At 63.4% G+C, this 113,320-nt stretch carries 91 protein-coding genes, 1 pseudogene and 1 riboswitch; of the genes and pseudogenes, 41 read left to right on the forward strand and 51 right to left on the reverse strand.

The genetic code is table 11. The annotated features are described in order from the left end of the window. Positions 1 to 333 (reverse strand): annotated as a pseudogene (locus P7F60_RS16175) (plasmid partitioning protein RepA); the annotation flags it as partial. Positions 334 to 692: 359 nt separating this feature from the next. Here P7F60_RS16175 and P7F60_RS16180 point away from each other — a divergent pair. Beyond that, positions 693 to 1,418, forward strand: coding sequence for an SDR family oxidoreductase (locus P7F60_RS16180; protein ID WP_277918762.1), 726 nt, complete (start codon positions 693 to 695; stop codon positions 1,416 to 1,418). Positions 1,419 to 1,442: 24 nt separating this feature from the next. Here the strand turns inward: P7F60_RS16180 and P7F60_RS16185 are convergent, their stop codons facing one another. The 4 genes from P7F60_RS16185 to P7F60_RS16200 form a co-directional block, all read right to left on the reverse strand. Further along, positions 1,443 to 3,266: a response regulator gene (locus P7F60_RS16185; RefSeq protein ID WP_277918763.1), complete on the reverse strand. Its 1,824-nt coding sequence runs from the start codon at positions 3,264 to 3,266 to the stop codon at positions 1,443 to 1,445. Then, positions 3,253 to 4,131: a CheR family methyltransferase gene (locus P7F60_RS16190; RefSeq protein ID WP_277918764.1), complete on the reverse strand. Its 879-nt coding sequence runs from the start codon at positions 4,129 to 4,131 to the stop codon at positions 3,253 to 3,255. Before P7F60_RS16190 ends, P7F60_RS16185 begins: the two co-directional genes overlap by 14 nt. Further along, positions 4,128 to 7,286: a response regulator gene (locus P7F60_RS16195; RefSeq protein ID WP_277918765.1), complete on the reverse strand. Its 3,159-nt coding sequence runs from the start codon at positions 7,284 to 7,286 to the stop codon at positions 4,128 to 4,130. The genes P7F60_RS16190 and P7F60_RS16195 overlap by 4 nt, the downstream gene beginning before the upstream one ends. Positions 7,287 to 7,449: 163 nt before the next feature. Further along, on the reverse strand, positions 7,450 to 8,028 hold the full coding sequence (locus tag P7F60_RS16200) for a protein-tyrosine-phosphatase (protein ID WP_277918766.1): 579 nt from the start codon (positions 8,026 to 8,028) through the stop codon (positions 7,450 to 7,452). Between the two features lie 181 nt (positions 8,029 to 8,209). Between P7F60_RS16200 and P7F60_RS16205 the strand changes: the two genes are divergently transcribed. Next, positions 8,210 to 9,058, forward strand: coding sequence for a sugar phosphate isomerase/epimerase (locus P7F60_RS16205; protein ID WP_277918767.1), 849 nt, complete (start codon positions 8,210 to 8,212; stop codon positions 9,056 to 9,058). 10 nt (positions 9,059 to 9,068) lie between these two features. Here P7F60_RS16205 and P7F60_RS16210 read toward each other — a convergent pair whose 3' ends face one another. Continuing rightward, positions 9,069 to 9,896 (reverse strand): DeoR/GlpR family DNA-binding transcription regulator, encoded by an 828-nt coding sequence (locus P7F60_RS16210; protein ID WP_277918768.1) that lies wholly within the window; start codon positions 9,894 to 9,896, stop codon positions 9,069 to 9,071. A gap of 222 nt (positions 9,897 to 10,118) precedes the next feature. On the opposite strand from P7F60_RS16210, the gene P7F60_RS16215 reads away from it, so the two are divergent. The 6 genes from P7F60_RS16215 to speB all read left to right on the forward strand — a co-directional run bounded on the left by P7F60_RS16215 (position 10,119) and on the right by speB (position 16,979). After that, positions 10,119 to 11,642, forward strand: a complete 1,524-nt coding sequence (locus P7F60_RS16215) for a sugar ABC transporter ATP-binding protein (protein WP_277918769.1) — start codon at positions 10,119 to 10,121, stop codon at positions 11,640 to 11,642. Next, positions 11,642 to 12,634 carry an ABC transporter permease gene (locus P7F60_RS16220; RefSeq protein WP_277918770.1) on the forward strand — a complete coding sequence of 331 codons (993 nt, stop codon included), beginning with the start codon at positions 11,642 to 11,644 and terminating at the stop codon, positions 12,632 to 12,634. Before P7F60_RS16215 ends, P7F60_RS16220 begins: the two co-directional genes overlap by 1 nt. A 7-nt stretch (positions 12,635 to 12,641) precedes the next feature. Next, entirely contained in the window at positions 12,642 to 13,583 is a 942-nt protein-coding gene (locus P7F60_RS16225; protein ID WP_277918771.1) for an ABC transporter permease, read from the forward strand. 71 nt (positions 13,584 to 13,654) lie between these two features. Beyond that, positions 13,655 to 14,761 carry a substrate-binding domain-containing protein gene (locus P7F60_RS16230; RefSeq protein ID WP_277918772.1) on the forward strand — a complete coding sequence of 369 codons (1,107 nt, stop codon included), beginning with the start codon at positions 13,655 to 13,657 and terminating at the stop codon, positions 14,759 to 14,761. A gap of 140 nt (positions 14,762 to 14,901) precedes the next feature. Next, a riboswitch (FMN riboswitch) is annotated at positions 14,902 to 15,056 on the forward strand. 117 nt (positions 15,057 to 15,173) lie between these two features. Beyond that, positions 15,174 to 15,818, forward strand: coding sequence for a 3,4-dihydroxy-2-butanone-4-phosphate synthase (ribB, locus tag P7F60_RS16235; RefSeq protein WP_277918773.1), 645 nt, complete (start codon positions 15,174 to 15,176; stop codon positions 15,816 to 15,818). Positions 15,819 to 16,025: 207 nt separating this feature from the next. After that, complete coding sequence (gene speB, locus P7F60_RS16240) at positions 16,026 to 16,979, forward strand: agmatinase (RefSeq protein ID WP_277918774.1); 954 nt, start codon at positions 16,026 to 16,028, stop codon at positions 16,977 to 16,979. A gap of 79 nt (positions 16,980 to 17,058) precedes the next feature. On the opposite strand, the gene P7F60_RS16245 is transcribed toward speB, so the two are convergent. From P7F60_RS16245 to P7F60_RS16275, 7 genes are all read right to left on the reverse strand, one after another. Beyond that, entirely contained in the window at positions 17,059 to 17,958 is a 900-nt protein-coding gene (locus P7F60_RS16245; RefSeq protein WP_277918864.1) for a glycosyl hydrolase, read from the reverse strand. 86 nt (positions 17,959 to 18,044) lie between these two features. Continuing rightward, the gene (locus P7F60_RS16250) at positions 18,045 to 18,497 is read right to left on the reverse strand and encodes a DUF995 domain-containing protein (protein WP_277918775.1); all 453 of its coding nucleotides are present in this window, start codon (positions 18,495 to 18,497) and stop codon (positions 18,045 to 18,047) included. A 31-nt stretch (positions 18,498 to 18,528) separates the two neighbouring features. Continuing rightward, the gene (locus tag P7F60_RS16255; RefSeq protein ID WP_277918776.1) at positions 18,529 to 20,013 is read right to left on the reverse strand and encodes a UDP-glucose/GDP-mannose dehydrogenase family protein; all 1,485 of its coding nucleotides are present in this window, start codon (positions 20,011 to 20,013) and stop codon (positions 18,529 to 18,531) included. Next, the gene (locus tag P7F60_RS16260; RefSeq protein ID WP_277918865.1) at positions 20,010 to 21,821 is read right to left on the reverse strand and encodes a glycosyltransferase family 2 protein; all 1,812 of its coding nucleotides are present in this window, start codon (positions 21,819 to 21,821) and stop codon (positions 20,010 to 20,012) included. The genes P7F60_RS16255 and P7F60_RS16260 overlap by 4 nt, the downstream gene beginning before the upstream one ends. A 52-nt stretch (positions 21,822 to 21,873) precedes the next feature. Further along, entirely contained in the window at positions 21,874 to 22,866 is a 993-nt protein-coding gene (gene galE / locus P7F60_RS16265; RefSeq protein ID WP_277918777.1) for a UDP-glucose 4-epimerase GalE, read from the reverse strand. 12 nt (positions 22,867 to 22,878) lie between these two features. Further along, complete coding sequence (locus P7F60_RS16270; protein ID WP_277918778.1) at positions 22,879 to 23,907, reverse strand: UDP-glucuronic acid decarboxylase family protein; 1,029 nt, start codon at positions 23,905 to 23,907, stop codon at positions 22,879 to 22,881. 325 nt (positions 23,908 to 24,232) lie between these two features. Continuing rightward, positions 24,233 to 24,997 carry a response regulator transcription factor gene (locus P7F60_RS16275; protein WP_277918866.1) on the reverse strand — a complete coding sequence of 255 codons (765 nt, stop codon included), beginning with the start codon at positions 24,995 to 24,997 and terminating at the stop codon, positions 24,233 to 24,235. Positions 24,998 to 25,787: 790 nt separating this feature from the next. Between P7F60_RS16275 and P7F60_RS16280 the strand changes: the two genes are divergently transcribed. The 5 genes from P7F60_RS16280 (at position 25,788) to P7F60_RS16300 (ending at position 33,286) form a co-directional block, all read left to right on the forward strand. After that, on the forward strand, positions 25,788 to 26,852 hold the full coding sequence (locus P7F60_RS16280) for a fibrinogen-binding protein (protein WP_277918779.1): 1,065 nt from the start codon (positions 25,788 to 25,790) through the stop codon (positions 26,850 to 26,852). 154 nt (positions 26,853 to 27,006) lie between these two features. Continuing rightward, on the forward strand, positions 27,007 to 29,022 hold the full coding sequence (locus P7F60_RS16285) for a hypothetical protein (RefSeq protein ID WP_277918780.1): 2,016 nt from the start codon (positions 27,007 to 27,009) through the stop codon (positions 29,020 to 29,022). Between the two features lie 68 nt (positions 29,023 to 29,090). Beyond that, the gene (locus P7F60_RS16290; protein WP_277918781.1) at positions 29,091 to 31,319 is read left to right on the forward strand and encodes a type I secretion system permease/ATPase; all 2,229 of its coding nucleotides are present in this window, start codon (positions 29,091 to 29,093) and stop codon (positions 31,317 to 31,319) included. 1 nt (position 31,320) lies between these two features. After that, entirely contained in the window at positions 31,321 to 32,676 is a 1,356-nt protein-coding gene (locus tag P7F60_RS16295) for an HlyD family type I secretion periplasmic adaptor subunit (RefSeq protein ID WP_277918782.1), read from the forward strand. Positions 32,677 to 32,794: 118 nt separating this feature from the next. Further along, positions 32,795 to 33,286 (forward strand): hypothetical protein, encoded by a 492-nt coding sequence (locus P7F60_RS16300; RefSeq protein ID WP_277918783.1) that lies wholly within the window; start codon positions 32,795 to 32,797, stop codon positions 33,284 to 33,286. Between the two features lie 19 nt (positions 33,287 to 33,305). Here P7F60_RS16300 and P7F60_RS16305 read toward each other — a convergent pair whose 3' ends face one another. Continuing rightward, positions 33,306 to 34,718: an XRE family transcriptional regulator gene (locus tag P7F60_RS16305; RefSeq protein WP_277918784.1), complete on the reverse strand. Its 1,413-nt coding sequence runs from the start codon at positions 34,716 to 34,718 to the stop codon at positions 33,306 to 33,308. A 144-nt stretch (positions 34,719 to 34,862) separates the two neighbouring features. Here P7F60_RS16305 and P7F60_RS16310 point away from each other — a divergent pair, with 144 nt between their 5' ends. Genes P7F60_RS16310 through scpA form a run of 4 tightly spaced genes read left to right on the forward strand, consistent with a single transcriptional unit; the run spans position 34,863 to position 40,927 of the window. After that, positions 34,863 to 36,395 carry an acyl-CoA carboxylase subunit beta gene (locus P7F60_RS16310; protein WP_277918785.1) on the forward strand — a complete coding sequence of 511 codons (1,533 nt, stop codon included), beginning with the start codon at positions 34,863 to 34,865 and terminating at the stop codon, positions 36,393 to 36,395. 36 nt (positions 36,396 to 36,431) lie between these two features. Further along, entirely contained in the window at positions 36,432 to 36,698 is a 267-nt protein-coding gene (locus P7F60_RS16315; RefSeq protein WP_277918786.1) for a hypothetical protein, read from the forward strand. Between the two features lie 24 nt (positions 36,699 to 36,722). Beyond that, on the forward strand, positions 36,723 to 38,729 hold the full coding sequence (locus P7F60_RS16320) for an acetyl/propionyl/methylcrotonyl-CoA carboxylase subunit alpha (protein WP_277918787.1): 2,007 nt from the start codon (positions 36,723 to 36,725) through the stop codon (positions 38,727 to 38,729). Between the two features lie 59 nt (positions 38,730 to 38,788). Beyond that, complete coding sequence (scpA, locus tag P7F60_RS16325) at positions 38,789 to 40,927, forward strand: methylmalonyl-CoA mutase (RefSeq protein ID WP_277918788.1); 2,139 nt, start codon at positions 38,789 to 38,791, stop codon at positions 40,925 to 40,927. Positions 40,928 to 40,956: 29 nt separating this feature from the next. On the opposite strand, the gene kynA is transcribed toward scpA, so the two are convergent. The 5 genes from kynA to P7F60_RS16350 all read right to left on the reverse strand — a co-directional run bounded on the left by kynA (position 40,957) and on the right by P7F60_RS16350 (position 45,490). Then, complete coding sequence (gene kynA / locus P7F60_RS16330; RefSeq protein WP_277918789.1) at positions 40,957 to 41,787, reverse strand: tryptophan 2,3-dioxygenase; 831 nt, start codon at positions 41,785 to 41,787, stop codon at positions 40,957 to 40,959. Continuing rightward, the gene (gene kynU, locus P7F60_RS16335) at positions 41,784 to 42,983 is read right to left on the reverse strand and encodes a kynureninase (RefSeq protein WP_277918790.1); all 1,200 of its coding nucleotides are present in this window, start codon (positions 42,981 to 42,983) and stop codon (positions 41,784 to 41,786) included. The genes kynA and kynU overlap by 4 nt, the downstream gene beginning before the upstream one ends. Further along, on the reverse strand, positions 42,980 to 44,608 hold the full coding sequence (locus tag P7F60_RS16340; protein WP_277918791.1) for a benzoate-CoA ligase family protein: 1,629 nt from the start codon (positions 44,606 to 44,608) through the stop codon (positions 42,980 to 42,982). Before P7F60_RS16340 ends, kynU begins: the two co-directional genes overlap by 4 nt. Positions 44,609 to 44,883: 275 nt before the next feature. Continuing rightward, positions 44,884 to 45,249, reverse strand: coding sequence for a YbaN family protein (locus P7F60_RS16345; RefSeq protein ID WP_277918792.1), 366 nt, complete (start codon positions 45,247 to 45,249; stop codon positions 44,884 to 44,886). Between the two features lie 43 nt (positions 45,250 to 45,292). Then, complete coding sequence (locus tag P7F60_RS16350) at positions 45,293 to 45,490, reverse strand: heavy-metal-associated domain-containing protein (RefSeq protein ID WP_277918793.1); 198 nt, start codon at positions 45,488 to 45,490, stop codon at positions 45,293 to 45,295. Positions 45,491 to 45,665: 175 nt separating this feature from the next. Here P7F60_RS16350 and P7F60_RS16355 point away from each other — a divergent pair, with 175 nt between their 5' ends. Further along, positions 45,666 to 48,104, forward strand: coding sequence for a heavy metal translocating P-type ATPase (locus P7F60_RS16355; RefSeq protein WP_277918794.1), 2,439 nt, complete (start codon positions 45,666 to 45,668; stop codon positions 48,102 to 48,104). Positions 48,105 to 48,155: 51 nt separating this feature from the next. On the opposite strand, the gene cueR is transcribed toward P7F60_RS16355, so the two are convergent. Next, positions 48,156 to 48,563, reverse strand: a complete 408-nt coding sequence (gene cueR, locus P7F60_RS16360) for a Cu(I)-responsive transcriptional regulator (protein WP_277918795.1) — start codon at positions 48,561 to 48,563, stop codon at positions 48,156 to 48,158. Between the two features lie 165 nt (positions 48,564 to 48,728). Here cueR and P7F60_RS16365 point away from each other — a divergent pair, with 165 nt between their 5' ends. The 3 genes from P7F60_RS16365 (at position 48,729) to P7F60_RS16375 (ending at position 52,310) form a co-directional block, all read left to right on the forward strand. Next, positions 48,729 to 49,133, forward strand: coding sequence for a hypothetical protein (locus P7F60_RS16365; RefSeq protein ID WP_277918796.1), 405 nt, complete (start codon positions 48,729 to 48,731; stop codon positions 49,131 to 49,133). Positions 49,134 to 49,226: 93 nt separating this feature from the next. Beyond that, a complete protein-coding gene (gene secD, locus P7F60_RS16370) occupies positions 49,227 to 51,749 on the forward strand; it encodes a protein translocase subunit SecD (RefSeq protein WP_277918797.1) in 2,523 nt (840 codons plus the stop codon). A gap of 105 nt (positions 51,750 to 51,854) precedes the next feature. After that, positions 51,855 to 52,310 (forward strand): host attachment family protein, encoded by a 456-nt coding sequence (locus tag P7F60_RS16375; protein ID WP_277918798.1) that lies wholly within the window; start codon positions 51,855 to 51,857, stop codon positions 52,308 to 52,310. A 76-nt stretch (positions 52,311 to 52,386) separates the two neighbouring features. Here the strand turns inward: P7F60_RS16375 and P7F60_RS16380 are convergent, their stop codons facing one another. The 9 genes from P7F60_RS16380 to P7F60_RS16420 form a co-directional block, all read right to left on the reverse strand. Next, on the reverse strand, positions 52,387 to 53,469 hold the full coding sequence (locus P7F60_RS16380; RefSeq protein ID WP_277918799.1) for a chemotaxis response regulator protein-glutamate methylesterase: 1,083 nt from the start codon (positions 53,467 to 53,469) through the stop codon (positions 52,387 to 52,389). Between the two features lie 41 nt (positions 53,470 to 53,510). Continuing rightward, a complete protein-coding gene (locus tag P7F60_RS16385) occupies positions 53,511 to 54,365 on the reverse strand; it encodes a CheR family methyltransferase (RefSeq protein WP_277918800.1) in 855 nt (284 codons plus the stop codon). A gap of 103 nt (positions 54,366 to 54,468) precedes the next feature. After that, entirely contained in the window at positions 54,469 to 54,951 is a 483-nt protein-coding gene (locus P7F60_RS16390) for a chemotaxis protein CheW (RefSeq protein ID WP_277918801.1), read from the reverse strand. Between the two features lie 2 nt (positions 54,952 to 54,953). After that, positions 54,954 to 56,780, reverse strand: coding sequence for a methyl-accepting chemotaxis protein (locus tag P7F60_RS16395; RefSeq protein WP_277918802.1), 1,827 nt, complete (start codon positions 56,778 to 56,780; stop codon positions 54,954 to 54,956). A gap of 182 nt (positions 56,781 to 56,962) precedes the next feature. Next, complete coding sequence (locus P7F60_RS16400) at positions 56,963 to 58,660, reverse strand: methyl-accepting chemotaxis protein (RefSeq protein WP_277918803.1); 1,698 nt, start codon at positions 58,658 to 58,660, stop codon at positions 56,963 to 56,965. A 49-nt stretch (positions 58,661 to 58,709) separates the two neighbouring features. Further along, a complete protein-coding gene (locus P7F60_RS16405; protein WP_277918804.1) occupies positions 58,710 to 59,201 on the reverse strand; it encodes a chemotaxis protein CheW in 492 nt (163 codons plus the stop codon). Then, positions 59,198 to 61,213 carry a chemotaxis protein CheA gene (locus P7F60_RS16410; RefSeq protein WP_277918805.1) on the reverse strand — a complete coding sequence of 672 codons (2,016 nt, stop codon included), beginning with the start codon at positions 61,211 to 61,213 and terminating at the stop codon, positions 59,198 to 59,200. The genes P7F60_RS16405 and P7F60_RS16410 overlap by 4 nt, the downstream gene beginning before the upstream one ends. Then, the gene (locus P7F60_RS16415) at positions 61,210 to 61,578 is read right to left on the reverse strand and encodes a response regulator (RefSeq protein WP_277918806.1); all 369 of its coding nucleotides are present in this window, start codon (positions 61,576 to 61,578) and stop codon (positions 61,210 to 61,212) included. Before P7F60_RS16415 ends, P7F60_RS16410 begins: the two co-directional genes overlap by 4 nt. A gap of 5 nt (positions 61,579 to 61,583) precedes the next feature. Continuing rightward, positions 61,584 to 61,907: an STAS domain-containing protein gene (locus P7F60_RS16420; RefSeq protein ID WP_277918807.1), complete on the reverse strand. Its 324-nt coding sequence runs from the start codon at positions 61,905 to 61,907 to the stop codon at positions 61,584 to 61,586. 400 nt (positions 61,908 to 62,307) lie between these two features. Between P7F60_RS16420 and P7F60_RS16425 the strand changes: the two genes are divergently transcribed. The 6 genes from P7F60_RS16425 to P7F60_RS16450 all read left to right on the forward strand — a co-directional run bounded on the left by P7F60_RS16425 (position 62,308) and on the right by P7F60_RS16450 (position 72,015). Then, positions 62,308 to 63,984, forward strand: a complete 1,677-nt coding sequence (locus P7F60_RS16425) for a chemotaxis protein (protein ID WP_277918808.1) — start codon at positions 62,308 to 62,310, stop codon at positions 63,982 to 63,984. Between the two features lie 124 nt (positions 63,985 to 64,108). Further along, positions 64,109 to 65,053 carry a phosphoribosylaminoimidazolesuccinocarboxamide synthase gene (locus tag P7F60_RS16430; protein WP_277918809.1) on the forward strand — a complete coding sequence of 315 codons (945 nt, stop codon included), beginning with the start codon at positions 64,109 to 64,111 and terminating at the stop codon, positions 65,051 to 65,053. 100 nt (positions 65,054 to 65,153) lie between these two features. Then, positions 65,154 to 65,756: a TetR family transcriptional regulator gene (locus P7F60_RS16435; RefSeq protein WP_277918810.1), complete on the forward strand. Its 603-nt coding sequence runs from the start codon at positions 65,154 to 65,156 to the stop codon at positions 65,754 to 65,756. Positions 65,757 to 65,965: 209 nt separating this feature from the next. Then, positions 65,966 to 67,177: an efflux RND transporter periplasmic adaptor subunit gene (locus P7F60_RS16440; protein ID WP_277918811.1), complete on the forward strand. Its 1,212-nt coding sequence runs from the start codon at positions 65,966 to 65,968 to the stop codon at positions 67,175 to 67,177. Positions 67,178 to 67,313: 136 nt separating this feature from the next. Further along, positions 67,314 to 70,412, forward strand: coding sequence for an efflux RND transporter permease subunit (locus tag P7F60_RS16445; protein ID WP_277918812.1), 3,099 nt, complete (start codon positions 67,314 to 67,316; stop codon positions 70,410 to 70,412). 142 nt (positions 70,413 to 70,554) lie between these two features. Beyond that, the gene (locus P7F60_RS16450; protein WP_277918813.1) at positions 70,555 to 72,015 is read left to right on the forward strand and encodes an efflux transporter outer membrane subunit; all 1,461 of its coding nucleotides are present in this window, start codon (positions 70,555 to 70,557) and stop codon (positions 72,013 to 72,015) included. A 101-nt stretch (positions 72,016 to 72,116) separates the two neighbouring features. On the opposite strand, the gene ugpC is transcribed toward P7F60_RS16450, so the two are convergent. The 6 genes from ugpC to P7F60_RS16480 form a co-directional block, all read right to left on the reverse strand. Further along, positions 72,117 to 73,175, reverse strand: coding sequence for a sn-glycerol-3-phosphate ABC transporter ATP-binding protein UgpC (gene ugpC / locus P7F60_RS16455; protein WP_277918814.1), 1,059 nt, complete (start codon positions 73,173 to 73,175; stop codon positions 72,117 to 72,119). A gap of 4 nt (positions 73,176 to 73,179) precedes the next feature. Then, complete coding sequence (locus tag P7F60_RS16460) at positions 73,180 to 74,010, reverse strand: carbohydrate ABC transporter permease (protein ID WP_277918815.1); 831 nt, start codon at positions 74,008 to 74,010, stop codon at positions 73,180 to 73,182. A gap of 4 nt (positions 74,011 to 74,014) precedes the next feature. After that, entirely contained in the window at positions 74,015 to 74,950 is a 936-nt protein-coding gene (locus P7F60_RS16465; protein ID WP_277918816.1) for a sugar ABC transporter permease, read from the reverse strand. Between the two features lie 84 nt (positions 74,951 to 75,034). After that, a complete protein-coding gene (locus P7F60_RS16470) occupies positions 75,035 to 76,291 on the reverse strand; it encodes a sugar ABC transporter substrate-binding protein (protein ID WP_277918867.1) in 1,257 nt (418 codons plus the stop codon). Positions 76,292 to 76,331: 40 nt separating this feature from the next. Further along, complete coding sequence (locus P7F60_RS16475; protein WP_277918817.1) at positions 76,332 to 77,507, reverse strand: PLP-dependent transferase; 1,176 nt, start codon at positions 77,505 to 77,507, stop codon at positions 76,332 to 76,334. Further along, positions 77,504 to 78,223 (reverse strand): FadR/GntR family transcriptional regulator, encoded by a 720-nt coding sequence (locus tag P7F60_RS16480; protein ID WP_277918818.1) that lies wholly within the window; start codon positions 78,221 to 78,223, stop codon positions 77,504 to 77,506. The genes P7F60_RS16475 and P7F60_RS16480 overlap by 4 nt, the downstream gene beginning before the upstream one ends. A 400-nt stretch (positions 78,224 to 78,623) precedes the next feature. Here P7F60_RS16480 and P7F60_RS16485 point away from each other — a divergent pair, with 400 nt between their 5' ends. Together P7F60_RS16485 and P7F60_RS16490 are read left to right on the forward strand one after the other, a co-directional pair. Continuing rightward, on the forward strand, positions 78,624 to 79,697 hold the full coding sequence (locus P7F60_RS16485; RefSeq protein ID WP_277918819.1) for a DUF475 domain-containing protein: 1,074 nt from the start codon (positions 78,624 to 78,626) through the stop codon (positions 79,695 to 79,697). Positions 79,698 to 79,856: 159 nt separating this feature from the next. After that, positions 79,857 to 82,787 carry an aminotransferase gene (locus P7F60_RS16490; protein WP_277918820.1) on the forward strand — a complete coding sequence of 977 codons (2,931 nt, stop codon included), beginning with the start codon at positions 79,857 to 79,859 and terminating at the stop codon, positions 82,785 to 82,787. Positions 82,788 to 82,790: 3 nt separating this feature from the next. On the opposite strand, the gene P7F60_RS16495 is transcribed toward P7F60_RS16490, so the two are convergent. From P7F60_RS16495 to P7F60_RS16540, 10 genes are all read right to left on the reverse strand, one after another. Next, a complete protein-coding gene (locus P7F60_RS16495; protein ID WP_277918821.1) occupies positions 82,791 to 83,594 on the reverse strand; it encodes an ATP-binding cassette domain-containing protein in 804 nt (267 codons plus the stop codon). Beyond that, a complete protein-coding gene (locus P7F60_RS16500; RefSeq protein ID WP_277918822.1) occupies positions 83,591 to 84,403 on the reverse strand; it encodes an ABC transporter ATP-binding protein in 813 nt (270 codons plus the stop codon). Before P7F60_RS16500 ends, P7F60_RS16495 begins: the two co-directional genes overlap by 4 nt. Beyond that, positions 84,400 to 85,233 carry an ABC transporter permease gene (locus tag P7F60_RS16505; protein WP_277918823.1) on the reverse strand — a complete coding sequence of 278 codons (834 nt, stop codon included), beginning with the start codon at positions 85,231 to 85,233 and terminating at the stop codon, positions 84,400 to 84,402. Before P7F60_RS16505 ends, P7F60_RS16500 begins: the two co-directional genes overlap by 4 nt. After that, positions 85,230 to 86,180 carry an ABC transporter permease gene (locus tag P7F60_RS16510; protein ID WP_277918824.1) on the reverse strand — a complete coding sequence of 317 codons (951 nt, stop codon included), beginning with the start codon at positions 86,178 to 86,180 and terminating at the stop codon, positions 85,230 to 85,232. Before P7F60_RS16510 ends, P7F60_RS16505 begins: the two co-directional genes overlap by 4 nt. Positions 86,181 to 86,196: 16 nt before the next feature. Continuing rightward, a complete protein-coding gene (locus P7F60_RS16515; protein ID WP_277918825.1) occupies positions 86,197 to 87,690 on the reverse strand; it encodes an ABC transporter substrate-binding protein in 1,494 nt (497 codons plus the stop codon). A 57-nt stretch (positions 87,691 to 87,747) separates the two neighbouring features. Then, on the reverse strand, positions 87,748 to 88,746 hold the full coding sequence (locus tag P7F60_RS16520) for a P1 family peptidase (protein ID WP_277918826.1): 999 nt from the start codon (positions 88,744 to 88,746) through the stop codon (positions 87,748 to 87,750). Positions 88,747 to 88,930: 184 nt separating this feature from the next. Further along, the gene (nagA, locus tag P7F60_RS16525; protein ID WP_277918827.1) at positions 88,931 to 90,088 is read right to left on the reverse strand and encodes an N-acetylglucosamine-6-phosphate deacetylase; all 1,158 of its coding nucleotides are present in this window, start codon (positions 90,086 to 90,088) and stop codon (positions 88,931 to 88,933) included. Then, positions 90,085 to 91,113: an SIS domain-containing protein gene (locus tag P7F60_RS16530; protein ID WP_277918828.1), complete on the reverse strand. Its 1,029-nt coding sequence runs from the start codon at positions 91,111 to 91,113 to the stop codon at positions 90,085 to 90,087. Before P7F60_RS16530 ends, nagA begins: the two co-directional genes overlap by 4 nt. An 18-nt stretch (positions 91,114 to 91,131) precedes the next feature. Beyond that, a complete protein-coding gene (locus P7F60_RS16535) occupies positions 91,132 to 91,896 on the reverse strand; it encodes a GntR family transcriptional regulator (RefSeq protein ID WP_277918829.1) in 765 nt (254 codons plus the stop codon). Then, on the reverse strand, positions 91,893 to 92,786 hold the full coding sequence (locus P7F60_RS16540) for a BadF/BadG/BcrA/BcrD ATPase family protein (protein ID WP_277918830.1): 894 nt from the start codon (positions 92,784 to 92,786) through the stop codon (positions 91,893 to 91,895). The genes P7F60_RS16535 and P7F60_RS16540 overlap by 4 nt, the downstream gene beginning before the upstream one ends. Positions 92,787 to 93,173: 387 nt before the next feature. On the opposite strand from P7F60_RS16540, the gene P7F60_RS16545 reads away from it, so the two are divergent. The 9 genes from P7F60_RS16545 to P7F60_RS16585 all read left to right on the forward strand — a co-directional run bounded on the left by P7F60_RS16545 (position 93,174) and on the right by P7F60_RS16585 (position 102,915). Beyond that, positions 93,174 to 94,430, forward strand: a complete 1,257-nt coding sequence (locus P7F60_RS16545) for an ABC transporter substrate-binding protein (protein ID WP_277918831.1) — start codon at positions 93,174 to 93,176, stop codon at positions 94,428 to 94,430. 325 nt (positions 94,431 to 94,755) lie between these two features. After that, positions 94,756 to 95,706 (forward strand): sugar ABC transporter permease, encoded by a 951-nt coding sequence (locus P7F60_RS16550; RefSeq protein ID WP_277918832.1) that lies wholly within the window; start codon positions 94,756 to 94,758, stop codon positions 95,704 to 95,706. 10 nt (positions 95,707 to 95,716) lie between these two features. After that, positions 95,717 to 96,556 carry a carbohydrate ABC transporter permease gene (locus P7F60_RS16555; RefSeq protein ID WP_277918833.1) on the forward strand — a complete coding sequence of 280 codons (840 nt, stop codon included), beginning with the start codon at positions 95,717 to 95,719 and terminating at the stop codon, positions 96,554 to 96,556. After that, positions 96,553 to 97,614: a Gfo/Idh/MocA family oxidoreductase gene (locus P7F60_RS16560; protein ID WP_277918834.1), complete on the forward strand. Its 1,062-nt coding sequence runs from the start codon at positions 96,553 to 96,555 to the stop codon at positions 97,612 to 97,614. Before P7F60_RS16555 ends, P7F60_RS16560 begins: the two co-directional genes overlap by 4 nt. 22 nt (positions 97,615 to 97,636) lie before the next feature. Continuing rightward, complete coding sequence (locus P7F60_RS16565; RefSeq protein WP_277918835.1) at positions 97,637 to 98,638, forward strand: ABC transporter ATP-binding protein; 1,002 nt, start codon at positions 97,637 to 97,639, stop codon at positions 98,636 to 98,638. 7 nt (positions 98,639 to 98,645) lie between these two features. Then, positions 98,646 to 99,557 carry an ROK family protein gene (locus P7F60_RS16570; RefSeq protein ID WP_277918836.1) on the forward strand — a complete coding sequence of 304 codons (912 nt, stop codon included), beginning with the start codon at positions 98,646 to 98,648 and terminating at the stop codon, positions 99,555 to 99,557. Beyond that, positions 99,550 to 100,278 (forward strand): copper homeostasis protein CutC, encoded by a 729-nt coding sequence (locus tag P7F60_RS16575; protein ID WP_277918837.1) that lies wholly within the window; start codon positions 99,550 to 99,552, stop codon positions 100,276 to 100,278. Before P7F60_RS16570 ends, P7F60_RS16575 begins: the two co-directional genes overlap by 8 nt. A 91-nt stretch (positions 100,279 to 100,369) precedes the next feature. After that, positions 100,370 to 101,518, forward strand: a complete 1,149-nt coding sequence (locus P7F60_RS16580) for a Gfo/Idh/MocA family oxidoreductase (RefSeq protein ID WP_277918838.1) — start codon at positions 100,370 to 100,372, stop codon at positions 101,516 to 101,518. Further along, entirely contained in the window at positions 101,515 to 102,915 is a 1,401-nt protein-coding gene (locus P7F60_RS16585; protein WP_277918839.1) for an NAD(P)-dependent oxidoreductase, read from the forward strand. The genes P7F60_RS16580 and P7F60_RS16585 overlap by 4 nt, the downstream gene beginning before the upstream one ends. Here the strand turns inward: P7F60_RS16585 and P7F60_RS16590 are convergent. The 5 genes from P7F60_RS16590 to P7F60_RS16610 form a co-directional block, all read right to left on the reverse strand. Next, positions 102,900 to 103,844, reverse strand: coding sequence for a carbohydrate kinase family protein (locus tag P7F60_RS16590; RefSeq protein ID WP_277918840.1), 945 nt, complete (start codon positions 103,842 to 103,844; stop codon positions 102,900 to 102,902). The two genes, P7F60_RS16585 and P7F60_RS16590, sit on opposite strands and share 16 nt — an antisense overlap. A gap of 10 nt (positions 103,845 to 103,854) precedes the next feature. Further along, positions 103,855 to 105,057, reverse strand: coding sequence for an aminotransferase class I/II-fold pyridoxal phosphate-dependent enzyme (locus P7F60_RS16595; RefSeq protein ID WP_277918841.1), 1,203 nt, complete (start codon positions 105,055 to 105,057; stop codon positions 103,855 to 103,857). 19 nt (positions 105,058 to 105,076) lie between these two features. Continuing rightward, the gene (locus P7F60_RS16600; protein ID WP_277918842.1) at positions 105,077 to 105,919 is read right to left on the reverse strand and encodes a carbohydrate ABC transporter permease; all 843 of its coding nucleotides are present in this window, start codon (positions 105,917 to 105,919) and stop codon (positions 105,077 to 105,079) included. Continuing rightward, entirely contained in the window at positions 105,916 to 106,809 is an 894-nt protein-coding gene (locus P7F60_RS16605) for a sugar ABC transporter permease (protein WP_277918843.1), read from the reverse strand. The genes P7F60_RS16600 and P7F60_RS16605 overlap by 4 nt, the downstream gene beginning before the upstream one ends. A 68-nt stretch (positions 106,810 to 106,877) precedes the next feature. Continuing rightward, positions 106,878 to 108,131 carry an extracellular solute-binding protein gene (locus P7F60_RS16610; RefSeq protein ID WP_277918844.1) on the reverse strand — a complete coding sequence of 418 codons (1,254 nt, stop codon included), beginning with the start codon at positions 108,129 to 108,131 and terminating at the stop codon, positions 106,878 to 106,880. A gap of 138 nt (positions 108,132 to 108,269) precedes the next feature. Between P7F60_RS16610 and P7F60_RS16615 the strand changes: the two genes are divergently transcribed. Both P7F60_RS16615 and P7F60_RS16620 read left to right on the forward strand, forming a co-directional pair. Then, a complete protein-coding gene (locus P7F60_RS16615) occupies positions 108,270 to 109,124 on the forward strand; it encodes a MurR/RpiR family transcriptional regulator (RefSeq protein WP_277918845.1) in 855 nt (284 codons plus the stop codon). Positions 109,125 to 109,197: 73 nt separating this feature from the next. Next, entirely contained in the window at positions 109,198 to 109,875 is a 678-nt protein-coding gene (locus P7F60_RS16620) for a phosphoribosylanthranilate isomerase (RefSeq protein WP_277918846.1), read from the forward strand. A 233-nt stretch (positions 109,876 to 110,108) separates the two neighbouring features. On the opposite strand, the gene P7F60_RS16625 is transcribed toward P7F60_RS16620, so the two are convergent. After that, positions 110,109 to 112,511, reverse strand: a complete 2,403-nt coding sequence (locus P7F60_RS16625; RefSeq protein WP_277918847.1) for a transketolase — start codon at positions 112,509 to 112,511, stop codon at positions 110,109 to 110,111. A 133-nt stretch (positions 112,512 to 112,644) separates the two neighbouring features. On the opposite strand from P7F60_RS16625, the gene P7F60_RS16630 reads away from it, so the two are divergent. Beyond that, complete coding sequence (locus P7F60_RS16630) at positions 112,645 to 113,148, forward strand: Lrp/AsnC family transcriptional regulator (protein ID WP_277918848.1); 504 nt, start codon at positions 112,645 to 112,647, stop codon at positions 113,146 to 113,148. Positions 113,149 to 113,320 lie beyond the last annotated feature (172 nt).

A 113,320-nucleotide genomic window follows, 5' to 3' on the forward strand; every position in this document is an offset into this window, starting at 1 on the left:
GTCGCGGCGGTGGCGGATATATTTGCGCGGCCCCTTGCCGCCCTCATCGAGGAAGCGGCGCAGCGTCTCGATATCCTGCACCGAATAGGTGCGGCGGCCGTTGGCGGAGGGTTCCGGCCCATAGCCTTCGGCGACGATCTGGCGCAGATAGCCCTGGTGGATGCCGATGAACTCAGCCGCTTCCGCCGAAGAGAACTGGCGGATGCTCTTGCGCGCCGTCGGCGGAAAGGTGCGTTGCTGATGGGCCTGGAGCTGTCGCGACAACTCGTCGGCGTCCGAGGTGATCAGCGAACGCAGGTTGCCTTGGCTCTTTACTGCGGGGTCGGCCAACATCCTTGCCTCTGCTTGTGCCTCTGCCTTGCGCATATCCCGGCGGAACCGATGGCAAATTTCCAGGGGATACTCTCGATCTGCGCTTTTTTCCTCAAAAACGGGAAATACGCGCTGATAGGGAATAGGCCGATTCTGGCGCGAGCGGCAAATTGTTTTTGGTTAACGGGCTTTTGGCAGCAATTGCTCCGTTCGCGTCGCGGTAAGTTGTACATGTACAACAGGAGAGGCGGTGAGCAACGAGGCCACCGCCGCGACCGTCGATTGACTTGCTTCACCATGCCATCCTACCCTCGCCAACGGCCGGTCACCGAACCGGGTGAACGGCGCGCCGTCGAGGCCGCGCCAGGGGAGGCATGAAAATGGACTTTACAGGAAAACGCGTCATTGTCACCGGGGCCGGCAAGGGCATCGGATATTCCACGGTGCATATGCTTGCCAGGCGCGGCGCAAGCGTCTTGGCGCTGTCGCGCTCGCCGGGCGATCTCGAGGCACTCAGGGCCGAAACCGGCTGCGAAACCATCGCCGTCGATCTCGCCGATGCCGATGCCACGCGGGCCGCCGCGCTGCAGGCGCTGCCCGCCGATCTTCTGGTCAACTGCGCCGGCACCACCGAGCTGGAATCGATCTTCGACGTCACCGTCGAGAATTTCGATCGGCTGATGGCGGTCAATGCCCGCGCGCCGATGATCATGGTTCAGGAATATGCCCGCGACATGGTGAAATCCGGCCGCAGGGGCTCTATCGTCAATGTCTCCAGCATGGCCGCCTTCCAAGGCGTCATCGATCACACGGCCTATTGCGCATCCAAGGGCGCGCTCGACGCCATGACCAGAGTGATGGCCAACGAACTCGGTCCGCACGGCATCCGCGTCAACAGCGTGAACCCGATCGTGACGCTGACGCCGATGGCGGAAAAAGCCTGGAGCGATCCGGCCAAGGCGAATTTCATGCTGTCGCGCATTCCGCTCGGCCGCTTCGCCATGCCGGACGACATTTCAGAGGTTATTCTCTTCCTGCTCTCGGATGCGGCGGCGATGGTGACCGGCCAATCGGTTATGGTCGACGGCGGTTTTCGTGCGGCCTGAACGGCAGCCGCTCGCGTCCCGGCGCTATTGCCGGGACGGAACAGCGCCAGCGCGGCGCTGCATCAGGCTGTGGACACAGCGCACAAGCTGTTCGTGGTCGAAGGGTTTCTGCAGGATGGGAATATCGACGAAATCGACCGGCAGACTTTCGCGTCCATAACCGCTGACGAACAGGAACGGGATGTCGCGATAGCGCAGCGCATCGGCGACGTCGTCGACAGGGTGGCCGCGAAGATTGCCGTCGAGCAGGACGAGATCGATGGCTGAATCGGTCAGCGCCTCGAAAGCTTCCTTGACGCTCGTCGCCACCGCTGCGATCTCGTAACCACGGCCCTGCAGCGCCGTTTCGATGTCGAGCGCCACCAGCGGCTCGTCCTCGACGATGAGGATGCGCTTGGCCGCTGGCGCTGCCTCGCCAGCGGTCGCATCGGTGGCGCGCTCGCCTTCTGCATCCGCGCTGACGCCGCTGCTGTCGGCATGCGGCAGTTTCATGGTAATGATCCAGCGCGCCCCGTCAGCTCCGGTTTCCATGCGCGCCATGCCGTCCTCAGCGCGGGCGCTGTGCTCGATCAGCGTCGAGCCGAAACCGCGCCGGCCGGTCACCTCCACCGGCGGCCCGCCTGTCTCGGTCCAATTAAAGATGAGCATGCCGCCTTCGATGCGCCAGTTCACCAGCACCCGTCCCTCGGGTGTCGAGTGGGCGCCGTATTTTGTGGCATTGGTTGCCAGCTCATGGATGATCAGGGCGAAATGCAGGGCCTGCTGTGGCTTCAATTGCAGGGTCGGCCCCTCGACCGCAAAACGGGCGGCATCCAGTGCCCCGAGGCTGAGTTGATCGCGCACCAGCTCGCTGAGGCATGCGCCCTCCCAGGTGGCGTCGCTGAGCATCGAATGCGCTTTGGACAGCGCATGGATGCGGCCGGTGAAGGTGCGGGCGAAATCCTTAGGGGAGGTCGTGTGCTTCAACGTCTGCGAGGCCATGGCCTGTACGGTGGCAAGCGTGTTCTTGACACGGTGGTTCAACTCGCCGATCAGCAGGCGCTGGGTCTTCTCGGCCTTGCGGCGTTCGGTGACGTTGAGGATCTGCGCCGAGAGGGAGACGCCCTCGCGGCCGCTCCATGCAGAGAGATACCATTCCGCCGCGATGTCCTGTCCTGCCTTGCCGCGCGCCGTCAGGGCGCAGACCGCGCGTCCGTCGCCTTCGCCGCGCGCGATGGCCGTCGCGGTCTCGCGCAGTCTCGCCGCTTCCTCCGGTCGAAGCCAATTGAGCTCGGCAACGGAGCGCCCGACAGCCTCGCGTGGTGTCCAGCCGAACAATCGGGTCGCACCCTTGGACCAGGAGGCGATGCGAAGATCGGCATCGAAACGCACGCAGGCGAGGGGGGAATTGTCGGTATGGGCCTGCAGATCTTCCAGCGCATTCGACAATTGCTCAGCCTTGGCGCGCAACTCCTGTCGCTGTCGCGCCAGCTCGAAGAACACGCCGGATTTGTTGGCCAGCACCTGCGGATCGATCGGCTTCTGCAGATAATCGACGGCGCCCATTTCATAGCCATGGAAGCGGCGTTTCTCGTCGGTCGGCAGGGCGGTGACGAAAATGATGGGAATCGAGCGGGTGCGCTCAGGCCCACGCATCAGCTCGGCAAGTTCGAAACCGTTCATCTCCGGCATCTGTACATCGAGCAGCGCCAGTGCGATATCGTGAACCAGCAGCATTTCCAGCGCCTCGGCGCCGGAGCGAGCCTTGATCAGTTCCAGATCGTCGCGGCGCAACAATGCTTCCAGCGCGACGAGATTCTCCTCAAGGTCATCCACCAACAGGAATTTGACGGGCTCACGAAACGCCATTCAGCACTCCTCTGTCCGCCGGGCATCGCGCATGCCTGCGATAGATTTTCTCCTTCGACGCGAAACTGTCGAAATGCGCGGTATAGCCGGAAAAACTCATCGTCTCCTGCATGCCCAATCCCAGAAAGCCGCCGCGCACCAGCGACTGTTCAAATAGGCCGAAAGCGCGATCCTGCAACTGCCTGTCGAAATAAATGAGCACATTGCGGCAGGAGATCAGATGCACCTCCGCAAATACCTGATCCGAAACCAGGCTGTGCTGCGAAAATACCGTCTGCGCCCGCAGGCTTTTATCGAAGACGGCCGCACCATAGGCGGCGGTGTAATAATCCGACAATGACGTTTTTGCGCCGGAAGCGCGGTGATTTTCGGTGAACTGCGGCAGGCGGTCGATGGCATAGATGCCGGTCTCGGCCTTGCGCAGGGCATCCGGATTGATATCCGTGGCATAGAAAAGGGTGCGCGCCTCCAGCCCTTCTTCCCGGAACAGGATGGCCAGCGAATACAGTTCCTCGCCGTCGCTGCATCCGGCAACCCAGACTTTCAAGGAAGGATAGGTGCGCAGATGCGGCAGCACCTGTTCGCGCAAGACGCGGTAGTAGGCGGGGTCACGAAAGAGTTCACTGACCTGAACTGTCAGGAAATTCAATAGGTTATGGAAAACGCTGGGGTCATGCAGAAGCCGGTGCTGCAACATGGAGAGGCTGGCGCAGCCGAAATGCTGCCGCGCCTGCTCCATGCGCCGCGCCAGCGAGGCGCGTGAATAGCCGCGAAAGTCGTAGTGGCTGCGCTGATAGATCGCCTCAAGCAGGAGGTCGAGTTCGATATCCTCCAGGGTGCGGGCGGAGAGGGTGGGTTCGGTCATCGCGACATCCACACCCGCACCAGCGAAAGCAGCTTGTCGACGTCCAGCGGCTTGGCCAGATAGTCGTTGGCGCCGGCGGCCATGCACAATTCCTGATCCTGCGGCATCGCCTTGGCGGTCAGCATGATGACGGGCAGGGCATGGAGGCGTGGGCGGCTGCGGATCTCGCGCGTCGCCGTCAGCCCGTCCATTTCCGGCATCATCACATCCATCAGCACCAGATCGAAGGGCAGGGGGCCGCCGGCAAGCATACGCTTGTCGATGATCTCCAGCGCCTCGATGCCGTTGCGGGCGATGGTGACGACCGCGCCATGCGCCTCGAAGATGCTGGTCAGCGCATAGACGTTGCGCACATCGTCCTCGACCACGAGAATGCGCCGGCCCTCGACGGCCTCGTCGCGGTTGAGGGATTTCGCCAGCATTTCCTGCTGCCGGTTCGGCAGGGTCGAGACGACCTGATGCAGGAACAGGGTCACCTCGTCGAGCAGCCGCTCCGGCGACTTGGCGCCCTTGATGATGATCGACTGCGCATATTTGCGCAGCCGCAATTCGTCGTCGGCGGAAAGATCGCGGCCGGTATAGACGATGACCGGCGGCACGGTGATCGACGGATCCTGCCGCACCCGGTCGAGAACGTCGAGGCCGGAGGCGTCCGGCAGCGTCAGATCGAGCACGATGCAGTCGAAGGCCTCGCCGCGCAGCCGCTCCAGGCATTCCGAGCCAGACTTGGCGCCCACCGTATCGACATTGTGCGAGCCGAGCAGAAGCTGGACACTTTCGAGCTGGGTCGCATCGTCCTCGACCACGAGCACCCGGCGCAGCGGCTCGACGAGGCTGCCTTCCAGCCCCTGCAGGGCATGGACCAGTTCCTCGCGCTTCACCGGCTTCAGCGTATAGCCGGCGGCGCCAAGCGCGCGCGCCTTCAGGATATAGTCCGCCGCCGAGACCACATGCACGGGAATGTGGCGGGTGCGCAGGTCGTGCTTCAGCCGGTCGAGCACGAACAGGCCGGTATGATCCGGCAGGCCGATATCGAGGATGATCGCATGCGGCAGATATTGGCGGGCAAGCGTCACGCCATCATCCGCCGTGCCGGCCACGATGCAGCGGAAGCCGAGTTCACGGGCGAGATCATAGAGGATGCCAGCAAAGGTCGCATCGTCCTCGACGGCCAGCATCACACGATCGCCCGGCGACAGGGTCGCGCGGTCGTCGGGGACGGGACCGGGGCGCGGCTCGGCGGCGACAGGTGGTGAGGCCGGCAGGGGTGCGGCAGGCAGGGTCGCTGCGGTGACGGTCGGGGCAGGGGAGGGGGGCGCCAGCCTCACCGTCTTGCCGGCGGCGACGGTCTCGCTGCGGCGCTGGGCCAGATCGGCATCGTATTCGACCGGCAGGATGACGGTGAAGGCGCTGCCCTGACCTTCCGTGCTGGACACGACGATGCGGCCGCCGAGCAGGGCGCTGAGCTCTCGCGAGATCGACAGGCCGAGGCCCGTGCCGCCATATTTGCGGCTGATCGTGCCGTCCGCCTGGCGGAAGGGCTCGAAGATCGCCTGTTGCTGCTCGGCGGAAATGCCGATGCCGGTATCCTTGACGGCAAAGGCGACCTCGTTCCTGTCGGTGCGCTCGACCGTCAGCGCCACTTCGCCCTGATGGGTGAATTTCAGCGCATTGGAGACGAAATTCTTCAGCACCTGCTCCAATCTCTGCGGATCGGTGGTCATCAGTCCCGGCAGTTCGGCGGCGATTTCGCTGCGCAGCACCAGCCCCTTCTGCGCCGCCGCCGGTTCGAACGTGGTCTTGAGCTTGGCGACCAGATCGGCGATGGAAACCGGCTGCAATTGCAGCTCGACCTGGCCGGCCTCGATCTTCGAAATGTCGAGGATATCGTTGATCAGCGTCAGCAGGTCGTTGCCGGCGCCGCCGATGGTGCGGGCGAATTTCACCTGCTCTTCGGTCAGATTGCCGGTGCGGTTCTCGGCCAGGAGCTGGGCAAGGATGAGCAGCGAATTGAGCGGCGTGCGCAGCTCATGCGACATGTTGGACAGGAATTCAGACTTGTAGCGGCTGCTCTGTTCGAGATCACGCGCCTGCTTCTGCAGGGAGGACTGCGCGCGGGCGAGGTCGTCGCGCTGGGCCTCCAGCTCCTGCGCCTGGGCTTCGAGCTGGGTGTTGGTCTGCTCCAGCTCGGTCTGCTGCAGTTCGAGGCGCGCCTGCGAGTCCTGCAGCGCCCTGGCCTGGGCCTCCAGCTCGTCGTTGGCGGCGCGCAATTCGTCACTCTGGGCGCTGAGCTCGGCGGCCTGCTGCTGGGTCTCTTCCAGCAGGCGGCGCAAGGTGGAGCGATATTCGGCCGAGCGAACCGCGGTCGCGATCATCGGGCATAGCCGGTCCAGCGCCTCCGCATAGGGGCGTTTGGGCGCCTTGAGGAAACCGAGTTCGAAAACGGCATGGATTTCGCCATCCGTTTCGGCTGCCGCGATCGCCAGATGGCGCGGAACGCCACGCCCCAGCGACGAGCCGACATAGATGTAGTTTTCCGGCACGTCGGACAGCGCTATCATCCGTCCATCCCGGGCAACTTGGCCGAGCAGGCCGTCCCCGGTGACGATGCGTTGCGGAACCGGCGCATCGGCGGGAATGCCATAGCTGGCCGTGCGTTCGAAAGCACCGTCGCTGCGGACGAAGAAGGCAGCGCTTTCGGCGCCGAGATGCTGGCGCAGGTGCTCGAGGATCCCGGCGGAGAGTTCCGGCAGCGTCTGCTCGCCGGCGATCCGGTCTGCGAGACCGAGCTGCATCGATTGCAACCATTCCTGCCGGCGGATTTCGCTGCGATTGCGGATGAACGCATAACCGCTGGCAGCCAAGATCCACGCCGTCAGCGCGCAAAGGCTGCGGTTGATCTGCGCCAGTTCGAGGGACACGCCGTCCGGCGCGAAGAAATAACCGACGGCCAGAAGCACGGTGACCAGCGCGGCGATGGCAGGTGGCAGGAAAGCGCGCCGCGAGAAGAACGACATGGCGATGGCCAGGATATAGATCAGCCAGATCGCCGTACCAAGCGGCAGCATCAGATCGGCCAGAAACGGGCCGACAACCAGGATGGCAAGCAGGCTATACAGCCAAGGTGCGACCCGCTCGTCAAAACTTGTCTTCATGTCGGGGAAAAAGCCTCAAACCGGACGCGACAGGAGAATTCCTCGCCCGAGATAAGGCAGGTTTTCGCCATGTCCAGCCCCGACAGACAGATTCTTGCAATTTCCCGTGCCGATCAGGCGGGAAAGGCGATTTTTGACACTTCCCGCCCCGTGAAACGGCTGCTCAGGCAGCCATGGCGACTTCACGGATGCGGCCGAGCTCGACCATCCAGTTGGAGATATATTCCTGATGGCGCTTCTGATGGCCATAATGGCGGCCGAGCGCCGCCGTCAGCCGGCCGTTGCGGCCCAGCAGATGGTCCGCATAACCGATCATCACCGAGTTCGGCCATGCGCGCGGGCGAATGGCGCGCAGCCGTTCGAACAGCAGGTCTTCCGGCGCATCCGGATCGGCCTGCGCCATCAGCGACAGCATCGCCGCCGTCGAGCGGGAAATGCCCATGTGGCAATGCACCAGCAGATGCGCTTCGGCGACCGACAATCCGCTGCCGGCGAAATCGCTGCCAAGATCGAGAATCTTTTCCACGTCCTTCTGCTGCGGCATGATCTGACCGGGCTGCGGATCGATGATGTCATGGAAATGCATGATCGTGCGGTGATGCGGATCGTAGGAGCCGAAGGCTTCGAGATCGGGCAGGCCGGGATCGACGATCGACAGCACATGCGTGACCCGGCGCGGGCCGTGCTCCGGCAACTCGTCGATGCCGCAAATGGTCAGCAGGGAAAAATGGGGAATGGCCATGGGGATATCCTTTGACGGACGAAAGAAACTGCTTCGCGGTACTATAGTCCCTCCGGCCGGGGATAAGAACCTCTAAAGCGTGCGCCCACGCATTCTTGACCCCGGCGCCGGCCAGTCTGTACGCTTCCGAGTCGAGACCGTCGGACGGGTAGGCGGGACGCAAGCCCAAGGGAGAGAGAACATGGAAGGTTTCGGCGTTCACACCAGCATGTGGACGATGAACTGGGATCGTGCCGGCGCCGAGCGCGCCGTCGAGGCCGCGGTTCGCCACAAGATGGATTTCATCGAGATCGCGCTTCTCAACGCACCGGCGGTCGATGCCGCGCATACGCGGGCGCTGCTCGAAAAACACAAGCTGCGCGCCGTCTGCTCGCTCGGCCTGCCGGAGCCGGCCTGGGCCTCGGTGCGCCCGGATGCGGCCATCGACTATCTCAAGGTGGTGATCGACAAGACGGCGGAGATGGGCGCCGAGGCCGTGTCCGGCGTCATCTATGGCGGCATCGGCGAGCGCACCGGCGTGCCGCCGACGCAAGGCGAATACGACAACATCGCCCGCGCCCTCGAAGCCTCGGCGAAATATGCCAAACAGCGCGGCATCGAACTCGGCGTCGAAGCGATCAACCGCTATGAAAACCACCTGATCAACTCGGCGCAGCAGGCCGTCGACATGGTCGAGCGCGTCGGCGCCGACAATGTCTTCGTCCATCTCGATACCTATCACATGAATATCGAGGAGAAGGGCGCGGCCAACGGCATCCTCGTCGCCCGCGATCATCTCAAATACATCCATCTCTCGGAAAGCGACCGCGGCACCCCGGGCTACGGCAATATTCCCTGGGATGCGATCTATGCGGCGCTGGCCGCCATCGGCTTCAAGGGCGGGCTTGCCATGGAAAGCTTCATCAACATGCCGCCGGAAATCGCCTATGGCCTCGCCGTCTGGCGCCCTGTCGCTCGCGACGAGGAAGAGGTGATGGGCAAGGGCCTGCCTTTCCTGCGCGGCAAGGCCGAGCAATACGGGCTGATCTGACGTCCCGACTTTAGGGGAGGGGGCGTTCGTTCCCCTCCCGGCGCTCGCCCTCCTGCGGGCGCACCGAGGCGACGATGACGTTGATGCCTTCGCTGGTCAGCCGTTCGTGATTGCTTTCGGAGATGCGATCGTCGGTGATCAGGGTGCCGATGCGCGCCAGCGGCAGCACCGGATAACGCGCTCGGATATCGAATTTCGAACTGTCGGCCAGCACGATGATCTCGTCGGCGCGCTTCGCCAACCCGGTGATGATATGCACCATCAGCGGATGCGATTCCATGATGCCGCCTTCGCCGAGGCTCTGGGCGCCGAGGAAGAATTTCGAGGCATAGACCTCCGGCTCCGGCAGGCTTGGGGAATAGACGACGCCGGGCTCGCGATGCAGCTCGCCGCCGGCAATCGTCACATGACAGACGCCGTTCTCCCACAGCCAGGCGGCCAGCGGCATGGAATTGGTGAAAATCTTCAGGCTGCGGCGCGCCAGAAGCTGGGCGAAGATGAAGCAGCTCGTGCCGCCATTGACGATCAGCGAGTCGCCGTCGCGGCACAATTGCGCCGCTTCCAGCGCAATCGCCTTCTTCGCCTCGACGTTGACGACCCGGTTTTCCGAGAAGGGCCGGGCATGCATGCGCTGCACATGCGCATTTTCCGGCAGGGCAATGCCGCCAAACACCTTGCGAATGACGCCGGCCTGATGCAACTTGGCGATATCGCGCCGGATGGTTGCCGGCGAGACCCCCAGAATGTCGAGAAGATCCTTCACCGTGGCGAAGGGTCGTTGCTTGAGAGCCTCCTGAATGAGGCGGTGGCGTTCGGATTCCGCGCCGTCTGCACGCATGATTAAATTTCCTCGCTCCCTCGCATAATTTGATGATCCATTCGCATCGCTTTAGCAAGCTGGATTATTTCGACGCCCATATTGACGATGGATGATCGTTCATGCTTCTATTTAATCACGAAGGAGCGGAAGAGGAGCCGGATCCATCGTGACGGCATGATACCTTGCGACGCATGCAAGGCATTGTAACGTCTGAAAAAATGCGCTGGGGAGGAGACGCCGGTGCCTGGAACGACAGATGCTTTCATCAGCCTGACAGGCGCGACCAAATCATTCAACGGCATCACCGTGCTGAAGGATGTCGATTTCGACGTGCGCCCCGGCGAGGTCCATGCGCTGCTCGGCGAAAACGGCGCCGGGAAATCCACCCTGATCAAGATCATTTCCGGGCTTTATACGCCCGATGGCGGCACCATCCGCATTCAGGGCGAGACCGTCAGCTTTTCCTCCACTCGCGATGCTTCGAAGCGTGGCATCGCCACCGTCTACCAGGAATTGCTGCTGTTTCCCGAACTGACGATTGCCGAAAACATCTTCCTCGGCGCATATCCCAAGTCTAATTGGGGCGGCATCGACTGGGACACGGTGCGCGAACGCTCGCGCGCGCTGCTCGACAGCCTCGACAGCGCCGAACTGGATGTCGACACCAAGGTCGCGCGCCTCTCGGTCGCCCAGCGCCAGCGCGTCGAGATCGCCAAGGCGCTGAGCCGCGATGCGCGCGTGCTGATCATGGACGAGCCGACCGCCTCGCTCGCCGAAGCCGACGTTCAGCGGCTGATGGATGTGGTGCGCGCGCTGCGCGCCCGTGGCGTCGCGATCATCTATGTCAGCCATCGCATGCCGGAAATCTTTGCGCTGGCCGACCGCGTCACCGTGCTGCGTGACGGCGCGCTGATCGGCACCAAGGAAATCGGCGAGGTGACCGAAGCCAGCCTCGTCGCCATGATGGTCGGCCGCTCCATCGACCAGCTTTTTCCCAAGCCCGAGCCGATCATCGGCGACGTGCTGCTGGAAGTCGAAGGCCTGCGCTGCGGCCGGCTGGTGCGTGACATGACGTTTTCCGTGCGGCGCGGCGAGATCCTCGGCATTGCCGGCCTCGTCGGCTCCGGGCGCACCGAGACGGCGCTCACCTTGTTCGGCATCACGCCGGCCGAAGCCGGCACCATCCGCATCGACGGCAAACCCGTCACCATCCGCTCGCCGAAGGAGGCGCGCGATCTCGGCATCGCCTATGTGCCGGAAGATCGCGGCCAGCAGGGTCTCGTCAAGGCGATGACCATCCGCCAGAACGTGTCGATGGCGACCATCGACCGGCTGTCGCGCGGGCTGTTCATCCGCTTCGCCGACGAGGCCGCCCGCGCCGTCGAGGCGGTGAAACGCTTCGGCATCCGTGCGCGCGGCGGCATCGAGCAGCCGGTCGGCCAGCTCTCCGGCGGCAACCAGCAGAAGGTGGTCATCGCCAAGTGGCTGGAGACCGCGCCGCGCATCCTCATCCTCGACGAGCCGACGCGCGGCGTCGATGTCGGGGCCAAGTCGGAAATCCACGCGATCATGGGCGAACTTGCCCGCACGGGCGTCGCCATCATCATGATTTCGAGCGAATTGCCGGAGGTGCTCGGCATGAGCGACCGTGTTCTGGTGATGAACAACGGTCATCTCGTGACCATTCTCGATCGCGCCGAGGCCACCGCCGAAAGCGTCGGCGCCGCCATGACCGTTGCAAAGAACAGGAAGGACGCCGCCTGATGGCTTTTGCCGATCATCCGACTGCCCGCCGCTCCGAGCGCAGCCTGCTGCATCGCCTCTATTCCGCCTATGGCCAGGAAGCCGTCATCCTCGTGGCGATGGTCGCGCTGTTCGTCATCGTCGGCCTGATCAATCCGCGTTTTCTCAGCCCGGAAAACCTCAACACCATCTTTTCCGGCAATGCCTATATCGCGGTCGCCGCCATCGGCATGGCGATGATCATCATCACCGGCCATATCGACGTCTCGGTCGGGGCGCTGATCGGGGTGCTGGCGACGATCTCGGGCACGCTGGCGGTCGCCGGCTATCCGGTCTGGGTGGCCTGGCTGGTGCCGATCCTGGTCGGCATGGCGGTCAATGCCGTCGTCGGCGCCATGGTCGCCTATGCCCGCATCCCCTCCATCGTCGTGACGCTCGGCATGCTGTCGATCCTGCGCGGCGGGCTGATCAGCGTCACCGGCGGCGCCTGGATTTCCGGCCTGCCCAAGGAATTTTTGATCGCCCAGGCGAAACCTCTCGGCGTGCCGGCGCCGATCTATTTCATGGTCATCCTGACGCTCGCCGCCGCCTTCTGGATGCGCTATTCCGCCTTCGGCCGCTCGCTCTACGCCATCGGCGGCAATCCGGAAGCGGCGCGCGCGTCGGGCATTCCCATCGAGCGCCGAACCGTCATGGTCTTCGTCATCCACGGCGCTTTCGCGGGGCTCGCGACGCTGCTGTTCGCGACGCAATTGCAGATCATCCAGTCGACGGTTCCGCCGAACCTCGAACTGACCGTCATCACCGCAGCCGTCATCGGCGGCGTCTCGATCCTCGGCGGCACCGGCACGGTGGTCGGCTCGACGCTCGCCGCCATCCTGTTCGCCGCCATCGGCTCGGCGCTGATCTTCACCAATGTCTCGGCCTATTGGCTGCGGGCGGTGATCGGCGTGCTGATCCTCGTCACCGTGCTTGCCGACATGATCCGCCGGCGCCGGCAGGGCAGGGCGTAAGGAGCCGATGATGACCCGTTTCCTGCGTCACGAAACCATCCTGGCGGTGCTGGCCGTCATCGTGCTGGGCATTCTCGCCTACCAGTCCGATCGCTTCTTCACCGTCGACAACCTGCTGAATCAGGGCCGGCTGATGACGGAAGTCGGACTGGTGGCGATCCTGATGACCTTCGTCATCGCCACCGGCGGCATCGATCTCTCGGTCGGCTCGATCATCGGCCTGACCGCGATCCTGACCGGCGTCTTCTGGCAATCGGTCGGCCTGCCGTTGCCGCTCGCCGCCCTTGCCGCCATCGCCTGCGGCACCTTCGGCGGCTTCGCCAACGGTCTGATCATCACCCGCTTCGGCGTGCCGCCGCTGATCGCGACGTTGGCGACGCTGGCGCTTTATCGCGGCCTTGCCGAAGGCATCAGCCAGGCGCGCTCGGTGCGCGGCTATCCCGAATGGTTCTATGTGCTGGGGCAGGGCAATGTGCTGGGCGTGCCGACGCAACTCTGGCTGCTGGTGCTGACGGCCATCGTCGCCGCAATCGTGCTCGGGCTGACCCGCTGGGGGCGCACGGTCTATGCCATCGGCAACAACGAGGTCGCCGCCCGCTTTTCCGGCCTGCCGGTGGATCGCGCCAAGCTCGCCATCTACACGGCCTCGGGCTTTGCCGCGGCGGTCGCGGGTGTCATCCTGGTGTCGCGCGTCTCGACCACCCGCTCGGACATGGGCACCGGCCTCGAACTCGACGCCATCACCGCCGTCGTGTTGGGGGGAACCTCGATCTTCGGCGGGCGCGGCACCATTGCCGGCACGGTGCTCGGCCTCATCCTGATCCAGGCCCTGAAGAACGGCCTGTCGCTTGCCGGCGTCAAGGGCGACGGCACCATCGTCCTGATCGGCGTCGTGCTCATCGTCACGATCCTGATCAGCAACATCGTTCACCGGAATGGCAACCGGTAGAGGAGAACGGCGCCCGCCTTGCCGAACGAGACCGGCGGATGCGCAATCGAAAAACGTGGAGGAAGAACAGCATGAAAAAGATCATACTCGCCAGCCTCATGAGCCTGTCGCTTTCGGTAAGCTTCGCCCATGCCCAGTCGCCCTGGACCGGCGGCGACGACCTGCCGACCAATCCGCTCGCCTGCGACGGAACGGCCGGCGCCGTTGCCGCAAAGCCTTATGACGGCGGCGAAGCGACCAATGCGCCGGATCGCAAGGGCAAGACGATCAAGGTGGTCGACGTGCCGAAGCTGGTCGGCATCGGCTATTTCAACGCGACGTCCAAGGGTATCGCCGACGCCGCCGCCGAAATGAAGACCATGGACGCCAAGACCGACGGCCCGACCAAGGCGAATATCGACGATCAGATCACCCTGATCGACAACTACATCACCAGCGGCGTCGACGGCATCCTGTTTGCCGCCAACGACCCGGTCGCCATCGCGCCCGTGCTGAAGAAGGCGCTCGCCGCCGGCATCAATGTCGTCGGCTACGACGCCAACTCGACGCCGGATGCCCGCCAGTGGTTCGTCAACCAAGCCGAGTTCAACGGCATTGCCAAGTCGGTCATCGACAATCTCGCCGCTGAAATCGGAGAGGACGGCGCCTTCGCCATCGTGACCTCGACCTTCACGACGCCGAACCAGGCCCGCTGGATCGCCGAAATGGGCGCTTACCAGGCGAAATGCCATCCGAAGATGAAGTGGCTGGAAACCGTTGAGGCACAGGAAGACAACATCCTGTCCTTCAACCAGGCCAACACGCTGATCAACAAGTATGGCGACGAGCTGAAGGGCATCGTCGGCATGACCAGCGTCGCGACCCCGGCTTCCGCCGATGCCGTCACCCAGGCCGGCAAATGCGGCAAGGTCGCCGTCGTCGGCCTCGCCACCCCGAACGCGATGAAGCCCTATGTCGAATCGGGCTGCGTCAAGTCGGTCGTGCTCTGGAACCCGGTCGATCTCGGCTATGCCGCGGCTTACGTGCTGCGCGCCACCGCCGATGGCGACCTGAAACCCGGCGCCACCTCCGTCAAGGCCGGCAAGCTCGGCGAGCTCAAGGTCATCAACGGTTCGGAAGTGCTGCTCGGCTCGCCCTTCGTCTTCAACAAGGAGAATATCGGCCAATTCGACTTCTGATCGGCCGATCTTGCCTATCGCCCTCCCCGGGCCAGTGCCGGGGAGGGCTTTTCTTATCCTTGCGCAAACCGGAACGCAGTGTTCACTTCGGTTTCAGCGCGCGGGCTCTTGCGTTTCGCCCCCTGCATACCTTATCTTTTCGGAGTTCTCAGGGCGGGGTGCAATTCCCCACCGGCGGTATCGGGCGTGATCCCGGAGCCCGCGAGCGCTTTTGTCCGGCCATGCCGGACGGGAGGTCAGCAGATCCGGTGCGAGGCCGGAGCCGACGGTATAGTCCGGATGGAAGAGAGCAACGCGGCGGCCGCCTTCTCCAGAGAAGGCGTCGATGCTTGTTCGCCCAAGGGACGTTTCCGGGAAACCGGATGACGAAAAGGCCGGCTACCGGCTCAACCCTTGAAAGGCAGTAAAAGACATGACCATTTCCAAGATCGAAGACGCGATTGCCGCCATGGCGCGTGGCGAGATGATTATCGTCGTCGATGACGAGTCCCGCGAAAACGAAGGCGATATCGTGGTGGCCGCCGAGGCCGTGACCCCCGAAATCGTCGCCTTCATGATGAACCATGCCCGCGGCCTGATCTGCATGCCGATGACCGGCGAGCGGCTCGACGAACTCGATATTCCGCTGATGGTCGTCAACAACACCGAATCTCTGAAGACCGCCTTCACCGTCTCCGTCGATTACCTGCACGGCACGACGACCGGCATTTCCGCCGCCGACCGGGCGATCACCGTTCGCGCGCTGGTGGATGAAAAAGCCAAGCCGGCCGATTTCGCCCGCCCCGGCCATATCTTCCCGCTGCGCGCCAATCCCGGCGGCGTGCTCGCCCGCCCCGGCCATACGGAAGCCGCCGTCGAGCTTGCCCGGCTCGCCGGCTTCGCGCCGGCCGGCGTCATCTGCGAAATCGCCAATGACGACGGCACCATGGCCCGCCTGCCGCAGCTCGAAATCTATGCAAAAAGGCATGGCCTGCTGATCGTCACCATCGAGGATCTGATTGCCTACCGTCAGGCGCAGGCGGCTGAAGGCGCATCGCGGCTGAAATCCGTCGCCTGATTTCGATGCCACGGCGCGTCGAGCCTCCGGAAAGAGACGCGCCGTGTTCCGATCGCCGCGATACTGGCGCCGATGCCTCGCCTCGGGCTGTCGCGCCTTGACGAACGAAGGACGGAATGACGATAACGCTTCTGTTTCGCCCCGAGACTCACATTCAGGAAGCGGGCGGCCTGCCTTGGCGAAATCCTGCCCCATCCGGAGGTAAACGTGACTGAAAGATCCTTCAACCAGCCGCTCGGCGGCAACGAGATGCCTCGTTTCGGCGGGCCGGCGACGATGATGCGCCTGCCGACGCAACCGACGACCGAGGGCCTCGATGCCTGCTTCGTCGGTATTCCCATGGATATCGGCACCTCGAACCGGCCAGGCACGCGTTTCGGGCCGCGCCAGATCCGCACCGAAAGCTGCATGATCCGCCCCTACAACATGGCGACGCGGGCCGCCCCCTTCGAAAGCCTGCAGGTGGCCGATATCGGCGACGTCGCCATCGACACGTTCAACCTGCCGAAATGCATCGACATCATCACCAACGCCTATCGCGACATCATCAAGGACGGTTGCCGTCCGCTGACGCTCGGCGGCGACCATACGCTCTCCTATCCGATCCTGCGCGCCATGGCCGAGAAATACGGCCCGGTCGGATTGATCCATGTCGACGCCCATGCCGATATCAACGAGCACATGTTCGGTGAGTCGATCGCCCATGGCACGCCCTTCCGCCGCGCCGTCGAAGCCGGCGTGCTCGACACGAAGCGCTGCATCCAGATCGGCCTGCGCGGCACGGGTTATGCTGCCGACGACTTCGATTGGTCGCGCGAACAGGGTTTCCGCGTGGTGCAGGCCGAAGAGTGCTGGCACAAGTCGCTGACGCCGCTGATGGAAGAAGTGCGCGCCCAGATGGGCGATGGCCCGGTTTACCTGACCTACGACATCGACAGCCTCGACCCTTCCATCGCGCCCGGCACCGGCACGCCGGAAATCGGCGGCCTGAACACCATCCAGGCGCTGGAAATCATCCGTGGCTGCTGGGGTCTGAACCTCGTCGGCTGCGATCTCGTCGAGGTCTCGCCGCCCTACGATCCCGCCGGCAACACGGCGATCACCGCGGCGAACCTGCTCTTCGAGATGCTCTGCGTGCTGCCCGGCGTCAAGAGGCGGTAACAGCGCCGACCGCCTTCATCGCGTCGCCTCCTGTCCGGACGTCTGGGAAGCCGGACAGGAGCTCCACGCGCCGCGTCCATCAGTTTTCCGTCATCTCCTTATGAACGCGCCAGTTGGGATGGCCGAGGCCGTAGGGCCATGCCTGGACTTCCCGGTCATTGAAATAGACCACCTCCTGCAGGGACGGAAAGTTCGGGTTCCTGGCGGTGACCGTATTGATCCAGGGCTGCATGTATTGCGCATCGCCCTCATAGCCGAGTTCGGCCACCCAGACCGGTTTCTGGAACTGCTTGACCCGGTCGTATCCCGGCTGAAGCGCCTCGGCGAAAGTGCGCGGGCCGCCGAAGGCGCGCTGGTCGAAGGGCTGGAATCCGAAGACCGAGAGGCCGACGAGATCGACGTAATTGTCGCCGGGGTAGTATTTATCCAGTCCGTCCTCACCCTTTGGCGACCACATGATCTGGACGTCCGGCCGGTCCTTGCGAAACTGGTCCGCGACCCGTTTGTAGGCGGCGATGTAATCCTTGGCCGGCCAGTTGGACCAGGAGAAGCGGCCCGTCTTGTCTTCCATTTCCTGGCCCCAGCGGATGATGACGGGGCTTTTCAACGTCGCGACGATTTTCGAGATCGCCTTGATGTTGCCGTCATACTCGCCGGCCATCACCTTGGCGCGAAGCTGGTCGGAGGTGAGCCGCCAGTCCTCGTTCCACGACCAGGGTTCGATGGTGATCAGCAGCTTGCGCCCCCGCTTGAGGGCATAGTCGTCGGCGACGCGCAGCGTATCGAGGTCGACGTCCTCCCAGGGGAGGAACAGCCCTTCCGTATCGAGATCCTTCTGGGTGCTGAAATCGCCATGGGGATCATAGGCGCCGAACTTGACCTCGCCCGGATGAATGACGGGCTTCTTGTCCACGACCGTCATCGGCTTGGTCGCATCCTGCGCCAGCGCCGGCAGCACCGCCAAACCGGTCACCGCCATTCCCAGCGGCACCAAGAGCAGGGCACTGCCTGCCAGCAAAACTCTTGCCAATCTGCGTTTCATGATCGTCTCCTTCGGCTCGGCGGCTATTTCATGCCGGGTTTGAGCCTTTCGATATTGGGTGAAACGGTATCCTGGGCGACGAGCTTGTGGGCCTCGTCCTCAGGCCGGGGTTTGAAGCTGCGCAACACGAACCAGTTGCCTTTCGGCTCGCGTCGCTGGTAGACGGTGCCGCGATCGCGCACGAGACGGAAACAGGTGCGGTTGCGGGCCTTGTCCTGCGGCGTCGACCAGACCGCGTTCATGCAGAGCCGGCCGTGATCGGTCACCTCCCAGCGCCCTTCGGCGATCGTCGGCTTGCCCCCTTCTTCGGAGTAGGCGATGAAGCGGCGGTCCTTGGCGATGAAGCGGCCGGCGCCGGCGGACCATTGCCAGGTCTTGTCGGCGTAGAGCCGGCGCACCTCGTCCGCGGTCAGCGGCACCGTGTTCTTCGGCAATCGTTCGATCGCCTCGGCCTTCGCGGCCAACCCCAGGATCATCAGGCATCCTGCGATCGCGGCGAAGCCCGTCTCAAATAGTCTGGTTATGCTCATTGACGAACTCCTCTCTTGGAATCGAACCACCGGGCATGGCGGATGCCGTGTCGGATGTTTCGAGGTTGCGGAAACCGTTGTGAACCGGAAGCGCGCCGGACTGCCGGCGAGCATGGGGGTTGAGGGTGATCCGGCTGGAGCGCTCCGGGGAACGGAGCGGCATGCCGACGCGATCGACGGTGAAGCGATACTGTTTGACGAGCTGGTCGACGTCATAGAGGCCGCGCAGGTCCATGATCACCCGACGGCGCATGACTTCGCCCGTGCGGGCGAGATCGAGCGTCCGGAAGCAAGCCCAGTCGGTCATGACCACCAGGGCATCGGCGCCCGTGGCGCAATCTATCGGGTTGGCGGCGAAGCTAATTTCCGGCAGCAGCCGGCGGGCATTGTCCATGCCGGCCGGATCATAGGCGCTGATCGTGGCGCCGGCATCGACCGCGCAGCGGATCAGGGTTTGCGCCGGCGCATCGCGCATGTCGTCGGTCTCGGCCTTGAAGGTGAGGCCGAGGACGGCGATGTGCCGGCCGCGCAACGACCCTCCGAGCAGCGAGGCCAGACGCCGGGCCAGGGTGTGCTTGCGCGCCGTGTTGGCGGCAATCGTCTGCTCGACCAGCCGCAGGGTCACGCCGCTGTCCTGCGCCGTGCGCAGCAACGCCACCGTATCCTTGGGAAAGCAGGAGCCGCCATATCCCGGACCGGCCTTCAGGAAATCGGCGCCGATGCGTCGGTCGAGGCCCATGCCGAGCGCGATGTCCGCGACATCGGCATTCACCTTTTCGCAGAGATCGGCCATTTCGTTGATGAACGCGATCTTGGTCGCCAGGAAGGCATTGGCGGCATATTTGATCAGCTCGGCGCTGCGCCGGCTGGTCGTCACCACGCGGATGCCTTCGGCCACCAGCGGCGCATACAGCCTTTCCAGAAGCGCGCCGGCCCGTCGGTCGTCGCAGCCGATGACCACACGGTCCGGCCGGTTGAAGTCCTGGATGGCCGAGCCCTCACGCAGGAATTCCGGATTGGAAGAAACGACGAAATCGCCATCGGGCGCTGCCTCGCGCATCACCGCCTCCAGCCGCTCGGCGGTGCCGACCGGCACTGTCGACTTGGTAACGATCACCGCCGGCCCGCACAGGGCGCGGGCGATCTGCCGCCCGGCTTCAAAGACATGCGAGAGATCGGCGTCGCCGTCATGCAGCCCGGCGGGAGTACCGACGGCGATGAAGACGATATCGACGTGGTTGAGGGCGCGTTGCAAATCTGTGGTGAAGGCCAGCCGTCCCAGGTCGCGGCAGGCGAGGATGCAATCGGCAAGTCCCGGCTCGAAAATCGGAACCTCGCCCGCATTCAACCTGTCGACACGAGCGCGGTCGATGTCCACGCCCGTCACGTCATGGCCCCAGGCGGCAAAGCAGGCACCGCTGACAAGTCCGACATATCCCGTACCCAATACAGCAATTCTCATCGGGAGCTTCCTTTGCGGTTGACGGCGTCGAGGCCGTGCCATGTGAGTTTGAAGCGGGTAAGCTTGGTATGCGCGCCGCCCTGGCCGGCCCCCGCCACGGCAAAGCGGGTCTGCGTGAACGAGACGATGCTCTGGCCATGGGCAACGCCTTCCACGCCGGCAAGCCCGCGCAGATAGGCGGCATCGGTTGCCGCGCCCAGCGAGACCGCCAATGAGGCGGCCGTTGCCAGTCCCGGGCGGGAAAGGGTGACGAGACGATGGCCGTTTTCCACCGCGTGGCCGATGACGATGACGGCAAGCACGCCGGCATAGGCAAGCGCATTGACGATGGCGAAGAAGTAATAACCCCTCGCATCGCCCGGATGCGCGGTCAGGAGGGCGGCGGCGGCCGAGCTCATCGACAGAACGACATAGGGCAGAAGCAGCCGGAAGGGCGGCAGCGCCGAGGCCTGTCCGCCTTTCGGCGTGATGCGGAAATCGACAAAGGATCCGGTCAACCGGTCCCGCACGGCATAAAGCGAGCCGATCAGCGACCAGGGCCAGCGGGCCAGCAGGAAAACTGCGTTTTCCCAGCCGAGGATTTTGGCGCCATGCGGGCGAAACGTGCCGGTTCGCCGCCAATAGAAGGCAAGCGCGACGAGCACGATCGACACCGGCAGGATATGCACCAGGAAATCCGGATAGTCGATATTGACGAAATTATGCCCGGTCGTCAGCGCCACGAGCGGCAGCAGAAACATTGCCAGCATGAAGGTCGAAAACAGCGGATACCAGATCTGCGAGAACAGGAACTGGAATTTCAGCCGCCCCGGCAGCCTCGGCACATAATCCACCGCATGGCGCAGCAGGATGGTGACGAGACTGCGCGACCACTGGAATTCCTGAACGGCGAGATCGGCGAAGCTGCGCGGTCCCTCGCCATGGGCGATGGCGTTGACGGCATGGACCCCCTTCCAGCCGCCGGCATTCAGGATCAGCGTCGTCGAATGGTCTTCCGCCAGCTCCGGTCCCAACCCGCCGACTGCGCGCAAGGCGAGGGTGCGCACCGCATAATGGGAGCCGATGCACAGCGGCGCCCAGCCGTTGTTGTAGCCGATCTGCAGGCAGCCATGCATACTGGCCTCGGCCTGCAGCCGGCCGCGCGCCGCCCAGCTCTTGGCGGCATTGGAATCGCAGATGCTCGGCGCCGAGACATAGCCGACGGCGGGATCGGCGAAGGGCCGCATGATTTCGTAGAGATAGGTTTTCTCGGGTGCGTGGTCGGCATCGAACTGCGCCACGAAATCATAGAGATCATACCCGTAGTGGTCGTAGAAAAAGGCGAGGTTGCCTTCCTTGCAGCGCGTGCGGCGCGGCCAGGTCCTGCGATGATAGTCCTCGATGCCCTGGCGGCTGGAGATGCGCACGCCATGAACGGCGCACCAGCTTTTCACCTCGTCCGTCGGCGCTTCGTCCGCCAGCCAGACATCGTAATCGTACACCAGCTGATCGAGCATGGCGCACAAGGTCTTGCGCACGACCGCGAAGGGTTCCGAAGGCGCCTTGGTCACTACCAACGCGATGCGACCGGCCACGCGCCGCCCGCGCAGCGGGCGGGAAATGCGCGCCTGGGAGAAGAGATAGATGAAATAGCCGGGCAGCAGCGTCACCCAGGCCAAAATCACCGTCAGGCCGATGAAGGAAACCATGCCGATGACATGCTCCGGCCGGAACCACCACACCCAGAACCATGCCAGCGCCGCCAGCCAGCAAAAAACGCCGGCATGATAGGCAAGGCGCCGGCGTCCGCGAAACAGGCGCGGCAGCATGCGGCGCTGGCGACTGTCCAGTCGTCCGGGATGACGGGCGCGGGCGGGACGATCATGAGAAAGTGTCATGATGAACCTCCAGCCCGAAGGTCGGGGCGGCCGTTCGGATGATGGTGCGGATATCGGAATGCTGCGGCGTGAAATGCAGATGCGCCTCGGCAACGCGATTGTCCGCCACCAGCACGGCAGGATCGCCGGCACGCCGCGCCTCGATTGCGACGGGCACGCGGATACGGGTGAGCCGCTCGATGGTATCGACGATTTGCCGCACCGAGGTGCCGTGACCGGTGCCCAGATTGGCCGCCAGGCTCTGGCCGCCGTCGAGCAGGTACAGCACCGCCAGCATATGGGCGCGGGCGAGGTCGGTGACATGGATGTAATCGCGCACGCAGGTTCCGTCCGGCGTATCATAATCGTCGCCGAAGACGGTGAGGCGGTCGATGCGCCCGGCCGCCGCCATCAGAGCGCGTGGAATAAGGTGCGTTTCCGGTTCATGGCGTTCGCAGAGCTCGCCGTCGGGATCGGCGCCGGCGGCGTTGAAGTAGCGCAGGGCGGCGTAACGCAACGGGTGCGCGACGGCATAATCCCTGAGGATCATCTCGCCGATGAGCTTGGTCCGACCGTAGGGGTTGATCGGGCATTGCCTGTCCCCCTCGCATATGGGAAGGGAGTTCGGCGTGCCATAGGTGGCGCAGCTGCTGGAGAATACCACCCGCCGCAGCCGCGTATCGATGCAGCAATCCATCAGCGCGATCATGCCGGCGACATTGTTATTGTAATACTTGGCCGGCTCGGTGACCGACTCGCCGACATAGGCCGATGCCGCGAAGTGGATCAGGCAGGTCGGCTGCCACTGGCGGATGGCGGAGCGCAGGCGATCACGGTCGCGCACATCGCCCTTGACGAGCGGCCCCCATTTGACGCTGTCGGCGTGGCCCGTCGCCAGGTTGTCATAGACGACCGGCGTCAGGCCGGCCTGGCTGAGCATCTTGCAGGTGTGGCTGCCGATATAGCCGGCGCCTCCCGTAACCATGACCGTATCCATGACCGCCGCCCCTCAATCGCCCACCGCCTGATGCCGCAGGGCGGCATCGAAATAGGCGATCGTCGCCAGCAGGCCGTCGCGGACATCGACATGCGGGCGCCAGCCGAGCTGTTCGCCTGCGCGGGTGATATCCGGCCGGCGCTGCTGCGGATCGTCGATGACGGCCGGCAGATGCACGATGCGGGACTTCGACCCGGTCATCGCAACGATCATGTCGGCAAGTTCCAGCATGGTGAATTCGGCGGGATTGCCGAGATTGATCGGCCCGGTCACCGCATCGTCCGCCGAAAACAGGCGCATGAAACCGCCGATGAGGTCGTCGACATAACAGAAGGAGCGCGTCTGGCTGCCCGATCCGTAAATGGTGATCGGCGCGTTGCGCAATGCCTGCACGATGAAATTCGAAACGACGCGGCCGTCGTCGGGCCGCATGCGCGGGCCGTAGGTGTTGAAGATGCGCCCGACCTTGACGCCGACGCCGTATTGGCGGGCATAGTCGAAAATCAGCGTCTCGGCGGAGCGCTTGCCCTCGTCATAACAGGCGCGCGGCCCCGTGGTGCTGACATTGCCGAGATACTCCTCCTTCTGGGGAGAGACGAGCGGATCGCCGTAGACTTCCGAGGTCGAGGCCTGGACGAAAACCGCTTTGCGGCGCCGGGCCAGTTCGAGAAGATTGCGGGTGCCGATGACGTTGGTCATCATCGTACCGACCGGATCGGCCTGATAGGCCGGCGGCGAGGCCGGGCAGGCGAAGTTGAAGATGGCGTCCACCTTCAGGGCCAGGCTTGTGCGGATATCGTGATGGCGGAAGGTGAATTGAGGATTGTCGAGCAGCGGCTTGATGTTTTCCAGCCGGCCTGTCGCCAGGTTGTCGATGCAGGTGACGTGGTATTGAGCTTTCAGCAGCGTGTCACACAGATGCGATCCGAGAAAACCCGCGCCACCCGCAACGAGGACGCGCTGTATATGTCGGCCCCGCTCAGGGGGAAAGGCGATGACATTGCCTATCGCAGGCCGTGGCGAAGTTGCGTTCTCCTTCATTGTCTTCATCTCCATACGCGTTACAAGGACTCAAACGCCGCCCGCTCCCGGGCACAGGCAATCGCCTGCGCGCGATGACGGTATCGAGCGGTACACTTTTGCTGGATGCCTTTGAGTATGGTGATTTGAAAAAACAGGCCGAATGTCAGGCCCGGGTCGCTAATGCAAATGGTGCGTCACGAATATCGCTATGCGCCTTGCTGTCCCTCATCTGCGTGGAACGTCTTGCAAATGCGCTTTCAGTAAAACCGGGATCGCCGGCAAGTCTTTCGTCTCAGGATAGGTCCATCGGAAAGGGTTCCGAAGGTTTGGCGCGAAAGTAACGTCAGTTGCGCAGGCCGGGAGGCAGTTCTCCACCACCCTCGACCAGGAAAAATCGCGAGGCCGCTTCGGTACGGTTGCGCACATTCATCTTCTTGTAGATGTTGCGGACATGCACCTTCACGGTATTTTCCGACAGGTTGAGCTTGTCGGCGATGATCTTGTTCTGTGTTCCCTTGCAGAGCAGATCGAGGATCTGGACTTCGCGGGTTGTCAAGACATAGGCTTCACCGAGCCGCGAGGGTGCGGTCAGGGCGGTGGGCTTGATCATCGCCTGCGTCTTTTCCAGCGGAGTCTTGCTGGCGCGCAGGCGGCTCATCAGCGCCGAGGGGAAATGCTCGCCGCCTTTCATCAAAAGGTCGACGGCAGCCATGAAGACATCCATGCGCAGGTTCAGCGGCAGGATGCCGTCGATGGTGCGCGTCTCGACGAGCGTGTCGAGATTGGTATCCATCATGTCGATCGCATCGATGACCAGTCCGATGGAAGCCTCCGGATGCAGGCTACGCACGGCCTGGACCGCTGCATGAAGTTCCGTTGTGGGGATTTTATAGAAGAGAGCCAGCCTGACCTTGCTGTCATCGTGGTCGATGATGGCGTTTGAGTCGTCCAGGCTGACGACGTCGCAAAAGGGAAACTTCTTTCCCAGGGTCTCGACCAGGCATTCGGAGAATAGATCGGTCCTGGCCAGGACTAGTAGTGTATCGGATGCTGCGGCCAAACTGCCGCTCTTGTTTGGATTGACGACTCTGGATGCTACCATGAACATTAATGCCTCCCTACGCCCGGCAATCTCAGCCGAAATAATACCCTCTCTTCGGAACCTTTCCATGTGGATAGGCCCCGTCAGTCACTGGATAGGCCTGTCAGTCGCTCAATGTGTTTATTAGTTGTTAACGATCCTATTATGAATGCTGATGCGAATAAATGGCCCAAACGGATTAGTTGGTTTAAAAAACGCTTAATTTTCCTTTGAAGGAATGCAAATTTCTGCACCCATATGCTTCCCGGAAACAACGCAACCCGCGATTTCATCGGATTACAACACCAGATTGCAAGACGATTCTTCCCGTCAAGACTTATGTGGAAACAAAACTCCATTAAACTTCAATTTGTCGCCCTTCAACCGGTATTATTTAAAAACGACCCAATTAATCACTATTTCCTTAACCCGAATTGATGTCTAGGAATGGTGCTCGTTCCGGTGCAATGTCTGCCCGTCGCCGCAAGGTGGACCGGAAAGGCGCATACAGTTCGTATATCCGCAGCTCCAGTGATGCGTGAAGTGGATAGCCTCTCCGCCAGTCAAGACCCGAAAATCTGAAGTCGAAACCGCGATGCGTATCTGTCGCGGCATGGCTGAACTGCGACCTTGTAAACCGTATCGCAGCCGGTTGCGTATCGACCTTCCGAAGACGGGACGTAGCAGAGTAAGCGTCGCAGATGCCGCGTATCGAGTGCATCTGTTTGTTTGTAACCATCGAAGTCATGGCGTGTGAAATCCCGTTTAGATGAGAGGGATATCGTCTGCGACTTCGGCCTCAACCGGAGGAAAGACAATGCCGTTTCCAGTCAATCAGGTGAACCAGACCATCAACGATATCGACCAGACGACGAACAGCACCAGCAACACCGACGAAAGCACCAAAATCGGTGCGCTTTCCGATGGCTTTGCCAACACAGCGACGAACTCGACCGAAATCGACGATGGTTCGAACGGCTATATCGGCACTGCGAACGGGAACGACCGCGGCAACTGGAGCGATAGCAGCACAGACGGTTCCTACAACGACAATTCAACCACCAGCAACGCAACGACCAACACCGACAGCAGCAGCCATATTGATGTCGATGCGCAGGTTGATGTCGCGATCGGAAACGGCAACGACCGCGACAACGATTACGACTGGAACTACAACGATCAGGACACGACGAACACGACGAACACCGCAACGTCGAGCGTTTCTGACAGCTATAACGACGTCGACAATACCTCGACGAGTGTCGCTAACAGCAACAACTACGCTTACAACGACCAAAGCGACCACAGTGACAACAGCAACCGCAGCGATAATAGCGATCGCAGCGACAACAGCGACCACAGCGACCACTCCGTCTACACATCCGACAACGATTTTGCCGATCTCGATGGCCTGAGCGGCTTCGGCAATCTCGGCGTGGCCGGCGGCGACCTCACCTTCAATCTGGGTGACGATTTCTCGTTCAGCCTCGATGTCAGGGATCTCCTCAACAACTCCCTGAACGGTGACGGCAACGACGTCGGCTTCAGCCTGGTCCAGGCAAATCATCTGGCGGACCAGGACTATGCCTCCGGCATCAGCATGGAAAATAGCGGCGCCACCAACACCTTGAACGCATATGGCGGCACGGCCAATGGCGCAGAGGGTATTGACGCATCCGGCGAGTGCTGGACACCGGCGGCAAACATCAATGTCGGCGACGACATGACCGGTAGCAGCACTGCAAATGCCTCCGCCATCGTTGCTAATTCCGGCTTCCATCTGGAGCTGGTGCAGGGCGCCAACATGCTCAGCAACACTCTGGACTCGACGATCTCGGGTGGCGACTTGCACCATTCGGGCGAAGACACCGCAAGCTCCTGACCTATACCTCTCTGACGATAAAAGGCTGCACCGGTGCGTCCGGTGCAGCCACAGTAATTTGTGATGCCGGAAACGGCGCCGCAATGTTCGTCCGAGAGGGATCGGGCGGATCGTTGCGGGTATCCGGCCTCGCGCGTTCGTTGCGGAGGCTACCATGTATACCGAGAGCATTAACGAGATTATCGCGCATTTCATCGGCCTCTTCGAAAGTGAGGTCGAGATGGCGCGTATGCGTATTCGTTATCTTGGAGGCAGAGCCGATGAAGACAGCGTGAGGCTGCCGCCCAGCGATGCTCCGGTCAGGCTTGACCCGCCGGGGCATGTGGAACTGAGCGATTATACGCCGGGTGTCAGTTACAGAGCGCCGCATTACGGTTTCCATATCGAGGTGCACACCGGCAAGCTGCTGACGCCCCGCCACCACGATCCCGACGACCTCACCGGATTTCACTTCCGCCATCGAATGACCTCCAGCCCCGATCTTCCGCCGGATCGCCTTCCCGTACAACACGAGCTGATCATTCACACCGGCCCCGGCTCCGCAATCACCCATGTCGTGCAGTCCAACCTGCTGCAGGATGACGACTATCTCGACATGACCGGCGGCCCGCGTCTCTTTTACGATCTTTCCTACGTCAATCAACGACTTGCCGAATACTGGCTGAAGGGCGACGCACTCAATCCCTTTTCCGATTTCCACCGCACCGATACCTATGAAGGGGTCAAGGCGCTGGCGGATCGCGCGCATGAAGCGATATCGCTGCTCGCCGAATCCGGCGTTTCCAGCCTTGGCACCGGCAACGATCAGGATTTCGTCGCCGCCGGCAAGGAACTCGACGGTAGCTGGGTCAATGGCAAGTCCACCACGGAAACCCTGAAGATGGACGAGGCCATGCCGGATCGTGGCATCGCCAAGCCGCACGAAGAGCCGGAAGGCGTCGAGGGATCGGCGTCGCAAATCGGTGGCGCTGAAAACAGCCTGACCGTCGCCGCCGGCGCCAATGTCCTCGCCAACGAGTTCTCGCTGGTCGACAGCGGCGTCATCTCGCCTGTCATGGCGGTGATGGGCAATTACCAGCAGGTGGATTCCATCGTCCAGACCTGGGTCTACAGCGACCAGGACAAGGTCGACGATATCTTCACCAAGCCGGCCGACCATCACGCGACGGTCGCCAACAACATCGCCACTTTCGCTCGCACTAGCTATGACTTGCCGCCGGCGACGGCCACGACCGAGGATGGAACGCCAGCGTTTCCCAGCGCCTGGCGCGTCAGCGTCATCAATGGCGACGTTTCCTTCGTCAACTGGACCGAGCAGTATCACTTCATGACCGACAATGACGTCATGACGGTCACGACGACGGGCTCCTCGGCAAGCGTGCTGACGGGCGGCAATGTCTCGCTCAATCTCGCCTCGTTTCTCGGCCTCAGCCTGCAATACGATCTGGTGATCGTCGGCGGCAATGTGCTCGACATGAACATGATTAGCCAGTTGGCGGTGCTCTATGACAACGACACCGTCAAGGCGGGCGCGGGCGCCGGGGCGGGCGCGACGGTCCAGACCAGCAACAATCTTCTGTGGAACGAGGCCTCCATCCACAATATCGGGCTGAACAACCGCTTCGACACGATGCCCGATTATGTATCCAAGGCGGTCCAGCACATCAACGATCGCAACGGATCCCTGCCCGACGGCATGGCCTCGGATTCGCTGTTTGCCGGCAAGCAAGGGCTCAATGTGCTCTACATCACCGGCAATATCTTCAATATCAATTACATCCGCCAGACCAGCGTACTCGGCGATGCCGACCATGTGACCCAGGCGGCGTCTACGCTTCTCAAGAACAGCGCGGGCGCCAATGTCTCGATCGATACGGGCAGCAATGTCGTCGGCAACAGCGCCCATATCGTCGATTACGACAGCTTCGGCGCCAAGACCTATCTTGGCGGCCAGCTCTATTCCGATGCGGTTCTGATCCAGAGCGGCATCGTCGAGAACGACACGTCGATTGCGCATCTGATGACCGGCGGACTCGCCAACGAGCTCGTCGCATTCCTTCATGATGACGCCACCGGCAGCCACAGCACAGATGGAGTTTTCAATAACGGTCACGACTGGTCCTGGGCATCGGCGCATCCCGCCGATGTCATGCAGACGGCGGTCGCCTGATATGAGTTTGGGTAGGAGTGAGTGGGATGAATTACGTGTTGAGAGGGACGGTTTCCTGGCAACCGCCCATGCGGCAGGACGCAGTCCGCCGGGGCGGCTCCGAAGGCGATGTGATGGATGCCTGCATCCAGGCCATCAATGACGCCGTCGAGGATTTTCTGACGACATCGCTGGCCAAACCGCCGCAAGATACCGAACTGCAAAAAGAAATTCAGGATACCGCCCCGCAATCAACCGCACTGGAAAGCGCTCCCCGGCTTGCCGAGCCGGCGATCCAGACAATCGCTCCCCCGATACCGGTTCCGGAAACCGTTGCCAAAGCGCCTGTCGCGCCTTCCAATCCCGCAACGGCGCGTGAAACGCCTGCTTCTCCCACCGATCCTGCCGCCCGCGTCGAACCCGTTCCGAAGCAGGACCTGCCCTTCGTCAAGACCATCGACAGCGACAACGGGCCCGTGCGCGCCAATGAACGTCGCCCCTCGACCGGCGGCGGCGGCAATGGCCGCACGCCCGATTCCGGCGGTGGCGGCGGTGGCGGCGGCAATCCGAACCAGCAGGGCTTCCACAAGCGTAGCGAACCGGTCAACTTCGCCCGCAGCCTGCAGCAGGCGATGGCCGCCATTCGCCGCAACATGGCGGTGGTGATGATCTTCACCATCGCCATCAACGTGCTGCTGCTGGCGATCCCGATCTATCTGTTCCAGATTTCCGACCGTGTGCTGACCAGCCGCTCGATGGACACGCTGGTCATGTTGACGATCGCCGTCATCGGCGCTGTCCTGCTGCAGGCGTTCATGGATTCGGTGCGCCGCTTCATCCTGATGCGCACGGCAGTAGAACTGGAGGTTCAGCTCGGCGCACCGGTTCTGTCGGCGGCGGCGCGCGCCTCGCTGCACGGCAACGGCAAGGATTACCAGACGCTGCAGGATCTGCAGCAATTGCGTGCCTTCATCACCTCCGGCACGCTGATCGCCTTCCTCGATGCGCCATTGATGCCGTTGTTCATCATCGTCGTCTACCTGGTGCATCCGCATCTGGGCATCATCATCATGGTGTGCTGCGTCACGCTGTTTCTCATCGCCTGGCTGAACCAGCGCTTCACCGCAAGGCAGTTCTCGGAGGCCAGCGGTTATGCCAGCCGCGCCAATTTCCATCTCGATTCGATGACCCGAAATTCGCAGATCATCAACGCCTTGGCGATGATCCCGGAAGCCGTGAGGATGTGGGGGCAGGAAACGGCCGGTTCGTTGAAGGCTCATGTCCAGGCCCAGGATCGCAACATCATCTTTTCGGGTATCTCCAAGGGCTGCCGCATGGTCGCGCAGATCGCCCTGCTCGGCTGGGGCGCGCATTTGTCGCTCGCCGGCGAATTGACCGGTGGGATGGTGATCGCCGCCTCGATCATCTCCGGTCGCGCGCTGGCGCCGATCGAAGGCGCCATCGAAGGCTGGAACCAGTTCAACCGCTCCGCCGCCGCTTATGGCCGCATCAAGCAGTTGCTGCTCGGCTCGCCGCTGAACTTCGCCCGCCTGCGCCTGCCCAACCCGGAAGGACGGCTGGATGTGGAGCGCGTGCTGTTCGTCCCGCCGCCGCAGAAGCGCGTGATCCTCAACGGCATTTCCTTCTCGCTGAAGAAAGGCGAGTCGCTGGCGATCATCGGCAATTCCGGTTCCGGCAAGACGACGCTCGGCAAGATGCTGGTCGGCTCGATCATGCCGACCTCGGGCAATGTCCGCCTCGACCTGATGGATCTGCGCAACTGGGACCAGCGTCAGTTCGGCGAAAGCATCGGCTACCTGCCGCAGGACGTGCAGCTTTTCCCGGGTACGATCAAGGCGAACATTTCACGCATGCGCGACGATATCGAGGACCGGCAGATCTTCGAGGCCGCGGTGCTGGCCGATGTGCACGAGCTGATCGCCGGCCTGCCGCAGGGATACGAGACCATCGTCACCGCCGATGGCTCGCCGCTTTCGGGCGGCCAGAAGCAGCGTATCGCGCTGGCCCGCGCCTTCTTCGGCGATCCGAAATTCGTGGTGCTCGACGAGCCCAACTCCAATCTCGACACGCAAGGGGAGGCGGCGCTCGCCCGCGCCCTGATGCATGCCAAGAAGCAGGGTATCACCACGGTCACGATCACCCAGCGCCCAGCGCTCCTGCAATGCGTCGACAAGATCCTGGTGCTGAAGGATGGCACCGTCGGCATGTTCGGCGAGCGGATGGAAGTGTTGAAGGCGCTTTCGGGCAATCGCGGACAGCAGCAGCAGGGCGGCGCAGAACCGCGCATAGGGGGTTGAGATGGTTTTCCGCAGCAAGAAGAAGAAGCCCGAGGATCAGAAACAGATCGAATGGTATGCCGAGGTGCCGCGCTCGATCCGTATCCATACGGTTGTCGGCCTCGGCGTCCTGTTCGCCTCCTTCGGCGGTTTCGGCTTCTGGGCCGCGACCGCGCCGCTCGCCTCGGCGATCATCGCCCAGGGAAGCTTCGTCGCCACCGGCAACAACAAGATCGTCCAGCATCTGGAAGGCGGGATCATCAAGGAAATGATGGTCAGCGAAGGCGACAGCGTTAAGGAAGGCGATGTGCTGCTGACCCTCGACCCGACGGCTGCACTCGCCAACGAGCGCGCCTACAAGCTGCGGCGGCTGCGCCTTGAGGCGATCGTCGCCCGGCTGCGTGCCGAAGCGCAGGGCGAGACGACCTTCAAGATTCCCGATATCGTCATGGACGAAGCCCAGGATCCGGATATCCATGCGATCATACAGAGCCAGAACGTCGTCTTCCACAGCAAGCGGATCAAGCTGGAGGAACAGCTCAATCTCATCGACAAGAACATCAAGTCGCTGGAATTCCGGTATTCCGGTTATGAGGGGCAAAAGGCTGCTTTCGACCGCCAGCTGGCGCTGTTGACGGAGGAGCGCGATTCCAAGACCAAGCTCGCCGCGCAAGGGATCATCCGCAAGACCGACATGCTGGCGCTGGAGCGCGCCATCGCCGACGCCATGGGTGACATCGCACGGCTCAGCGGCGAAATGAACCAGAGCGAAGCGGAAATCGCCCGTTTCCGCCAGGAAGCCGTCATCGCCACCAATGCCAATCGCCAGGCGGCTCTGGACGCGCTGGAATCGGCCGAGGCCGATCTCGACAGCGTGCGCGAACAGGTGCGCGAGGCATCGGAAGTGCTGGATCGCACCACCATCCGCTCACCGGTGACCGGCACGGTGATCCGATCCTATTATCACACCGCCGGCGGCGTCATCACCACCGGCAAGCCGATCATGGAGATCCTCCCAGCCCATGTGCCGCTGATCCTCGAAGCGCAGGTGCTGCGCACCTCCATCGATCAGTTGCACCAGGGCCAGCCCGCCGCGATCCGGCTTTCGGCGCTCAACCGGCGCACGACGCCGGTGCTGAACGGGACGGTGTTCTACGTCTCAGCCGACAGTGTCGAGGAAGCGTCCGGCATGTCGGTCAAGGACGTCTATATCGTGCGCGTGCAGGTCTCCGACGACGAGATCGCCCGCGTCCACGGCTTTCATCCGGTGCCGGGCATGCCCGCCGACGTGCTGATCCAGACCTCGGAGCGCACTTTTTTCGAATATCTCACCAAGCCGATCACCGACAGCATGTCGCGCGCCTTCAAGGAGCGGTGAGATCCTTGTGGGGCGCTCGACCCTCGAGCGCCCGCTTTTCCTGCGACATCGCAATCCCGGACTTCCCCGAGGAATTGCGGTATGATGGCGGCCTGTCGCAGGGTCGGGAGGCTTCAGCATGGCGGCGATGTCGGACGTATTGCTTCGGGTCGGACGACTGAATTACGTTTGGACCAACACCGAAAGCCTGCTGATCTACCTGATCGCGCACCTGTTGCGGGTGGACAAGGAAGCCGCGATCGTCGTCTTCCTGACGCTGAACACCACCCGAGCCCGCATCGACCTGATCGAGCGGCTTGCCAAGCTTGCCGCAACTCCGCCTGGAGATCGCAAGGCGATCCTGTCGTTGATGACCCGTCTTAAGAAAGAAGCGAAGACCCGCAACAAATACAATCACTGCATCTATGCTTTCGACGAGAAGGGCGAGATCCTCAGTACCCAGCTCATGCGCCTGGTCGAGGACGACAAGCATGTGCATTACGGCAAAGTCGAAAAGATGGACCAGCGCGAGATCGACCATCTCGAAAAATCCATTGCCGGCATCGTCGATATCAGCAACGCTATGTGGAGCTTTATCCGTGCCAGCGAGCATGTTTCGGGCGCGCTTTGAAGGGTGTTCTTAGCAGCTGCTAATCGGCGATACGGTAGGGCAGGGCGCCGCGCAGTGTGTGGTCGATGGTCAGCTTGTGCTTGAGCGGCGGCACGGCGCGGCTGGCGCAGTTCATGCGCTCGCAGATGCGACAGGAAATACCGATGGGATCGAAGGCCGCCCGGTTCGACAGATCTAGATCGTCGGCATAGACGAAACTGTCGGCATAGGAAATCTCGCAGCCCAGCGCGATGGCGTAGTGCGGCCGCGGCGCGCCGAAACCGCCGCTACCCTTGGTGATCTGCGTCGCAAGGCAGAGATAGCGCACGCCGTCCGGCGTCTCGGCGAGCTGGCGGATCATTCGCCCCGGCGACTCGAAGGCCTGATGCGCATTCCAGAGCGGGCAGGCCGCGCCGAAGCGGGCGAATTGCAGCTTGGCGGCGCTGTGGCGCTTGGTGATGTTGCCGGCCCGGTCGATGCGGGCGAAGAAGATCGGAATTCCCTTGGCGCCTGGCCTTTGCAGGGTGCTGAGGCGATGGCAGACCTGCTCCAGCGACGCGCCGAAGCGGGCGGCGAGCAATTCGAGATCGTGGCGCAATTCGCGCGCCGCCTTGAGGAAGGTCTGGTAGGGCAGGATGAGCGCGCCGGCGAAATAATTGTGCAGGCCGATGCGACAGATCTCCACCGCTTCCTCCGTGCGGAACCCGGCGGCGGCGGCCACGGCATCGATCTCGCGGCCGGCATGAAGCTGGGCGATCTGCAGCGCGATCTGGAAATCGCGGGTCGAAGCCGGCGCATAAGGGTTCAAGGTCAGGATGCGCGCCTTGGGATCGTAGCGGCGCACCTCCTCGCTGCCCGGTGCGCCGCGCACCACCCGCACCCCGTATTGGCGCTCCAGATAGCTGGCGAGCAAGCCATGGCTATCGCCATCGCCAAGGTTCAGCGCCGCCGCCAGCCGCTCGGCCAGCGTGTCGATCTCGTGGATGTAATTGTCGACGAAGTGGAAGAAATCGCGCACTTCCTCGTAGGGCGTGGTTTCGGCCAGTGCCGAGCGGCCGATGGTGTCGTCGAAGCTCGCCAGCCGCTCGCTATTGCGGCGATAGGCCTGATGCACCTGGATCAAGGCATGGGCGAGGCCCGGTGCATTCTGGGTCACGAGCTTCAATTCCTGCAGGCTCGGGTTATAGGTTTCGAACAGCGGGTCGCTCAGGGCTTCCGAGAGCGCCGAAAGCAGACGGTCATTCTCGCCGGAGGAGAGGGCGGCGATATCCACCTGGCATTTTTCCGCCAGCGCCAGCAGCACGGCGGCGGAGACGGGGCGCTGGTTATTCTCGATCTGGTTGAGATAGCTGGTGGAAATGCCGATGCGCTCGGCGAACTGGCTTTGGGTGGCGCGCTGGCCCTCGCGCAATTCGCGCACCTTGCGGCCGATGAAAAGTTTTCCGATCGCCATGACTCACCGCATTCGCAAGTTTGCAATTTTGTATTTGCATATTTGTAACTTATGCATATGCGCGCGTTCAAGCATTTTATTCATCCCATAAACGGCGTAATCGACAATGCGACGATTTCGATTGCCAGACAGGGAGGACCTTCCATGCGCGCCATTCTCGCCGAAGTGGAAGCAAGACGCGCCGAGGCGCGATTGGGCGGCGGCCAGCGCCGCATCGATGCCCAGCACGCCAAAGGCAAGCTGACGGCGCGCGAGCGCATCGACGTGCTTTTGGATGAAGGTTCCTTCGAGGAATACGACATGTACGTCACCCACCGGGCGACGGAATTCGGCATGGCCAGCCAGAAGGTCGCCGGCGACGGCGTCGTCACCGGCTGGGGCACGATCAACGGCCGCCAGGTCTATGTGTTCTCCCAGGATTTCACCGTTCTCGGCGGCTCCTTGTCGGAAACCCATGCGCAGAAAATCTGCAAGATCATGGACATGGCGGTGCGCAACGGCGCGCCGGTCATCGGCCTCAACGATTCGGGTGGCGCCCGCATCCAGGAAGGCGTGGATTCGCTGGCCGGATATGCGGACGTGTTCAAGCGCAATGTCGAGGCCTCCGGCGTCGTGCCGCAGATCTCGGTGATCATGGGGCCCTGCGCCGGCGGCGCGGTCTATTCGCCCGCGATGACCGACTTCATCTTCATGGTGCGCGATAGCTCCTACATGTTCGTCACCGGCCCGGATGTGGTCAAGACGGTCACCAACGAGATCGTCACGGCGGAAGAACTGGGCGGCGCCTCCACCCATACGAAAAAATCCTCCGTCGCCGATGGCGCTTACGAGAACGACATCGAGACACTGGAGCAGGTGCGGGCCTTGTTCGACTACCTGCCTCTCAACAACCGTCAGAAGCCGCCGCTGCGTCCCTTCCACGACGATCCGGCCCGGCTGGAAAACCGGCTGGACACGCTGATCCCCGACAGCTCCAACAAGCCCTACGACATGAAGGAGCTGATTACGGCCGTCGCCGACGAGGGCGAGTTCTTCGAAATCCAGGAGGCCTTCGCCCGCAACATCATCACCGGTTTCATCCGCATCGAGGGCGAGACGGTCGGTATCGTCGCCAACCAGCCGATGGTGCTGGCCGGTTGCCTCGATATCGATGCCTCGCGCAAGGCGGCGCGTTTCGTGCGCTTCTGCGATGCCTTCAACATCCCGATCCTGACGCTGGTCGATGTTCCGGGCTTCCTGCCGGGCACCGCGCAGGAATATGGCGGCGTCATCAAGCACGGTGCCAAGCTGTTGTTCGCCTATAGCCAGGCGACGGTGCCGATGGTGACCCTGATCACCCGAAAAGCCTATGGCGGCGCTTATGACGTCATGGCTTCCAAGCATATCGGCGCCGACGTCAACTATGCCTGGCCGACTGCTGAAATCGCCGTCATGGGCGCCAAGGGCGCTGCCGAAATTCTCTATCGCTCGGAACTCGGCGATGCCGAGAAGATCGCCGCGCGCACGAGGGAATACGAGGAACGCTTCGCCAATCCTTTCGTCGCCGCCGAACGCGGCTTCATCGACGAGGTGATCATGCCGCATTCCTCCCGCCGCCGCATCGCCCGCGCCTTCGCCTCCCTGCGCAACAAGCAGGTGGAAACGCGCTGGAAGAAGCACGATACGATTCCGCTCTGAAGGCTGAAAGCGATGTCCAGGACGAGAAAGCCGGAAATGACGCCCGAAGAAGCCCGCAAGGATCATTGGCGCATGTTGCGCTTCATGGTGCTGCATGCGGCCATCGGCAGCTTTATCGGCGCGGCGGCGGCGGCCGCCCTCATCCTGCTCGATCTCGGCGGCATCGGCACGCGCATTTCCCATGATGCGAACCCGATCGTGCCGGTTCTGCTGATCGTCGTGCCCTTCGCTTCGATTTTCGGCGGTGCGGCCACAGCCTCGGCGCTGCTGCTGATGCCCTATGAAAAGAAGTATAAAGATTAAAGCACGGGGACTGGAAAACACCTGATGTTCAAGAAAATCCTGATTGCCAATCGCGGTGAAATCGCCTGCCGTGTCATCAAGACGGCCAAGAAGCTCGGCATCGCCACCGTCGCCGTCTATTCCGATGCCGATCGGGATGCGCTGCATGTGCGCATGGCGGACGAGGCCGTGCATATCGGCCCGGCGCCGTCGTCGCAGTCCTATATCGTCATCGACCGGATCATCGACGCGATCCGCAAGACCGGCGCCGATGCGGTGCATCCGGGCTACGGTTTCCTCTCGGAAAACGCCGCCTTCGCAGAGGCATTGGAAAAGGAAGGTGTCGCCTTCATCGGCCCGCCGGTCGGCGCGATCCAGGCCATGGGCGACAAGATCACCTCGAAGAAGATCGCGGCGCAAGCCGGCGTGTCGACCGTGCCGGGCCATATGGGCCTGATCGAGGATGCCGAGGAGGCGGTGAAGATCGCCGGCCAGATCGGCTATCCCGTCATGATCAAGGCGTCCGCCGGCGGCGGCGGCAAGGGCATGCGCATCGCCTGGAACGACCAGGAGGCCCGCGAAGGTTTCCAATCTTCCCGCAACGAGGCCAAATCCTCTTTCGGCGACGACCGCATCTTCATCGAGAAATTCGTCACCGAGCCGCGCCATATCGAAATCCAGGTGCTCGGCGACAAGCATGGTACGACGCTTTATCTCGGCGAACGCGAATGCTCGATCCAGCGCCGGAACCAGAAGGTCATCGAGGAAGCGCCGTCGCCTTTCCTCGACGAGACGACCCGCAAGGCCATGGGCGAACAGGCCGTGGCGCTGGCCAAGGCCGTCGGTTACCACTCCGCCGGCACGGTGGAGTTCATCGTCGACGGCAAGGCGAACAAATTCTACTTCCTCGAAATGAACACCCGCCTGCAGGTCGAACATCCGGTGACCGAACTGATCACCGGAATCGATCTGGTCGAGCAGATGATCCGCGTTGCCGCGGGCGAAAAGCTGTCCTTCGGGCAAGACAATGTGAAGCTGAACGGCTGGGCCATCGAAAGCCGCCTTTATGCCGAGGATCCCTTCCGCAACTTCCTGCCTTCCATCGGCCGGTTGACGCGCTATCGCCCGCCGGTCGAAGGCAGACAGGCGGACGGGACCGTGGTGCGCAACGACACCGGCGTCTTCGAAGGCGGCGAGATCTCGATGTATTACGATCCGATGATCGCAAAACTCTGCACCTGGGCTCCGAACCGCATCGCCGCCATCGACGCCATGCGCGGCGCGCTCGACGATTTCGAGGTGGATGGCATCGGCCACAACCTGCCCTTCCTTTCCGCCGTCATGGGGCAGGAGCGCTTTCGCTCGGGACGCCTGACCACGGCCTATATCGCCGAAGAATTCCCGGACGGTTTTACCGGCGTCGAGCCGGAACCCGATGCGGCCCGCAAGCTGGCGGCTATCGCCGCCGTCGTCAACCTGACGCTACAGAATCGTGCCGTGCAAATCTCCGGCACCATTGGCAATCACCGCCGGGTGATCGGCCGCGACTGGGTGGTGACGCTGAACGGCGAAGAGTTCCCGGTTTCCGTCGCCACCAGCGAAGATGGCACCGCCATCCGCTTCGCCGATGGCGGCAAGGCGACCGTCGCCGGTGGCTGGCTGCCCGGTCAGGCGCATACGCATTTCACCGTCGATGGTGCGGTGATGGGCGTCAAGATCAACCGGGCCGGCACCGGCCTTCGGCTGCGCTGGCGCGGCATGGATGTCACCGCCCATGTCCGCTCCCCACGCGTCGCGGAACTGGCGCGGCTGATGCCGGTCAAATTGCCGCCGGATACGTCGCGGATGCTGCTCTGCCCGATGCCGGGCGTCATCACCTCGATTGCCGTTTCCGTCGGCGAGCAGGTGGAGGCGGGGCAGGCGCTGGCAACCGTCGAGGCGATGAAGATGGAAAACATCCTGCGCGCCGAAAAGCGGGCCGTGGTCAAGCGCATCGCCGCCGAGCCGGGCCAGAGCCTTGCCGTCGACGAGCTGATCATCGAATTCGAATGAGGCCGGCGGGCGGCGCTGCCGCTCCCCAAAACTTTCAATGGAATGAAGAGGAGCCGGCGATGTCGGAAAAGACCCTGAAGGACTGGGAAAGCCTGGCCGAGAAGGAATTGAAGCGCGCGCCGGAAACGCTGACCTGGCACACGCCCGAGGGCATCGACGTCAAGCCGCTCTATACGGCCGAGGATCTCGACGGCATCGGCCATCTGGATTCCCTGCCGGGTTTTGCGCCATTCCTGCGCGGGCCGCGCGCCACCATGTATGCCGGACGCCCCTGGACGATCCGCCAATATGCCGGCTTCTCAACGCCGGAGGAATCCAACGCCTTCTACCGCCGCAATCTCGCTGCCGGCCAGAAGGGCCTGTCGGTCGCCTTCGACCTCGCCACCCATCGCGGTTATGACAGCGACCATCCGCGCGTCGAAGGCGATGTCGGCAAGGCGGGCGTCGCCATCGACAGCGTCGAGGACATGAAGATCCTGTTCGACGGCATTCCGTTGAAAGAGATGTCCGTCTCGATGACCATGAACGGCGCGGTCATCCCGATCCTCGCCAATTTTATCGTCGCCGGCGAAGAGCAGGGGTGTCCGCGTGGCGAACTCTCCGGCACCATCCAGAACGACATTCTCAAGGAGTTCATGGTCCGCAACACCTATATCTATCCGCCCGAGCCCTCGATGCGGATCGTTGCCGACATCATCGAATATACCTCGAAGGAGATGCCGAAGTTCAATTCGATCTCGATTTCCGGCTATCACATGCAGGAAGCCGGCGCGACGCTGGTGCAGGAACTGGCCTTCACGCTGGCCGACGGGCGCGAATATGTCCGCGCGGCCCTCGCCAAGGGCCTGAATGTCGACGATTTCGCCGGGCGCCTGTCCTTCTTCTTCGCCATCGGCATGAATTTCTTCATGGAAGCGGCAAAGCTGCGCGCCGCCCGCCTGCTCTGGTCGCGGATCATGGAGGAATTCCAGCCGAAAAAGGCATCTTCGCTGATGCTGCGCACCCATTGTCAGACCTCGGGCGTGTCGCTGCAAGAGCAGGATCCCTATAACAACGTCATCCGCACCGCCTATGAGGCGCTGTCGGCGGCACTCGGCGGCACGCAATCGCTGCACACCAATGCACTGGACGAAGCCATCGCCTTGCCGACCGATTTTTCGGCACGCATCGCCCGCAACACCCAGCTCATCCTCCAGCACGAGACCGGCGTCACCAAGGTGGTCGATCCGCTCGCCGGCTCCTATTACGTCGAAAGCCTGACCAACGAACTCGCCGAAAAGGCCTGGGCGCTGATCGAAGAGGTCGAGACGATGGGCGGCATGACAAAAGCCGTGGCGGAAGGCTTGCCGAAGCGGATGATCGAGGAGGCAGCCACCCGCCGCCAGGCCGCCGTCGACCGCGGCGAAGAGGTCATCGTCGGCGTGAACAAATACCGGCTGGAAACCGAGGAACAGCTCGATATCCTCGAAGTCGACAACACCGCCGTTCGCAGCGCCCAGATCCGCCGCATCGAGGATACCAAGCGCCGGCGCGATTCCCATGCCGTCACTGCAGCACTGGAGGCACTGACACAGGTGGCGAAGAGCGGCGAGGGCAACCTGCTGGCCGCCGCCGTCGAGGCTGCGCGCGCCCGCGCTACCGTCGGCGAAATCTCCGACGCCATGCGCTCCGTCTTTGCCGATCACTCCGCCGTTCCCGTCGTGGTCAGCGATGTCTATGGCGATGCCTATCGCGACGATCCCGAATACACCAACCTCGTCTCGCGCATCGGCGAGATGAAGACGGCGCTGACCCGCAAGCCGAAGATCATGGTCGCCAAGCTCGGCCAGGACGGCCACGATCGCGGCGCCAAGATCATCGCCTCGGCCTTCGGCGATCTCGGTTTCGAGGTGCTGGCCGGGCCGCTGTTCCAGACGCCGGAAGAAGCGGCCGACCTCGCCATCGCCGAAAAGGTGCATGTCGTCGGCATGTCGTCGCTCGCCGCCGGCCACAAGACGCTGGCGCCGCAACTCATCGAAGCTTTGAAGGCCAGAGGAGCCGCAAACATCATCGTGGTTGTCGGCGGTGTCATCCCGCGTCAGGATTACGACTTCCTGCTCGACCACGGCGTCGCAGCCGTCTTCGGCCCCGGAACCAATGTCATGGAAGCGGCCCGCGCCGTGCTCGACATCATGCAGGGCCGGCTGCGCAACGCCTGAAGAAAAGGGAGGGCATTGCCCTCCCTTTTTTATAGAACCGTGCGAACCTTCCATAGTTCCGGGAACAACTCCACCTCCAGCATCCGCCGCAGGTAGGAGACGCCGGCTGTGCCGCCGGTGCCGCGCTTGAGGCCGATGATGCGTTCGACCGTGGTGACGTGGTTGAAGCGCCAGCGGCGGAAATAATCCTCGAAGTCGATCAGCTTTTCAGCGAGTTCATAAAGCGCCCAGTATTTGGTCGGGTCGCGATAGACTTCGCGCCAGGCCGACAATACGGTTTCGCTTTCCTCGCGGGTGCTGCCGATCGTGCCTATGGCTTCCGCCGGAATGTCGAAGCCGTTGCGGCCGAGCAGCATCAGAGCTTCCTGATAGAGGCTCGGCTGGTCGAGGATCGCCTGAAGCTTTTCGGTGATGCCGGCGTCGTGCTCATGCGGCTTCAGCATCACCAGGTTGCGGTTGCCAGCCAGGAATTCGATGGCGCGATATTGCCACGACTGGAATCCGGAGGACTGGCCGAGCGCATCGCGAAACGTGGTGTATTCGCTCGGCGTCATCGTGCGCAGCACGTCCCAGGCGCTATTGAGCTGTTCGAAGATACGCGCGACGCGGGTCAGCATCTTGAAGGCCGGCTGCAATTCGTCGGCGCGCACCGCCCGACAGGCGGCGCGGATCTCGTGGATCGCCAGTTTCATCCACAATTCCGAGGTCTGGTGCTGGATGATGAACAGCGGTTCGTCATGGGCATCTGACAACGGCGACTGGGCATCCAGCACCTTGTCGAGCCTGAGATAGTCCGAATAGGACATTTTTTCGCGGAAATTCAGTTCCGCGCCATCGGGGTGGGGATCGCGGCCGGTCATGTCACCTTGCTCTTCTTCAGGAATTCGGGACGGTTCCAAAGCTCTTCTTTTATAACGCGCTCCAGAACGGCGGCGGCGGCCTTCACCTCTTCGAAACCGATATAGAGCGGCGTGAAGCCGAAGCGGATGATATCGGGCGCGCGGAAATCGCCGATGACATTGTTGGCGATCAGCGCCTGCATGACGGCATAGCCTTCGCGGTGGCGGAAGGAAACCTGCGAGCCGCGCCTCAGACCGTCCCGCGGCGAGGCGAGCACCAGATCCGGGCAGCGCGCCTCGACTTCCTCAATGAACAGGTCGCAGAGCGCAATCGAGCGTTCACGCACCGCCTGCATGTCGACGCCGTCCCATGCATCGAGGCCGGCTTCGAGCGCCAGCATCGACAACATCGGCGGCGTGCCGGCGCGCATGCGCTCGATGGACGCGCCGGGGCGGTAGTCGAGATCGAACAGGAACGGCGCCTCATGGCCGAGCCAACCGGAAATGGCCGGCTGCACCTTGTCCTGCAGGTCCGGGCGGACATAGATGAAGGCCGGGGCTCCGGGGCCGCCGTTCAGGTATTTATAGCCGCAACCAATGGCGAAATCCGCACCGGCGCCGGTGAGATCGACGGGAATGGCGCCGGCCGAATGGGCGAGATCCCAGATGGTGACGACGCCAGCGGCCTTTGCCTTCGCGGTCAGCGCCTTCATGTCATGCAGCCGCCCGGTCGCGTAATCGACCTCGGTCAGCATCAGCACGGCGACGCTGTCGTCAATAGCGGCCTCCACCTCTTCGGGGGCGACGACCTTCAGGCTGTGCCCTTTGTCGACGGTGCGGATGACGCCGTCGGCAATATAGAGGTCGCTCGGGAAATTGCCGCGATCCGACAGGATCGTCCGACGGCCGTCACCGGCCAGCGACAAGGCCGCCGTCAGCGCCTTGAACAGGTTGACGGAGGTGGAATCGGCCGCGATGACCGAGCCGGCGGGGGCGCCGACCAGCCGGCCGATGCGGTCACCGACGCGATTGGGCAGGTCGATCCAGCCGGCTGTGTTCCAGGCGCGGATCAACTGATTACCCCAGTTGTCCTTGATTTCGCTCGCCAGGCGGGTGCGCACGGAGGTTGTCAGCGGTCCAAGCGAATTGCCGTCCAGATAGATCACCCCTTCGGGGATCTCGAACAGAGCCTTGGTGCGTTGGAAAATATCGGTCATGATGCGGTCGCGTTCTTTCTCAACTGGAAGCGCTGGATCTTGCCGGTTTCGGTCTTCGGCAGGCTGTCGACATAGTGGATCGCCCGCGGATACTTATAGGGGGCGATAGTGGCCTTGACATGGGCCTGCAGCTTCAGCGTCATCACCTCGTCGCCAGAAACGCCCGGAACCAGCACCACGTAAGCGGCGACGATCTGCCCGCGCGCCTCGTCGGCCATGCCGATGACGGCGCATTCGGCGACGTCGTCATGGGCAAGCAGTGCCGCCTCCACCTCCGGCCCGGCAATATTATAGCCGGCGGAGATGATCATGTCGTCGGCGCGGGCGGCGAAATGGAAATGGCCGTCCTCGTCCTGGTAGAAGGCATCGCCCGTCAGGTTCCAGCCCTGCTTGACGTAGTCCTTCTGGCGCTCGTCGGCGAGGTAACGGCAGCCGGTGGGACCACGCACCGCCAGCTTGCCGATCGTGCCGCGCGGCACCTCGTTCATCTGGTCGTCGACGATGCAGGCTTCATAACCCTTGACCGGCAGGCCGGTGGAGCCGGCGGCGCGGTCATCCAGGCGGTTGGAAATGAAGACATGCAGCATTTCGGTGGAGCCGATTCCGTCGAGGATCGGCTTGCCGGTCTTTTCCACCCAGCTGTCATAGACGGGCGGCGGCAGCGTCTCGCCGGCCGAGACGGCGATGCGCAGCGACGAGAGATCGGCACCCTGATCCATCGCCGCCAGCATGGCGCGATAGGCGGTAGGGGCCGTGAAGCTGATCGTCGCCTTGTAGGTCTCGATGATCTTGACCATGTTCGGCGGCGTCGCCTGCTCCAGCAGGGCGGCCGCAGCGCCGAAGCGCAACGGGAAAATCGCCAGCCCCCCGAGGCCGAAGGTGAAGGCGATCGGCGGCGAACCGACGAACACGTCGTCCGGCTGCACGTTCAGCACGTCCTTGGCATAGGCGTCGGCGATGATCAGAAGGTCGCGATGGAAATGCATCGTCGCCTTCGGCACGCCGGTTGTCCCCGAGGTGAAGCCGAGCAGGGCGACATCGTCGCGGCCGGTCTTCACCGCCTCGAATTTCACCGGCTTGTCGAGCGCGATCCGATCCAGTTCGGCGTCGTGATTGGCGCTGCCATCGAAGCCGACGACCTGCTTGAGGAAGTCGCTGTCCTTGGCGCAAAGCACCAGTTCCTCGATGATGCGCGTATCGCACAGCGCAAGGCTGATTTCGGCCTTGTCGATGATCTTCTTGAGTTCGCCGGCACGCAGCATCGGCATGGTGTTGACGACGACGGCGCCCGCCTTGGTCGCGGCCAGCCAGCAGGCGATCATCGCCGGATTGTTGGCCGAGCGGATCAGGATGCGGTTGCCCGGCTTGACGCCGTAATCCTCGACCAGAGCATGAGCGAGCCGGTTGCTCCAGTCCGTCAGCTCCTTGTAGGTGCGGCGGCGACCGTTGCCGATCAGGGCTGTCTTGTCGCCGAAACCCTTGTCTACCATGCGGTCGGTGAATTCGACGGCGGCGTTCAGATAATCCGGATAGTCATAACCGTCGAGGAGGAATTCCGGCCATTCCTCGCGTGGCGGAAGGTTATCGCGCGTGAAAGTGTCGACATGCGCCGAAGGGCTCAACATGGTTGATCGTTCCCCTTTTTATGGGGCAATCCCGGCCGGAACCGCTTGTGCGGCTTGCGTCCGACGACTGCCAATACTCTGTTCCCTATGGGCGCAGGTTACACCAGCCGAAATCTATTTCAAGTTTAAAATATTTATCGATCCGACGTCATTTGTTGGCGAAACGCCTGCGCTAAAACATGTCGCGCAAAAGTGTGCAGCGGCTTTGCGACAACGACATGCGAAAATAAAAGACCTGAAGCACAAGGAGCGAATCCGGAAAATCACGACGCGCTTTAGCGGTTGCGCTCGTCCGGTCGCGTCAGAATGAAGGTAGCGCTGCCGGCCATGAGAAGCGCAACCAGGATCGCAGCCAGTGGGCCGGGATGGCGGCCGAACCAGTAGGCGGCATAGCTTGCCGCCATCAGCAGGCAGGCCATCGTCTTCGCCCTGCGGCTGATCGCGCCGCGCTCTCTCCAGTCGCGCAAGGGTGGGCCGAAGATCCTGTGGTCGAGCAACCAGGCTTCGAGGCGTGGCGACGAGCGGGCGAAAGCCCAGGCCGCCAGCAAAAGAAACGGCGTCGTCGGCAACACAGGCAGGAAGGCGCCGATGATGCCGACGACGACCATCGACCAACCGAAAGCGAGATAGACGAACCGCATGAAAGGCGCCGGGCGCCAGACCTTTCTCCGGCTCCGGGACCGGTTATCCAAGCGTTGCCGGATAGCCGGCATCGTCCAGAGACTTAAGAATTTTCGCGCTTTCGGCAAGGGTTTCGATGCGCACCGTCCTGGTCGCCAGATCGGTGGAGACGGTGGCGGCGGTGTCGACCTCCTTGACGGCTTCGGTGATCGCCTTGACGCAGTGGCCGCAGGACATGTCGGGAACGGAAAGTGTCAGCATGGCTTCCTCGCATCTTCTGGAATAACAGGGCGCCATCCTTATGAAGCTTCCTGCCACTGGAAGGTCAATCCTGTTTGCGGAAAATTCAGAAGCATCAAAAATGCCATTGACCTTCCCGTGACTGGAAGGTCTAGACCCATGCCAATTGGAAAAATACCGAGTGAGGACCAGAAGCATGACGGCTCTGAAACGCATCAACCTTCCCGTCGAAGGCATGACCTGCGCCTCCTGCGTGCGCCGGGTCGAAAACGCCATTCGCAAGCTGCCGGACGTAAAAGAGGTGTCCGTGAACCTTGCCACCGAATCGGCTGAGGTGAGCCTGGTGCCGTCGGCAGAAATGACGCCGGTGGTCGAGGCGATCCGCAAGGCGGGCTATGATGTGCCGGCAAGCGTGGTGGATCTGGAAATCGAGGGCATGACCTGCGCCTCCTGCGTACGCCGGGTGGAAAAGGCGCTGAACGACGTACCAGGTGTTTCGGCGGCAAGCGTCAATCTCGCCAGCGAGCGCGCCCATGTCGAAGGCCTCGGCACGCTGCCGGCCGGTGCATTGATCGCCGCCGTGCGCAAGGCCGGTTATCAAGCGCGACTGGTCACCAAGGCCGCCGACGCCGGGACGGAGAACCGCGACCGGCACCTGGCGGCGCTGCGCCGTGACGCCATCGTCGCGGCGATCCTGACCGCGCCTGTCTTCGTGCTCGAAATGGGCTCGCACCTCTTCATGTCCTTTCACCATTGGCTGGCCATGACCTTCGGGCAGCAGACGATCTATGTGATCTCGTTCCTGCTCGCGACACTGGTGCAGTTCGGCCCAGGCCTGCGCTTCTATCGTCACGGCATTCCGGCATTGCTACGGCTGGCCCCCGACATGAATTCGCTTGTCGCCATCGGTTCGACCGCCGCCTGGGCCTATTCGACCGTTGCCACCTTCTTTCCGCAATTGATGCCGGCCGGCACGGCGAATGTCTATTTCGAATCCGCCGCCGTCATCGTCACCCTCGTCCTGTTCGGCCGCTATCTCGAAGCCCGCGCCAAGGGGCAGGCGGGCGATGCCATCCGCAAGCTGCTGGATCTCAGCCCGCGCACCGCCCGCGTCGCGCGCGACGGCACCTTTGTGGACGTGCCTGTCGACGAGGTGATGGCGGGCGATATGCTCGAAGCGCGTCCCGGCGAGCGCATCGCCGTGGATGGGACCGTCCTCGACGGCCATTCGCATATCGATGAATCGATGATTTCGGGCGAGCCGATCCCGGTCGAAAAGCGGGAAGGTTCGGCCCTGCTCGCCGGCACCATCAACGGCCAGGGCAGCCTGCGCTACAGGGCGACAAAGGTCGGCGCGGAAACGCTACTGGCGCAGATCGTGCGCATGGTCGAGCAGGCGCAAGGCGCAAAACTGCCGATCCAATCGCTGCTCGACCGGGTGACGGCGGTCTTCGTGCCCGTGGTCATCGGCGTCGCGCTGCTGACCTTTGTGGCATGGATGCTCGCCGGTCCGGAAAACGCTTTTGGCGTCGCGCTGGTCCATGCCGTTTCGGTGCTGATCATCGCCTGCCCCTGCGCCATGGGCCTTGCGACGCCGGCCTCGATCATGGTGGCGACCGGCCGCGCCGCCGAAATGGGCATTCTGTTCCGCCGCGGCGAAGCCCTGCAAACGCTGAAGGACGCCCGCACCGTCGCGCTGGACAAGACCGGCACCCTGACCAAGGGCCATCCGGAACTCACCGATCTCATCCCCCTGCCGGGTTTCGAGCGCGACGAAATCCTGCGGCTGACGGCCTCGGCCGAAGCGCGTTCCGAACATCCGGTCGCCGCCGCCATCGTCATGGCTGCGACCGGGCAACGCCTTGCCCTGTCTCCGGCAACCGATTTCCACACCGAAACTGGGCTCGGTATCGTCGCCACAGTCGACGGCCATGCCGTGCTCGTTGGCGCCGACCGCTTCATGACCGGGCGCGGCATCGACCCCGCCGCCTTGCGCGACGAAGCCGCGCGGGCAGGGGAGGCGGGGCGCACGCCGCTCTATGTCGCCATCGACGGCCGGCTTGCGGCGCTTGTCTGCGTTTCCGATCCGGTCAAGGAGACGACGCCGGACGCCATCCGCCGCCTGCACGATCTCGGTCTCGGCGTCGCCATGCTGACCGGTGACAACAGCCGCACGGCACAAGCCGTCGCCGGCCCGCTTGGCATCGATACGGTAGTGGCCGAGGTTCTGCCCGGCGGCAAGGTGGATGCGATCCGCGAAATCGCCGGCCGCGCCGGTCCGGTCGTCTTCGTCGGCGACGGCATCAACGATGCGCCGGCCTTGGCCGAAGCCTCCGTCGGCCTTGCCATCGGCACAGGCACGGATATCGCCATCGAAAGCGCCGACGTCGTGCTGATGTCTGGCGACCTTCAGGGCGTCGCCCGCGCCATCGCCGTCTCAAAAGCGACGATGCGCAACATCGCCCAAAACCTGTTCTGGGCCTTCGCCTACAATATCGTGCTGATCCCCGTCGCCGCAGGCGCCTTTTCCGGCCTCACCGGCTGGACGCTGTCGCCGATGCTGGCTGCCGGAGCCATGGCGATGTCGAGCGTCTTCGTTCTCGCCAACGCCATGCGCCTCAAACAACTGAAATGATTCTTCGAGATCGCATGATCCTATCCAAGAACCGCTTCACACTGTTTGGGATCATGCTCCGTTCTGGCACCGGATCTGCCCGGAAAGCTCGTCTATGATCGGGCAATCCGGGCGGTCGTCGCCATGGCAATGGGCGACCAGATGGGTCAGCGCCTCGCGCAGGCTCGACAATTCCTTGAGCTTGCGGTCGATATCGGCAAGCTTCGTCTCGGCGATTGCCTTCACCTCGGCGCTGGCGCGCTGCTTGTCGTCGTAGAGTGACAGAAGCTGGCGACATTCCTCGACGGAAAAGCCGAGGTTGCGCGAGCGATGCAGGAATTGCAGCCGGCCGATGTGCATATCGGAATAATCGCGATAGCCGTTTTGCGCCCGGTCGGCCGCAATAAGGCCGATTTCCTCGTAATATCGTATCGTCTTCGCCGGCAGGCCGGATCGACGAGATGCCGCCCCGATATTCATGCTCTCGCCTCGTCATGCACATGGTCGTGACCGTCAATGTGGGGCGAAGTGGCCGCGCTTGCAAGCGCGGCCCAACGGCAATCCTGGCCGACTGCTTGCCCTGCGGGTCCGAAACGTATATGCGACGAGGGATTTTTTCGCGCCGGAACCGGAGATGCGCCGAAAGTGAGCCAGAGCAGACATAGCCTGACGCACAGCCGTGCCGCGCAAGCGGCCGCGTGCCGGCGGCTGTCGCCGCTGCTCTCCGGCTGCCTGCTGTTCCTGTTCGCGCTCGTCAGTTTTTCGCTTGGACATGCCCAGGTTCTGACGCTGGGACGCGCCGGCGCCATGGGCGCTGAAAAGCCCGGCCAGACGCTCTATGCCGGAAACCGCGACAGCAATCGCGCCACGCCGATCATCGAGCGCAAGGACCCGCCACAGACGGTCTGGACAGGCGACGGCTGGGGATTGACGGCGATCCGCGCTCTGCCATCGCCCTATTTTACCGCCGCACGGCTCCTGCCGGTTGAACCGCAGGCCTTGCCGCTGCCCGCTCGACGCGACCGCCTGCCGCGCGGGCCGCCGGCCTGATCTTCTTGTGCGTTTCCGCAACGCCATTCCGGCCTGGCCGGATTTCGCGCGGCGCTTGCCGTTGCTTTTTTCTTTTCCGCAAGGACCAGACACATGCGCAATTCACGCTGGCTTGTCACCAGCTATATCATCATCATCCTGATCGGCATCCTCGTGGCGCTGCCGAACGTGCTGTCGAAGGACACGCTTGCCAGGCTGCCGAGCTGGCTGCCGCACAACCAGGTCTCGCTCGGCCTCGACCTGCGCGGCGGTTCGCATCTCGTGCTCGAGGTCGATGCCGCCGACCTGACCAAGGAGCGGCTGCAGAGCCTCATCCAGGATTCGCGCCGCGTGCTGCGCGATGCCAATATCGGCAATTCCTCGATCCGCCGCGTGCAGGATTATCTGCTGGTGACGCTGACCGATCCCGGCCAGCGTGACGCGGCGATCACCGAGCTTCAGAAGCTCGCCAATCCCGTCGGCATCGGCCTGACTGCCGGCCAGAGCGATCTCGCCGTCACCGCCGAAGGCGATGCAGGCGTGAAGATCGCCATGACGCCGGCCGGCCTCGAACACAATATCAGCGCCGCCGTCGAGCAGAGCCTGGAAATCATCCGCCAGCGCGTCGACCAAGTCGGCGTGTCCGAACCGACCATCCAGCGCGTCGGCGGCAACCGCGTCCTCGTCCAGCTTCCGGGCGCCGAGGATCCGTCGCAGCTGCGCAAGCTGCTCGGCTCCACCGCCAAGATGAGCTTCCATCTGCTGGGCAATGCCGGCGACCGCGGCGTCACCGTGCTGAAGGACGAGGAAGGCAACAGCTATCCGGTCGTCGACCGCGTCGAGCTTTCCGGCGACCGCCTGTCGGACGCCCGCGTCGGCTTCGAGCCGAACACCCGCGAGCCGATCGTCTCCTTCCGCTTCGACAATGCCGGCGCCGTGCGCTTCGCCGACATCACCCGCGCCAATGTCGGCCGCCCCTTCGCCATCGTCCTCGACGACAAGGTGCTGAGCGCGCCCGTCATCCGTGAGCCGATCACCGGCGGTTCCGGCCAGATTTCCGGCAATTTCTCGGTGGCGAGCGCCAACACGCTGGCCGCCCTGCTGCGCGCCGGCGCCCTGCCTGCGAAGCTCACCGTCATCGAGGAACGCACTGTCGGCGCCGATCTCGGCGGCGACGCCATCCGCAAGGGCGTTTATGCCGGCCTGATCGGCTTTGCGCTGGTCGTCGGATTCATCTTCATCCTCTATGGCGCCTGGGGCATTCTCGCCAACTTCGCGCTGATGCTGAACATCATCCTGACCTTTGCCGGCCTGACGCTGATCGGGGCGACCCTGACGCTACCGGGCATCGCCGGCATCGTGCTCGGCATCGGCCTTGCGGTCGACGCCAACGTTCTCATCAACGAACGCATCAAGGAAGAAACCCGAAAGGGCAAATCCACCTTCGCCGCCATCGATTCGGGCTTTGCCCGCGCTTACTCCACCATCGTCGACAGTAACGTCACGACGCTGATCGCGACGGTGCTGCTGTTCTGGTTCGGATCCGGTCCGGTGCGCGGCTTCGCCGTCACCATGGGTCTGGGCATCGCCATCTCGATGTTCACGGCCGTTTCCGTCGTCCGCGTCATCATGATCTTCATCGCCGGCCGCTACAAGCTGAAGAAGATCGACATCAAGCCGTTGCTGCCCTTCCATCTGATTCCGGACGGCACGCGCATCAACTTCATGAATGCGCGCTTCTTCGGCATCGGCCTCTCGGCCGTGCTGTCGATCACCTCGATCATCCTGTTCATCAAGCCGGGCCTCAATTACGGCGTCGACTTCCGCGGCGGCATCCAGATGGAAGTCGTGACGCAGCAGCCGGCGGATCTCGCGAAATTCCGCGCTGGCCTCGATGCGCTCGGTCTCGGGGAAGTCGCGCTCCAGGAGTTCGGCGACCCCAACCACATGCTCGTCCGCGTCGAACGCCAGCCCGGCGGCGAGGAAGCCCAGACGGCAGCCGTCGAACACCTGAAGGCCGAAGTTGCCCAGATCGACCCGTCCGCCAAGGTCGAGCGCACCGAAGTCGTCGGCCCGAAGGTCAGCGGCGAGCTGGCAATGGCCGGCGTGCTCTCTGTCGTGCTCGCCAGCCTGGCGATGCTCGCCTATATCTGGTGGCGCTTCGAATGGCCGTTCGCGGTCGGCGCCATCGCCACGCTGGTGCTGGACGTGACCAAGACCATCGGCTTCTTCGCGCTGACCGGCCTCGACTTCAACCTCACGGCGATTGCCGCATTGCTGACGCTGGTCGGTTATTCGGTGAACGACAAGGTGGTGGTCTATGACCGCATGCGCGAAAACATGCGCCTCTACAAGTCGATGCCGCTGCGCGAACTGATCGACCTGTCGATCAACGAAACGCTGGGCCGAAGCCTCTACACCTCCTCGACCGCCTTCCTCGCCATGCTGCCGATGGCAATCTGGGGCGGCAGCGCGGTGGAAAGCTTCGCGGTGCCGATGGTGTTCGGCATTTTCGTCGCTGCCTCGTCATCGGTGTTCATCGCCGCGCCGATCCTGCTGTTCCTCGGCGACTGGCGCCGCTCGCGCGCCAAGCGCAGCAAGGAGACCAACAACACGCCTGAAGAGGCGGCGGTTTAACCCTCGCACATGGCAGGGCCGGGAACAGTTCCGGCCCTGCCGCGTTCTTTCCAGGATCGATGGCGCCCCTATGCGGGCGCTTATTCAGCAAAAGGAGGAACGATCTTGGCGCCCATTCGCATCCCCCGAAAATCCTGGATCATCGTCTGCGACGGCGCGAAAGCGCTCATCCTGCGCAACGAAGGCGATGCCGATCTCATGAACCTGCAGGTGGTGGAAACCGTCACGCAGCCGGACGAAAAGACCAGCGAACTCGGCACCGACAGGCCGGGCCGCGCCAACAATCCGCCAGGCACCGCCCGCAGCGCCATGGAACAGACCGACTGGCATATGCTGGCGGAAGAGGATTTCCTGTCCGGGATCGCCGAAAGGATCGGCAGGATCGTCGAGGAACACCAGCCCGGCACCATGGTCCTCGTCGCACCGCCCCAGGCGCTCGGCTACCTGCGCAACGCTCTTCCCGCCAATGCCCGCAAGGCGATCACCGCCGAAATCGCCAAGGACTATACCCAGATGCCGGTGCCCGACATCGAGCGCAACCTGCTGAAGCTGGCGGCCTGACCGTCCGGGGCGTTTCCGGCCGAAACGTGATCGCTTCGGCCTCGGATAATGCGGCAAGGCAAGACGATGAAATGCTCTAGAATTTCGAATGCGCCAGCATGATTTCGCGCGCGAGCTGGTCCAGCGGCAGGATTCTCGCCACGCCGCCGCGCGCGATCGCCTCCTTCGGCATGCCGAAAACCACCGAACTCGACTCGTCCTGCGCCACCGTATAGGCGCCTGCCTGCCGCATCTCGTCCATGCCGCGGGCGCCGTCGTCGCCCATGCCGGTCATGATGATACCCATGGCATTCGAACCCGCCGCCCGCGCCGCCGAGCGGAACAGCACGTCCACCGAGGGACGGTGGCGGGAGACCAGCGGGCCGGTGCGGACCGAGACATGGTAACGCGCTCCCTGTCGCTCCAGCAGCATATGCCTGTCGCCGGGCGCGATCAGAACATGGCCGCGCAACACGGCATCGCCGTCCGCCGCTTCCTTCACCTCGACTTCACAAAGCGAATTCAGCCGCCGGGCAAAGGCGGCAGTGAACTTTTCCGGCATGTGCTGGACGATGACGATGCCGGGCGCATTGGCCGGCAGGGCTTCGAGAACCTCGCGCAACGCCTCCGTCCCGCCCGTCGATGCGCCGATGCAGACCACCATTTCCGTCGTCTTGGCCATCGCCCGGCCGGTCGGCGGCGGCAGCACCGCATCGGCGGTCAGCTTGGCCTGCGGGCGCACCTTGTCGCCAAGCACCGGAAGCCGGACATTCGACAACCGTGCCTTCGAGGCCGCCTTGACGGCATTGCGGATGCGCTCGGCGGATTCGGCCAGATGATCGGCCGCGCCGATCTTCGGCTTCAGGATGATGTCGACGGCGCCCGCCTCGAGCGCTTGCATCAATGTTTCGGACCCTTCCTCGGTCAGCGAAGAGCACATGACGACGGGGATCGGCTTCTGCGCCATCAGCTTGCGCAGGAAAGTGATGCCGTCCATACCCGGCATCTCCACGTCGAGGGTGATGACGTCGGGGATTTCCTCGCGAATCTTGCGCGCCGCCATGAACGGGTCGGTCGCGGCGGCAATGACCTCGATTTCCGGATCCTCCTCCAGCACCCGGGTCAGCGTCTGGCGGACACTGGCGGAATCGTCGATGATGAGGACACGGATTTTTTTCATGGCGTTTCTTCGCTACCGCTGGACAGTTTTGCGCGACATGCTCAGAGCCGCTGGAAGACCGTATTGCCGACCTGCCGGAGGGGCAAGTCTATACCGGTGATCGACTCGGAATGGCCGATGAACAGGAAGCCGCCCTTTTCCAGGCAGTCGCACAGCCGCTGCAGCACGCCCGTCTGGGTCTTCTTGTCGAAATAGATCAGCACGTTGCGGCAGAAGATCAGATGCATCTTGCTGCGGATCGGATAGGCCGGATCCATCAGGTTCATGCGCCCGAAGCCGACGCGGGCACGCAGGCCCGGCACGATGCGCACCTCGCGACGCGTCGCATCCAGCGCCGGCATCACATAGCGGTTGCGCAAGGGGGTGGGCACCGGCACGACCATGTCGGCGGTATAGATGCCGCGCCTTGCGACATCGAGGACTTCGGTGCTGAGATCGGTGGCTACGATGCCGTAGCTGAGGCCGGAGCGGCCATCGATGAAATCGTCCATTACCATCGCCATGGTATAGGGCTCGGCGCCGATGGAGCAGGCAGCACTCCAGGCGCGGATGTCATAGACGCCGTTGCCGACCAACTCCGGCAACGCCTGGTTCTTCATGAAGGCGAAGTGGTTTGGCTCGCGGAAGAAATCGGTCTTGTTGGTGGTGACCGCGTCGATCAGGTAGATCGCCTCGCTCTCCAGCCCGCCCTGCTGAAACAGGAAATGGCAATAATCGTCGAAGCTGGAATGGCCGGTCGCACGCAAGCGGCGGCGCAGCCGGCCCTCGAGCATGGTGATCTTCGCCGCCGGCATCTTTATGCCGCTGTAATTGTAGATGTATTCGGACAGCTTCTCGAAATTGCGCTTGCTGATCCGGTCGTCGGCGGATTGGAGAACGCGACTGACTGCACTCATGAACGCGGACGCTCCCTTGAAGCATCGACGGGCACGCGAAACCCTGTCCCGTCCATGCTGGAAAACAAAGAGGTGGCGCGCGTTTGCGCGCCATGAAGTCGGCTCAGGCCGCGCGGCGCGCGGCGAGGATCGCGGCATCCTCGCTCGACAGCAGCCGGGCGAGGTTGATGATGACGACGAAGCCGTCGTCGCGGCGCACGACGCCGTCGATGTAATCCGACTGCCAGCGCGCGCCGATATCCGGCGCCGGCTCGATCTTGTCACGCCGGAACGGCGTCACTTCGAACACCCGGTCGGCGACCATGCCGAGCGTCAAGGTGCGCTCGGCCAGCGGAATGTCGAGCACCAGCACCCGCGTGTGCGGCGTCGGCACCATGCGCGACAAGCCGAGCTTCAGGCGCAGGTCGATGGTCGGCACGCCCTGGCCGCGCACATCCCGCAGGCCCAGCAGGTAATCGGGACCGTTGGGAATCTTGAAGGCTTCCTCATGGTCGAGAATTTCCCGGACCACCTCGACCGGCACGGCGAAGACTTCGTCGCCGAGCGCAAAGGTCACGAACTGGGCTTCTGCGGAATTGTTGGCCATGGTTACATGCTTTCCCTGAAGGCGAGGTCATCCTCATCTGGGCCGCCCATGCTGAGATCGAGGGCGAAGCCCTTGACCCGCGCCTGCTGGGCGGCGACGGACTGCGTGGCGGCCGGGCGGGCCGCCGGCTTGGCGGCCGGGCGGATGGCGCGGACATTGGCGGCAGCGGCAGCGCGTGGAACGGCACGAGCCGCCACTTTACTGCCACGCTGGTCCTCGACCTTGAAGAAGGCGATGGAGGTCTGCAGTTCCTCGGCCTGGGCGGCGAGTTCTTCCGACGTCGCCGACATCTGCTCGGAGGCGCCGGCATTCTGCTGCGTCACCTTGTCGAGTTGCTGGATCGCCTCGTTGATCTGCGAGGCACCGATATCCTGCTCGCGGCAGGCGGCGGTGATTTCGGAGACCAGTTCGGCCGTCTTGCGGATATCCGGCACCAGACGGGTCAGCATCTCGCCGGCTTCCTGGGCAGCCTTGACGGTATCGCCCGACATGGCGCTGATTTCAGCAGCGGCGGATTGCGAGCGTTCGGCGAGCTTACGCACTTCCGAAGCGACGACCGCAAACCCCTTGCCATGTTCACCGGCACGCGCTGCCTCGACGGCGGCATTGAGGGCGAGGAGGTCGGTCTGGCGGGCGATTTCCTGCACGATCGAAATCTTTTCGGCAATCGTACGCATGGCGGAGACGGCGCGGTTGACGGCATCGCCAGAGGCTTCGGCATCCTTGGCCGACTGGCGGGCGATCTTTTCCGTCTGGGCGGCGTTGTCGGCGTTCTGCTTGATGTTGGCGGCCATCTCCTCCATCGAGGCGGAAGCCTCTTCGGCGGATGCGGCCTGTTCGGTCGCGCCTTGGCTGACCTGTTCGGACGAGGCCGAAAGCTGCTGGCTGCCCGCGGAGACGTTTTCCGATGCCGAGATGGCGTCGGCGACGACGCCGCGCAGACGCTCGACCATGCTTTCCAGCGCCAAGCCCAGCGTATCCTTATCGGAGAGCGGCTTCGGCGTGATCATCAGGTCGCCGGCGGCGATCTTGTTGGCGACGTCGGCGGTGTTGCGCAGATTGCCGGTCATCGTCGTCATCGCATTGACGAGATCGCGGATTTCATCATTGCTCTTGTGGGTGACGTCCTTGCTGAGATCGCCGATGGCCACCGCATCCGCCAGTTCGACAGCGCGGCGCAGGCCACGCGAGATGTTGAGCACGATCCAGACGGCAAACGCGATCGAAATCACGGCGACGACACCGACCATGGTGAACAGCAGCAGGCGCGACTGGGCATATTGGGCGTCGGTCGCGGCATCGGTTTCCTTGACGTTGCCGGTCACCGTATCGTCCAGCTTGCCGAGAATGGCGACCAGTTCCGCGGTGATCTTCTGGCCTTCGCCCATGGAAAGCCGCGAAGCCTGCACATTCGAATCCGAGGTATTCTCGGTGGCGAGCGCGGCGATGCGATCCTGGATGGCGGTCCATTGCGGAAACAGTTCGCCAAACTTCACCATGAGATCGCGAACATCCGGATCGTCGGATTGGGCCAGTTGCTCCTGAACCGTCTTGATCGTGCCGCGCTGCTGCGAGATTTCGTCGATGTATTCGCCGATTCGCGCCGCTTCCGTATTCAGGATCGCGTTCTTCTCCGCCTGGATCGACGAGGACACGGCGCTCGACAGGTCGCCCGATTGACGCAGGTTCGCCACCGGCCCCTGAACCATCACGGTGATCGCATTGTTGAGCGACGAGAGGTTGTAGATCGCCAGCCCTGCCATCGCGCACGTCATGAAGACGATAAAGGCGAAGACCAGTCCGAGTTTCATTTTAATGGTAAAGCGCATTGCTTCAGGTTCCCGTTTGTCCGTCAGTCGGGGCGATCGCCCGTGATCCGTTACAGCAAGGGTAGCGATGCATTCACGCCGTGCCGTCCGCTTGATTCGCGCATATCAGGCCGGACAAGCATCGTCCGGCAGTCGACGGCCGCAGATTGCGGCCGTCTGAATTCTGTTTGACGCTGCAGCCTTCAGGCGCTCTGGCGGAAGGCGTCGTCGTCTTCGTCGGGGCCACCCATGCTGAGATCGAGGGCGAAACCCTTGACCCGCGCTTGCTGGGCGGCGACCGTCTGGGCGGGGACTGCCCTTGCCTGCGGCTTAGCCATCTGCTTGATCGGGCGGACGGCGCCCTTGGCGGCGGCGGCTTTGCGCTGCGGCTTGATGCTCGCGCCGCCGTCCTCGACCTTGAAGAAGGCGATGGAGGTCTGCAGTTCTTCGGCCTGGGCGGCGAGTTCTTCCGACGTCGCCGACATCTGCTCGGAGGCGCCGGCATTCTGCTGCGTCACCTTGTCGAGTTGCTGGATCGCCTCGTTGATCTGCGAGGCACCGATATCCTGCTCGCGGCAGGCGGCGGTGATTTCCGAGACCAGTTCGGCCGTCTTGCGGATATCCGGAACCAGACGGGTCAGCATCTCGCCGGCCTCCTGGGCAGCCTTGACGGTATCGCCCGACATGCCGCTGATTTCGGCAGCGGCGGATTGCGAGCGTTCGGCGAGCTTACGCACTTCCGAAGCGACGACCGCGAAACCCTTGCCATGCTCACCGGCACGCGCTGCCTCGACGGCGGCGTTGAGGGCGAGGAGGTCGGTCTGGCGGGCGATTTCCTGCACGATCGAAATCTTTTCGGCAATCGTACGCATGGCGGAGACGGCGCGGTTGACGGCATCGCCCGAGGCCTCCGCATCCTTGGCAGACTGGCGGGCGATCTTCTCGGTCTGGGCGGCGTTGTCTGCGTTCTGCTTGATGTTGGCGGCCATTTCCTCCATCGAGGCGGAGGCCTCTTCGGCGGATGCAGCCTGCTCGGTCGCACCTTGGCTGACCTGTTCTGACGAGGCCGAAAGCTGCTGGCTGCCCGCGGAGACGTTTTCCGACGCCGAGAGCGCATCGCCAACGACGCCGCGCAGACGCTCGATCATCGAGTCGACATAAGAGAGCAGGTCGCCGATTTCATCCTGACCTTTGTGTTCAGGAGCGCGCGTCAGGTCGCCTTCGGCAACCGAACGCACGGCCTCGCTGGCGCGGCGCAGCCCGCGGGAGATCGACAGGATGATCCACAGCGCGGCGGCGGCGGCGATCAACGTCGAAGCGGCCAGCAGGCTCATCAGCGTCAGGCGGCTGTTCTCATAGGTGGTGATCGCGGCCTGGAGATCTTCCTTCTGCCGCTCACCGTTGAAGGCGACGAGATCCGACAGCGCCTTGACGGCGGTTTCGCGCGCTTCGCGCATCGGGCCGTTGGCCATCTGGATGGCGAGTGCATCGTTGTTCTGACGGGCAGCGGTCTGAAGATCGGCCATCTGGTTCCAGTAAAGTGGCCATTTCTGTTCGAAATCCTTCAGTATCGCCCGGCCGGCTTCGGTGGACAGCCTCGCGCGAACATCCTCGCTCGCCGTCACGATCCACCGGTTGTCCTCGGCCATCGACTTCGTCAATGCGTCGATTTCAGCCACATCGGAGCTGAGCAGCATCTGGCGCATGGTGTTGGAGATGCGGGTCGCCGCCGTCTGCATTTCGCTCAGTTCGATGCTGTTGGCCGCACGGAGATTGACGACGCGATCCATCTTGTCATTGAGGTCGGCGAGGCTTCCGACGGCGATGAACATGCTGACGCCGGATAGCGCGATGACTGCCGCGAAGGTGGTTACGAGTTTTGCTTTGATCGTGACGCGCATGGTCAAATTCCTTTTTTGTGGCTGCTCACAGTCCGGCTCTGTACTGACGTCACTTTTCGGCCTGGGTGGAAAAAATTACTTCAAGATCGGGAACAATGATGAAATCCGTGCCACGCTTGACGAGGCAGGAAATGAAGTCGGCCCGCCATTTCATGCCGACGCTGGGCGGAAGCTCGGACGCTGTTCTTGCCAGCGTCGTCACCTCGTTCACCTTGTCGGTGCGGATGCCGATCAGGTTGATTTCGCCGTCGAATTCCATTTCGATGACGATAATGCGGCTGTCGATGGTGGCCTTCACCGCCTCCATGCCGAAAGCAATGCGGATATCGGCGAGCGGAATGATCCGGCCGCGGAAATTGATGACCGATCCGACGAAATCCTTGGCGCCCGGCACCGGCGTTTCCGGCACGAGATCGAGGATTTCGCGGACGATGACCGCCTCCAGCGCAAAGGTTTCGCCGGCGATGTCGAAGGTCAGGACTTCGATTTCCTCGGCATCGCGCCACACGGCGTCGGGGACTTTTCTGAGCGGCTGGTTCATCCGGCGATACGCATCTGCGCCTCCTGCTGCTGGCCTGCCGCCACGAGGTGGACGACATCCAGAATGAGAGCGACGGAGCCATCCCCGAGGATGGTCGCACCGGAGAATGTCGCGACGTCATGGTGCAGTTTCGACATGGCCTTGATGACCGTCTGGTGATCGCCGATGATCTGGTCGACCACCAGGCCGACACGCTCGGCGCCGGTGGAAATGACCACGACTTTCTGGAACGGATCGGGCTTGGTGCCGGTGCGGAACAGATCCCGCAGGCGGATGAACGGCACAAGGCTGTCGCGCAGCGAGATGAAGGAACGGCCGCGCGAGCGCAGATCCTCTTCCAGCGACAATTCGAGGCATTCCTCGACCGCCGAGAGGGGAATGACATAACGACCGCCGCCAACGCGTACCAGCAGGCCTTCGATGATGGCGAGCGTCAGCGGAATACGCAGCGAGATTTCCGAACCTTCGCCGGGCACGGTCGAGACGTCGATGGCGCCGCGTAGCGCATCGATGGTCTTCTTGACCACATCCATGCCGACGCCGCGGCCGGAGAGATTGGTGACCGCCTGCGCCGTCGAGAAGCCGGGCTGGAAGATCAATTGCAGCACTTCCTGGTCGCTGAGCACCGCATTCGGGGCGATAAGGCCGGAAGATTCCGCCTTGGCGCGCACCCGGTCGCGATCGATGCCGCGCCCGTCGTCCTTGATGGTGATGATGACTTCGCCGCTCGCCTGACGGGCCGAGAGCGTGACCCGGCCGGCCTGCGGCTTGCCGGAGGCCAGACGCTGCTCGGGGGTTTCCAGCCCGTGGTCGACGGAATTGCGCACCAGATGCACCAGCGGATCGGCAAGGCGCTCGATGACGGTCTTGTCGACCTCGGTGGTCTCGCCTTCGGTGACCAGCTCGATGACCTTGCCGGTCTCGCGGGCGAGATCGTGGACAAGGCGGCGGAAGCGGCCGAACAACGTGCCGACCGGCACCATGCGCAGCACCATCATCGTATCGCGCAGCTCGCCCGAGAGCCGTTCGATGTCCTCGGAGACGGCGCGCATCTGGATATCGGCATGGCCGGCGAGCTGCCGCAGGCGCGACTGGGCGATGACAAGTTCGCCGACGCGGTCCATCAGTTCGTCGAGACGTTCGGCCGGCACACGCACGCTCTCGGCGGCGCGGTTCTGCTTGGCATCGGCGGCAGCGGGTGCGGCATCTTTCTGAACAGGCGCAGGCACAGCGGCGGGAACCGGGGCATTTTCCGTCAGTGTTGCACGTTCGGCGGCAACCGGCTGGGCCGCAACGGCCGGCTTTTCCGGCTGGATTGTGAAAGTTGCGGCCCGCAGCGGCGCGATATCCAGTTCCATATCGTCCATCACGAAGATGAACACGTCCTCGATCGCCGATTTCGGCTGGGCGGTGACGAGATCGACGGTCCAGGCGGCGTGGAGGTCGCTGGGGTCGAGCACGTCGAGCGAGGGCAGAGTGGGGAAATCGACCTTGATCGTCGCCGTGCCGAGGTCGCGCAACTCGTCGAGCAGGCCGAGCGGATTGGTGCCGTTGGCCATGGCGTTGCGCGGCAGGCTGAAGCGCACGCGCCAGGCGGCTTCCTTGGGTGCGGCCGGCGTGGCCGGCTCGCCATTCTTGACGGCCTCGACGGCGCGGTGCAGGTTGGCGAGGATCTTTGCCCCGACCGGCTCCAGCTCGTCGGAGGGGCGCTCGACCAGCAGGCGCATATGGTCCTTGGATTCGAGCACCACCGAGACGATCTCGACGGTGGCGGCGACCTCGCCCTTGCGCACCTTGTCGAAAACGGTCTCGCAATGATGGGTGAAGGCCGCCAGCGCCTCGAAGCCGAACATCGCGCCCGATCCCTTCAGCGTATGCAGGCTGCGAAAGACCGCGTCGATCTGATCCTTGTTGGACAGATCGTGCATGAGGTCGAGCAGGCCGATCTCGATCTGTTCGAGAAGCTCGGCCGCTTCGGTCCTGAACACTTGAATGGGATCGGGAAAACTCATTTTCCGAGGACCTTCCTGACGATCTTGACGAGATTTTCCGGGTCGAAGGGTTTGGTCAGCCAGCCGGTGGCGCCGGCGGCTTTCGCACGCGCCTTGAGGTCGGCATCCGATTCCGTGGTGAGGAAGATGATCGGCGTGCCCGTCAGGCTCGGCACCTTGCGGATTTCCTCGATCATGGTCAGGCCGTCCATGATCGGCATGTTGAGATCGGTGACGATCAGGTCGAAGCTGTCGGCCTTGGCCTTGTCCAGCCCTTCCTGGCCATGCACCGCTTCGGTGACGTCGTAGCCCGCATTCGACAGGGCGACACGGGTGGTCAGCCGGATGCTGGCGGAATCGTCAACGGTGAGAATACGCGCACTCATACTTATCAAACCTCGCGATGGAGCCAGAACGATGCGTGTTCCGGCGAAACCTGGTCCAGAAAGCCTGCCCGCCGGAGGACGTCGAGCACGGCGCCCTCGGCAGGTGCCGAAAGCGTCAGCGTCTTGCCGACGACCCTTGCGTAAAGGCGGGCAGCCTCGATCATCTGGACGAAACTGAAATCGACCTCGCGGCACGCGGTGATGTCGAGCACCACGGCATCGCCGCCCAGAAGCGCCGCCAGTAGTTCCGGCTGCAACTCCTTGACGGTGCGGATGTTCGCCCTCTCGGGAAGACGTGTTTCGCTACGGTTTCTGCTGACGTCTGCCATCCCAACCCCGCCGGTGACAATACTTTCAAATCGTCAACGAAGGTTTCATTTCAGGCTTAACAAAGGGTAAACGGGCACTACTCAAAGATGCCGCTTCTGTACCGAAACGCGTATGAATTCTCGCCTGTTATTTCTTGGGATGCGGCGAAAACACCTGATTTCCAGGCCCATCGCGAAAGGAGGAATTCGAAGGGTTTGTTTCAGCCCACATTAACATTAATGGCCGAAAACCGGCGCGAACAGCAGTTTTACCGCGCGGCACGCAGCTCTGTTTACCGGTTTTTTCCGGGACGATAGTATTTTCAAGTAATTCTAATAAACAAGCGAAGGTATCGCCGTGCAAGCCAGCGCTAAACTTGTAAAAGACTTCGAAAACAACGACCGTGCCGCTCTGGATACCATGTTGCTTGGCGCCCACAGCCAGGTGGAGGCGCGTTTTCTCGACGGCGGCACGGTTCTTCTGTCGATCATGGACGTCATCGCCAAGCTGATCGGATCGCTCGACCGGCTGACGGGCTCGCTCGACCAGGAGACGACGCAGGGCACGGTCGGCGGCATTCTGAAGACGGCGGAGCGGCTGGCGGCACTTCCTTCACGGGAGGCAGGACGCCAGGAAAGTTTCGAAACACTGTCGATGACGGCGGCCAAGATGCACAGCCATGTCTGTGACATGCAGGAGACGATGCGCTACCTGCGCACCTTCGCCCTGACTGCCAAGATCACCGGGGCCGGCATTCCGGATTTCGCCGGTTTCGCGGAAGAGATCCTCGAACGCATTCAGTCCGGTTCGTCGGAAGTCAACCGCTTCGCCTCCCAGCTCTCGACGCTGGATGCGCAGCTTCGCCGCGCCCGCGGCTTCGCCGCCACCATCGCCACCGAATATTCGAGGACCGTGCCGCAGATCGTCACCGATCTCCGGGAAAACGCCGCCAAGGTCGGCACCCATCATCAGAAGCTCGGCAAGATCGCGCAGGACGTCTCGCGGCTGGCGCGCGGCGTTCAGTCCAAGATCGCCACCGTGCTTTCGGCGCTGCAGATCGGCGACATCACCCGCCAGCGCATCGAGCATGTGCAGGCGAGCTTCAGGCTTTACGAAGAGTTGGTCGCAAGCGACGCGACGCTGAATGCCGACGCCAAGGCACGGATGATGAACGTCGTCTACCATCTCGCCGCCGCCCAGCTTGCCGAGATGGTCGAGGATTTCCAGCGCGAAAGCCGCAATGTCGTCAGGAACATGTCCGGTTTCGTCGACGACACCCGTCGCATCATGCAGCTTCGCGATGCGATGACACAAGGCGGCGACGGGCAGAATTTCCTGAGGACGCTGGAAGGCAGCGTCGAGGCGGGCGCGGCCCTTGTCGGGCGTGTCAAGGCGGCAAGCGGCGAAGCCGATCAGGTCGCCGCCTCGACAACGGGCACGGCCAAGGATCTGCTGGCGGCGATCACGGTCATCCGCGCCATCAAGAGCGACATCAACTATATGGCGCTCAACACCAATCTGCGCTGCTCGCGGCTTGGCGAGGAAGCCCGCTCGATCAACGTCGTCACCGCCGAACTCAGGCTGTTCGCCGCCAAGCTGGAGGAATCCGCCGAAACGGTGGTGCAGCAGCTCACCATTCTCGACGATGCCGCAAAGGGGCTTTCCGCCAACGGCGCCACCGGCGCCGACACCATCGACCAGCCGCTGGCCGACGCCCTGCAGATGATCCGCGACGCCGGCGCGACGATGGACACGCATCTGGCCGAACTGGCCGCCGAAGGCGAGCAGATGTTCAACCAGGTGGGGCGCTCGATCAAGACGCTGGATTTTGAAAGCGAACTCGGCGATGTGCTGGAACGGTGCGCCGCGGAACTGGCGCATCTCGCCGGGCCTGACATCGCGGATATCTCCGACCTCGCCGCCAAGGCAGAGGAACTCGGCCAGCGCATCCACAAGACCTATACGATGGCGCAGGAGCGCAGCGTGCATCAGCATTTCCTGCCGGCGACCGCCGCGAGCGCGCCCGCCGTCGAGACCGCGCCGGCCGCATCGTCCGGCGACGACGAAGAAGATCTGTTCGCAGACGCGCTTTTCTGATCCTTGCGGTCCGCGCGACCCCTTTGAATTGGGGATCGGCGCGGGTTGCGTCCTTGACATTGCCGGCGGGAGACACGAGGGTCGCCCACATCCCCCGCGCCCGGAATCGATCAGGACAGCGACGTTGCGTATACTTCAGGAAGCCCATTTCCCCGAACTGCCGAACTATTATCGCGGCAAGGTCCGCGAAAATTACGACCTGCCGGACGGGCGGCGCATCATCATTTCCACCGATCGCCTCAGCGCCTTCGACCGCATCCTCACCTGCATCCCCTACAAGGGCCAGGTGCTGACCCAGACGGCGCGCTACTGGTTCGAGAAGACCGGCGACATCTGCCCCAATCACGTACTCGACTATCCCGATCCCAACGTGGTGATCGGCGAGCGGCTGGATATCCTGCCGGTCGAGGTGGTGGTGCGCGGCTATCTCGCCGGCACCACCGGCACCTCGATCCTGACGCTGTACAGGAGGGGCGAACGCGAGATGTATGGCGTACGCCTGCCCGAGGGTATGCGCGACAACCAGAAGCTCGACCAGCCGATCATCACGCCGACCAGCAAAGCCTTCGATGGCGGCCATGACGAGCCGCTGACGCCGGCCGAGATCGTTTCCAAGGGCCTGCTGACGCAGGCGCAGTGGGATACGCTGTCGCGTTATGCGCTGGCGCTGTTCGCCCGCGGCCAGCAGATGGCCGCCGAGCGCGGCCTCATCCTCGTCGACACCAAGTACGAATTCGGCACCGACCGGAACGGCGCCATCAAGCTTGCCGACGAGATCCACACCCCCGACAGCAGCCGCTACTGGATCGCCGCCACCTATGACGCCGCCTTCCAGGCCGGCACGCGGCCGGAAAGCTTCGACAAGGATTTCGTGCGCGCCTGGGTGGCCGAGCGTTGCGACCCCTACAAGGACGAGATTCCCGAAATCCCAGGGCAACTGGTGGAAGACACCTCCAAAGTCTACATCCGCGCCTTCGAGCAGATCACCGGCCAGACATTCGTGCCCGATGACAGTTTTGCCACGCCCCGCGACCGTGTCCGTGCCAATCTGGCGCCCTATTTTACCTAGAGTTGACCTTGTGCGCCCAAAGCGCCAGACTCAGCTACTAAGGGACCCTTAGCATAACCGGGCCGTTCCGGCCCGGCTCACGGTCGAGGACACGAACGCAATGCGCAGGCCGCGCCGCAAAGCCGAGGAAACGCGCGAGGATATTCTGCTGAAGGCGGAAGAACTGTTCCGCGCCCAGGGTTTCTCGAAGATTTCAATCGCGGACATCGCCGCAGCGCTGGGCATGTCGCCGGCAAATGTCTTCAAGCATTTCCATTCGAAGACGGATCTGGCGGTCGCCATCACCGAGCGGCACATCAACCGCATGACCGCCCATATTGCCGCTCTCGACGTCATCGTCCCGCCGGGAGACCGGCTGTTGCGCGTCGCGCAGCGGCTGATGGAAAGCCATCTCGAAGACCTGCATCAAAGCCCCTATCTCTTCGAAATGGTGTTGATGACCGCCGACACCGACTTTCCCAGCGGCCGGCTCTACAAGCGGCTGCTGGAAGAAAAGTTCGAGACGATCATCCGCGCCGGCGTCGACGCCGGCATCTATCATTGCCCCGATCCGGCCGAGAGCGCCAAGGCCGTCAGCGCCGCTCTCGCCAGCGTTCTGCACCCCATCTTCCTGGTGCGGTGCCATCAGGAAGAACTGCCGGAACGATGCCGGATTCTTGTGGATCTGATCAATACTGCACTGCAAAATCCGCTTGCCAGGTGACGATTCATAAGTTACGTCACTTTCACGACGATGCCGGAGTCCTTCCGGCAATTTCAGTGGCGTGAAGTGTTGCAAATAGGTCGGCTCGATGAGAATTCGATGATCTGGAAAACGGACTTCAAAAAATTGGCCTTTGTAAATTTCACCTGAAGCAACACTCTCTTACCGTGCCCGATCTGGCAGGTACACTTAATCGAATGGATATTCTCATGGCCCGACGTCATGCGCTGATCATAGCCCTCCTTGCCGCTGCCGGCATGGTCGCCGGGTGCAACGAAAAAGGCGAGCAGAAGGCGGCCGGCGGCAACGGTGCAGCCGCCGCGCAGGAAACCCCTGTCAGCGTTGTCACCATGAAACAGCGCGAGCTGCCGTTTACCGCAAGGCTGCCCGGCCGCGCGGTCGCCTTCCAGACAGCGGAAATCCGCCCGCAGGTGTCCGGCGTCGTTACCTCCGTCGCCTTCAAGGAGGGCGGCACGGTCTCCAAGGGCGAGTTGCTCTACCAGATCGAGGACCGCAGCTATTCGGCGGCCCTTGCCCAGTCGCAGGCGGCGGTCGCCAAGGCGCAGGCCGCCGTGCCGACCGCCGAGACCAACCTTGCCCGCTACCAGCGCCTGGTGAACAGCGGCGCCACCCAGATTGAATACGAAAACGCCAAGGTGACCCTGCTGCAGGCCAAGGCAGACGTCGAATCCGCGCAGGCGGCACTGCGCTCTGCCGAGATCAACCTCGATTACACCAAGATCCGCGCCCCCTTCGACGGTATCGCCAGCGCCACCGGCATCAATGTCGGCAACGTCGTCACCGCCAACCAGACGACCTCGATGATGACGCTGCGCCAGATCAACCCGATCTATATCCAGCTCACCGAATCGAGCACCAACCTGCTGAAGCTCGAGCGGATGCTCGCCTCCGGCGACCTCAAGGGATCGCCCAAGGATGCCGTCATCCGCCTGACGCTGGAAGACGGCAACGAATACGACCATACCGGCACGCTCGACATGTCGGAAATGGCCGTCAGCGAAACCACCGGCACCTTCAACATCCGCGCCGTCTTCGAAAACCCGAACCGCCGCATCCTCCCGGGCATGTATGTCCGCGCCACCGTCGAGATCGGCCGCGAGACCGGCTACCTGATCCCGCAGCGCGCGGCGACGCGCGACGCGCGCGGCAAGCTGACCGCCCAGTTCGTCTCCGCCGAGAACACGGTCGAGGTCCGCACCTTCGAGGATGCGCGCACATCCAACAATTCCTGGCTGGTGACCAAGGGCATCAAGGACGGCGACAAGCTGATCGTCGATGGCTTCCAGTGGATCGGGCCCGGCGCCAAGGTCAAGCCGACCGAGGTGCAGATCGACGAGGACGGCCTGGTCATGGAGCAGACGGCACAGGCCGCGCCCGCCGCCCCGGCAGCCGCCAATTGACGCCTGAAGCCCTGCGGCCCGCGCGCGCCACCCGCGCCGCAGGCCGCAGTTTCGATGTGTAGCAGCGCCTCCCGCGCGTGTCGCCCACCGACGCGCGGCGCTGCCGGAACCGTTCAGAACGCCTGGAAGAACCCGCATGGCTCATTTCTTCATCCAACGTCCGATCTTCGCCTGGGTCATCGCGATCGTCATCATGCTTGGGGGCGCACTGGCGATCTTCACGCTGTCGATCTCGCAATATCCGGAGATCGCGCCGACCACGGTGCGCATCACTGCCGCCTATAACGGCGCCAGCGCCGAAACCGTCGAGAAATCGGTGACGACCCTGATCGAGGACGGCATGACGGGCCTCGACGACCTGACCTACATGACCTCGTCCTCGACCACCGGCAGCGCCGAAGTGTCGCTGACCTTCGGCAACTCGGTCAATCCCGACATCGCCCAGGTCCAGGTCCAGAACAAGCTGCAGCTCGTGCAGTCGCAGCTTCCCGACGTCGTCCAGCAGGCCGGCATCACCGTGTCGCGCTCGACGTCGAGCATCCTCATGGTCGGCGCGCTGGTCTCGGTCGACGGCAAGCGCAGCTCGGTCGATCTCGGCGACCTCGTCTCCAGCCAGATCGAGGACCAGATCAAGCGCCTGGAAGGCGTCGGCAGCATCAATATCTTCGGCTCGGGCTATGCCATGCGCATCTGGCTCGATCCGTTCAAGCTGCAGAAATACCAGTTGACCCCCGCCGACGTGACTTCGGCGATCCAGGCGCAGAACACCCAGGTTTCCGTCGGGTCGCTCGGCGCCCAGCCGCTCGCGCGCGGCCAGCAGATCAACATCACCATCACCGCGCAGAGCCAGCTCAACACCGTCTCCGAATTCGAATCGATCATCCTCAAGGTCGAGAAGGATGGCGCCACCGTTCGCCTGAGCGACGTCGCCCGCATCGAGATCGGCGAGGAGAGCTATGGCGGCGCCACACGCGCCAACCGCATGCCCGCCAGCGGCTTCGCCGTCAACCTGGCGACCGGCGCCAACGCGCTCGATACCGCCGCCCGCGTCAAGGATGCGCTGAGCGCCATCGCGCCCACCCTGCCGCATGGTGTCGAGATCCAATATCCTTACGACACCACGCCCTTCGTCAAGCTGTCGATCGAGAAGGTCGTCGAAACGCTCGTCGAAGCCATCGTGCTCGTCTTCGTGGTGCTGCTGATCTTCCTGCAGAACCTGCGCGCCACGCTGATTCCGATGATCGCCGTGCCGGTGGTGCTGCTCGGCACTTTCGGCATCCTGGCGATCACCGGCTACTCGATCAACACATTGACCATGTTCGCCATGGTTCTCGCCATCGGCTTGCTCGTCGACGACGCTATCGTCGTCGTCGAGAACGTCGAGCGAATCATGAGCGACGAGGGCCTGCCGCCGCGCGAGGCGACGGAAAAATCCATGGGCGAAATCACCGGCGCCATCATCGGCATCGCTCTGGTGCTGACCGCCGTGTTCATTCCCATGGCCTTCTTCGGCGGCTCGACCGGCATCATTTATCGCCAGTTCTCGGTCACCATCGTTTCGGCCATGCTGCTCTCCGCGCTGGTCGCCATCGTGCTGACGCCGGCGCTCTGCGCCACGATGCTGAAACCGATCGACCATCACAAGAAGGGCCGCGGCCCGGCCGCCTGGTTCAACCGCGGCTTCGACGCAACGACGCGCGGCTATGTCGGCACCATCGGCGTCCTGCTGAAATGGCCGGTGACGGTCATCGCCGGCTTTCTGTGTATCGTCGGCGCCTGCGCCTTCCTGTTCACCAAGCTGCCCAGCTCCTTCTTGCCGCAGGAAGACCAGGGCGTGTTGTTGACGATCATCCAGACGCCGACCGGCTCGACGACGCAACGCACCGAGGCCGTGCTGAAGAAGGTCGAGGACTACTTCCTCGAAAAGGAAAAGGGCAACATCACCGCGGTCTTCGGCGTGCTCGGCTTTTCCTTCTCCGGCACCGGCCAGAACAACGCCATCGTCTTCACCAAGCTGAAGGATTTCGCCGAGCGCAAGAATCCGGACCAGTCGGCGCAGGCGATCGTCGGCCGCGCCATGGGCTATTTCTTCACCTTGCGCGACGCCCAGGTCTTCCCGCTGGCCCCGCCTGCGATTCCCGGCCTCGGTACGTCGAGCGGCTTCTCCATGTATCTGGTCGATAGCGGCAAGCACGGCAACGACGCCCTGACCGAAGCCTCCAAGAAGCTCATCCAGCTCGGCAATTCCAGCGGCAAGGTGGTGGCGCTGCGCTCCAACAGCCGCGATGCGGAAACGCAGATGAAGATCCTGCTCGACCAGGAGAAGCTCGGCGCCATGGGCGTGGATCTGGCCTCGGTCAACTCGATGCTGTCGACGATCTTCGCCGGTCGCGACGTCAACGACTTCACGCTCAACAACGAGCTGAAGCCGGTCTATGTCCAGGGCGACGCGCCGTTCCGCATGCAGCCGGACGATCTGCAATACTGGTATGCCCGCAACCAGCAGGGCGAGATGGTGCCGTTCTCCGCCTTCAGCCGTCTGGACTGGATTACCGGTCCGCCGGCGCTGGCGCGCTTCAACGGCAGCAGCGCCATCTCGCTCGACGGCAGCGCCGCGCCCGGCGTCAGCTCCGGCGACGCCATGAACGAGATCGAACGGCTGACGGCCGGGATGGAAGGCGGCTATACCGTCGCCTGGCAGGGAATATCCTATCAGGAGCGTCTGTCCGGTTCGCAGGCGCCGATGCTCTATGCGCTGTCGGTCCTGGTCGTCTTCCTCTGCCTTGCCGCGCTCTATGAAAGCTGGTCCATCCCCTTCTCGGTCATCATGGCAGTGCCGATCGGGGTGCTGGGCGCGTTGGGGGCAGCGATCCTGTTCGGCCAGTCGAACGACGTCTATTTCAAGGTCGGCCTGCTGACCACAATCGGCCTGGCGGCGAAGAACGCGATCCTGATCGTCGAATTCGCCAAGGACCGGCAAGCCGCGGGAGCGGGAATCATCGATGCGACGCTGGAGGCGGCGCGGTTGCGCCTGCGACCCATCATCATGACCTCGCTCGCCTTCATTCTCGGCGTGGTTCCGCTGGCGATCGCAACCGGGGCGGGTTCTGCCGCGCAGAATGCCATCGGCATCGGGGTGCTCGGGGGTATGCTTTCTGCAACACTCCTCGGAATTTTCTTCGTACCCTCCTTCTTTGTGGTGGTTCGCAGGGTTTTCGGAAGTGCAAGGCGTTAAAATTTCATGTACGCCTGCACTCCGGGGATTCGAAAACATGTTGCAGACCGGATGGTTCAAGGCCGGCAAGCTGAAAGCATAATGGGCGCCGCCGGTGCGTAACGACCGGCAGGCTGAACTATGAAATGTGTAGGATAAGAAGATGATGTCCATTCGAGCTGCCGCCGCCTTCGCCGGTCTGTTGACGCTGTCGGGCTGCGTAGTCGGTCCTGATCACCAGGCGCCGGAGATGGTGCTTCCGGCCAAATTCGCAGAAGGCGGTGTCAAGTCCAATGGCGATATCGCCATGAAGGACTGGTGGACCGCATTCCGCGACAAGCGCCTGAACGGTTATGTCGTCCAGGGCCAGGAACAGAACCTGACGATCCTCCAGGCACTTGAGCGCATCAATGCCGCCGAGGCCAACGTCGTCTCCGCCGGCGCCGGCGCATTGCCGCAAGGGCAGCTTGGTGCCTCGCATACGGTCAGCGGACAAGGCGGTAGCCGGAACCTGCGCACGCAGACGGATGTCCGCAACATCTCCAGCGGCAGCCTGTCGGTATCCTGGCTGCTCGACCTGTTCGGCCAGTATGCCCGAGCACGCGAAAGTGCCGTGGCCTCGCTGGACGCGGCCTATGCCGATATCGACATCGCGCGGCTGACCCTGCTGTCCAACGTCGTCTCGGCCTATATCGATGCGCGTTACTACCAGGAACTGCTGGCGATTTCCCGCAAGAACCTGGCGTCCCGCCGCGAGACGCTGAACCTCACGCGCTTCCAGCTCGAAGCCGGCGCCGCTTCCCGCCTCGACGTCGTGCAGGCAGAAGGTCTGGTCAACTCGACGCTGTCGGAAATCCCGGGGCTCGAAACCCGCTTCCGCGTTTCCGTGCATCGCGTCTCGACATTGCTTGGCCTGCCAGCCTCGACGCTGATCGGCGACATGCAGAAGAGCGGCGGCCAGCCGGTGGCGCGCATGAATGTCCGTGCCGGCGTCCCGGCCGATCTCATCCGCAATCGTCCCGACATCCGCCGGGCGGAGCGCGAACTGGCGGCGGCCGTCGCCAATATCGGCGTCGCCGAAGCGCAGCTCTATCCGTCGATCACGCTGGGCGGCAGCATCCAGCCGAGCTATCTCGGCTCCAGCTCGATCAAGGGCGGCCTCGTCAACTGGTCGTTCGGCCCGAGCATTACGCTTCCGATCCTGGATGGCGGCCGCCTGAAGGCCGGTGTCGATATCGCCAAGTCCAATGCCAAGACGCAGTATCTGGTCTGGAAGGCGACGGTTCTGAACGGCGTCGAAGAGGTCGAGAACGCGCTCGCCGCCGTCTCGCGCGATGCCCAGACGGTCTCGGCGCTGCGCGCCCAGGTTCGCTCCTACGAAGAAGCCCTGACGCTGGCCACCGCCAGCTACAAGGACGGCGCCTCCTCGCTGCTCGACGTGCTCGACGCCCAGCGTCAGGTCTCGGCGGCGCAGACGAGCCTCGCCCAGGCGATCCAGCAGCAGGCCCGCGACTACGTTTCGCTCAACGTCGCCATTGGCGGCGGCTATTCGCCGGACGGCAGTTCGCCCGCGGTCCAGAAGGTCGTCGCGACCAAGACGACCAAGGTCGTCGTCGCCAACTGATGGACGGGGTGGCGCGATTCGCGCCGCTCTTTTCGAAACATGGAAAAAGCCCCGCCCGGTTGTTCGAGCGGGGCTTTTCTTTTGGCGACAGCCCGGATTCGTCAGGATACCCGAACGCCGTCCGGGCCGAAGGCGTGCAATTGCGCCTGCGGAAAGGCGATGGCGATCTCACCGCGATAGGCAAGCGCGGCTCGGTCGAGGGTGAAAATCTTCAGCGGCAGGCCATGCAGCGACAGGTGCAGGATGATGCCGAAGCCGGTCGGTTCGATCAGGTCAACACGGGCGGAAAGACCGGTCGCTGTGTCCGAGATTGTCACATGCTCGGGGCGGATGCCGAGCGTCATCGACGTTCCCTCGACAAGCGGCAAGGGGCCGGCCAGCGGCACCACGGTCCCGTCCTTGAGGCGCGCTGCACCGCCGGCATAGGTGGCGTCGAGGAAATTCATGCCGGGCGAGCCGATGAAGCCGGCGACGAACAGGTTGGCTGGGCGGTCATAGAGATCGAGCGGGCTGCCGACCTGCTGCACCACCCCGCCATGCATGGCAACGATCCGGTCCGCCAGCGTCATCGCCTCGATCTGGTCGTGGGTCACGTAGATCGAGGTCGCCTTGAGGTCGCCATGCATCTTCTTGATTTCGGCACGCATCTGCTCGCGCAGGCGGGCATCGAGGTTCGACAACGGCTCATCGAACAGGAAGGCCTTGGGCTGGCGCACGATGGCGCGGCCCATGGCGACGCGCTGGCGCTGACCACCGGAAAGCGCCTTGGGACGACGCTCCAGGAAGGGTTCGAGACCGAGTTTCGCCGCCGCGCCGGCGATCGCCTTATCGATCTTTTCCTTGGCGGTTTTACGCAGGCGCAGGCTATAGCTCATATTGCCGGCGACATTCATGTGCGGATAGAGCGCATAGGACTGAAACACCATGGCGATATCGCGGTCCTTGGGCGGCAGCTCGTTGACGCGATTGCCGGAAATGCGGATCTCGCCGTCGGTGACCTCTTCGAGGCCGGCGACCATGCGCAGCAATGTGGATTTGCCGCAACCCGATGGGCCGACGAGCACGATGAACTCGCCGTCGCGGATGCGCAGATCGACCCCGTGCAGCACCTTGACGGCGCCATAGGATTTCTGGACGTTTTCAATATCGATCGAAGCCATGGGATCAACCTTTGACCGCGCCAGCCGTCAGGCCCTGCACGAGATAACGCTGGATGAGAAGGAAGAAGAGGCCGGCGGGGATGAGCGCGAGAATGCCGGCCGCCATCATCTGCCCGAAATCGACCGAGAATTTCGACACGAAGGTCAAAAGCCCGACAGGGAAGGTGGCGGCGGCATTGCCGTTGATCAGCATCAGCGCGAAGAGCAGCTCGCTCCAGGCGGCGGTGAAGACGAAGCCGAGCGTCGCTGCGATGCCGGGCAAGGTCAGCGGCAGGATGATCTGCCGGAAGGCGACAAACTGCGTCGCCCCGTCGATCATCGCCGCCTCCTCCAAATCCTTGGGAATGCCGTCGAAGAAGGACTGCATCAGGAAGGTGGCGAATGGGACGTTGAAGGCAGTGTAAACGATGACGAGGCCGGTCAGGCTGTTGGTCAGGCCAATGGGCGAGAGGATCTTGAAGATCGGCGCCACCAGCATGACCAGCGGAAACATCTGCGTCAGCAGCATCAAGGCCACGATCAGGTATTTTCCGCGAAAGCCGAAGCGCGACAGGGCATAGCCTGACAGCGAGGCTGCGATCGTCACGACGATAGCGGTGGAGGCCGAGACGATCAGGCTGTTCTTGAAGAAGGTCGGGAAATCGCTGTGGCGCAGCACGAAGCCATAATGCTCGAAGGTGGTGCGAGACGGCCAGAGCCGCACGCCTTCGGTATAGAGCAGATCGTTCGGCGTCACCGAGACCTTGAACAGCCAGAAGAGTGGAAACAGGGCGAAGGCGATGTAGATCAGTATCGCCAGGCGATGGGCCAGCAGCGGCAGGAGCGACCGTCTCATGGGCTCAGTCCTTATTCAAAAGCGTCTGGCGCAGCAGGATGATCAGCAGCGAATAGGCAAGCAGCAGCAGGAGCAGCACCAGCGCCACCGCCGAGGCATAGCCGAAATCCAACCGCTTGAAGGCCTGGGTGAAGATGTAGCTGGCGACGATCTGCGTCTTGTCGGCCGGCCCGCCGCCGGTCATGACCACGATCAGGTCGGCGAAATTCGAGATCCAGACGGTGCGCAGGAGCACGGTGATAGCGATCGTCGGCGCCAGGAAGGGCAGGGTGATCGAGCCGAAGCGCTGCCACCAGCCGGCGCCGTCGATTTCGGCGGCCTCGTAGAGATCGCGCGGGATCGCCTGAAGTGCCGCCAGCAGGGTGATGGCGAAGAAGGGAATGCCCCACCAGACATTGGCGACGATCGGCCCCCACATCGCATGGTTCGGATCCGAGAGGATATTGCCGGGCTCGCTCATCAGCCCCAGGCCATAGAGCCAGTGCGGGATCGGCCCGATGACCGGATTGAACAGCCAGGCCCAGTTGAGGCCGGCGAGGAAGGACGGCACCGCCCAGGGCAGGAAAACCAGCGCCTGCGCGATGCCGCGGCCGGTGAACGGCTTGTCGAGCAGCAAAGCGAGGATCAGGCCGAAGATGAATTGCAGGAAGACCGAAGCGCCGGTCCACCACAGCGTATTGCGCAAGGCTCCGTAGAACGCCTTGTCCTTCGCAAGCTCGCGAAAATGGTCGAGACCGATGAAGCCGCCGGAAAACGGATTGAGCAGTTGGATATCGCGGAAGGCATAGGAAATACCGATCGTCAGCGGCACCAGCATGACCGCGACGATCAGGATCAGCGCCGGGGCACTGTAGAGATAGGGCTGGGCGGCGTCGGCCAGACGCGCAAGCCACGGCTTCCGGTCGCGGCGCGCAAACGACGCATCGGCTTGAAATGTCATCGGCCAAATTCCCCTCGCGGCGTTTTCTCGCCGTCTGTCGGCAGGATGGGGCGGCGATGGTCTGCCCACCGCCGCCAGAAGGATTTATTTGTTCAGATGTTTCTGCTGCGCCTTGGTGAGATAATCAGCCCACTGGTCGGCCAGTTCCTTCGGCGAGATTTCGCCCAGCAGCGCCTGCTGCGAGGTCTTGATCGCCAGCGAATCCTTGAAGAAGGCGAATTCTTCCAGATAGGTCGGCATCACCGTCGGCGTGGTGTTCGGGTCGGCCAGTTCCTGGAACCAGCCCTTGAACTGGTCGCCGGCATAGAAGGGATCCTTTTCGGCGCTGGTATAGGCGGGCAGGGCGCCGATGCGCTTGTTCCACTCGATATTGCCTTCCGGCCCTTCGAGCGTGGCGATCAGCTTCCACGAAAGATCTTTGTTCTGGCTGGAGTTGAACATCGACCAGCCGCCGAAGCCGATGGTCGGGAAGGACTTGCCACCCGGCCCCTTGGGGAGCGGCGCGACGCCGAAATCGTCCTTGTTCATGCGCTCTGCAATGGCGATCAGCGCATCCGGATCCTGGTCGAGGAAGGCGCAGGTGCCGGAATAGAAGCCGGCGACGACTTCATTGAAGCCCCAGTTGACGCTGTCCTTCGGCGCGTAGCCCTTCTTGTAGAGGTCGACCATCCACTCCAGACCCTTGGCCCAGCCTTCGCTGTTCATGGTCGAGGTGCCATCTTCGTTGAAATATTTATTGTTGCCGGCCATCGAGGCGGCAAAGATCATCCAGCCGTTCAGCCCGCCCGGGCCGCCGCGCATGCAATAGCCATACTTTCCGGGAAGTTTCGAGATCGCCTCGGAAGCCTTGGTGAAGTCCTCCATGGTCTTGGGCGGCTCGGAAACACCGGCCTGCTTCAGCAGCTTCTTGTTGTAGAACATGGCGCGCAGATAGAAGCCATAAGGCAGCATATAGGCGGTCTTGTTGACGTCACGGCCAAGCTCCAGCGCGCGCGGCGTCAGTTCCTTGGTATGCTCCCACTTCTCCAGATAGGGTTCGAGGCTTTCCAGCATGCCGTTATTGGCATAGAGCGACAACCAGGTGTCTGGCATTTCCATGACATCGGGAATATCGCCGGCCGAAACCATGGTGGCGAATTTCTGGAAGGCCTCGTTCCAGGGCAGCGAGATGATCTCGACCTTGGTGCCCGGATTGGCGGCTTCGAACTTGCCGACGATGGATTTCAGCGTCTCGGTGCGCTCCGGGCTGGTGATGACCTCAACCAGCTTCAGCGTCGTATCGGCCATGGCCGTGCCCGCCATCATCGTAGCGAACAGGGTGGCAGTGATCAGTTTCTTCATCATTCTTTCCCCTCCTTTGGTTTTGATAACACTGGATGAACTAGGTTTTACTCCTGGCGGCGCCCAGCGCCCGCTCGATATCCGCCCACAGCGCCTCGACGCCTTCGAGGCCGACATGCAGGCGGACGGACCGCGCGGAAATGCCGAAGGTCTGCGCGGAATTGGGTTGCGCCTTCTGCTCCAGCACGACGTCGCCGGGCACGATCAGGCTCTCATGGCCACCCCAGCTCACGCCGAGCTTGAACAGTTGCAGCGTGTCGGCAAAGGTCCTGACATCGACGCCCTCGCGGAAAATGAAGGAAAACAGGCCGGATGTGCCGGTGAGCCCGGCCGGCAGGCGATTGGCAAGGCCGGGATGGCAGACCGCCTCGATCTCGTCCAGCGCCTGAAGCCGCTGGGCGATGGTCATCGCCGCCGCCTCATGCGCCTTCATGCGGATCGGCAAGGTGCGCAGGCCGCGCAGCAGCAGCCAGGCATCGAAGGGCGCCATCTTCGCCCCGAGATAGGGATAGGCTTCCGCCCGGATGCGGCCGATCAGCTCCTTCGAGCCGGAGACCACGCCGGAAACGACGTCGCTATGCCCGCCGAGATACTTTGAAGCCGAATGGATGACGAGGTCGACGCCGAGCGTAAGCGGCCGCTGGAAGATCGGGCTTGCCCAGCTATTGTCGATCATGGTCAGCACGCCATGGCGTTTCGCCAGCGCCGCCAGGGCGCCGACGTCGTGGGTTTCCATCACCCAGCTCGTTGGGCTTTCCATATAGAACAGCTTGGCGCCGGGCAGCGCCCTGGCGACCGCCTCCTCGTCGCGGCCGTCGACATAGGTCACCTCGACCCTCATCCGCTTGAGATGCGTGCCGAACAGGCGGAAGGCATCGGGATAGACATGGCGCACCGCGACGATGCGGTCGCCCGGCTCGACGAAGCTCAGGACGGAAGCGGAAATCGCCGCCATGCCGCTGGCGAAACCGAGGGCGTCCTCGCCGCCTTCCAGCCTGGCCAGCATCTCCTCAAAGGCGCGCACGGTGGGGTTCAGCCCGCGCGTATAAATCGGCCGGACGATCTCGCCGCGATAGGCGGACACCATCTCGTCATAACTGCCGAAGGTGAACAGCGAGGTCTGGAAGATCGGCGGTACGACGGCATCGGCGAAATGGCCGGCATCATGGGCGGTGATCAGGGAAGCCAGATCGAAGGGATCGGCATCATGGGTCATCGGGACATGTCCTTGATGTCTTCCTCGACGACGTCGAGGATTTTCAGCGTCTCGCGCCGCGCCGCCTCGGTATCCTGGGCGGCGATGGCGTTGAACAGCGTGCGGTGATAGGGGAAGGAGCGGCGGGCGAAATCCTGCCGGTCGAAAGGATGCTCCCAGAAGCGCTCGAAGGTCTCGCGCATCTGCTCCAGAAGCTGGCGAAACAGGGGATTGTGGGTGGCATCGTAGATCGCCAGGTGAAAGGCCAGATCTTCCGGCCCGGAAGCACCCTTTTCCAGATGCACCCGCTCCATCTCGTCGAGCTTCTGCTCGATGCGGCGCAGATCCTCCGGCGTCCGCCGCCGCGCCGCAACCATGCCGGCCTCGCATTCGATGCCGCGGCGCACCTCCAGCGTCTGTAGCAGCACGTCGCGCAGATGCACGGTGTCCAGCGACAGCGGCATGTGGATGGTCGCCTTGGAAATCGGCTTCAGCAGATAAGTGCCGCTGCCCTTGCGGGTTTCGATGACGCCGAGCGCCTGGAAATGGCGGATCGCCTCGCGGATGGTGGAGCGGCCGACGGCCAGCGCCTCCATCAATTCGCGCTCGGCCGGCAGACGGTCGCCAGCCCGCAACCGGGCGTCGGCAACATAATCCACCAGCGCTTGCGTGACCTGCCGCGCACGGTCCATCGGCGGCAGCGGCCGTATGACCGGCCGCGACGATTGCTCTGCCATTCCCCGTTCTTTCGTTCCCGCTTCCCTCGCTTCCGCAGCCGGAGATACGGCACGGGCGGAGATTATTGGTCGACCTCTGAATTGGTCTGACATCTTAGCTTTTCCCAAGTTTACCGTTTCGTCAAGGCCAAATTCGGCGGGGACTTGACGTTGCGCGAATTGCGACTAATTACTGGAGCGTCGCGAGCGCCAGACATCGGCGCGCGATCGGAACTTTGGTGCCGGGCCCCTCTGGCGAGAGTTTTTACGGCGCTCTCGTGATGTCGGTACCGCCTGCAAGATAAGCCGGCGGATTCAAACCCATGAAAAATCTTCCCATGCCTCGCCCGCATGACGCCGATGGCGTTATTGCTGCGTCTTCCGTTTTTTCGGCCAACACGGCCTTCGGGGGGATGCGCGCATGAACGCTTCCCTCCCCAAATCCACTATGAGCTATTTCGTCTGGGCCTTCATCGTCACCGGGCTCGGCCTCGTGCTCGGGGCCTGGCTCGGCTGGGCTTCTACCGGCACGCTGTCCGGCATGGCCACGGTGTTCTTCATCTGCGTCGTGCTCGCGGTCCTCGAAATCTCGCTTTCCTTCGACAATGCCATTGTCAATGCCAACAAGCTCAAGGACATGACGCCGGTCTGGCAGCATCGCTTCCTGACCTGGGGCATCGTTATCGCCGTCTTCGGCATGCGCATCGTCTTCCCCTTGGCGATCGTCGTCATCGCCGCCGGCATCGGCCCGATCGAGGCCGTCATCCTCGCGGCGAAGCAGCCGGACGAATATGCGCGTATCATGAACGACGCGCACCTGCCGATCGCCGCCTTCGGCGGCACCTTCCTGATGATGGTCGGCCTGTCCTACTTCTTCAATCATGAGAAGGAGGTTCACTGGTTCAGCCTGCTTGAATCGCGCATGGCGAAATTTGCCTCGATCAAGGGCGTCGAGATCGCCATCGTTCTGCTGACCATCCTGGTTTTCGCGGCGATGCTGGAGGGGACCGAGGCCACCACCTTCCTCTATTCGGCGATCTACGGCCTGCTGACCTTCCTCGCGGTGGAAGTCATCGGCGGCCTCCTCGATTATTCGCAGCGGGCGATGAGCGAGGCGGCCAAGGGCGGCTTCGGCGCCTTCCTCTATCTGGAAGTGCTCGATGCCAGCTTCTCCTTCGATGGCGTCATCGGCGCCTTCGCGCTGACGCAGAACCTGTTCGTCATCGCCATCGGCCTCGGCATCGGCGCCATGTATGTGCGCTCGATGACCATCATGCTGGTGGAAAAGGGCACGCTGGCCGAATACCGCTATCTGGAGCACGGTGCGTTTTACGCCATCCTGATCCTTGCGGTGATCATGTATGTGCAGACGATGTTCCATATTCCGGAAGTGATCACCGGCCTCGGCGGCGCGACGCTGATCGGCATTTCCTTCTGGGCGTCGGTGCGCCACAACCGTCGCGAACGCGCCGGGCAATTGTCGCCCAGCCACTGACGGCAGCGACCGCGCATGGGCCTCGACCGGCCCGTGCGCGGCAAAAAAGGCGCAATACCCCGAAATTCAACGGTTTTTACGCTTTCTGCTCCGCGGGCTGGCTTTGCAGGCCTATGACCTTGCAGTTACAGTCGTTTGGATTGATTCTCGGGGGATTCCATGGCGGACGAAACGCTTCTTCAGCGCACGCAATTGCCACGGCCGGATGTGACGGCGGAGGAAGCGGCGGCGATCCTCGACACTTTCTACGGTCTGAAAGGCACGATCACCGAACTCGGCAGCCAGCAGGATCGCAATTACCGCCTCGATACCGGCGAAAGCCGCTACGTGCTGAAAATCTGCCGCATGGAATATGCGACCGTCGAACTGGAAGCCCAGAATGCCGCCATGCATCATCTGGCCACCAAACCCGACAGCCCGCGCGTGCCGACCCCCGTCAAGGCCAGCAATGGCGACGACATCCTGTTCCTCGCCGTTGGCGGCGACGAATACCAGGTGCGGCTGCTGACCTACCTCGACGGCGAACCATTGACGCAGCGCAAATATCTCGGCGAAACCGCTGTTGCCGTGCTCGGCGCGCTTACCGCCCGCATTGCCGTCAACCTTGCCGATTTCGAGCATCCCGGCCTCGAGCGCGAATTGCAATGGGATCTGCGCCGCGCCGGCCAGGTCGCCTTGCACCTCCTTCAGGCGATTACCGATATGCAGGCGCGCGATCGCATCGCCAAGGCGATGGTCGCCGCCGTCAGGCGCATTCAGCCGCTGGCGGAAGAGTTGCGCATCCAGGCGATCCATCACGACGTCACCGACGACAACGTCGTCTCGCGCCCCGACGAGGCCGGCCGGCTGATCCCCGACGGCGTCATCGATTTCGGCGATATCCTCAACGGCTGGCTGGCCGCCGATCTCGCCGTCACCTGCTCGGCGCTGCTGCATCATGCCGACGGCAATCCGTTCTTCATCCTGCCGGCCATCCGCGCCTATCATGCCGTCAATCCGCTGAATGCGGCGGAAGCCCGCGCCTTGTGGCCGCTGATCGTCGCCCGCGCCTGCATCCTCGTCGCCAGCAGCGAGCAGCAACTGGCCGTCGAGCCCGACAACGACTATGTGCTTGGCAACATCGAGCACGAGCGAACGATCTTCGAAGTGGCGACCTCGGTGCAGTCCGTCGTCATGGAGCAGGCGATCCTTGCCGCGCTCGACATGGCCGATCCCGCACAGGACCTGCCGCCTATCGGCCCGTTGCTGCCCGGCGTCGGAACAGATGCCATCCGCCTGCTGTCGCTCGATATCGACAGCCCACATTTCGAGCAGGACAATTTTCTGCGGCGCGGCATGGAGCTGAAACTTCTCGAACAGGCTGCGCGCGAAACCGGCATCGCCATCACCCGCTACGGCGAATATCGCCTGACCGAGACCAACCTGCGCTCCACCGCCGAACCCGAGACGTTTGCGCTGCATGTCGATCTCTGCCTGCCGGCCGGGTTCCAGACGGCTGCCCCGTTCGCCGGCCGCATCGAGCGCTACAATGAGCGCACAGTGCTGGCGGGCGAGGGCATTCACCTGCATCTGCTTGGCCTCGATTGCCTGCATGAGGCGGGCATCACGCTTTCCGAAGGCGAGCCGCTCGGCACGGTGGAGGGCACGGCTGGGCATTTCGGCCTGATGCGCCTGCAACTCTGCACCGAGGCCGGCCTGTTCCCGCCCTATTTCTGCCGTCCGTCGCAGGCCGACCTCTGGCGCAAGCTCAGCCCCTCGCCCTCGGCCCTTCTGGGCAGCCATTGCGATGCGCCCGCTCTCGACGGCGACGACCTGCTTGCCCGCCGCACCCGCCATTTCGCCAAACCGCAGAAGAACTACTATTCCAACCCGCCGCAGATCGAGCGCGGCTGGAAGGAACACATGTTCTCGACCACCGGCCGGGCCTACCTCGACATGGTCAACAACGTCTCCATCGTCGGCCACGGCCATCCGCGCCTGGCGGAAGCCGTCTATCGGCAATGGTCGATGCTGAACACCAATTCCCGCTTCCATTACAGGGCGGTCGCCGAATTCTCAGAGCGGCTGGCCTCGCTGGCGCCGGAAAAGCTCGATACGGTCTTCCTCGTCAACAGCGGCTCCGAAGCCAACGATCTGGCGATCCGCCTCGCCTGGGCAGCCTCGGGCGCGAAGAACATGGTCTGCCTGCTGGAAGGCTATCATGGCTGGGCGGTCGGCAGCGACGCCGTCTCCACCTCGGTCGCCGACAATCCGAAGGCGCTCTCGACCCGGCCGGACTGGGTGCATCCGATCATGTCGCCCAACACTTATCGCGGCCTGTATCGCGGCGAGAATTCGGCGCGGGATTACATCGCCGCCGCAATGCCACTGTTCGAGGAAGTGGACCGCAAGGGCGAGAAGCTCGCCGGCTTCATCTGCGAAACCGTCTATGGCAATGCCGGCGGCATTCCGCTGCCGCCAGGCTATCTCAAGGACATCTATGCCGAGGTGCGCGCCCGCGGCGGCGTGTGCATCGCCGACGAAGTGCAGGTTGGATACGGCCGCCTCGGGCATTATTTCTGGGGTTTCGACCAGCAGGGCGTCGAGCCCGATATCATCACCATCGCCAAGGGCATGGGCAATGGCCATCCGCTCGGCGCGGTCATCACCAGCAAGGCAATTGCAGAGGCGCTGGAGCGGGAGGGCGGCTATTTCTTCTCGTCCGCCGGCGGCAGCCCGGTGAGCTGCACGGTCGGCATGACCGTGCTCGACATCATGACCGACGAGGAATTGCAGGAAAACGCCCGCGATATCGGCGATCACCTGAAGGCCCGGCTGGAAGCACTCGGCCAGCGTTTTCCCCTTGTCGGCGCCGTGCATGGCATGGGGCTTTATCTCGGCGTCGAATTCGTCCGCGACCGCCAGACCTTGCAGCCGGCGACGCAGGAGACGGCGGCGATCTGCGACCGCCTGCTCGATCTCGGCGTCATCATGCAGCCGACCGGCGATTATCTCAACGTGCTGAAGATCAAGCCGCCGCTCTGCCTCAGCCGCGAGAGCGCCGATTTCTTCGCCGACAGTCTGGCAAGGGTCTTGGAAGAGGGCTGGTAAAACTCAGTCCTGCATCTCCGGCACCGTGAACACTGCCTGCGCCGCCAGCAGGGAGCGCGTATAGTCATGCTGCGGATTGGAAAACACCGTGGCCGCCGGCCCCATCTCGACAATCTCGCCAGCGCGCATCACGGCGACCCGGTCGGCGATATATTCGACAACATCAAGATCATGGCTGATGAACAGGAAAGCCGTGCCGAATTTTTCGTTGAGGTCGAGGATCAGGTCAAGTACCTGCGCCTGCACCGAAAGATCGAGCGCCGAGACCGGCTCGTCGGCGACGACCAGCTTTGGCCGTGTGATCAGGGCGCGGGCGAGCGCGATCCTCTGCCGCTGCCCGCCGGAAAATTCATGCGGGAAACGCCCCACGGCATCCTCCGGCAGGCCGACCGCCTCCAGAATACGCGCGACTTCAGTCTTCGCCTCTGCTGTCGAGGGGCGCGGGCTCAGCAGATGCAGCGGCTCGGCGACGATGCGCCCGACGCGGTGGCGCGGATCGAGCGAGCCGAAGGGATCCTGAAACACCATCTGAAAATGCCGCCGCCGCTGCCGCAATGCCTGCGCCGGCAGGGCAAACAGGTTTTCGCCCTCGAACAAAACCTCGCCGCCGCTTGGGTCATCGAGCGCCATGGCGAGCCGCGCCAGCGTCGATTTTCCGGAACCGCTTTCACCGACAAGACCAAGGATTTCACCCGGTTGCAGGCTGAGATCGACGTTGCGCAGCGCTGAGACGCGCTCGCGCTTGCCGAAAAAACCGGGACGGGCATAGTCGCGGCTAAGATTGCGGATATCGAGCAGCGGCGTCATCGCCCCTCCATAGGCAGGCGGCGCTGGCGATGGCTGCCGCGCGGGATCGCCTCCAAGAGTCCGCGCGTATAGGGATGGGAAGGCGCGGTTAAGACCTGCCGCGTCGGCCCGCTCTCGACACAATCGCCATGCCGCAGAACCAGCAGGTTTTCGGTGGCATAGGCGAGCACGCCGGGATTATGGCTGATCAGCATCAACGCCATCTCCTCGTCGCGCACCAGTTCAGCCAACAGATCGAGGATCTCGCGCTGCACGGTGACATCCAGCGCCGTCGTCGGCTCGTCGGCGATCAGAAGGGCGGGGCGGAGCGCAATGGCAATCGCGATGCCGACCCGCTGGCGCTGGCCGCCGGACAATTCATGCGGATAGTTTTTCGCCCGCTCGGCAGCGCGCGGGATGCGCACCCGGTCGAGCAGGGCGACGGCATCCCGACGCCCTTGCCGCCAGCCGATGCCGCGATGCCGGACAAGGCCCTCAGCCACCTGATCGGCAATCGACATGGCCGGATTGAGCGCCGTCAGCGGCTCCTGAAACACCATGCCGATGCGGCGGCCACGAATGTCGTCCCAGGCCGGATCGTTGGCATTGGGCAGGGGATTGTCTTCGAAGACGATCCGCCCGGTGGTTTTTAGACCCGCCGGCAAAAGGCCGATCACCCCCAGCGCCGTCATCGTCTTGCCGGAGCCGGACTCGCCGGCAAGCCCGAGGGTTTTGCCTCGCCCGAGCGTCAAGCTCAGGTCGCGCAGGATCGGCCGGCCCGAGGCCGTTTCGATGCTCAAGCCTTCGACGCGGACCAGCGGTTGCGTCATCGGCCCGTCTCCGCTTTCGGATCCAGCAGATCGCGAAACCCGTCACCGATCAGGTTGAAACCTAAAACGGAGAGCGCGATGGCGAGACCGGGCAGCAGCGCCAGCCAGGGGGCCGGACGCAGGAAGGTCTGCGCCTCCGCCAGCATCCGTCCCCAGGTCGGAGCCGGAGGGGGCAGGCCGAGACCAAGAAAACTCAGGCCTGCTTCGGTGAGGATGGCAAGCCCGAGCTGGATCGTCACCTGCACGAGGATCGGCGTGGCGATATTCGGGGCGACATGCTCGATGCTGATCCGCGCCGCGCCTTTGCCGCAGGCGCGGGCCGCCATGATGTAATCGCGCGCCCAGATGCGGCTGGCGGCGGCGAAGGCGATACGGGTGAAGACCGGGATCATGAACACGCCAATGGCAATGATCGCCGTGAACCGGCCGGGGCCGATGAAGGCGCCGAGCATCATCGCCGAGAGGATCGGCGGAATGGCGAATAGGACATCGCAACCGCGCAGTACCAGCGTGGCGAAAATTCCCGCGCGCTTGATGGCACAGGCAAGCCCGAGCGCGGTGCCGACCCCGGCGCCGATCAGCACCGAGAGAAAGGCGATAGAGAGCGAATTCCACGCCCCGACCATCAGCAGCGAGGCGATATCGCGGCCATATTGATCTGTACCCAGCAGACCGGCGACGAGCGGCGGCTTGAGCTTCAGCAGAATCTGCATCTTGGTCGGCGATGCCGGCGTCCAGACGAGCGACAGCAGCGCCACGGCCAGCAGCAGGCCGATCAGGACAAGGCCGGCAATCAGGCCGAGCGGGCGCTTGCGGGTCGATGCGCTCATGCCGGGGTCGCGCGCAGGCGCGGATCGAGCCGCATCTGGAGGAGATCGACCAAAAAATTCACGACGATGACGAGGCCGGAGAGCAGCAGCACCACCGCCTGCATGACGACGATATCGCGTTGCGTCAGCGCCTGATAGGCGAGCCGGCCGAGACCGGGAAGATTGAAAACATTTTCGATCAGCACCGCGCCGGCGACGAGGAAGGTGAATTGCAGGCCGAGCACGGTGACGATGGGGCCGGCCGCATTCGGCAGCACATGCCGCCATAGCGTCATGCGTCGGCCGATGCCCTTGGCGCGCGCCGTGCGGGCGAAATCCTCATGCATCACATCCAGAACTGCGCCGCGCGTCACCCGCGTCAGCACACCCGCCTGCGGCAGGGCCAGCGCCACCGAGGGCAGGATCAGCGATTTGAGCGCTGGCCAGAAACCGGCCTGCCAGCCCGGAAAACCGCCGGCCGGCAGCCAGCCACCCTGCACCGAAAACAGGATGATCAGCAGGATCGCCACCCAGAAGGCCGGCATGGCGACGCTCATCTGAGCGAAGAGTGTGGCAAGGCCATCGATAATCCCCCGTCGCCGCGCGGCGGCGGCAACGCCGAGCGGCACCGAGACCAGCACCGAGAGGACAAGCGCGATCCCCGCCAGTGGCAGGGTCAGCGACAGGCGCTCGCCGATCAGCTCGGAAACCGGCACGCCATAGGTATAGGAGCGGCCGAAATCCCCATGCAGCACCCCGGCAATCCAGGCGAGGTAACGCCAGACGACCGGCCGGTCGAGGCCAAGCTCGCTGCGCAACGCTGCCAGCGTATCCTCGCTCGCCGAGGTGCCGAGCATGATGGCGGCGGCATCGCCGGGCAGGATGTTCATCACGGCGAAGATCAGCGCCGAGACGGCGACGAGCGTCAGGACGAGCCCGGCAAGGCGGCGCAGCACCAGCCCAATCATGACCCTAGCCCGTCCGTCATTCCTGCCAATGCACCTCGCTCAGCACGTTCGAAGGGATGGGTTCGTTGACCCAGAGCCCCTGCAGCTTGCGATCCCAGACGCCGAGTTTCGGCATCACGAACAGGAACAGCGCCGGCACGTCCTCGGCGAGGATTTTTTGGGCTTCGACATAAAGCTTGTCCTGCTCGGCCGGATCGGCGGTTGCCTCCACCTTGGTCATGACAGCGTCGAAGGCGGTGTTGCGATAGTTGAAATAATAGGGATCGCGGGAATAGATATCTATGTCCATCGGCTCGGCATGGGCGACGATGGTCATGTCGTAATCGCGGTTTTTGAAGACGTCCTGCACCCATTTCGCCGGAAATTCGGTCGGCTCGATGGCGAGCGTGACGCCGACCTCGGCGAACATGGTCTGCATGATCTCGGCGGTGCGCGTCGCATAGGACATTTGCGGCACCTTGATGGTGAAGCTCAGGCCATCGCCATAGCCGGCTTCCTTCAGCAGCGACTTGGCCTTTTCGGGATCGTAGGGATAGACGTTGGTGAGATCGACATAGGCGCGATCGTTCGGCGTATAGTGGCTGCCGATCGGCGTTCCCAGCGCCGACCAGGCGCCGTCAATGATCGTCGTGCGGTCCAGCGCCCGCATCAGCGCCTCGCGCACCCGCTTGTCGGTGAAAGGTTTTTGGGCGTTGTTCATGCCGGCGACCACCTTCAGCTCGGTATTACCGATAGCGGTGGTCAGGCGGTCGTCGCTCTCGAAAGAACTCATCAGTTCCGGCGCGCCGAATTCCGGGAAGGCGTCGACATCGCCGGAGACGAGGGCGGCCGATTGCGCCTGCGGATCGGCGATGAAGCGGAAGACGGCCTTGTCGAGGGCGATATGGGCGGACTTGTTCCAGTAATTCGGATTGCGCTTGAGTTCGACGCGATCGCCCTTGACCCAGCGGTCGAAGACGAAGGGGCCGGTGCCGACCGGTTCGGTCTTGTTGCTGTCGGACGTCTTCGGGTGGACAATGACGGAGGAGGGCCATCCGAGCCAATAGAGCAGGCTGCCGGCGGGGCGGGAAAGATGCAGCACCAGCGTCTGCGGATCGGGGGTATCGATGGAGGCGACGGCTTCGAAGAAGCGTTTTTGCGGATTGACCGATTGGGCGCCGCGCGCCCGGTCGAGCGCGGCCTTGGCGACGCCGGAATCGAATGCGGAGCCGTCATGGAAGGCGACGTTCCGGCGCAGCTTGAAGGTGTAGGTCAGGCCATCGGACGAGATTTCCCAGCTTTCCGCCAGTTGCGGACGGATTTTTCCATCGCGGTCGATGGTGACCAGACCCTCGAAAACATTCTGCCAGGTGACCTGGCCGATGGCGACGGGGGCGGCGATGGTCGGGTCGAGGCCGGCGGGTTCGATGCCCATGCCGAGCACGATATCCGTGCGGGGCGCGGCCTCTGCCGGCGCCGTCAGACAGGAGATAGCCAAAGCCAGAGACAGGACCAGACCCGGAATTTTCATCGATGCTCGCTCCACCCTTCGCACTGCACCAATCTGTTTCATCGATTGCCGTGTGTTTCAAGGCCGCAGATCGGCAAATTGGTCTCGCCAGGCAGGCAGGGCGCCCGCATAGGGGAGGGCGGTAGCTTCGTACACCCCGCGGGCGATGGCGCGGGCCATGACCTGGCCGGCGATGTGGCACAGCTCCATGAATTCCTCCGGCCCGGCCAGCGGCTGCCGTGCCGTCGAGGCGGCGAAGACGGTATCGCCGTCGAGCGGCAGGTGGGCGCAGGAGAGCGCCCGCGCCAGGCCGTCATGGGCGGCAATCGACAGGCGATGCGCCTCGGCCTTGGTCAGCGCCGCATCGGTGACGATGGCGGCGATGGTCGTGGCCGTCGTTGTCATGCCCTTGATGCGCATGTCGGTATGGAAGGAGGAGGGCAGGCCGAGGCCGCCGAATTCGCCGTCCTGCTCAAAGGGTGCCGCCCAGAAATGCGGGCCGTCGCTGACCACGGCCGAGCCCATGGCGTTGACGGCGGCAATCGCCGCGATCACGGCGCCGCGCGAAGTTCGAGCGCTGGCCGAGCCGAGGCCGCCCTTGAGGTTGGCCGTGGTCGCGCCAGTTCCGGCGCCGACCGTGCCGAGCGCGAAAGGACCGCCGCTCGCCGCTTCGAAGGCGGCATAACCGAGATCGCGATAGGGGGAATGCAGGCCCCAATCCTTGTTGCCGCCGTTCAACAGATCCATCAGGATCGCCTGCGGCACGATGGGCACGAGTACGTTGCCGACACGGAAACCGCGCCCCGCCTGCCGCAGGCCGGCCTGCACGCCGCCGGCCGCATCCAGCCCGAAGGCGGAGCCGCCGGAGAGCACGAAGGCATCGACTTGCGAGACGGTGCGCGACGGATCGAGCAGATCGGTATCGCGCCCGCCCGGCGCGCCGCCGAGAACGCTGCCGGAGGCGGTGGCAGGCGCGTCGAAGACGATGGCCGTGACGCCGGAGCCGAGCGCCAGATCTGTGGCATGGCCGACCGAGACGCCGGCGACGTCGGTCAGGAGATTTTGCAAATCGCTCACGGCTTGGCCTTCGAAAGGAATGATCTCTCGCGATCATTGCCGTTCCGAGGGCGGAAGGAAAGGCGCAAAGCCGGTCCAGGTGACCTCGTTCACCGATTTTGCGACGAGGAAGACTGCATAAGAAATGGGGCAGGTACGCCAACCCCCTTCTCGTCTCCAGGAGAAGGGAATTACGGCCAAGAGATCAGCTTGCGGCAAACACCTTGTGGCCGCCGATCCAGGTACTGTCCATGTCCAGCGCATCGGTCAGGGTGACGAAATCGGCGACGAGACCGGATTTCAGCGCGCCGCGGCGATGGGTGACGCCGATGGCTTCGGCCGGATAGAGGCTTGCCATACGCAGCGCTTCTTCCAGCGGCAGGCCGATGCGTTCATGCAGGAAGCGCACCGAGGACAGCATGTCGATATCGGCACCGGCCAGCGTGCCGTCATCAAGCGTCAGTCGGCCGCCATGGCGGTGGATCTGGCGACCGTTGAGGGTAAAACCTTCCAGATCGGTGCCGATCGGCGACATGGCGTCGGTGACCAGAAAGATGCGGGCCGGGCCGGCCTTGGCACGCAACGCAATTGCAATGGAAGCGCAGGCAACGTGAAAACCATCGGCGATCAGGCCGGCATACAGGCCGCCATCATCGAGCGCCGCCCCGACGACGCCGGGTTCGCGATGGCCGAGCGGACTCATGGCGTTGAACAGATGCGTGACCATGCGGGCGCCGGCGCGGGCGTAATCGACGGCCGTCGCATAGCCAGTGTCCGAATGGCCGAGGCTGACGACGACGCCGGCATCGGCCATGGCCGTCACCTGGTCGCGGGTGACGTTTTCCGGCGCGACCGTGGTCAGCAGCGTCTCGAAATCGGATGCATAAGCGAGGATCAGGTCGAGATCGGGCTGGCGCATCGGTCGGATGAGGTTCGGATCATGCGCGCCTTTTCGCGCCAGCGACAGGTGCGGCCCCTCGAGATGCAGGCCGATAAAGCCCGGCACCCGGTTGGCGGCGGCCTGTCGGCCGGCCTCCAGCGTCGCCTTGGTGATCGCGGGCGTATCGGTGATCAGCGTCGGCAGCAGCGCCGTCGTGCCGAACCGGGCGTGTGCGGCGCAAATGCGCGCGATGGCATCGGCGGACGGCCCGTCGTTGAGCAGTACCCCGCCGCCGCCATTGACCTGCAGGTCGATGAAGCCGGGGGCGAGCAGATCGACTGTCTCGACGATTTCGGCATCGGCTGGCAGTTGCGCCGCCGGCGCGAGGGCGTCGATGACGCCGTTCGAAAACAGCACCGCATAGTCGTGGTGCCATTCTTCGCCGTCGAACAGCCGGCCGGCGATGATTGCCTTCGAGGTCATCGGGTTTCCGTCACTTTCTTCAGCGCCGCCGGCTGGTCCGGGTTGAATCCGCGCGAGCGCGAAAATGCTTCGACGAAGACGTAGAAGGGCGCGATCAGCGCCAGCGCGTCGGTGAGCGGATGGCCTGTGGCGATATAGGGCAGGGGGCGCGCCTTTGTGACCTTGTCGCTGGTGGCGAAGACCAGGCCGCCCTTGTCGGCCAGCCTGTCGGCGACTTCGACCACCGAGGGCTCTGCGGCGTCACGGGCGGCGAACAGGATGACCGGGAAGGAGGAGTTGACCAGCGCCACCGGGCCATGCAGCACTTCCGCCGCCGAATAGGCTTCGGCATGGACCTCCGATGTTTCCTTGAATTTCAGCGCCGCTTCGCCGGCAATGGCGAGCGCGGGGCCGCGGCCGAGCATATAGAGCGACTCGGTGCCGCCGAGCGCCATCGCCAGTTCGTCCCATTCCAGTTCGACGGCGCGCTGCAAGTGTTCCGGCAGGGCCGCGACGGCGCGGCAAAGCTCGCTGTCGCCGGTCCATTCCGACAGCATGGCAAGGCCGGCGACGACGGAATTGACATAGGACTTGGTGGCCGCGACTGCCAGTTCCGGGCCGGCGGCGATGTCGAGCGCATGCTGGCAGGCAGCCGCCATCGGCGAATCGATGGTGTTGGTCAGCGCAATGGTCACCGCGCCCGCGCGCGTCGCCGCATCCGCCATGGCGACGATATCGGGGCTCTTGCCGGATTGCGAGATGGCGATGGCCGCGCCGCCGGAGAAGCGCATGTCGGTCTTGTAGACCGAGGCGATGGACGGCCCGAGGGAGGCAACGGGACGGCCGACCTGCAGTTCCACTGCATATTTGATGAAGTGGGCAGCATGGTCGGAGGAACCGCGGGCGATGGTCACAAGGAAGGCCGGATCCTTGTCGCGCAGGGCTGCGCCGGCGGCCGCGAAGCCGGCGCGGCCCTGGTCGAGCAGCCGGGCGACGGCCTGCGGAATTTCAGCGATTTCCCGGCTCATATGTGTCGTAATCGTCATCTCATTCCATCCCGTGTTTCAAGTCTCGGCAAGCGTCAGCTCGGCCACAAAATCATAGGCATCGCCCCTGTAGAGCGAGCGGGTGAACTCCACGACCCGTCCCGATCTCAGATAGGAGATCCGTTCGATCGACAGGCCTGCGGCACCCACCGGCACGGACAGAAGCGCCGCATCCGGGTTTCGAAGATTGCAGGCCGACAGGCGCTGCACGGCGCGCACCGGCCGGGCACCGGCCTTTTCCAGCGCCGCATAGAGCGAGGAACCGACGGCATCGGGATCGGGCAGGATCTCGGCCGAAAGGCTGGCGCGCTCTATGGCAAGCGGCATGTCGTTGGCAAGGCGCAGGCGCCCCAGGCGCACCACCGGCGCGCCGGCCGCAAGGCCGAGCATCATCATTTCGTCCGGCGAGGCGGTGAACAACCCGCGCTCCAGCCACTCGGCCCGCGTCACCAGCCCGCGCCGGGCCATGTCCTCCGAGAAGGAGGTGAGTTGCGATAGCGGCTGCTGCACGCGCGAAACCGGCTTGGCGACGAAGGTGCCGGAACCATGCTTGCGGGTCAGCAGGCCGTCCTTGACGAGGTCGTCGACCGCCTTGCGCACCGTCACCCGGCTGACGCCGGCGTAATCGGCAAGGTCGCGCTCCGGCGGAAGGGCGTCGCCGAGGCCGAGGCGGCCGTCGCGGATCGCATCCTCCAGCAGCCCCCGCAGCTTCATGTAGAGCGGCCCGGTGGCGGGCGCCTGCAAAGCATCGAGCGGCAACAACACTTCAAGCGCCTCCGTCATGCGGCATCTCCCATCGGCAGCGCGAAACGCTGCACCGCCAGCGCGACCGCGCCGGTCAGCGCATCCGCCTGCGGCAAAACCAGGCGGGCGCGATGCCGTTCGGCCAGATAAGGATCGTAAGCTTTCGCGAGGCCGCCCAGCAGGCAGATCGCGCCGTTTTCATCGCCGAGATGGCGCAGGCAGGCGTCAAGCGCGGCGGAGACCTGGCCGGCGCCTTCTCCGATCAGCCGCAGCGCCGTTGCATCACCCTGCCTGGCGTGGTCGAACAGGCGCGGCGCATAACGCCCGAAATCACCGGGCGACGCGGCACGGCCGAATTCGACGATGCCACCGGGATCGCCGCCGAATTCCGCGAGCACCTCATCCAGAAGCGGCGTACGCGCGCAGATTCCGTCATAGCCAAGCAGGCTTTCCTGCAGCAAAGCCTGGCCGAGGCGCGCCCCGCTGCCGAGATCGCCGACCGCAAATCCCCAGCCGCCGACGAAGCGAATCGCCCTGGCGCGACGCAGCACATAGACCGACCCCGTGCCCAGCGTGCCGACGATGCCATCGCCATGTCCCAGCGCGCCCTGCAGGGCGATGAGCGCATCGGATTCGATCGCCGCCTGCCGGAAGGGCAGTTTCGCGCGGATATAATGGACGGCATCACCGACATTGTTGCCGGCAAGGCCGAGCAACGCCGAGGCGGCGGCGATGGAGGATTGGTCGAGGCCGGCGGCGGCGAAAGCCTGCCGCGTCGCATCGATCATATTGGCGAGGGAGGCGTCCGGCGCGGAGAGGATATTGGCGGCGCCGCCCTTGCCGCGCCCCAAGATGCGACCCTGCCGATCGGCAACCGCCACCCGGCATCCCGTCCCCCCGCCATCGATGCCAACGAAAAGTTCAGCCATCGGAAACCTCCACGCCTAGATAATACCAAAAAAATACCATTAACCAAGCAGCTTTTTACAAACGGCGCGAAAAAATACCATTCCACTGGATTCATTGCGAAAATTTGCGTCTTGCGCCTGCGTTCCCGGGAGGAAAATCAAAAAGTAAATTTTCTGCTGGACAATTGGTATTTTTTTGGCATTCTCTCTCCGCAAGGGGGAAGGCGAGGAGGCATCAACCGGCGAAAGCACCGGAAACAACGAAGCACGGTGCATCCGAGCGCAAAACCCCTTGGTATTGCAAGAGTGAAGGCCGCGATCCGCGGCCGGCCGACGCCGATGGACGGCCCGGCCAACGGATTTCGGGAGGGCCGCATGCGAAAGGCTCTCCGCAAGAGGGAGAACATCATGACTCGTACGATCAAGGCATTGCTGCTGACCACCAGCGTTCTCGGCATGACGGGCATCGCCCAGGCGGCCGACGTGACGCTGACCATCGAAAGCTGGCGCAACGACGACCTGTCGATCTGGCAGGAAAAGCTGATTCCGGCTTTCGAAGCCAAGAACCCCGGCATCAAGGTGGTGTTCTCGCCGACCGCGCCGACCGAATACAATGCCGCGCTGAACGCCAAGCTCGATGCCGGTTCCGCCGGCGACCTGATTTCCTGCCGTCCCTTCGACGCCTCGCTCGAACTCTACAGCAAGAAGCATCTTGCGGATCTGACCGGCCTCGCCGGCATGGAGAACTTCTCGGATGTCGCCAAGGCCGCATGGACGACCGACGACGGCAAGGCTTCCTTCTGCGTGCCGATGGCCTCGGTCATCCACGGCTTCATCTACAACAAGGACGCCTTCGACAAGCTCGGCATCGCCGTGCCGAAGACCAATGACGAATTCTTCGCCGCCCTCGACAAGATCAAGGCCGACGGCACCTATGTTCCGATGGCGATGGGCACCAAGGATCTCTGGGAAGCCGCAACCATGGGCTACCAGAACATCGGCCCGACCTACTGGAAGGGCGAGGAAGGCCGCCTGGCGCTGATCAAGGGCGAGCAGAAGCTGACCGACGCCGACTGGGTCGAGCCCTATCGCGTTCTCGCCAAGTGGAAGCCCTATCTCGGCGACGGTTTCGAGGCGCAGACCTATCCGGACAGCCAGAACATGTTCACGCTTGGCCGCGCCGCCATCTATCCGGCCGGCTCCTGGGAAATCAGCCAGTTCAACTCGCAGGCCGATTTCAAGATGGGCGCCTTCCCGCCGCCGGTGCAAAAGGACGGCGACACCTGCTACATCTCCGACCATAACGACATCGGCATGGGCCTCAACGCCAAGAGCGGCCATCAGGAAGAAGCCAAGAAGTTCCTGAGCTGGGTCGCCTCGCCGGAATTCGCCGAAATCTACGCCAACGCGCTGCCGGGCTTCTTCAGCCTGAATTCGACGGCGGTGAAGATGAGCGATCCGCTGGCCCAGGAATTCGTCTCCTGGCGCGAAAAGTGCAAGCCGACGATCCGCTCGACCTACCAGATCCTGTCGCGCGGCACGCCGAACCTCGAAAACGAGACCTGGGTCGAATCCGCCAACGTCATCAACGGCACGGATACGCCCGAGCAGGCTGGCGAAAAGCTACAGAAGGGCCTCGACAGCTGGTACAAGCCGGCCAAGTAAGGCCTGTCCGGGCAACGGCCCGTCCGAATGCTCCTTCTCCCCGTTGTTGAACGGGGGGAGGGCGGTCGATGAGACCTTGATGGACCGGCATGCCGATCCGCCCGGTCCGGCACGTTTTCCCGCCGCCTTCGCGCCTGTGCGCGGCCAAGGGAAGAAAGGCGGTCCCGCTTTCCAGAAAGCCGGGCAGACCGCCATGGCGAGGGGCGACCGGCCCCGAAACACATCGTATGGTGGAGGACGCTGATTGTGCGGCGGAGCTGGCCGCGCGACAGCGTCCACATGCGGATATTCACCACGTGAGCAAAGGGACGGGACAGGCAGGGCCATGAGCGACACTTCTTCACCCCATGACGCAATCGGGACGGCCAGGCGGCCGATACGCTGGCATATCGCCTTTTTCCTCATGCCGGCCTTCGTCATCTACTCGGCGATCATGATCCTGCCGCTGATCGAGACGCTACGCCTGTCGCTGTACAACACGGTCGACGGCCAGTCGGTCTTCGTGGGCCTGAGCAATTTCAAGACGCTGTTCGGCGACGAGCGCTGGGCGGCGAGCTTCTGGAACGCGCTGCGCAACAACCTCGTCTTCTTCGTCATCCACATGCTGGTGCAGAACCCGATCGGCGTGGCGCTGGCGGCGATGCTGTCGCTGCCGCGGCTGCGCTTCGTCACCTTCTACCGCACAGCGATCTTCATGCCGACGCTGCTCTCCTTCGTGATCGTCGGCTTCATCTGGAAGCTGATCCTGTCGCCGCTGTGGGGTGTCGCGCCGTGGATGTTGGATCTGGTCGGGCTGAAATCGCTGTTCGGCCCCTGGCTCGGCCAGCCGGGCTCGGCGCTGATCGCGGTGTCGCTGATCTCGGTCTGGCAATATGTCGGCATCCCGATGATCCTGATCTATGCCGCGCTACTCAACATCCCGGACGAGGTGATCGAGGCGGCCGAATGCGACGGAATCACCGGCTGGAGCCAGTTCTGGAAGATCAAGCTGCCGCTCATCCTGCCCGCCATCGGCATCATTTCGATCCTGACCTTCGTCGGCAATTTCAATGCCTTCGACCTGGTCTACACCGTGCAAGGGGCGCTTGCCGGCCCGGACGGCTCGACGGACATCCTCGGCACGCTGCTCTACCGCACCTTCTTCGGCTTCCAGCTGCAACTCGGCGACCGCTCCATGGGCGCGACCATCGCCACGGTGATGTTCCTGATCATTCTCGCCGGCGTCTCGTTCTACCTGTTCGCCATCCAGCGCCGCATGCGCCGCTACCAGTTCTGAGGGGCCAGTCATGGCGAAACCGACCCATTCCCCCTTGCGTACCGGCCTGGTTCACCTGGCGCTGGTCGCCTATACGCTGATCTCGCTCTTCCCGGTTGTCCTGACGATCATCAATTCCTTCAAGACCAAGAACGCCATCTTTCGCGAGCCGATGGCGCTGCCGGGCCCTTCCAGCTTCAGCATGATCGGCTATGAAACCGTGCTGAAGCAGGGCGATTTCCTCGGCTACTTCCAAAACAGCTTCATCGTCACGCTGGTCTCGATCGTTCTGGTGCTGCTGTTCGGCGCCATGGCCGCCTTCTCGCTGTCGGAATACCGTTTCCGCGGCAATACGATGCTCGGCCTCTATCTCGCCATCGGCATCATGATCCCGATCCGGCTCGGCACCGTCGCCATCCTGCAGGGCATGGTCGCCGCTGGGCTCGTCAACACGCTGACTGCGCTGATCCTGGTTTACACCGCCCAAGGCCTGCCGCTCGCCATCTTCATCCTCTCGGAATTCATGCGCACCGTTTCCGACGACCTGAAGAACGCCGGCCGCATCGACGGTCTCTCGGAATACGCCATCTTCTTCCGGCTGGTTCTACCGCTGGTCAGACCGGCCATGGCCACGGTCGCGGTGTTCACCATGATCCCGATCTGGAACGACCTGTGGTTCCCGCTGATCCTGGCGCCGGGCGAAGCCACAAAGACCGTCACCCTCGGCTCGCAAATGTTCATCGGCCAGTTCGTCACCAACTGGAATGCGGTCCTCGCCGCCCTGTCGCTGGCGATCTTCCCGGTCCTCATCCTCTATGTCATCTTCTCGCGGCAACTGATCCGCGGCATCACCGCAGGAGCAGTGAAATGACCTCTCAAAACCCCGTCCGCGTTCTCGTCGCCGGTCTCGGCAACATGGGCCGCAGCCATGCGCTGGCCTACCACAACAATCCCGGCTTCGAGATCGTCGGCCTTGTCAACCGTTCGAAGGTGGAACTGCCGGAAGAGCTTCGCGGCTACACCATCCACCCCGACTTCACCGCGGCGCTGGCCGAGTTGAAGCCGGATCTGGCGGCGATCTGCACCTATTCCGACAGCCATGCCGACTATGCCGTCGCCGCCTTCGAGCAAGGCTGCCACGTCTTCGTCGAGAAGCCGCTGGCGACCACGGTCGCCGATGCCGAGCGCGTCGTCTCGGCGGCGAAGAAGGCCGGCCGCAAGCTGGTGATCGGCTATATCCTGCGCCATCATCCCTCCTGGGTGCGGCTCATCGCCGAGGCGCGCAAGCTGGGCGCCCCTTACGTCTTCCGCATGAACCTCAACCAGCAGTCCAGCGGCCCGACCTGGGAAACCCACAAGGCGCTGATGCAGACCACCCCGCCGATCGTCGATTGCGGCGTGCATTATGTCGACGTCATGTGCCAGATCACCGATGCCAAGCCGGTGCAGGTGCGCGGCATGGGCCTGCGCCTCTCCGACGAGATCGCGCCGGACATGTACAACTACGGTCACTTGCAGGTGATGTTCGAGGACGGCTCACTCGGATGGTACGAAGCCGGCTGGGGACCGATGATCTCCGAAACCGCCTTCTTCGTGAAGGATGTCATGTCGCCGAAGGGCTCGGTTTCGATCGTCATGGACCCGAACGCCAAGTCCGACGACATCGACACCCACACCAAGACGTCGGTCATCCGCCTGCACAATGCCGAGACCGGCCCGAACGGCAGGTTCATCCACCCCGACGAGAACCTGACCATGGCGGGCGAGCCCGGTCATCAGGATCTGTGCGATCTCGAACAGGCCTATGTGCTGAAGGCGATCCGCGAGGATATCGACCTCGGCCGCCACATGCAGGATGCGGTGCAATCGCTGCGCATCTGCCTCGCCGCGGACGAGAGCGTCCGAACCGGCCAGCCCGTGACGCTCTAACTCATATTCCAGGAGACATTCGATGGGTTCCCTTCAGGTCAATTCCGTCCGCAAGGCCTTCGGCAATCATGAAGTACTCAAGGGTATCGACCTCGACGTCAAGGACGGCGAATTCGTCATCTTTGTCGGTCCCTCGGGCTGCGGAAAGTCGACGCTGCTGCGCGTCATCGCCGGCCTCGAGGACGCCACCGCCGGCAGTATCCGCATCGATGGCCAGGAAGTCGGCGCCGTGCCACCGGCCAAGCGCGGCATCGCCATGGTCTTCCAGTCCTATGCGCTCTATCCACACCTGACGGTCAAGGACAATATGGGCCTTGGCCTCAAGCAGGCCGGCACCCCGAAGGTCGAGATCGAAAAACGTGTGGCGCGGGCCTCCGCCATGCTGTCGCTCGAACCCTATCTCGCCCGCCGCCCTGCCGAGCTTTCCGGCGGCCAGCGCCAGCGCGTCGCCATCGGCCGCGCCATCGTGCGTGAGCCAAAACTGTTCCTGTTCGACGAACCGCTGTCGAACCTCGATGCGGCGCTGCGCGTCCAGACCCGCCTCGAAATCGCCCGCCTGCACCGCGAACTGAAGGCGACGATGATCTACGTCACACACGACCAGGTCGAGGCGATGACGCTGGCCGACAAGATCGTGGTGCTGAGCGCCGGCGCCGTCGAGCAGGTCGGTTCGCCGATGGAGCTCTACAACCGCCCCGCCAACCTGTTCGTCGCCGGCTTCATCGGTTCGCCAGCCATGAACCTCATCGACGCCGAACGGCTCAGCGAAGCCGGCGCGAAAACCATCGGCATCCGCCCCGAGCACGTGTCGCTATCGCGCGAAAGCGGCGAATGGCAGGGCAAGGTGGTGCATGTCGAGCATCTCGGCGCCGACACCATCGTCTACCTGGAATCGGAAAAGGCCGGCCTCTTGACGGTGCGCCTGTTCGGCGAGCATCGCTATGCGCCGGACGACATCGTCTACGCCTCGCCGGATAACGCCTCCATCCACCGCTTCGACGCCAACGGCAAGGCGATCCGGTGAGCCGCCGATGATCCTCTGCTTCGACATCGGTGGAACGACGATCAAGGGTGCGGTCGCCCGTTCGGCGACCGATATCGACACCCTGCCGCGCTGGCCGACGCCGGCGCGGGATTTCTCCGCCTTTTTGGCGGTTATCGCCGAGGCGCTGAAAAGCGTCGGCGGCAAGATCGAAGGCATCGCGATCTCGATTGCCGGCGTCGTCGATCCCGACACTCGGGCGGCGACCGTCGCCAACATTCCCTGCATCGACGGCCGCGACCTCACGGCAGAAATCGAAAAGGCATTCGGCATTCCGACGCTGGTCGCCAATGACGCCGATTGCCTGGCGATGGCCGAGGCCGGCATCGGGGCAGGACAGGGGCATCGCATTGTTCTCGGTGCCGTGCTCGGCACCGGCGTCGGCGGTGGAATCGTCGTCGACGGCAAGCTGATCAACACCGACGGTTTTGCCGGCGAATGGGGCCATGGCCCCGCCATCGCCGCCGAGGCTGGCACGCCTCGGGTGAAAATCCCCGCCTTCGCCTGCGGCTGCGGCCAGAAGGGCTGCGTCGATACGGTCGGCGGCGCGCGCGGGCTGGAGCGGCTGCACCGGCTGATCCACGAGGTCGATCTCGACAGCGAGACCATCATCGCCGACTGGCAGGCGGGCGATGAAACGGCGGCGCGCACCATCGACGTCTATGTCGATCTCGTCGCCTCGCCGCTGGCGTTGACCATCAACATCACCGGCGCGACCATCGTGCCGGTCGGCGGAGGGCTTTCCAATGCGGAACCGCTGCTGGCAGCCCTCGACGCGGCGGTGCGGGCGCGCACCCTGCGCCGTTTCCACCGGCCGCTGGTGGTACGCGGCCAATGCCGCATCGAGCCCGGCCTGATTGGTGCAGCGATCCTCGGGTTGAAGGAATTTGCAGGTGGCTGAGCGAAGACTCGAAGTCTGCGTTGACGATTATCATGGCTTGATGGCCGCCGTTACAGGCGGAGCGGACCGCATCGAGCTGTGTTCGGCCCTGTCGGTCGGCGGATTGACGCCGTCTAGGGGCCTCATGGACGCGGCCGCAAAACTGCCCGTCCCCTCCTATGCGATGATCCGCCCGCGCGCCGGCAATTTCACCTATGGCGCCGCCGAGATCGACATCATGAAGCGCGATATCGACGCCGCCCGCGAGGCCGGCCTTCCGGGCGTCGTCTTCGGCGCCAACAGGGCCGACCGGCATCTGGACGAGGCCGTGCTTTCGACGCTGGTCGCCCATGCGCAAGGGCTCGGCATCACCCTGCATCGCGCCATCGACCTGACGCCGGATATCGCCGCCGCCGTGCGCCTTACCGCCGATCTCGGTTTCGAGCGCATCCTGACGTCGGGCGGTGCCAGGACCGCGAAGGAAGGACTTGATGGCCTGAAACAAGCCTTCGACGCCGCCGCCGGTCGGCTGACCATCATGCCGGGTTCCGGCGTCAATCTTGAGACGGTCGAGGCCATTCTTGCCGCCGCACCGTTTACCGAAATCCACGCCTCCTGCGCCGCACCTGTGATCGAGCCGGATGCGCGCGTGCTCGACATGGCTTTCGCCTCGCCCGCCGCGCGGCGCACCGATGCGGACAAGGTTCGCGCCTTGCGCGCCCGCATCGCTGAGTTGCCCTGACGGCACGGGAAAATTCCGCCCGGCCGGGTCATTCCATTTGTTCGCAAGCCAGACTAATGTCGCGGCCGGAATGGCAGAGGTGGAGGTTTTCATGGAGTCGGGGGCGGGGAGCGGCTTGCGCATCGGCGTGATCGGCTGCGGCACTATTTCGGCGACCTATATGCGCAATGCGCGGCTGTTTGCCGGGGTGGAGATGCGCGCCTGCGCCGATATCTCCGCCGACATGGCCGCCCAGCGCGCCGCCGAATACGGCCTGACCGCGATGAGCGTCGATACGCTGCTGGCCGATCCGGAGATCGACCTCATCCTCAACCTCACCGTGCCCAACATGCATTTCGACATTTCGCAATCGGCCTTAGCGGCGGGCAAGCATGTGTTCACCGAAAAGCCGCTGGCCTCGACCTTCGCCGAGGGCAAGCGGCTTGTCGAGGAAGCGCAGCGACGGGGCCTCAGGATCGGCTCGGCACCGGATACGTTTCTGGGCGCGGCCGGACGCCGGGCGCGAAAACTGGTCGACGACGGCGCCATCGGCCGGCCGGTCAGCGGCACGGCCTTCATGTTCGGGCGCGGCATGGAGCATTGGCATCCCAATCCGCAATTCTTCTACCAGCCGGGCGGCGGCCCGGTGCTCGACATGGGGCCTTATTACCTGACGATGCTCGTCAACCTGCTCGGCCCGGTGCGCTCCGTCGTGGCATTGACCACGCGGGGACGGGAGGAGCGGCTGATCACCGCCGAAGGCCCCTTCAAGAACAAGATGTTTCCGGTGGAGACCCCAACGACGGCGCTGTCACTGCTCGAATTCGAAAGCGGCGCGCTGGTCAATTTCGGCGCGTCCTGGGATGTCTACCGCCACTCCAACCACCCGATCGAACTGCACGGCACCGAGGGCTCATTGCGGCTGCCCGATCCCGATACGTTCGGCGGCACCGTCTCACTGTCGTCGGCCGGCGCAGATTGGGCGGATTTCGACAGCGAGACCGCACCCTATGGCGCCCATAACTGGCCACATGCCGCGCCGGACCGCGCCAATTACCGCATGCTCGGCGTCGCCGAGCTGGCGCGGGCCATCGCCGAGGGACGACCGGCGCGCGCCGAAGGGGAACTGGCGCTGCATGTGCTGGAGATCATGGAAGCCATCCTGCACTCGGGCGAAACCCGGTCTTCCGTAAACCTCTCCACCCGGATCGAGCGGCCGAGTGCGCTTGGCGAGGACGAAGCACGGAGCTTTCTGGCATGACGGCGACCTTCAAAATCCTGATCTGCGACCTGATCGGCCTGCGTTTCGATGCCGACAGACGGCCGGATCACAGCGAAGTCATGGCGCATATCGAGGCGCGGGGCGGGTATTTTCACGAAGGGCCGCTCGATCCGGCGGCCAGCCTGCCGCCCGGCCTGCATTTCTTCTACCAGCCCGATCTCAGCCGGCGCGAAGAACTGCTCAATGAGACGGCGGACGGGCGTTATGACGGGCTGATCGCGGCGGCGACCTTCATTCCGGCCGAGGCACGGTTTGCGCTCGGCGGCGTGCGCATTGGCGCCGGTACCGGCAATATGGGCTCCGCCTCCTGGGGTGGCGGTAGTGGCATGGGCGGCGAGGCCGTGCTGATGAACACGCCCGGCTTCAACAGCCGCGCCACGGCGCAGATGGCGATGAAAGCCGTCTTGCGCGTCCTGCCCGACCTGCCCGTCGAGCGGTTGGAAGCCTTGGTGGAGGCCGGCGATTTCGATACCGGCAAGGATCTGCGGCTTTTCCCGACCGAAAAACTGGAGGGCAAGCGCTTCGCCGTCATCGGCTACGGCAATATCGGCCGGGAAGTGGCAAAGCTGGCGCGCGCCTTCGCCATGCAAGTCGTCATCCACGCCCGCGAACGCCACCGCGCATCCATCAAATCCGAAGGCTTTGCCTATGCCGCCTCGATAGCGGAGGCGGCGGCGGGCGCAGATGTCCTCAGCATCCATATCGGCCTCGGGCCGCTGGATGCGGCCGGGCGTTTTGCCAATCAGGATCTGATCGGCGAGGCGGTGTTTTCCGCGCTGGCGGATAGGGCGGTGCTGGTCAATTATGACCGTGGCGAGCTGGTGGATACGGCCGCCCTCGACCGGGCGCTGGCCTCCGGCAAGCTCAGCCATGCCGCGATCGATGCCGACCTGTTCAAGGATGCGGAAACCGGCGCACTCTCCGGGCCGATGCTGCCTTACCTGCCGCTCGCCAAACGCCATCCCGGCAAATTGTCGCTGCTGCCGCATGCCGCCGCCGATACCGACCATCCCTCGCGCGTCGCCGGGGCGAAGCAGGCCGCCGACCAGATATTCGACCTTGCCCTGAAGAGGCGCGTCACCAATCTCAAGGGCAGCCTGCCGGATGGCTATGTCGATGCCGGCACGGTTTCGCCGCCGGGCATCGGCGCGATCAACGCGCTCGGGCTTGCCGCTTTTCTGGGCGAGGAGGTGGCGGCGCTGCGCGACCTGACGATGCGTACCACCGAATTGCTGACTACTTTCGAGACGGCGCGCGGCGAGGGGCGGCTGGAGGTGGAAATAGCCGCGCAGGGCGGGGATTTTGTCGATCTCGCCAACCGCACCATTCTGCTGCTGGCAAAACTCGGCCTGCCGGGGCCTTATCGCGGCGATTGAGCATCCATCAGGCTCAGCGCATCCTGCAGGCTCGGCATGGCGAGGCCCGCGCCCTTGCGGGTGACGGCCATGGCCCCGAAGGCATTGGCCAAGCGACAGCATTCGCGGCCGCTCAACCCCGTGAGACGGCCATGGATATGGCCGGCGGCGAAGGCATCGCCCGCGCCTGTCGTATCCGTCACCTCGACCGCGAACCACGGCGCGCGGTCGGTGCTGCCGCGCTGGCAGAGCAGCGACAGCGAACCGTGCCCCTTGAGCGCGATGCGCCTGATACCGCCGCTCAACAGCGCCTCGATCATCGGCCCGAGCACGCTGTCCGCCGGCCGGTCGAGCAGCCGGGGAAGATCGGCGCTGTCGAGCATGATCGTATCGAGCTTCGGCAACAAGGCGAGCACGTCGGCCGCAATCGTCGAGACGACGCCGCCGGGAATGTCGAGGCTGACGGGAATTTTTCGCGCGACAGCCAGATCGATGGCCTTGCGCGCCGCATCCGATTGCGGTGCCTGCAGCAGCGCATAGCCGGAGAGATGGAACAGCGCCGCACCCTCGAAGGCCTCCTCGATCACCGCGCCGGGCGCCAGCCGCGCATTGGCGCCGCGATAGGCGAACATGGTGCGTTCGCCGGTTATGCCGACGGTGACGACGTTGATCTGGGTCGGCTCGGAGGCATCCGTGCCGATCCAGTGTGTGACGATGCCCGTCGCGGACAGATCGGACATGGCCTGCCGGCCCCAGGCATCGTTGCCGACGCGGCCGATCATCCGGGCTTCATGCCCGGCGCGGGCCAGCGTGATGGCCGTGTTCGTCGCCGATCCGCCGATCACCGCCATCTGACGGGTGGCGATCGCTTCCCCGCCCTCGGCCGGATAGGCGGGGATATCGAGAACGAGATCGATATTGATATCCCCGAGCAGGACGACAACGGCCATCTTTGAGGTCTCAGATCTCGATATGCATCTGGTCGATGGCCTGGTCGACATCGGCGATGATGTCGTCGATATGCTCGATGCCGACCGAGAAGCGCACGAGGCCATCGACCACGCCCATCGCTTCACGCTCCTGGCTGGGAATATCGAGGAAGGCCATGGTTGCCGGAACCTGCGTCGTGGTGCGCAGGCCGCCGAGGCTGGCGGCGAAGCAGCACAGCTTCAGCCGCTTGAGCAGGCGCGCGCCCGAGGGTTCATCGACCACCTGGAAGGAGAGCATCGCGCCGCCGCCCTTCAGCTGTTCGCTGGCCGACTCGTAGTTCGGATGCGAGGGCAGGCCGGGATAGAAGACGCGCTTGACCTTCGGATGGCTTTCGAGATGCTTGGCGAGCGCCAAAGCGTTGGCGCACTGCTTTTCGAGGCGCAGCGCCAGCGTCTGGGCGCCGCGCAGCAGCAGCCAGGCATTGAAGGGCGAGAGCGGCGCGCCGAGCTTGTTCAGCGTGTTCCAGCGCACGTCCTCCAGCCAGTCGGCCGGCAGGATGTCGGACTTCAGCGTAATGACGCCGCCGACGGCATCGTTGTGGCCGCCGATGAACTTGGTGGCGCTTTCGACGACGACGTCGACGCCGAATTCATGCGGGCGGCAGACGGCCGGCGAGGCAAACGTATTGTCGCAGATAACGACGATGCCGCGGGCATGGGCGATCTCGACCAGCTTCTTCAGCGGCGGCACCTTCATCGTCGGGTTGGCGATGGCCTCGACATAGAGAACCTTGGTCTCGTCGGTGAAGGCGTTTTCGACGGCGCGCACGTCGGTGCAATCGACGAGGCTGACCTTCAGGCCGAAATCCTGGGCGCGGTGGTCGAAGAATTCATGCGTCGAGGAATAGGTGGTGAGATCGGCAACGACATGGTCGCCGGCCTTGAGGATGCCGAACAGCGCATGCGAGATCGCCGCCATGCCGGAGGCGGTGGCGAGGCAGGCGGTGCCGCCGGTCAGCTGGGCGATGTGTTCTTCCAGCTTGTATTCGGTCGGGTTGCCGCAGCGCGAATAGATGTTCACTTCCTTGCGGGCGCCGGCCACGATCTGGTCGTAGATATCGCCGGCATACTGGAAGTTGGCCGACATGTAGATCGGGTAGCTGATCGACTGGGAATGTTCTTCCGCCTCGTAGAACACGGCGCGGCTGGCGAATTCGTAGTCTTTGGAAGACATGGGGCTTACTCCTGGGACATCATTCCTTCACGGCGCCGCCGACAAGGGCGGCCGTGATCTGGCGTTCGAAGAAAATGAAGAGGACGAGCGGCGCGATCGCCGCGATCAGGATCGCCGCCAGCATCACCGGATAATTGGTGATATGCTCGCCGACGAAATCGGTCAGGCCGACGGGCAGGGTCTTGCGCGCCGGATTGTTGATGAACACGACCGGGAACAGGAAATCGTTCCACACCCAGATCATGTTGACGATGCCGACCGTGAACATGGCCGGCTTGGCGATCGGCAGGGCGATCTTGCGGAAGATCAGCCATTCCGAGGCGCCGTCGACGCGGCCGGCATCGAAGAGTTCGCGCGGCAGCGTGTTGAAGAAGGCCTGCATGATGAAGATCGACACCGGCACGTTGAAGGCCGCCGTCGGCAGGATGACGCCGAGATGGGTGTCGAGCAGGCCGGCGCCACGCAGCATGACGACAAGCGGAACCAGCGCCACATAGGCGGGGATCGCCATCGCCGCCGTCAGGCCCAGCTCCACCGCCGGCATCCAGCGCGGCCGGTAGATGGCCAGCGCATAGCCGGCCAGCGTCGAGACGAAGACGGTGATAACAGTTGCGCCCGCCATGATGATGAGCGAATTGACCGCGTAGCCGCCGAGCGCGCCGCCGCTCCACGCGCCGACATAGGCGTCGAAATTCAGGCTGGTCGGGAAGGACCAGACCGAGCGGATGAATTCCTTGTTGGTCTTGAAGGTGCTGTAGATCATCCAGATGAACGGGAAGACCACCAGCAGCACATGAAAGGTCAGGACGGCGAGCACGATGCTGCTCGTGCGGCTCCAGCGGTGGACGACGGTCTGGTTCATGCGTCGCCCTTCCGCTTCAAGTACCGGAAGACGACCCAGGCGGCGAGCGCCGTCAGCACCATCTGGGCAAAGCCGATGGTCGCGGCATATCCCATCTCGAAGCTGCCGAAGCCCATCTTGTAGAGATAGGTGGAGACCACTTCGCTGGCGTGGCTGGGTCCGCCATTGGTCAGCACGAAGACCAGCGAGAAGGTTTTCAGCGAGCCGATGATCGCCAGCAGCGAATTGGCGCGCACCGCATCCCAGACCATCGGAATGGTGATCGAGAAGAATTTGCGCCAATGGCCGGCGCCGTCGATCTCCGCCGCCTCGTAGACGCTTTCCGGCACCGAGCGCACGGCGGCGGTGAACAACAGCACGTAAAGCCCGAGATAGGTAAAACTCATGACCACGACGACGGCGAGGAAGGCAGTGTCGGATTCGCCCAGCCAGCCGCGCTTCAGGCTATCCAGCCCCACCGCCTTCAGGGCGGCATTCACCAGCCCGAAATAGGGGTTGTACATGAAGCGCCACAGCAGCCCGATGCAGATCTCGCTGACCATGACCGGCACGAGATAGAAAAACAGGAAGATGCGGGAGAAAGCCGGGACGATGCGCACCAGGCAATAGGCAATCGCCAGCGCCAGGAACACCTGGAAGACGATGGCGGAAAGGGCGACGAGCAGGTTGCGCCCGAGCGAGGCCCAGAAGATCGGATCGGCAGCAAGCCGCAGCACATTGCCGGCGCCGACGAAGACCGGCTGCGAGGCGCCGTCCCACTGGAACATCGACAGCCAGCCGGCATAAACCACCGGATAGGCGACGAAGGCGAAGACGAAAATCAGCGCCGGCGCCAGAAAGGCGAGCGCCGCCCGATTGTGTCTCTTCGCAAAGCCGATATCCGCGCTCATGGGTCCGCCGGTTCCGTTGATTTTTTCGAGCCGCCGGTCGAACCGGCGGCCCGGGTATCATGAAAGGCTTACTTGTTGGCCTTCAGCGCGTCTTCGAGCTTCTTGGCGGCGTCGGCAGGCGCAACGGAACCATCCAGCGCACCCTGCAGCGAGGTGTAGTAGATGTTGGTCGCGGCCGGCGGCATCGCCGTGTCGTAGAAGGAGTCGAGATGGCCGGCGGCATTCATCAGGTCGTTGCTGATGCCGTAGAGAACCGGGCCGGCAGCGGCTTCCGTGGTGGCGCCCTTGACGGTCACCATGGTCTTGCGCAGCTCGACATACTTGGTCATCACTTCCGGCGACGACAGGAACTTCAGCAGCGTCACGGCATCGGCCTTGTTCTCGGCTTTCTGCGAAATGCCGAAGGAGGCGGCGACACCGGCGAGAACGTCGGACTGGTCACCCTTGCCGCCATCGACCTTCGGGAAGGCGAAGAAGCCGAGTTCGAAACCCTCAGGCGCATCCTTGGAGGCGCCGATCTGCCAGGTGCCGTTGAGCAGCATCGCAGCCTGACCGTTCAGGAACAGCATGTTGGCTTCCTGGTCGCTCATGCCGTTGAAGCCGGTCGGGAAGTATTCCTTCTTGGCAAGCTCAGCGACCTTGGTGAAGGCCTGCTCGCCTTCGGGCCCAAGCGTGGCGGCGGCATCGCCATTGACGAAGGAGGCGACGACGCCGGAACCCTTCAGGCGCATTTCCATGTACTGGAACCAGAAGGTGGCCGGCCAGCTATCCTTGTTGCCGAGCGAGAAAGGCACGATGCCATCGGCCTTGATCTTTTCGGCCAGCGCCGTGAGTTCGTCATAGGTCTTGGGGATTTCCCAGCCCTTTTCCTTGAACAGCGCCTTGTCGTACCAGAAGACAACGGAGTCGACGTCGACCGGAACGGCATAGGTATGGCCGTCCTTGCTGGTCTGGGCGATGGCGCTTTCGAGGAAGCTTTCGCGCCAGCCGTCCTTGGCCAGATCCTGGTCGAGCGCATACATCTGGCCGCCCTTGACGAAGGCGTTCAGGAAGCCGCCGGGCAGGGTGTAGAAGACATCAGGGGGATTGCCCGAGGCCATCGCCGTGTTCAGCTTGGTCTTGTAGGAAGACTGTTCGGCCGCGACCACGTCAAGCTTGATGTCGGGATGCTTCTTGGCGAATTCGTCCAGCGCGAAGTTGATGAAATCGACCTTGTCCTGCTGCCCGGCATAGGCATGCCAGAACGAAAGCTCGCCGGCCATGGCCGGAAATGCCGCAAACGCCAGCGCGGCGCCGGCGATGAGAAGACGTTTCAACTTCACAGGTAATCCTCCCCGAAAAGATTTTTTGCAGCGCCCTTCGCTGCTCGATGTAGTGATGCCACAACAAAAATCCCATGTCTATAGTGACACCACAACATACCCATGCTAGCTTTGGCCATCGACAGCGAGAAAGCCGCCATGAACGTTGACCCGCGTGGTCCCTCCAGCCCAGCCAGCAGCCGGCTGCGAAGCGTCCTGCCGAAATTGTCGGACTCCGAGCGCCGCGTGGCGCTGTGGGTGCTCGAAAATGTCGACGCCACCATCCGCAACTCCATGTCGGCCATCGCCCAGGCCGTCGATGTCAGCGATACGACCGTGCTGCGCATGTGTCGCACCGCCGGCTTCGAGGGCTTCACCGACCTCAAGCTGGCGCTGGCGCAGGAGCCGCGCGAGGCCCGCGACGACGCCTCCAGCGAAACCCATGCCAGCGACCTGCAGGCCGCCGGCCGGCTGTTCCGCGCCGTATCGCAGGCGATCAGCGATACGCAAGGGGTGCTGAACGAGGCGGGTTTCGCCAGGGCGCTCGACCTGATCGCCGGGGCGCGCCATATCCTCGTCGGCGGCGTCGGCGGCTCGGGCATCGTCGCGCAGGCCTTCTACCAGCGCTGCATCCGGTTGGGACAGCGCTGCGACGCGCCGATCGACTCGCAGCTGCAGATCATGCATGCGGCGCTGACCGGCCCCGAAGATCTTGTCGTCGTCATCTCCTATTCCGGCATCACCAGCGATCCCGTGCTCATCCTGCAGGAAGCGAAATCCCGGGGGGCGGCGACGCTGTGCATCACCGGCAACAGCGCCTCGCCGCTCGCGCGGCTTGCCGATGTCGTGCTGGTCAGCGTCTCGCATGAGCAGGGCAGCGAGCCGATGGCGGCGCAGATCGCCCAGATGACCCTCGTCGACGCCCTCTATTCCGCGCTCGTCGCCCGCAATGCCGAGCAGGCCCAACTCACCGAAGAACGGATGGTCAACGCCATCCTGCCCAAATCGATCTAAAAGCAATTCCAGCAAAAGTGTGCAGCGGTTTTGCGTCCGGAATTGCTCCAACCATGAAACAGGTATCGTCCCCGTGAAAATCCAGATTTACACCATGCAGACCGTTTCCGAAGCCCTGGCCGCCGCCGCCGCGGGCGTCGATTATCTCGGCCTGACGCCCTCCAATCGCGGGTTGCCGGGCGAAATCAGCTTCGAGACGGCGCGCGAGATCGCCGATGCCGTCAAGGGCAAGGCGGAGCGCGTGGCGCTGTCGGTGGAAAGCGATCTCGGCCTGATTGCCGACATGGTCGCCGCCGTCCGTCCCGACGTCCTGCATCTGTGCGGCAATATCGCGCTGGTGACGCCGGATCATGTGCGGCAGTTGCGCGAAACCCTGCTGCCGCTCTATCCGGAACTGCGCATCCTGCAGGCGATCCCGATGACCGGGCCGGAAGCGCTGGACCACGCGGCCGCCTTCGAGCCCTATTCCGATAGCTTCATCCTCGATTCCGTCGCCGCCCATATCGACGGCATCGGCGCGGCCGGCGTCACCCATGACTGGTCGCTCTCCCGGGAAATCGTCAAGCGCAGCAAGCTGCCGGTGATCCTCGCCGGCGGTCTTGGCCCGGACAACGTCGCCGCCGCCATCGAAGCCGTCAAACCCTGGGCGGTGGATTCGCTGACCCACACCAACAAGCCGCTGCCGGAAGGCGGTTTCCGCAAGGACATCGACAAGATCGCCGCCTTCGTGAAGGCCGCGCGCGCGGCCTGAGCGAGAAGCGCCGGCACCGCAATCCATCGCTTTCCTCCGTCATGGTCGGGCTTGTCCCGACCATCTAAGCACGGATGAGATAATCCATTATCTTCAATTGCTTGGCGGATGTTGGCAGATGGTCGGGACAAGCCCGACCATGACGTGGAGATTGAGGGAAAGCTTGTCAAAAATGAAAAGGGGGCGGCGCCATCGGCACCGCCCCCTTTCTGTTTTATAGTCTTCGCCAAAACTCAGCCGGCATTTGCCCGCAATGGTTGGGCCTCGGCGCGCGCAATCGAGTCCGCCGCTTCCATGATGGCATGGGTGTCGATGCCGAAATGGGCGTAGAGGTCGGCGATGGTGCCGGTCTGGCCGAAATGCTCGACGCCGAGCGACACCGTGCGGTGGCCCTGCACCGAACCCAGCCAGCCGAGCGTCGCCGGATGGCCGTCGGTGACGGTGATCAGGCTGGCGGCGCGCGACACGCTGTCGAACAGCGTCTCGATATGGCTACGGGCGTTGATTTCCCCGTGGCGGCGGGCGCGTTGCGCCGCCGTCCAGCCGGCGTTCAGCCGGTCGGCGGAGGTGACGGCCAGCACGGCGATATCGCCATGCGCCTCGGCCATGCGGCCGGCCGCCATCAGCACTTCCGGCGCGATGCAGCCCTGATAGGCAAGCACGATGCGGGTGCGGGCGGACGGCGCGCGTAGCCAGTAGGCGCCGTCGATGACGCCCTGGCGGAAGGCCGGATCCTCGCGGCGCAGCGCGATCTGCTCCAGCGGGCGCGTCGTCAGGCGCAGATAGACCGAGCCGCCGGTCTCGTCGCGCAGCCAGGTGCGGGTATCATGGCCGCCATCGCCGTCGCGCTGCATATAGTCGAAGGACCAGTCCATGATGACGGACAATTCGTCGAGGAAGGCTGGCTCGAAGCTCGCAAGCCCGTCCTGGCTGATACCGATGAGCTGTGAACCAATCGACTGATGCGCGCCGCCTTCCGGAGCCAGCGTCACGCCGGAGGGCGTACCGACGATCATGAAGCGGGCATCCTGATAGCAGACATAGTTCAGGGCATCGAGGCCGCGCGCCACGAAGGGATCGTAGACCGTGCCGATCGGCAGCAGGCGCTCGCCGAACAGCGAATGCGACAGGCCCGCAGCGCCGAGCAGCAGGAACAGGTTCATTTCGGCAATGCCCAGCTCGATATGCTGGCCGGCCGGGCCGAACTCCCATTTCTGCACTGAGGGCACCCGCTCGTCGCGGAATGTATCCGCCTGTTTGTCGCGGGCGAAAAGGCCGCGGCGATTGACCCAGGGACCGAGATTGGTCGAGACCGTGACGTCAGGCGCGGTGGTAACGATACGCTGCGACAGCGCATCGTCGCGTTGCGCCAGTGCATCGAGGATCTTGCCGAAGCCGGCTTGGGTCGACAATTCACGGTCGTCGAGGAAAACCGGGCCGGAGCCGGGCAGGGTAGGCGATGTGAAGCGGCGCGGTCCCTCGGCAAAGAAGGGTACCGACTTCAGGAATTCGCGCGCTGGCTGGGGCGAGGGTATGGCGCCGAATTTTTCCCATTCGTCGCCCGGCTTGACGCCGATGCGGGTCTGGAAGGTCTCCATCTGCGCCTTGGTCATCAGGCCGGCATGGTTGTCCTTGTGGCCGGCCAGCGGCGTGCCCCAGCCCTTGATCGTATAGGCGAGGAAGACGGTCGGCCGGTCGTGGTCGATGCTCTCGAAGGTGCGGACCAACGTTTCCAGGCAATGGCCGCCGAGATTGTTCATCAGATCCGAAAGCTGCTCGTCGCTGCGCGATGCGAGAAGTGCTGCGACACCCGGCTCGCTGCCGATCTCGTCGGTCAGGCGCTTGCGCCAGGCCGCACCGCCCTGGAAGGTGAGGGCGGAATAGAGCTGGTTCGGGCACCGGTCGATCCAGCCGCGCAAGGCCTCGCCGCCGGGCTCCTTGAAGGCGGCTTCCTGCAGCGCGCCGTATTTCAGCACCTTCACATCCCAGCCGAAGGCGGTGAAGATGCCTTCGATGCGCTGCCACAGGCCTTCGCGGATGACGCCGTCGAGGCTCTGGCGGTTATAGTCGATCACCCACCAGGTGTTGCGCAGGTCGTGCTTCCAGCCTTCCTGCAGGCACTCGTAGATATTGCCTTCATCGAGTTCGGCATCGCCGACCAGCGCGATCATGCGGCCGGTAGGCTGTTTCTTCGACCATTGCTTGGCAGCGATATAATCCTGCACGATGGAGGCGAAGGCGGTGATCGCCACGCCGAGACCGACCGAACCGGTGGAGAAATCGACGTCGTCGATATCCTTGGTGCGGCTCGGATAGGACTGCGCGCCACCGAAACCGCGGAAATTCTCCAGCTTCTCGCGGGTCTGGTTGCCCATCAGGTACTGGATGCCGTGGAAGACTGGCGAGGCATGCGGCTTGACCGCAACGCGATCTTCCGGCCGCAGCACATGGAAATACAGCGCCGTCATGATCGAGGCGAGCGATGCGGACGAGGCCTGATGGCCCCCGACCTTCACCTCGCCCTTTTCACGCAGATGGTTGGCGTTGTGGATCATCCAGCAGGCATGCCACAGAACCTGTTTTTCCAGATCCTTCAGGCATTCCAGCCGAGCTGGCGTCAAGGCCGGCGCAGTCATCGTGGTCTCACTCCCTGTCTTCCCGATAAGGGGAAATGCTACACCTGAATTCGGGGAAAAAGTGATCTCAATTGACTGTCTAGCATAAAATTGCGAAAAACCCTTTCGATATTCCCTTTTAAACCGGTCAATCATGCCTCCGTCCAAATCCGCTCTCGATCCCGCCTCCATCCGCATCCTCGACCTCTTGCAGCAGAATGCCGAAATGAGCGTTTCGGAGCTGGCCGAGGCGACCGGCCTCTCGGCCTCGCCCTGCTGGCGGCGCGTCAACGATCTCAAGGAAAGCGGCGTCATCAAGGGCTCGGTGGCGCTGGTGGATGCGCAGGCGCTGGGGCTGGCGGTCAATGTCTTCGTGCAGGTATCGCTGAAACAGCAGGACCGGGAATCTCTCGACGTCTTCAACGCCGCCATCCGCACCAAGCCGGAAATCGTCGAATGCTACCTGATGACCGGCGAGGCGGATTACATGCTGCGGGTAGTGGTCGAAGATCTGATGAAATTCCAGGCGCTGGTGGTCGATTTCCTCACCCGCATTCCCGGCGTCGCCAATATCCGCTCCAGCTTTGCGCTCAGCCAGATCAAATACACCACGGCGCTGCCGACCGGCCATCTGAAGACCGGCCGCACGGGTGGATGAATAAACCGCCGTTTTTGCCTTACGTCAAAGAACGCACCGCCGGCCGGGCGTACACCCATGCCAGTCCTTGAACCAATGGAGACTGACATGCTTATTCGCGCAACCGGTACTCTCGTAGCCGCCGGCTTCATGGCCCTGATGGCCTTCCCCGCGCTTTCCGCCGAGATCGAAG

It is taken from the genome of Rhizobium sp. YJ-22 (assembly GCF_029601685.1).
Taxonomy (GTDB): domain Bacteria; phylum Pseudomonadota; class Alphaproteobacteria; order Rhizobiales; family Rhizobiaceae; genus Metarhizobium.

What these genes read in the sequence shown, in the direction of transcription:
- P7F60_RS16200 (WP_277918766.1), bottom strand. Translation starts at nt 8,028, where the DNA reads ATGGCCATTCCCCATTTTTCCCTGCTGACCATTTGCGGCATCGACGAG.
- P7F60_RS16495 (WP_277918821.1), bottom strand. Translation starts at nt 83,594, where the DNA reads ATGACGCCGCTGCTCGATATCCGCAATCTTAGCCGCGACTATGCCCGT.
- P7F60_RS16615 (WP_277918845.1), top strand. Translation starts at nt 108,270, where the DNA reads ATGAACGTTGACCCGCGTGGTCCCTCCAGCCCAGCCAGCAGCCGGCTG.
- P7F60_RS16475 (WP_277918817.1), bottom strand. Translation starts at nt 77,507, where the DNA reads ATGACCCATGATGCCGATCCCTTCGATCTGGCTTCCCTGATCACCGCC.
- P7F60_RS16535 (WP_277918829.1), bottom strand. Translation starts at nt 91,896, where the DNA reads ATGACGGAGGCGCTTGAAGTGTTGTTGCCGCTCGATGCTTTGCAGGCG.
- P7F60_RS16220 (WP_277918770.1), top strand. Translation starts at nt 11,642, where the DNA reads ATGGCTTTTGCCGATCATCCGACTGCCCGCCGCTCCGAGCGCAGCCTG.
- P7F60_RS16400 (WP_277918803.1), bottom strand. Translation starts at nt 58,660, where the DNA reads ATGCGCGTCACGATCAAAGCAAAACTCGTAACCACCTTCGCGGCAGTC.
- P7F60_RS16260 (WP_277918865.1), bottom strand. Translation starts at nt 21,821, where the DNA reads ATGCTGCCGCGCCTGTTTCGCGGACGCCGGCGCCTTGCCTATCATGCC.
- P7F60_RS16195 (WP_277918765.1), bottom strand. Translation starts at nt 7,286, where the DNA reads ATGAAGACAAGTTTTGACGAGCGGGTCGCACCTTGGCTGTATAGCCTG.
- P7F60_RS16625 (WP_277918847.1), bottom strand. Translation starts at nt 112,511, where the DNA reads ATGACTGCGCCGGCCTTGACGCCAGCTCGGCTGGAATGCCTGAAGGAT.
- P7F60_RS16530 (WP_277918828.1), bottom strand. Translation starts at nt 91,113, where the DNA reads ATGACGATTACGACACATATGAGCCGGGAAATCGCTGAAATTCCGCAG.
- cueR (WP_277918795.1), bottom strand. Translation starts at nt 48,563, where the DNA reads ATGAATATCGGGGCGGCATCTCGTCGATCCGGCCTGCCGGCGAAGACG.
- P7F60_RS16515 (WP_277918825.1), bottom strand. Translation starts at nt 87,690, where the DNA reads ATGAAAATTCCGGGTCTGGTCCTGTCTCTGGCTTTGGCTATCTCCTGT.
- P7F60_RS16210 (WP_277918768.1), bottom strand. Translation starts at nt 9,896, where the DNA reads ATGCGTGCAGACGGCGCGGAATCCGAACGCCACCGCCTCATTCAGGAG.
- P7F60_RS16315 (WP_277918786.1), top strand. Translation starts at nt 36,432, where the DNA reads ATGACGCCCGAAGAAGCCCGCAAGGATCATTGGCGCATGTTGCGCTTC.
- ugpC (WP_277918814.1), bottom strand. Translation starts at nt 73,175, where the DNA reads ATGGCTTCGATCGATATTGAAAACGTCCAGAAATCCTATGGCGCCGTC.
- P7F60_RS16205 (WP_277918767.1), top strand. Translation starts at nt 8,210, where the DNA reads ATGGAAGGTTTCGGCGTTCACACCAGCATGTGGACGATGAACTGGGAT.
- secD (WP_277918797.1), top strand. Translation starts at nt 49,227, where the DNA reads ATGCGCAATTCACGCTGGCTTGTCACCAGCTATATCATCATCATCCTG.
- galE (WP_277918777.1), bottom strand. Translation starts at nt 22,866, where the DNA reads ATGGATACGGTCATGGTTACGGGAGGCGCCGGCTATATCGGCAGCCAC.
- P7F60_RS16505 (WP_277918823.1), bottom strand. Translation starts at nt 85,233, where the DNA reads ATGAGCGCATCGACCCGCAAGCGCCCGCTCGGCCTGATTGCCGGCCTT.
- P7F60_RS16285 (WP_277918780.1), top strand. Translation starts at nt 27,007, where the DNA reads ATGTATACCGAGAGCATTAACGAGATTATCGCGCATTTCATCGGCCTC.
- P7F60_RS16490 (WP_277918820.1), top strand. Translation starts at nt 79,857, where the DNA reads ATGGCGGACGAAACGCTTCTTCAGCGCACGCAATTGCCACGGCCGGAT.
- P7F60_RS16580 (WP_277918838.1), top strand. Translation starts at nt 100,370, where the DNA reads ATGGAGTCGGGGGCGGGGAGCGGCTTGCGCATCGGCGTGATCGGCTGC.
- P7F60_RS16355 (WP_277918794.1), top strand. Translation starts at nt 45,666, where the DNA reads ATGACGGCTCTGAAACGCATCAACCTTCCCGTCGAAGGCATGACCTGC.
- P7F60_RS16300 (WP_277918783.1), top strand. Translation starts at nt 32,795, where the DNA reads ATGGCGGCGATGTCGGACGTATTGCTTCGGGTCGGACGACTGAATTAC.
- P7F60_RS16395 (WP_277918802.1), bottom strand. Translation starts at nt 56,780, where the DNA reads ATGCGCTTTACCATTAAAATGAAACTCGGACTGGTCTTCGCCTTTATC.
- kynA (WP_277918789.1), bottom strand. Translation starts at nt 41,787, where the DNA reads ATGACCGGCCGCGATCCCCACCCCGATGGCGCGGAACTGAATTTCCGC.
- P7F60_RS16340 (WP_277918791.1), bottom strand. Translation starts at nt 44,608, where the DNA reads ATGTTGAGCCCTTCGGCGCATGTCGACACTTTCACGCGCGATAACCTT.
- P7F60_RS16415 (WP_277918806.1), bottom strand. Translation starts at nt 61,578, where the DNA reads ATGAGTGCGCGTATTCTCACCGTTGACGATTCCGCCAGCATCCGGCTG.
- P7F60_RS16585 (WP_277918839.1), top strand. Translation starts at nt 101,515, where the DNA reads ATGACGGCGACCTTCAAAATCCTGATCTGCGACCTGATCGGCCTGCGT.
- P7F60_RS16480 (WP_277918818.1), bottom strand. Translation starts at nt 78,223, where the DNA reads ATGGCAGAGCAATCGTCGCGGCCGGTCATACGGCCGCTGCCGCCGATG.
- P7F60_RS16425 (WP_277918808.1), top strand. Translation starts at nt 62,308, where the DNA reads ATGTTGCTTGGCGCCCACAGCCAGGTGGAGGCGCGTTTTCTCGACGGC.
- P7F60_RS16460 (WP_277918815.1), bottom strand. Translation starts at nt 74,010, where the DNA reads ATGAGACGGTCGCTCCTGCCGCTGCTGGCCCATCGCCTGGCGATACTG.
- P7F60_RS16565 (WP_277918835.1), top strand. Translation starts at nt 97,637, where the DNA reads ATGGGTTCCCTTCAGGTCAATTCCGTCCGCAAGGCCTTCGGCAATCAT.
- P7F60_RS16445 (WP_277918812.1), top strand. Translation starts at nt 67,314, where the DNA reads ATGGCTCATTTCTTCATCCAACGTCCGATCTTCGCCTGGGTCATCGCG.
- scpA (WP_277918788.1), top strand. Translation starts at nt 38,789, where the DNA reads ATGTCGGAAAAGACCCTGAAGGACTGGGAAAGCCTGGCCGAGAAGGAA.
- P7F60_RS16540 (WP_277918830.1), bottom strand. Translation starts at nt 92,786, where the DNA reads ATGGCTGAACTTTTCGTTGGCATCGATGGCGGGGGGACGGGATGCCGG.
- P7F60_RS16190 (WP_277918764.1), bottom strand. Translation starts at nt 4,131, where the DNA reads ATGACCGAACCCACCCTCTCCGCCCGCACCCTGGAGGATATCGAACTC.
- P7F60_RS16380 (WP_277918799.1), bottom strand. Translation starts at nt 53,469, where the DNA reads ATGAAAAAAATCCGTGTCCTCATCATCGACGATTCCGCCAGTGTCCGC.
- P7F60_RS16600 (WP_277918842.1), bottom strand. Translation starts at nt 105,919, where the DNA reads ATGAACCAGACCGTCGTCCACCGCTGGAGCCGCACGAGCAGCATCGTG.
- P7F60_RS16275 (WP_277918866.1), bottom strand. Translation starts at nt 24,997, where the DNA reads ATGTTCATGGTAGCATCCAGAGTCGTCAATCCAAACAAGAGCGGCAGT.
- P7F60_RS16485 (WP_277918819.1), top strand. Translation starts at nt 78,624, where the DNA reads ATGAACGCTTCCCTCCCCAAATCCACTATGAGCTATTTCGTCTGGGCC.
- P7F60_RS16570 (WP_277918836.1), top strand. Translation starts at nt 98,646, where the DNA reads ATGATCCTCTGCTTCGACATCGGTGGAACGACGATCAAGGGTGCGGTC.
- kynU (WP_277918790.1), bottom strand. Translation starts at nt 42,983, where the DNA reads ATGACCGATATTTTCCAACGCACCAAGGCTCTGTTCGAGATCCCCGAA.
- P7F60_RS16270 (WP_277918778.1), bottom strand. Translation starts at nt 23,907, where the DNA reads ATGAAGGAGAACGCAACTTCGCCACGGCCTGCGATAGGCAATGTCATC.
- P7F60_RS16225 (WP_277918771.1), top strand. Translation starts at nt 12,642, where the DNA reads ATGATGACCCGTTTCCTGCGTCACGAAACCATCCTGGCGGTGCTGGCC.
- P7F60_RS16245 (WP_277918864.1), bottom strand. Translation starts at nt 17,958, where the DNA reads ATGGCGGTGACCGGTTTGGCGGTGCTGCCGGCGCTGGCGCAGGATGCG.
- P7F60_RS16345 (WP_277918792.1), bottom strand. Translation starts at nt 45,249, where the DNA reads ATGCGGTTCGTCTATCTCGCTTTCGGTTGGTCGATGGTCGTCGTCGGC.
- P7F60_RS16290 (WP_277918781.1), top strand. Translation starts at nt 29,091, where the DNA reads ATGCGGCAGGACGCAGTCCGCCGGGGCGGCTCCGAAGGCGATGTGATG.
- P7F60_RS16310 (WP_277918785.1), top strand. Translation starts at nt 34,863, where the DNA reads ATGCGCGCCATTCTCGCCGAAGTGGAAGCAAGACGCGCCGAGGCGCGA.
- P7F60_RS16230 (WP_277918772.1), top strand. Translation starts at nt 13,655, where the DNA reads ATGAAAAAGATCATACTCGCCAGCCTCATGAGCCTGTCGCTTTCGGTA.
- P7F60_RS16630 (WP_277918848.1), top strand. Translation starts at nt 112,645, where the DNA reads ATGCCTCCGTCCAAATCCGCTCTCGATCCCGCCTCCATCCGCATCCTC.
- P7F60_RS16385 (WP_277918800.1), bottom strand. Translation starts at nt 54,365, where the DNA reads ATGAGTGCAGTCAGTCGCGTTCTCCAATCCGCCGACGACCGGATCAGC.
- P7F60_RS16410 (WP_277918805.1), bottom strand. Translation starts at nt 61,213, where the DNA reads ATGAGTTTTCCCGATCCCATTCAAGTGTTCAGGACCGAAGCGGCCGAG.
- P7F60_RS16295 (WP_277918782.1), top strand. Translation starts at nt 31,321, where the DNA reads ATGGTTTTCCGCAGCAAGAAGAAGAAGCCCGAGGATCAGAAACAGATC.
- P7F60_RS16420 (WP_277918807.1), bottom strand. Translation starts at nt 61,907, where the DNA reads ATGGCAGACGTCAGCAGAAACCGTAGCGAAACACGTCTTCCCGAGAGG.
- ribB (WP_277918773.1), top strand. Translation starts at nt 15,174, where the DNA reads ATGACCATTTCCAAGATCGAAGACGCGATTGCCGCCATGGCGCGTGGC.
- P7F60_RS16320 (WP_277918787.1), top strand. Translation starts at nt 36,723, where the DNA reads ATGTTCAAGAAAATCCTGATTGCCAATCGCGGTGAAATCGCCTGCCGT.
- P7F60_RS16500 (WP_277918822.1), bottom strand. Translation starts at nt 84,403, where the DNA reads ATGACGCAACCGCTGGTCCGCGTCGAAGGCTTGAGCATCGAAACGGCC.
- nagA (WP_277918827.1), bottom strand. Translation starts at nt 90,088, where the DNA reads ATGACCTCGAAGGCAATCATCGCCGGCCGGCTGTTCGACGGCGAAGAA.
- P7F60_RS16595 (WP_277918841.1), bottom strand. Translation starts at nt 105,057, where the DNA reads ATGTCTTCCAAAGACTACGAATTCGCCAGCCGCGCCGTGTTCTACGAG.
- P7F60_RS16250 (WP_277918775.1), bottom strand. Translation starts at nt 18,497, where the DNA reads ATGATCCTGGGGTTGGCCGCGAAGGCCGAGGCGATCGAACGATTGCCG.
- P7F60_RS16605 (WP_277918843.1), bottom strand. Translation starts at nt 106,809, where the DNA reads ATGAGCGCGGATATCGGCTTTGCGAAGAGACACAATCGGGCGGCGCTC.
- P7F60_RS16545 (WP_277918831.1), top strand. Translation starts at nt 93,174, where the DNA reads ATGACTCGTACGATCAAGGCATTGCTGCTGACCACCAGCGTTCTCGGC.
- P7F60_RS16390 (WP_277918801.1), bottom strand. Translation starts at nt 54,951, where the DNA reads ATGGCCAACAATTCCGCAGAAGCCCAGTTCGTGACCTTTGCGCTCGGC.
- P7F60_RS16590 (WP_277918840.1), bottom strand. Translation starts at nt 103,844, where the DNA reads ATGGCCGTTGTCGTCCTGCTCGGGGATATCAATATCGATCTCGTTCTC.
- P7F60_RS16510 (WP_277918824.1), bottom strand. Translation starts at nt 86,180, where the DNA reads ATGATTGGGCTGGTGCTGCGCCGCCTTGCCGGGCTCGTCCTGACGCTC.
- P7F60_RS16470 (WP_277918867.1), bottom strand. Translation starts at nt 76,291, where the DNA reads ATGAAGAAACTGATCACTGCCACCCTGTTCGCTACGATGATGGCGGGC.
- P7F60_RS16465 (WP_277918816.1), bottom strand. Translation starts at nt 74,950, where the DNA reads ATGACATTTCAAGCCGATGCGTCGTTTGCGCGCCGCGACCGGAAGCCG.
- P7F60_RS16560 (WP_277918834.1), top strand. Translation starts at nt 96,553, where the DNA reads ATGACCTCTCAAAACCCCGTCCGCGTTCTCGTCGCCGGTCTCGGCAAC.
- P7F60_RS16180 (WP_277918762.1), top strand. Translation starts at nt 693, where the DNA reads ATGGACTTTACAGGAAAACGCGTCATTGTCACCGGGGCCGGCAAGGGC.
- P7F60_RS16280 (WP_277918779.1), top strand. Translation starts at nt 25,788, where the DNA reads ATGCCGTTTCCAGTCAATCAGGTGAACCAGACCATCAACGATATCGAC.
- P7F60_RS16255 (WP_277918776.1), bottom strand. Translation starts at nt 20,013, where the DNA reads ATGAGAATTGCTGTATTGGGTACGGGATATGTCGGACTTGTCAGCGGT.
- P7F60_RS16450 (WP_277918813.1), top strand. Translation starts at nt 70,555, where the DNA reads ATGATGTCCATTCGAGCTGCCGCCGCCTTCGCCGGTCTGTTGACGCTG.
- P7F60_RS16305 (WP_277918784.1), bottom strand. Translation starts at nt 34,718, where the DNA reads ATGGCGATCGGAAAACTTTTCATCGGCCGCAAGGTGCGCGAATTGCGC.
- P7F60_RS16440 (WP_277918811.1), top strand. Translation starts at nt 65,966, where the DNA reads ATGGCCCGACGTCATGCGCTGATCATAGCCCTCCTTGCCGCTGCCGGC.
- P7F60_RS16185 (WP_277918763.1), bottom strand. Translation starts at nt 3,266, where the DNA reads ATGGCGTTTCGTGAGCCCGTCAAATTCCTGTTGGTGGATGACCTTGAG.
- P7F60_RS16405 (WP_277918804.1), bottom strand. Translation starts at nt 59,201, where the DNA reads ATGAACCAGCCGCTCAGAAAAGTCCCCGACGCCGTGTGGCGCGATGCC.
- P7F60_RS16555 (WP_277918833.1), top strand. Translation starts at nt 95,717, where the DNA reads ATGGCGAAACCGACCCATTCCCCCTTGCGTACCGGCCTGGTTCACCTG.
- P7F60_RS16435 (WP_277918810.1), top strand. Translation starts at nt 65,154, where the DNA reads ATGCGCAGGCCGCGCCGCAAAGCCGAGGAAACGCGCGAGGATATTCTG.
- P7F60_RS16550 (WP_277918832.1), top strand. Translation starts at nt 94,756, where the DNA reads ATGAGCGACACTTCTTCACCCCATGACGCAATCGGGACGGCCAGGCGG.
- P7F60_RS16350 (WP_277918793.1), bottom strand. Translation starts at nt 45,490, where the DNA reads ATGCTGACACTTTCCGTTCCCGACATGTCCTGCGGCCACTGCGTCAAG.